Genomic DNA, 113,976 nt, shown 5'->3' with positions numbered 1-113,976 from the left:
CTGCGCCAGTTGAAGTCCTTCGGCACCTTCACGCGCGCGATCCGCTCCACCGCGGTGGTCACGTCGGCGGCCGTCAGCAGCTTCACCTGCCGGTCGGCGGTCAGGATGCGCGGCTGCGGGCCCTCGAAGCCCCGGGGGGCGCCCGGGTCGAGGACCACCGCGAAACCGGCGCGCCGGCCGCCGGGCAGGCGGATCACGTCACCGGGCTTCAGCCCCTCCAGGGAGGCGGCCGCCTCCGCGCGCCGCTGCACCTGCGTGGCACGCGACATGTCCTTCTCCCGTTCGGAGACCTCCTGTCGCAGCCGGTGGTACTCCGCGAAGTCGCCGAGGTGGCAGGTCATGGCCTCGCGGTAGCCGGCCAGGGCCTCCTGCTGGGTGCGGATGCGCTTGGCGAGGCCGACGACGGCGCGGTCGGCCTGGAACTGCGCGAAGGACGTCTCCAGGATGTCGCGGGCGGGCTGGCGCCCGACCTGCTCGACGAGGTTGACGGCCATGTTGTAGGTGGGGCGGAAGCTCGAGCGCAGCGGGAAGGTGCGCCGCGACGCCAGGCCGGCGACCGCCTCCGGGTCCGTGCCGGGCGTCCACAGCACGACGGCGTGGCCCTCGACGTCGATCCCGCGGCGACCGGCGCGGCCCGTGAGCTGGGTGTACTCCCCCGGCGTGATGTCGACGTGGGCCTGACCGTTCCACTTCACGAGCTTCTCGAGGACCACCGAGCGGGCGGGCATGTTCACGCCGAGGGCCAGGGTCTCCGTGGCGAAGACGGCCTTGACGAGACCCGCCGCGAAGAGGTGCTCCACGGTCTCCTTGAAGGTCGGCAGCAGCCCGGCGTGGTGGGCGGCGAGGCCGTGCTCGAGACCGTCGAGCCACTCCCAGTAGCCGAGGACGGCGAGGTCGGCGGAGGGGATGTCGGCGCAGCGCTCCTCGACGCGGCGGCGGATCTCCCGCTGCTCCTCCGGGGTGGTGAGCTTGATCCCCCAGGCCATGCACTGCTGGACGGCGGCGTCGCAGCCGGCGCGGCTGAAGATGAAGGTGATGGCCGGGAGCAGGCCCGCGGCGTCGAGGACCTCCAGGACCTGCGCGCGCCCGGGGGTGCCGGGGCGCGGCCCGCGCACGGGGCCGCGGCGCCGGTCGCGGCCGGGACCGCGGGTGAGTCGGTCGGCGCGCACCTGCTGGCGGGCGAGCGCGACCAGTTCCGGGTTGACGATGGCGCCGGGCACGAGGGAGCCCTCGTCGCCCTCCAGGGGGTCCCCGGCGGGGTCGGTGAACAGGTCGTAGAGGCGGGTGCCGACGGCGAGGTGCTGCCACAGCGGGACGGGGCGGTGCTCGGAGACGACGATCTCGGTGTCACCGCGGACGGTGTCCAGCCAGGCGCCGAACTCCTCGGCGTTGGAGACGGTGGCCGAGAGGGAGGCCACCAGCACGTCGGAGGGCAGGTGGATGATCACTTCCTCCCACACGGCGCCGCGGAAGCGGTCGGCGAGGTAGTGCACCTCGTCCATGACGACGTAGCCGAGCCCGGCGAGGGTGCTGGATCCCGCGTAGAGCATGTTGCGCAGCACCTCGGTGGTCATCACCACCACCGGGGCGTCGCCGTTGACGGTGTTGTCACCGGTGAGCAGGCCCACGGAGGCGGCGCCGTGGCGGGCGACCAGCTCGGTGTACTTCTGGTTGCTCAGCGCCTTGATCGGGGTGGTGTAGAACGCCTTGCGCCCGGTGACCAGGGCCAGGTGCACCGCGAACTCGCCGACGACGGTCTTGCCGGCGCCGGTCGGGGCGGCGACCAGGACGCCGCGGCCGGCCTCCAGCGCCTGGCAGGCCTGCACCTGGAAGGGGTCCAGCTCGAAGCCGATGCCGTCCGTGAAGGTCGCCAGGTGGGTGCGCCGTTCGGCATCTCGGCGGCGCGCAGCCGCGTAGCGTTCCGCGGGGCTCGCCATGTCGCGACAGTACGACACCCGTTGCGCCCCCCGCGCGTCGAGGGCGACCCGCCGCTGCGGCGCCTTCCGGGACGCCGCGCGGCGGGGGTGGCGCCGTCAGCGGAGGATGCGCAGGGCGCCGGGGACGGCGGTGCACGTCAGCGGCAGGGAGCCGGCGGGTTCGCCGTCGGCGTGGGGGCGGGGCCGGCGGGAGCGGCGGGTGCCGGTGTCCTCGGCCACGGACAGGCGGACGGTGCGCGCGCGGTGGACGGTGACCGCGGGGTGGCCCACGTGCCGGCCGCCGAGGACGGCGGGCATCAGCCGGAACGCCGCCGCGGTGGACATGGCGTCGACGACGACGACGTCGAGGAGCCCGTCCTGCGGGTCGGCCCCGGGGGCGACGCGGACACCGCCGCCGTAGCTGGGGGTGTTGGCGACGGCCACGAGGAGCGCCTCGACCCTGCGGGAGTCGCCGTCGAGGCTGAGGTCGAGGTGCACGGGGCGCACCGCGGCGAGCTCGCGGACGGTGGCGAGGGTGTAGCGGCTGGGGCCCTTGGGCCAGCGCCAGGCGTTGGCGCGCTCGTTGGCGAGGGCGTCGACGCCGGAGCTGAGGATGCTGGCGTACCAGCCGCTGCGCTCGGCGCTGTCCACCCGCACGGCGTCGAGGTCCCGGTGGCGCCCGTCGGCCAGGGCGGCGGCGAGGACCTGCACGGCGGCGGGCGGGTCGCCCAGCGGGAGGTCGAGGCCGCGGGCGATGTCGTTGCCGGTGCCCGCGGGGACGATCCCGAGGGGGACGCCGGTGCCGGCGGTGACCTGGACCCCGGCGTGCACGAGTCCGTCACCGCCCACGACCACGAGTGCGTCGAGGTCTCCGGCGGCGGCGTGCGCGTGCTGCGTGGAGGTGTCGAGGTCGGGGCCGGTGAGGTCGACGACGCGGTGGCCGAGGCGGCGCAGTGCGGCGAGCGTGCGCGCACCTGCCTCGGCTCCGTCGCCGCGGCCGGCGGTGGGGTTGACGAGGAGGCCGACGCGGCCGGCGGGACTCACGGGGAGGTCTCCGGGCTCAGAGGGGGCTGGCGGTGTCGTCGTCGAGCGCGCCGTAGTCGGGCTCGTCGGACTTGCGGGCGCGGCGCCGGTCGTTGAGGAGGCAGACGCCGACGGCGGCGAAGAAGAGCGCGATCATCGGCACCGCGAGCGTGAACAGCGTCAGGGCGTCCGGGGTGGGCGAGGCGATGGCGGCGAAGACGAAGCAGAGGAAGACGGTGATCCGCCACTGCTTGAGCACGGCGCGCCCGGTCATGAGGCCGGCGAAGTTCAGCCCGACGAGGACGACCGGCAGCACGAAGGCGATGCCGAACGCCAGGATGATGCGCATCGCGAAGCTGAGGTAGATCGTCGCGTCGATGATGTTCGAGGCGCCGACGGGGGTGAACTCGATGAGGAACTTCACCGCGTTGGGCAGCACCCACCAGGCGAGCCAGGCCCCCGCGAGGAAGAGGGGGACGGCGGCGGCGATGAAGCCGAGGGCGTAGCGGCGCTCCTTGTTGGTGAGGCCGGGGGTGATGAACGCCCAGAGCTGGTAGAGCCACACCGGGGAGGAGACGAGCACGCCGACCCACAGCGAGCCCTTGATCTGGAAGTCCAGGGCGGAGCCGAGGGCCCCGAAGTTGATCTGCGCCTGGATGCCGTTGGCCTCGGCGAAGTCGACGAGGGGTGCCTGAAGGGCGGGGTAGACGATGTCCTGCCACAGCCACCACCCGGCGATGGCGCCGAGGAGGAGGCCGATGGCAGCCCGGGTGACGCGCTTGCGCAGCTCCTCGAGGTGCTCGCGCAGCGCCATGCGCCCCTCGGGGTCCTTGGGGGCGCGGCGGAGGGAGGTCACGGCCACAGGTCAGCCCGGCAGGCGGCGCGGGGGTTCAGGCGTTGCGGTGGGGGTCGGAGCCGGGCGCACCGGTGTGCGAGCCCGAGGGGGTGTGCTTGGGGGCGTCGGTGTCGACGACCACGCGGCCCTCGAGCGGGGCGGAGCTGTCAGCGCTCGGCGGCGCGTCGTCCCGCTTCATCTCCTTGACCTCGCTCTTGAAGATGCGCAGCGAGCGGCCGAGGCCGCGGGCGGCGTCGGGCAGGCGCTTGGCGCCGAAGAGGAGCAGCACGAGGACGAGCAGGATGATCAGGTGCACAGGGCTGTCGAGAAGCCGGTTGAACATGAGTCCTCCTGACTCGGGCGGGACAGCAGCATCCTATGCCGCGGCCGGGGGGCCGCGAGCCGTCCGGGCGACGAACGGCTCGGGGTGTCGGGCGGTGCCGCCCCGGAACGGCGAAGGGCGCCGGCGGGAGCAGGACCTCCCCGCCGGCGCCCTCCACGGACGAGCGGTGTCTCAGGTGGCGCGGACCATCGGGCCGCGCGGTGGTCCCGGAGCCGGCGGCGGCTGGCCGCGCGGTGGTCCCGGACCGGGGGTGGCCGTCAGGCCATGCGGCGCGGACGGTCGCCGGCGATGCCGGCCAGGTCGTCCACGGAGTCCAGGACGAGAGCGAAGTCGAGGACGTCGTCCCAGGAGATGGTGGGGCCGGTGTGCTCCTCCAGCGCCTCGGTCGGGATGACCCAGCGCTCGACGGGCACGCCGCCGGAGACCAGCAGGGCGACGACGTCCTCGCCGGCCGGCTTGCGGACCTCGTCCTTGCAGGTGGGGCAGTTGAAGGCGTAGAAGGAGCGGGACTTCACAGTGCAGACCACGAGCCGGACCTGCTTGGGGGTCAGCTCGACGTCACCGCAGCACGGGCACGAAGCCTTGATGGTCGTCATGGGAGTTGCACCTCTCAGTCCTCTTGGGCGGCGGTCCTGCTGCCCGACACACCAGTTGTCGGCAGCAGGGGCGGATCCCTTGAATGCGCCCCCTAGTGGACTACTCACGGTGCCCGTTCAACCACCGTACGCGACAAGAGCGGCGTGTGCTGCGTCCTTCACCGACTCGGCGAGCCCAGGGGGGTCCACCACGCGTGCACCGTCGCCCAAACGCAGCAGCAGGCGCCGCACCCAGCGCGTGTCCGCGGCCCGCAGGCGCACCCGCAGCTCCGCCGGAGCCCACTCCCCCGGCGGCGCCGGCTCCACCGACTCCGTGGGGTAGTACTCCACCACCCAGCGCGCCTGACGGGCCAGGTCCAGGGTCACCACGACGTCGTCCGGGCTCGGCCGGAACAGGTCCTCGGCCAGGTCCCGCGAGACCGCCTGCGCAGGCGGGGTGCCGTCCGCGTCGAGCACCTCGGCCGCCTCGATGCGGTCGAGCCGGAACAGCCGGACGCCCTCGCTGCGGTGGCACCACCCCTCCAGGTACCAGCGGCCGGAGACGGTGAGCAGCCGCATCGGGTCCACCTCGCGCTCGGTGCTCTCGTCTCGGGAGGGCACCAGGTAGCGCAGGCGCAGCCGCCGGTGCTCGCGCAGCGCCGCGCGGCAGGTGGCCAGGATCTGCTCGGCCGCGCCGGGGTCGGTGTCGTCGACGCGCACGTCCACCGCCAGCGACTGCGCGGCCCGCGCGGCGTCACCGGCGGCCGCCGACAGCTTCGCCAGCGCCCCGTCCAGGGCGTCGCGGTCGTGCAGGCCGGGGACCTCCGCGAGGGTGCGCAGCCCCACCAGCAGCGCCACCGCCTCGTCCACCGCCAGCCGCAACGGCCGGTCGATGGCCTCCGCGTTGCCGATGTAGACCTTGCCGGACTCCCACTCCGCCTCGATGAGGTCGTCGGGGAGGTGGCCGGGGGTGCCGCAGACGAAGAGCAGCTCCAGGTCGCGGACCAGCTCGTCCTCGCCGATCTCGAAGTGGGCGGCGGCCTCGGCCAGCGGCAGGCCGGGATGGCGCAGCAGGTACGGCACCATGGCCAGCAGCCTCGACAGCCGCTCCGTCGACGCCCGTCCGCTCACGCCGCACCCCCCTGTACCGCCGCCGCGCCGGCACCCGGCACGCCCGAACCGCCCCCGTTGGCCGCCAGTGCCCCGCGCAGCCGGCGCAGCACCGCCGCGCGCAGGTCCTCCGGCTCCAGCACCACCACGTCGGCGCCGAAGCCCGCGATCTCGTCGGCGGCCGCCTCCACGTCGGACACGTCGAGGACGACCTCGTCGAAACCGCCCAGGTCGGCCGCCTCGACGCTGCGCGCCCGCCGCCGCAGCGCCAGGCCCGCGCCCGAGCGCACCCGCAGCACCGCGGCCTGCGGCGCGCGCTCGCGCACGGTGGCGCCGACGACCGAGCGCGGGTCCAGGTCCGCGGGGACCTCGTAGGAGCCGGGCTTGCCGATGCGGCGCACCGCCCCCTGGATGCGGGAGAGCCGGAACACGCGGCTGGCTCCCCGGTCGCGGTCGTGGCCGACCAGGTACCAGCGCCCGTGCCAGCTGACGATGGCCCACGGCTCCACGGCGCGCTGGGCGGGCTCACCGTCGGCACGGCGGTACTCGAAGGTGACGGGGGCGCGGTCGCGGGCCGCGGCGTAGAGCGGCTCGAACGCCGGTTCGCTGGTGCGCACCCGCGGCTCCAGGCCGACGAGGGAGGACTCGTCGGCCTCCACGCCCAGGCTGCGCAGCTTCACCAGGGCGCGGGTGGCGGGACCGGCGAGGCTGGCCTGCTGCCAGACGCGGCTGGCCAGGGACAGCACGGCGAGCTCACCGGGGGTGAAGGCGATGTCGGGCAGGGCGTAGGCGTCGCGGTCGATGCGGTAGCCCTGCTCATCGCCGAACAGGACGTCCTCCCCGCCGGTGGACAGCGGGATGCCGAGCTCGCGCAGGTCCTCCTTGTCGCGCTCGAACATCCGCTCGAAGGCGACGGTGGTGGCGCAGTCGTCGTACTGGGGCACGGCACGCCGGATCTGCTCCTTGGTCAGCCACCGGCGGGTGGCGGACAGGGCGATGACGAGGTTCAGCAGCCGCTCGGTGCGCCGGCTGGCGTTGGGGTTGACCATCGTTGCGGAACGCTACCGGAGCCGGGCGCCGCCGCCAGGGCGGGCCGGGCAGCCCCTAGGGTCGTCCCGTGGTGCGCTGGCGATCGGGGCGGGTGCTGGAGCTGGGCCGTGCGTGGCCGGGGGCGCAGGAGTGCCGGGTGGAGCTCGACGCCCGCGGCGCCGCGCCCGGTCCGGAGGCGGCGGAGGGCGCGGGCGGGCTGCCCGCGGGGGCCCAGGTGCGGGCGCTGGCCCATCCCGGCCTCGTGGGTGAGCCGGCCGTCGGGGACCGGGTGCTGCTCAACACCGCGGCGCTGGAGCGCGGCCTGGGCACCGGCGGCTACGCCCTGGTGGTGGCCCTGCCGGAGCGGCTGCCCGCGGAGGCACCGCGCGGACCGGGGCACCTGGTGAAGGCGCGCTACACGCCGCTGCAGGCGATGGTGCTGGGGGCCGACGAGCAGGAGTCGCCCCACCACGGGCTGCTGCGGGAAGCCGACGACCTCGGCGGGATGCCGGTGGTGGTGGCGGACCTGCACTCGGCGGTGCCGGCGGTGCTGGCGGGGCTGCTGGAGCGTCGCCCGGGCGCGCGGGTGGCCTACGTCATGACGGACGGGGGGGCGCTGCCGGCGGCGTTCTCCCGGGCGGTGGCGGGGCTGCGGGAGGCGGGCTGGCTGGCGGCGTGCGTCACGGCCGGGCAGGCCTTCGGCGGGGACCTGGAGGCGGTGAGCGTGCACTCGGGCCTGCTGGCGGCGCGGCTGGTGGCCGGGGCGGACGTCGCGGTGGTGGCGCAGGGCCCGGGGAACCTGGGCACGGGCACGCGCTGGGGCTTCTCGGGGGTGGCGGTGGGCGAGGCGCTCAACGCCGCGTCGGTGCTGCGGGGACGGGCGGTGGCGGCGCTGCGGGTGTCGCAGGCCGATGCCCGGGGGCGCCACCGGGGGGTGTCGCACCACTCGGCGACGAGCGTGGGGCGGGTGGCGCTGGCCCCGGTGGACGTGGTGGTGCCGGACGAGGCGGGCGCCTTCTGGGACGGGGTGCGGGCGCAGGCGGCGGCCCTGTGCGCGCCGTCGGGGCCGCGGGTGCAGCCGCACCGGCTGGTGGCGGTGCGGGGCGCGGGACTGGACGAGGCGCTGGCGGGCTGCCCGGTGCGTCTGTCGACGATGGGCCGCGACCTGGCCGGTGACCGGGCGGCGTTCCTGGCGGCCGCGGCGGCGGGCCGGCACGCGGCGGAGCTGCTCGACTGAGGCGCCGGGAGCACCGCGGGGCGGGGACGTCGGGCGGCGGGGCACCGGCGTGCCCTGCGCGCTCGACGTCCCCGCCCCGGGTGCGGGCTGCGGTGCTGTCAGCGCACGCCGACGAGGTCGACGACGAAGATCAGCGTCTCACCGGGCTTGATGACGGAACCGGCGCCGCGCTCGCCGTAGGCCAGCTCCGCGGGGATGACGAGGCGGCGGCGGCCGCCGACGCGCATGCCGGCGATGCCCCGGTCCCAGCCGGCGATGACCATGCCGCGGCCGAGGGGGAACTCCAGCGGCTCGCCGCGGTTCCAGGAGGCGTCGAACTCCTCGCCGGTGGAGAAGGCCACGCCGACGTAGTGGGTGGTGACGGTGCTGCCGGGCACCGCCTCCGGGCCGTCGCCGACGGTGATGTCGGTGATCTCCAGGTCGGCGGGCGGCTGGCCGACGGGGAAGTCGACCTCGGGCTTGCTGAGCTCGGGCACGGCTCTCCTCAGGGGGTGCGGTGGTGCGGGGTCAGGGTCGGGGCGGACGGCGCGCCGGGGCCCGCCGCGGGGTGCGGCGGGCCCCGGCGGCTCGGTCACTGGGCGTCGAGGATGTCGACGACGAAGACGAGCGGGCCGGAGGGCTGGGCGTCGCCGGGCTTGGCGTCGGCGTAGGCGAGTTCCTGGGGGATCACCAGCAGCACGCGGCTGCCGACGTTCTGCCCGACGAGGCCCTGGTCCCAGCCGGCGATGACCTGGCCCTGGCCGATGACCGTCGGGAACGGCTGGCCCTTGTCCCAGGAGGAGTCGAACTTCTCCCCGTCCTCCAGGCGCACGCCGGTGTAGTGCACGGTGATGCGCTGCCCGGCCTCCACCTTCGGGCCGGACCCCTGGATGAGGGGCTGCACGACGAGCTCGGTGGGCGGCGTCTTGGCGTCCTCGGGCACGGTGATGCCCGTGACCTTGCCCTCGTCGTCGGTCTCGACGGTGGGCAGGCCCGGCTTGGCGGGCACGGCCTCGCCCTCGGCCTGCTGCAGCGGCGTGTAGGCGCGCTGCAGGTCGGCGACGAGGACCATGGTGTCGTCCGGGTTGAGGCCGGGGTAGTTGCTGGTCGCGCGCTCGCCGAAGCCCTCGTCGGGGGCGATGGCGATGGCGAGGCGGTCGCCGACGTGGGCGCCGAGCAGGCCGCTGGCCACGCCGCGCAGGAGGCCCTCGGTGATGGGGAAGGTCTGCGGGGCGGCACCGTAGGTGCTGTCCAGCTCGGCGCCGTCGCGGCCGTTGTACAGGCTGAAGTTCAGGACGACGTTGTCGCCGAGGTCGACGGGCTCCCCCTCGCCCTTGGTGACGATCTTGCGGACGGAGTCCTCGACCGACAGCGGCGTGGTGATCTTCACCTCGGGCTTGGCGTCGGGGGCGCCCGTGACCTCCACACCGAGCGAGGGGTCCTCGGCGGCGGGGGTCACCTGCGGCTCGGGGGTCTGCTCCGCAGGGCTGGTCGGACTGGGGGGGCTGGACTCGCTGGGCGCCGGCGTCGACTCCGGCTGCGAGGCGCACCCGGCGAGCGCGAGCACGACGGCGATGGGCAGGGCGGTGAGGCGGCGCACGAAAGGTCCTCGCAGGGGTTCGGCAGTCAGGAGGTCGGCTGGCAGGGCCTCGCGGCGCCGGAGCGACGTCGGCCCTCGATCCGGGCCAGCCTAGCCACGGCACCTGGGAGGAACCTGGGCGCGGGCCTCACATGCTCTCGATGAGCCGTTCCACGCGCTCGTCGACGGAGCGGAAGGGGTCCTTGCACAGCACGGTGCGCTGCGCCTGGTCGTTGAGCTTGAGGTGCACCCAGTCGACGGTGAAGTCGCGGTGCTTGGCCTGCGCGGCGCGCACGAAGTCCCCGCGCAGCTTGGCCCGGGTCGTCTGCGGCGGCACGGCGGTGGCCTCGAAGACCTCCAGGTCGTGGCAGACGCGCTCGGCGAGGCCGCGGGCGGTGAGCAGGTAGTGCAGGCCGCGCTTGCGGTGGATGTCGTGGTAGGCCAGGTCGAGGCGCGCGATGCGCGGGGAGCTGAGGGTGAGGTCGTGCTTGGCCATGTAGCGCTCCAGGAGGCGCTTCTTGATGACCCAGTCCACCTCTCGCTCCACCAGTGAGAGGTCCTGGCTGCGCACGGCCAGCAGCGCCCGCTCCCACAGGTCGAGCACCCGCTTGACGGTGGGCGTCTGGAGGCCCTGGCCCTCGACGAAGGCCTTGGCGCAGGTGAGGTACTCCTCCTGGATCTCCAGGGCGGAGGCCTCGCGGCCGTTGGCGAGCTTGAGGGGGCGGCGGCCGGTGGTGTCGTGGCTGATCTCGCGGATGGCCCGGATGGGGTTCTCCAGCGTCATGTCGCGCAGGGCGGCGCCGGTCTCGATGAGGCGCAGCACCAGGTCGGTGGCGCCCACCTTCAGCAGCGTCGTCGTCTCCGACATGTTGGAGTCGCCGACGATGACGTGCAGGCGGCGGTAGCGCTCGGCGTCGGCGTGCGGTTCGTCGCGGGTGTTGATGATGGGACGGCTGCGGGTGGTGGCCGAGGAGATGCCCTCCCAGATGTGGTCGGCCCGCTGCGAGAGGGAGTACGCCGCGCCTCGCGGGGTCTGCACGACCTTGCCCGCGCCCACGACGAGCTGGCGGGTGACCAGGAAGGGGATGAGGGCGTCGGAGAGGCGGGAGAACTCCCCGTGGCGGGAGACGAGGTAGTTCTCGTGGCAGCCGTAGGAGTTGCCCGCCGAGTCGGTGTTGTTCTTGAAGAGGTAGACCTCGCCGCGGATGCCCTCCTCGTGCAGGCGCCGTTCGGCGTCGGTGAGCAGCCCCTCCAGGGTCCGCTCTCCCGCGCGGTCGTGGACGACGAGCTGGCGGACGTCGTCGCACTCGGGCGTGGCGTACTCCGGGTGGGAGCCGACGTCGAGGTAGAGGCGGGCGCCGTTCTTGAGGAAGACGTTGCTGGAGCGGCCCCAGGAGACGACCTTGCGGAACAGGTAGCGGGCGACCTCGTCGGGGGACAGCTTGCGCTGGCCCTCGAAGGCGCACGTGACGCCGAACTCCGTTTCGAGGCCGAAGATCCGGCGGTCCATGTCCCCACCATAGGCACGAGTGCCCCGGTTCGGCGCTGTGAAGCGCCGGACCGGGGCCGTGGTGGTGACGGGGGCGCGGGCGGGCCCGTGCGCTCGGCTCAGCCGCCCGTGGGGGCGGACAGCGCCGCGGCGAGCACCGGCCCGGTGAGGCGGCGGAACGTGCGCCGGGTCCGGGTGCGGTCGAGGATCGCGACCTCCAGCTGCTCGGGGCCGATGGCGCGGGGGCCGCCGCCCGCGGCCTCCGCGGCCGCGTCGGAGCCCAGGGCCTCCACGGCCAGGCGCAGGGCGGCGCCGAGGTCCAGACCCTCGCTCCAGCGCTCGCCGAGCTTGGCGCCGATCTGCTCGGCGGAGCCGCCCATGGCGACGAAGCCGTGCTCGTCGGCGACGGAGCCGTCGTAGGTGAGGCGGTAGATCTGGTCCGCGGCCGGGGTGGCCCCGACCTCGGCGACGACCAGCTCGACCTCGTACGGCTTGGACTCGGTGGTGAAGATGGTGCCGAGGGTCTGGGCGTAGACGTTGGCCAGGCCGCGGGCGGTGACGTCGCTGCGGTCGTAGGAGTAGCCGCGCAGGTCGGCGTAGCGGACCCCGCCCACGCGCAGGTTCTCGAACTCGTTGTACTTGCCAACGGCGGCGAAGGCGACGCGGTCGTAGATCTCGGAGATCTTGTGCAGTGCGCGGGAGGGGTTCTCCGAGGCGAAGACGATGCCTCCGGCGTAGGCGAGGACGACGACGGCGCGGCCGCGGGCGATGCCCTTGCGGGCGTAGTCCGCCTTGTCCTTCATCAACTGCTCGGGCGAGACGTAGAAGGGCGTGCTCATGCGGACTCACCCCCGTCCTGCGCGCGCAGGAGGGCCCGGGAGCCGCCCGGGTCGCCGTGGCGGCGGGCGACGACGTCGGTGACCACGGCTTCCAGCTCCTCCTCGCCGACGCGGCGGAACCCCTCGGCGGTGACGACGGCCACCACGGGCCAGATGCGGCGGACCAGGTCGGGCCCGCCGGTGGCGGAGTCGTCGTCGGCGGCGTCCCACAGTGCCTCGACGGCGACGCGGACGGCGCCGTCGGCGTCGAGGCCGGGGCGCCACAGCTTCTTCAGCGCCCCGCGGGCGAAGACGGAGCCGGAGCCGACGCTGTGGTGGTGCAGCTCCTCGTAGCGCCCGCCGGTGACGTCGTAGCTGAAGATGCGCCCGCGGCCCAGCGCCAGGTCCATGCCGGCGAACAGCGGCACGACCGCCAGGCCCTGCATGGCGAGGCCGAGGTTGCCGCGGATCATCGTGGAGAGCCTGTTGGCCTTGCCCTCGAAGGACAGCAGGGCGCCCTCGATCTTCTCGTAGTGCTCCAGCTCGACCTGGAAGAGGCGCACCATCTCGATGGCGAGCCCGGCGGTGCCGGCGATGCCGACGCAGGAGTGCTCGTCGGCCTGGAAGACCTTCTCGATGTCGCGCTGGGCGATGAGGTTGCCGGCGGTGGCGCGGCGGTCGCCGGCCATCACGACTCCCCCGCCGCCGTCTCCGCCGTCGAAGGTGGCGGCCACGATCGTCGTGCCGTGGGGGGCCCGCTCGCCCGCGCCGGCCGGTGCGGGCGCCGGGGCGCCGGCGAGGCGGCGGGCGGGCAGCAGGTCGGGGGCGTGCTCGCGCACGAACTCGGAGAAGGACGAGGAACCCGGCACCAGATAGGCCGCCGGGAGCCGTCCGCTGGGGTCGGAGGTCACGTTCGCGACCCTACCGGCGCCCTGTCGCAGGCGCGGGGCGGGCGCGGCGCGCGGCAGGGGCAGCGGCGGCCGGTGGGGCGGCGGGGGCCTGCGGCGGGGCGGTGGAGTCGCGGACGACGAGCTGGGTGGCCAGCTCCACGTAGTGCGACTCCAGGTCCTCCCCCTCGGCGAGGCGGACCACGGCCCGCAGGGCGGTCAGGCCCATCTCGCGCAGCGGCTGCGCCACGGACGTCAGCCGGGGGTGGGCGTGCTCGGTGAGGTCGGTGCCGTCGAAGCCGACGACGCTGAGGTCGGCGGGCACGCGCAGGCCCCGGCGGCGGGCCTCGTCGAGGACGCCGAGGGCGATGACGTCGTTGCCGCAGAAGACGGCCGTGGGCGGTGAGGGCAGCTGCAGGAGCCGTTCCAGCCCGGCCACGCCGGTGGCGTGGACGAAGTCGCCGGCGAGGACCAGGTCCTGGTCGGCGGGCAGTCCGGCGCTCATGTGGGCGGCGAGGTAGCCGTGCAGGCGGGCCTGGCTGCACTCGGCGCCGACGGGGCCGCCGACGTGGGCGATGCGGCGGTGCCCCAGGCCGATGAGGTGCTCGGTGGCCGCCTTGCCCCCGGCCCAGTTGGTGGAGCCGACGCTGACGATCGAGGGCACGGGCGGGCTGAGGGGGTCGACGACGACGACGGGCAGGTTGCGGCGGGAGAACTGCCGGACCTGCGCCTCCTGCACCTCGGAGGAGACGAGGACGAGACCGCGGCGCCCGGCGGCGGCGAGGCGCTCGGCCCACTGGCCGTGGTCGGCCTCGCGGAAGCGGGCCGGGGAGACGCTGGAGAGCACCACCTCCACGCCGAGGTCGGCGGCGCCGTCGATGATCCCGCCGAGGACCTCCACGGTGTAGCGGTTGGTCAGCCCCTCCACGACCAGGTCGACGACGGGCGGGCCGGGGGGCTGCGTGCGCCGCTGCGCGGCGTAGCCGCTCTCCGTCAGGGCGCGGCGCACCCGCTCCCGGGTCTCCTCGGCGACGTCGTCGCGGTCGTTGAGGACCTTCGACACGGTCGGCACGGACACCCCGGCCAGTCGCGCGACGCTCGCCAGCGTCGCGCGCCGCTGTCCGTTGCCGCCAGCCATCTCGACCTCCTGCTCGAAACTTTTCGACGAGTGTGGCTCGCTGCGCGCCGGACCGTCAAGCGCACCCGCCGGCCCGTTTCGGCGCGGTCCCAGCGAGAGAGCGCTCCCATCACCTGCGCACTCGACCCTTGACGCCCCCACGGCCACGGCGTACGGTCTCGCGCACGCCGAACAAGTTGCGAAACTTTTCGAGCGCCCTTCGCTCCCCCCGCCACCCGCGCCGCCGCGGCTCGACGCTCTGGAGATCATCGTGGATCGCAAGAACACCTCCCGCCGCTCGTTCCTCGGCCTCGTCCTCGCGGCCCCGCTCACCGCCGGCACGCTCACCGCCTGCAGCGGTGGCACCGCCGGACCCGGCCAGCCCTCGGCCGGCACGGCGAGCATCTGGTACCTGAGCGGCCAGCCGGCCGAGGACGTCCGCAAGACCGCCGTGGAGACGTTCAACGAGAGCCACCCCGACGGGCGGGTCGAGGCGACGTTCTTCGCCAACGACGACTACAAGACGAAGATCCGCACCGCGGTGGGCGCCGGGCAGGCCCCGACGCTCATCTGGGGCTGGGGCGGCGGCACGCTGGCCGGCTACGCCGAGGCGGGCCAGGTCGACGACCTCACCTCGTGGTTCGAGGAGAACCCCGACCTCAAGGCCAAGGTCATCGACTCCGCCTGGGGGGCCGGCACCGTCGACGGCAAGATCTACGCGATGCCCATGCAGACCATGGCGCCGATCGTCCTCTTCTACAACAAGCCCCTCTTCGAGCAGGTCGGCGCCCAGCCGCCGAAGACGTGGGACGACCTGATGGCGCTCGTCCCCGTCTTCAACGAGGCGGGGATCGCCCCCATCTCGCTGGCGGGGCAGTCCCGCTGGACGACGATGATGTGGCTGGAGTTCCTCTTCGACCGCGTCGGCGGCCCGGAGCTGTTCACCGCCGTCTACGAGGGCGACGAGGACGCGTGGTCGAACCCCGACGCCCTCGAGGCCCTCACCATGGCCCAGGACCTCGTCCGCGCCGGAGGTTTCATCGAGGGCTTCGACTCCGTCGTCGCCGACCAGAACGCCGATCAGGCCCTGCTCTACACGAACAAGGCCGCCATGATGCTGCACGGCACCTGGACGTACGGCAGCATGAAGAGCGACGGCGGCGAGTTCGTCCCCGGCGGCGACCTCGGCTACATGAACTTCCCCGCCGTCACCGGTGGCAAGGGCGACCCCAGCAACACCGTCGGAAACCCGGCGCAGTACCTCTCCATCTACTCCGAGGCCACCGACGAGCAGAAGGAGATCGCGAAGCAGTACCTCAAGGACGGCGTCACCTCCGACGCCGTCATCGAGGGCTGGATCGGCATCGGCGAGGTGCCGGTGTTCAAGGGCATCGAGGACCAGCTCGCCGCCTCCGAGAACCCCGAGTGGGTCACCTGGGTCTACGAGACCGCCCTGAACGCGAAGTCGTTCCAGCAGTCCTGGGACCAGGCGCTCAGCCCCGCCGCCGCCGAGGAGCTGCTCGACAACATCGCCCGGCTGTTCCAGCTCAGCATCACCCCCGAGGAGTTCGCCGCCAACATGAACGCGGTCCTGGGCCAGTGAGCAGCGCCGCTCCCGTGGCGACCGGCGGGGTCGGTGCGATCCCGCCGGTCCCGGCAGCCCCGGTCACGGCGACCGGGCGCCGCACCGGCTCGCTGGTGTGGCTGGTGCTGCCCGCGCTGCTCTTCTTCATCGCCTTCGGCATCGTCCCGCTCGTCGGGGTGCTCGTCCTCAGCTTCACCTCCTGGAGCGGCATCGGCGACATCACCTTCACCGGCCTCACCAGCTGGCGGGCGGTGCTCGCCGACCCCGGGCTGCTGCACGCCCTGTGGGTGACGTTCCTCGTGATGGCGCTGTCGTGGTTGTTCCAGACACCGGTCAGCCTGCTCATCGGCGTCTTCACCGCCGGCCGGCAGCGCTACCGGGCCTTCCTCGCCGTGCTGTACTTCATCCCGCTGCTGCTGAGCTCGGCCGCCGTCGCCATCGTCTACAAGGCGCTGCTCGACCCGAACTTCGGCATCGGCGCGGGCCTCGGCCTCGACGTCCTGCGGCAGAACTGGCTGGGCGACCCCACCCTCGCCCTCGCGGTCGTCGTCTTCATCGTCTCCTGGCAGTTCGTGCCGTTCCACTCCCTCATCTACCAGGGCGGGGTGCGCCAGATCCCGGCGTCGATGTACGAAGCCGCCCAGATCGACGGCGCGGGGAAGGTGCGGCAGTTCTTCTCGATCACGCTGCCGCAGCTGAAGTACACGATCATCACGTCGTCGACGCTGATGGTCGTGGGGTCGCTGACCTTCTTCGACCTCATCTGGGTGCTCACCGCGGGCGGGCCCGGCGACGCGACCCGCGTCCTCGCCCTCGACATGTACGTGCGCGGGTTCCGGGCCAGCCAGATGGGCCTGGCCAGCGTCATCGCCGTGATCCTCGTCGCCGTCGGGCTGCTGCTCGCCCTGGGGCTGCAGCGCCTCGGGGGCCGCGACGCCGGCGCCAGCCAGCTGGAAGGGGCCTGAGATGGCGACCACCGCTCCCCCGTCCACCCGCCGCCCCGCCCCACCCGCCCCGGTCGCCGCCGGTGGTGGCAGGGTCCGCGAGCGCAACTGGCTCGGTGGCCTCTTCGGCTGGCTGTGGCTCGCGGTCATCATCGTCCCCGTCTACTGGCTGGTGATCACGACCTTCAAGCCGCAGGCGGAGTACTTCGCCTCCAACCCGCTGGCACCGCCGACGTCGCCGACGCTCGGCGCCTACCGGCAGGTGCTGGAGTCGGACTTCCTGCGCTACTTCCTCAACAGCGTCATCGTCACGGGGGGCACGGTGGCCCCGGCGGTGCTCATGTCCTTCATGGCCGCGTTCGCCATCGTGCGCGGCGGGGGCAGGTTCCTGCGGGGGGTCAACGCCCTCTTCCTCATGGGGCTCGCGATCCCGCTGCAGGCCACCATCATCCCCGTCTACCTCATCATCATCAGGCTCGAGCTCTACGACACGCTGATGGCGCTGATCCTGCCGTCCATCGCCTTCGCCGTCCCGCTGACGGTGCTGATCCTGACCAACTTCATCCGCGACGTGCCGAACGAGCTGTTCGAGTCGATGCGGCTGGACGGCTGCAGCGAGTGGAGCACCGCGTGGCGCCTGGCGTTCCCGCTGACCAGGCCCGCGATCGTCACGGTGTCGATCTACAACGGCCTGCAGGTGTGGAACAGCTTCCTGCTGCCGCTGGTCCTCACCCAGAGCCCGGACAAGCGCGTCCTGCCGCTGGCGCTGTCGGCGTTCCAGGGGCAGTACCAGGTCAACGTCCCGGCGACGCTGGCCGCCGTGGTGCTCTCGACGCTGCCGGTGCTGGTGCTCTACGTCATCGGCCGCCGCCAGCTCGTCGCGGGTCTCACCGCCGGGTTCAGCAAGTGAGCGCTCCGGGCGTCCGGGGCGCGCAGCGCCGGGCGCTGGTGGTGCGCGGCGGCTGGGAGGGCCACCAGCCCGTGGAGGCCACCGACCTCTTCGTCCCGTTCCTGCGCGCGCACGGCTTCCAGGTGCGGCTGGAGGACTCCCCGACGGTGTACGCCGACCCCGCCGTCATGGCGGCCACGGACCTCGTCGTGCAGTGCGTGACGATGTCCACCATCGAGCGGGAGGAGCTCGCCGGGCTGACGGCCGCCGTGGAGGCGGGCACGGGCCTGGCCGGCTGGCACGGCGGCATCGCCGACTCCTACCGCGCCTCCTCCGACTACCTGCACCTGGTCGGGGGGCAGTTCGCCTGCCACCCGGGCCGGGCGCCGGAGGAGCGCACCGGGGGGATGGACGACAACGACGTGCCCCACCGCGTGGAGATCACCGCCGAGGGCGCGGCCCACCCCGTCACCGCGGGCCTGGCCGACTTCGAGCTCGTGACGGAGCAGTACTGGGTGCTCTCCGACGACTACGTCGACGTCCTCGCCACCACCACGCAGGCGGTGCGACCGTGGGACCCCTGGCACCGTCCCGTCACCTCCCCGGCGGTGTGGACGCGGCGCTGGGGCCGCGGGCGGGTGTTCGTCTGCACCCCCGGGCACCGCGTGGAGGTCCTCCAGCACCCCAGCGTGCGCACCATCGTCGAGAGGGGCCTGCTGTGGGCCAGCCGCTGAACCACGCGCACGACACCACGCACGACAGCGCGCCCGACACCACCGCGGACGCCGGGCCGCTGCGGGTGGGGATCGTGGGCTGCGGGCACATCAGCACCCAGTACCTGGCGACGCTGGCGCGGCTGCCGGAACTGGCGGTCACGGCCGCGGCCGACCTCGACCCCGCGCGCGCGCAGGCGGTGGCCGCCGCCCACCCGGGCGTGCGCGCGCTGGGCATCGCCGACCTGCTGGCCGCCGACGACGTCGACGTCGTGCTGAACCTGACCGTCCCCGCGGCCCACGCGGAGGTGGCGCTGGCCGCGATCGCCGCGGGCCGCGACGTCTACGGCGAGAAGCCGCTGGCGGCCACGACCGCCGAGGCGGCGAGGGTGGTGGCGGCGGCGGAGGCGGCCGGGGTGCGGCTGGGCTGCGCGCCGGACACCGTGCTCGGCAGCGGGCTGCAGACGGCGCGCCGTGTCCTCGACGACGGCCTCCTCGGGGCGCCGGTGGCGGCCACGGCGACGATGCTGACCCCCGGGCACGAACGCTGGCACCCGGACCCGGACTTCTACTACGCCCCCGGCGGCGGGCCGCTGCTGGACATGGGCCCGTACTACGTCAGCGCCCTGGTGAGCCTGCTCGGGCCCGTGGTCTCGGCGGTGGGGGCGGCCTCGCACACCCGGACCAGCCGCACGATCGGCCGGGGCCCGCGCGCCGGGGAGCGCGTCCCCGTCACCACCGACACCCACGTCACCGGGGTGCTCACCCACGCGAGCGGGGCGCTGTCCACCCTCGTCATGAGCTTCGACGCGGTCGCCACGCGCGGCTCCAGCATCGAGGTGCACGGCGAGCGCGGCTCCCTGGTGGTGCCCGACCCGAACCACTTCGACGGGGACGTGCTGCTGCACCCCCTCGGCGGGGACGGCTGGCAGCTGGTGCCGGTGAGTGCGGGGTACCGCGCGGGCGGGCGCGGGATCGGGCTGCTGGACCTGGCCGAGCGCACCCGGCGGGAGCCGCGAGCGAGCGGACGGGTCGGGCTGCACGTGCTCGACGTCCTGGAGTCGCTGCTGGACTCCGCCGCGCGGGGGCGGCGGGTGGACGTCGCCGGCACCTGCGAGCGTCCGGACCCGGTGCCCCTGCGGGAGCTGCACGCGGCCGCACCGGCGAGCGCCGCCTGACGGGGGCCCGCACTCCGGGCCCGCCCGACCCGCCCGGCTCCAGCACCCCGGCCCGACCACCCGCGCCCGGCCAGCCGCGCGGCGCGCCCGCGCGCCGCCGACGAGAGGACGTCCCGTGACCACCCAGCTCGACCCGCCCGCCCCCTCGACCCCCGCCGTGCCGAGCCCCGCGCCGACGGAGCCCGCGCCGACGGTTCCCGGAGCCGACGCCGCGTCGCAGCGGCTCGTGGACGACCTCCTCGCCCGCATGAGCGTGGAGGAGAAGCTCGCCCAGCTCGTCGGGCTGTGGCTGCGCGAGGAGGACGGCTCCGACGGCGACGTCGCCCCGATGGCCGCGGCCATGGGCGCCGGGCAGGACGGCTCCGCCGACGAGCGCTTCACGTCCTTCGCCCGCGAGGGGCTGGGCCAGCTGACCCGCCCCTTCGGCACGGCGCCGGTGGAGCCTGGCGCGGGGGCGGCGCTGCTGGCGCAGCGGCAGCGGTGGCTGCAGGCGAACACCCGCCTCGGCATCCCGGCGCTGGTGCACGAGGAGTGCCTGACGGGGCTGGCGGCCTGGCAGGCCACGACGTTCCCGGCGCCGCCGGCGTGGGGGGCCTCCTTCTCCCCCGACCTCGTCGAGCGCATGGCGGCGGCCGTCGGGGAGAGCATGCGCGGCCTGGGCGTGCACCAGGGGCTCGCCCCGGTCCTCGACGTGGTCCGCGACGCCCGCTGGGGCCGGGTGGAGGAGTGCATCTCCGAGGACCCCTACGTCGTGGGCACGATCGGGGCCGCCTACGTGCGCGGCCTGCAGTCCAGCGGGGTCGTCGCCACGCTGAAGCACTTCGTCGGCTACTCCGCCTCCCGCGCCGGGCGCAACCTCGCCCCCGTGCACGCCGGGCCGCGCGAGGTGGCCGACGTGCTGCTGCCCCCGTTCGAGATGGCCGTCCTCGACGCGGGCGCGCAGTCGGTGATGAACTCCTACGCCGAGGTGGACGGGCTGCCCGCGGCCACCGACGCCGACCTGCTCACCGGGGTGCTGCGCGAGCGGTGGGGCTTCACCGGCACCGTGGTCGCCGACTACTTCTCCGTCGCGTTCCTGCACACCCTGCACGCGGTGGCCGCCGACCTCGGTGACGCCGCCGCGCAGGCGCTGGCCGCCGGCATCGACGTGGAGCTGCCCACGGGCAGTGCCTACCTGGAGCCGCTGGCGGAGCGGGTGCGCTCAGGGCGGGTGCCGGAGGCGCTGGTGGACCGCGCGGTGCGCCGGGTGCTGCGGCAGAAGGCGGCCCTCGGGCTGCTCGACCCCGGCTACGACCCCACCCCGGCCGGGCCCTTCGACCTCGACCCGCCGGGGCACCGGGCGCTGGCCGCGGAACTCGCCGACCGCTCGGTGGTGCTGCTGTCCAACGACGGGACCCTGCCGCTGGGCGCGGGCTCGGCCGGCGGCGCGGCTGCGCGGGTGGCGGTGCTCGGCCCCAACGCCGACGCGCAGGCGGCACTGTTCGGCTGCTACAGCTTCGTCAACCACGTCCTCGACCAGCATCCGCAGGTGCCCGCCCGCCTGCACGCCCCCACCGTGCTGGAGGCACTGCGGGCCGAGCTGCCCGGGGCGACGCTGGAGCACGTGCCCGGCTGCACCGTCGACGGCGACGACCCCTCCGGCATCGCGGCGGCGGTGGCCGCCGCCGCCTCGGCCGACGTCGCCGTCGTGGTCGCCGGCGACCGGGCGGGACTGTTCGGTCGCGGCACCTCCGGGGAGGGCTGCGACACCGACGACCTGCGCCTGCCCGGCGTGCAGCAGCGGCTCGTGGAGGAGGTGCTGGACACCGGCACGCCGGTGGTGCTGGTGCTGCTGACCGGGCGGCCCTACGCGGTGGGGCCGCTGCTGGGGCGCGCCGCCGCCGTCGTGCAGGCGTTCTTCCCCGGCGAGGAGGGCGCCGCCGCCGTGGCCGGCGTGCTCTCGGGGCGGGTCAACCCCTCGGGGCGGCTGCCGCTGAGCCTGCCGCGCTCCGCCGGCGCGCAGCCCTACAGCTACCTGCACCCCCGGCTCGGCGCGGCGAGCCCGGTGAGCAACCTGGACACCGCCCCGCCGCTGCCGTTCGGGCACGGGCTGTCCTACACGTCCTTCGAGCGCTCGCTGCTGGGCGTGGCGGCGGCGCGGGTGCCGACCGACGGCTCCGTGGTGGTGAGCTGCCGGGTCACCAACACCGGAACCCGGGCGGGAGCGGACGTGGTGCAGCTCTACGGCAGCGCCGCCACGGGCTCCACCACCCGCCCGCTGGTGCGGCTGCTGGCCTACGCGCGGGTGGAGCTGGACGCGGGTGAGTCCGCGGAGGTCGAGCTCGACGTGCCCGCCTCGCGCCTGGCGGCCAGCGACCGGGCGCTGCGGCGGACGGTGGAGCCGGGCCGGGTCCGGCTCCTGCTGGGCCCGGACTGCTCCCGCGTCGACGCGGAGGCCGAGGTGGAACTCACCGGCGCGGCCCACGCCGTCACCACGGCCGACCGCCGGCTGGTGCGGGTGGCGGTGCGGCGCCCGCGGGGCTGAGCGCGGGCCGCGGCGGGTGCGGCTACTGCCCGCCCTTCTGCACGAAGCCGCGGACGAACTCCTCGGAGTTGGTCTCCAGCACGTCGTCGATCTCGTCGAGGAGCGCGTCGACGTCCTCGTCGTGGGTGCTCGTCTGCGCGGTGGGCGCGGTCTCGAGCTCCTCCGGCTCGTCCTCGCGGCGGTGAGGTCGCTGCTGCTCGTGTGCAGGCACGGCTGCCCCCTGGTGCTGTCCGTCGCCGGCGGCCTGTGTGACCGCGGCCCTGCAAGCGACAGTAGCCGCAGGCGCCGACACCGGCGCTGTGACTGCCCCGAACGGAGGGCAACGATCCCGTCTCGGACCGTGGCCACGGTGGGACGGCGCCTGCGCCCCGTCCGTGCGACGCGCTCGGCTGCGGCGCAGGGGGTCGGGTGCGGGGCCCGCGGTGCGGCGGGTGCCGCTCAGGTGCCGGTGAGGGCGGCGACCAGGTCCTCCGCCGTGCGGCAGCGCTCCAGCAGGGCGCCGACGTGCTCGCGGGTGCCGCGCAGCGGCTCGAGGGTCGGCACCCGCTGCAACGCGCCGCGCCCGGCGACGTCGAAGATCACCGAGTCCCAGCTCGCCGCCGCCACCTGGGAGCCGTACCGGGCCAGGCACTGACCCCGGAAGTAGGCCCGGGTGTCCTCCGGCGGCTGCGTCACGGCCGCGGCGATCTGCGCCTCGTCCAGCAGCAGCTCCACCTGCCCGCGGGCGGCGAGGCGCTGGTAGAGACCCTTCTCCGGGCGCACGTCCGACCACTGCAGGTCGATGGCCTGCAGCCGGGCGGAGTCCCACTCCAGGCCGTCGCGGTCCCGGTAGCCCTGCAGCAGGCGCAGCTTGGCCACCCAGTCCACCTCCCGCGCGCACAGCGCCGGGTCGCGCTCCAGCCGCTGCAGCACCGACTCCCAGCGCTGCAGCACCTCGGCGGTGTCCGGGTCGGGGCTCTCGCCCTGCTCCTTCGCGACGAACGCGGCCGCCGCCTCCAGGTAGGCCCACTGCAGCTGCACCGCGCTCATCCGCCGCCCGTCGCGCAGGCGCACCAGGTGCCGCAGCGACGGGTCGTGGGAGACGGCGTGCAGCTCCGCGACGGGCTGCGCCACGGACAGCTCCCCCGCCGGGCCGCCGTCCAGCGCGCCCGCCTCGACCATCGCGAGCACCAGGGAGGTCGTGCCCACCTTGAGCAGGGTGGCGACCTCGCACATCGTGGCGTCGCCGATGATGACGTGGAGGCGGCGGTACTTCTCCGCCGTGGCGTGCGGCTCGTCGCGGGTGTTGATGATGGGCCGCTTCAGCGTGGTCTCCAGGCCCACCTCGACCTCGAAGAAGTCCGCGCGCTGGCTGATCTGGAAACCGGCCCGGCGGCTGTCCTGCCCGATCCCGACCCGCCCGGCGCCGCTGAAGACCTGGCGGGAGACGAAGAACGGCGTGAGGTGGCGCACGATGTCGGCGAAGGGCGTGGCCCGGTCCATGAGGTAGTTCTCGTGGGTGCCGTACGACGCGCCCTTGCCGTCGGTGTTGTTCTTGTACACGTTGACCGGCGACAGGCCGGGAGTGGCGCCGATGCGGCGCACGGACTCCAGCACGACGCGCTCCCCCGCCCGGTCCCACAGCACGGCGTCGCGGGGGGTGGTGACCTCGGGCGTGGAGTACTCGGGGTGGGCGTGGTCGACGTAGAGGCGGGCGCCGTTGGTGAGGATGACGTTGGCCATCGTCGGGTCCTCGGTCTCCGCGAAGTCCGCGGTGCGCCCGACGCCCTTGCGGCCGGGGGCGTCGGTGAGCTGGCTGGGGTGGGCGGCCGCGCGCTCCAGCTCGAAGCCGCGGGCGTCGCGCAGGGGCGCCTCGTCCTCGTAGTCCCAGCGCGCCCGCACCGCCGTGCCGCCGGGCTTGCCGCCCAGCGGGGCCGCGTAGGCGTTGACGACCTGCGCCGACAGCAGCATCGGGTTCGCCGCGGGGTCACCGGGGGCGGTGACCCCGAACTCGGTCTCGATGCCGGTCACCCTGCGCACGCTCACGTACCGACCCTAACCGCGAGCGCCCGCCCCGCCCGGTGGGGGCGGGACGGGCGGGCGGCCGCGCCGCTCAGTCCGTGGCGGGTGGGATCTCCGTGGCGTCGGGGTCCTCGCCGTGGATCATCTCGCGCTCGTGCTCGACGAGCTGCTCGAGCTGGTCGTCGCGGGGGCGCGCGGGCATCTTACCGTGCTCCTGGCGGTCACGCGGGGTGGACTCCGTCGGCTGCATCACGTCGTCCAGGTTCGGCTGGTCCGGGGTCGCGTCGTCCGGGCTCGTCATCGTGCCCTCCTCCTGCTCCTGGCTCGGCCGCGGTGACCGGGTGGTCACCGCCTGCAGGACTACTACCCCCGCCCGCGCGGGCGAACCCTGCCGCGCCGCCGGGCGGGTCGCTCCGGTCGGGTCACTCCGTGCGCAGCGCGACGACGGGGTCCAGCCGCCCGGCCCGGCGGGCGGGGAAGACACCGAAGAAGACCCCGACGGCCGCGGAGACGGCGAAGGCGACCACCGGGCTCCACCACTCCACCGCCGCGGGCAGCGGGGAGAACCGGTCGAGCAGGACCGAGCCGACGACGCCGATGAGGATGCCGAGGACACCGCCGATGGTGGTCAGCAGCACCGCCTCGACGAGGAACTGCGCCAGCACGTCGCGCTGGCGCGCGCCGAGGGCCTTGCGCAGCCCGATCTCCTTGGTCCGCTCCCGCACGGACACGAGCATGATGTTGCTGACCCCGACCCCGCCGACGAGCAGGGAGATGCCGGCGATGGCGGCGAGCACCGACGTCAGCAGCCCGAGGATGTTGCCGATGACGCCGAGGATCTGCGTCTGGGTGATCGCGCTGAAGGGCTGGTCCGGGTAGCGCTCCTTCAGCGCCGCGTGCAGCTGCCGGCTCACGGCCGGCACCACCTCGGAGTTCGGGGCCCGCACCGCGAAGGCGTCGACGCGGTCCACCCCGAGGATGCGCTGGGCGGTGGTGATGGGGATGTGCACCTCGTCGTCCTGGCTGACGCCGAAGGACTCCCCCTGCTCGGCGAGCACCCCGATGACGCGGAAGCGGGTCCCGCCCACGGTGACCTGCCGGCCCACGGGGTCGGCGTCGGCGAAGAGCTGCTCGGCGGTGCGCGAGCCGAGGACGGCGACGCGGCGGCGGGTGTCGACGTCGGTGGCGGTGAGGTAGCTGCCGTCGGCCAGCGGGCGGTCGAAGACGCGGGGCATGTCGGCGTCGGCGCCGTGGACGGTGGTGAAGGCGCTGGCGGCACCGGCGCGGATGCGCTCGCCGGAGCTGAGGCGGGCGGTGACGGCGGCGGGGTCGCCCACGACCCGTTCGAGCAGCTGCTCGTCGGCCAGGGTCATCCGCGAGACCGTGGGCGCCCCGCGCTGTCCCGCCTCGCCGGGCACGACGAGGATGAGGTTGGAGCCCAGCCCCTCCACCTGCGACTCGATCTGCTCGCGCGCCCCGGCGCCGATGGAGACGACGACGACGACCGCCGCGACGCCGATGATGACGCCGAGCATCGTCAGCAGGCTGCGCAGCCGGTTGGCGCGCAGGGCGTCCAGGGCGACGCGGAAGGCCTCCCAACCCTTCACGCCCGCTCCTCCCCCGCCGCGGCGACGCGGCCGCCGCGCGCCGGGTCGGGCACCGGCTCCTGCGCCGGGTTCGCGGCCGCGGTGTCCAGCTCGACGAGGCCGTCGCGCACCCGCACCTGCCGGCGGGCGCGGGCGGCGACCTCCGCGTCGTGGGTCACGAGGACGACGGCGACCCCGGAGACGGCGTTGAGCTCCTCCAGGATGCGCATCACCTCGGCACCGTTGCGGCTGTCGAGGTTGCCGGTGGGTTCGTCGGCCAGCAGGATGCGCGGCTCGCCGACGAGGGCGCGGGCGATGGCGACGCGCTGCTGCTCACCGCCGGACATCTGGGTGGGGCGGTGGCCGAGGCGGTGGCCGAGGTTGACCGCCCGCAGCGCCGCCTCGGCGCGCTCGCGCCGCTCCGCGCGGGGCACGCCCCGGTACAGCAGCGGCAGGGCGACGTTGTCGAGGGCGCTGGAGCGGGAGAGCAGCTGGAAGGCCTGGAAGACGAAGCCGATGGCCTCGTTGCGCAGGCGGGCCAGTTCCGCGTCGGAGAGGGCCGCGACGTCGCGCCCGTCCACCCGCAGCGTCCCCGAGGTGGGCCGGTCCAGGCAGCCGAGCAGGTGCATGAGGGTCGACTTGCCGGACCCGCTCGGCCCGATGATCGCTGCGTACTCCCCGTCGGAGACGGTGAAGCTGACCCCCCGCAGGGCGTGGACCTGCTCCGCGCCGAGGTCGTAGGAGCGGCGGACGTCGACGGCCTCGATCGCCGGCGCGCGGCTCACGGAACCTCGGCCCCGTCCCGCAGCGCGTCGAGGCCGGAGACGGCCACCGTCTCGCCCTCGCGCAGGCCCGAGAGCACCTCGACGCTCTCCTCGCCGCGGGCGCCGACGCTGACGTCGCGCCGCTGCGCGCGTCCGTCCTCGACCACCCAGACGGCCTCGCTGCGCCCGGCCTCGGCGCGCAGCACCGCGGAGGCGGGCACTCGCAGGGCCTGCGGTGCCTCCCGCACGCGCAGGGAGACGACGGCCGACATGCCGGGCAGCGGCGCCGGTGCCGGCTCACCGCCGGGCAGGGTGCCCCCGTCGAAGGTCATCCGGGCGGTGTAGGAGACGGCCCCGCCGTTGCCGGGGCTGGGCTCCGGGTCGACGGCGGTCACGGTGGCGCCGTAGTCGGCGTCCGGCACGGCGTCGAGGGAGAGGTCGGCGCCGGTGCCCGGGCGCACCTGCAGCACGTCGGTCTCGTCGATGTCGGCGGTCACGCTGAGGGTGGAGGCGTCGACGACGACGGCCAGGCGGGCGCCTGCGGCGACGGGCGTCCCCTCGGTCAGCGGCCCGGCGCTCGCGCCGCCGGCGTCGCCCGCGTCCGGCAGCTGCACCCCGCCCGCCGCGAGCAGGCCCGCCGCCCCCGGGGGCAGCGCCGCCGCACCGCCACCACCGCCGCCGCCGCCGGCCAGCCAGACGCGCCCGGCGATGGGCGCCCGCACCACGAGGGAGTCCACGACCCGCTGCGCCGCCTCCACCGCCGCGCGGGTCTGCACCCGCTGCGCCTGCCCGAGGGAGCTGAGGGCCGAGCCGACGCTGGCCAGGCCCGCCTCGACCTGCCCGGCGAGCTGCTCGGACTGGGCGCTGAGCAGGTCGTACTGGGCGCGGGCGGCGTCGAGGGCGGCCAGCGCCTGGGTGCGGGCCGCCTCGTCGGGGATCTGCTCCGCGCGGGCGCGGGCGTCGGCGAACCCGCGCAGCGCCTCCTCGCGGGCGCGGCGCTGCTCGGCGGTGGTGCCCCGGCGGCCCGGGGCGGGCGTGCGGGCGGAGCGGGCGGCCTGCGCGTCGGCGGCCTGGGCGCGGGCGAGGGCGTCGCGGGCGTCGGGGGACTCGATGACGAGGATCTCCTGCCCGGCGTGGACCTCCTGCCCGTCGCTGACGGAGAGCGTGGCGACGGTGCCGGCGGCGGGTGCGGTCAGCACGGCGGCCGCCCTCGGCACGATCGTGCCGGGCGCCTCCACGATCTCCACGACGTCGCCGCGCTCGACGGTGGCGGTGCGCACCGCGACGCCCTCCTCCTCGCTGCACCCGCTCACCAGCGTGGCCAGCAGCACGGCGAGCGTGCCGGCACCGGCGCGGCGGGCGCGGCGGCGGGAACCCGCGGAACGGGGGGCCTCGACGGAGGGGGGGACGGGGCCGGAGGCGGGGTGACGCACTGCTTCACCCTAAGCCGCGCGCGGAGGGCGGAGGACGCGCATAGCGTCGTCCGGGTGAGCGCAGCGGAGCGGACGGGCGCGGCGGCAGCGGCGGCGGCGGCGGCGGCACGGGAGCTGGTGGCGCTGCTCGACCCCACGGACCCGGACGGCGTGGTCGTCGGCGCCGCGCCCCGGGCCGAGGTGCGCCGGCACAACCTGCCGCACGCGGCCACCGGGGTGCTGCTGCGCAACGGCGCCGGTGAGGTCTTCGTGCACCGGCGCACCGCCACCAAGGACGTCTTCCCCGGCTGCTACGACTGCCTGGCGGGCGGGGTGGTCGCGGCCGGGGAGGATCCGGCCGCCGCCGCACGGCGGGAGCTCGCGGAGGAACTCGGTGTGCGCGGCGCCGACCTGAGGCCCGTGCTGCGCGCCTGGTACCGCGACGAGCGCACCCACTACCTGGCCCACGTCTACGAGGCGCGCTACGACCCCGAACGCCACGGGCCGCTGCGGTTGCAGCCGGAGGAGGTCGCGGGCGGGGAGTGGATGCCGCCGGCGCGGCTGGACCGGCTGCTGTGCGACCCGGCGTGGCCGTTCGTGCCGGACAGCCGGCGGCTGCTGGAGCTGTGGCCGGGAGGTTGGCAGGGCTGAGCCGCGGCGGCGGCGCACCGCCGGTTTCCGGCATGCCGTCACGAAGAGTTCCAGGTTCGGTCACGGATCGGTAGAGATGCCCGCGCCGGCTTGTCTCCCGCCGGTACCGGGAGGTAGCTTCCGATCTCGGTGTAAACGTTTTTACACGATGGAGTGTCCCGGACGCCGCGCGAACCCGCTCGCGGGCCGGGGAGACGAGAGAGGCATCGGGCATGAGCCTTCGCCCCAAGGCAACCCGTCGCACCGCGGCCCTCGCCAGCGCGCTGACCCTGGGCCTCACGCTCGCGGCTTGCGGCGGCGACACCGACCCCGGCGACACCGCGACCGGTGGCACCGACGGCGCCACCGAGGCGGCCATCGACTGCGGCATCTTCGAGCAGGCCCCGTTCGACCAGTTCGGCGACATCGACGGCAAGACCGTCACCCTCTACACGGGCATCGTCACGCCGGAGGACGCCCCGTACCAGGAGGCGTTCAAGGCGTTCGAGGACTGCACCGGCGCCACCGTGGAGTACGAGGGCGACAAGGCCTTCGAGACCCAGGTCCTGGTGCGCGCCCGCGCCGGCAACGCCCCCGACATCGCGATCGTCCCGCAGCCCGGCCTGCTGGCCCAGCTCGTCGAGACCGGCTCGGTCGTTGCCGCACCCGAGGCCGCGTCGAAGAACGTCGACGAGTACTGGGGCGAGGACTGGAAGGCCTACGGCACCGTCGACGGCACCTTCTACGCGCCGCCGAACAGCGCCAACGTGAAGTCGCTGGTGTGGTACTCCCCGGCCGAGTTCGAGGAGGCCGGCTACGAGATCCCCACCACCCTCGACGAGCTGAAGGCCCTCAGCGACAAGATGGTCGCCGACGGCAAGACGCCGTGGTGCGCGGGCATCTCCAGCGGTGAGGCCACCGGGTGGCCGGTCACCGACTGGATGGAGGACTTCATGCTCCGGACCGCCGGTCCGGAGGCCTACGACAAGTGGGTCGCGCACGAGATCCCCTTCAACGGCCCCGAGGCCACCGCCGCGCTCGACGCCGCGGGCGAGTACCTGAAGAACGCCGAGTACGTCAACGGCGGCTTCGGCGACGTCAAGAGCATCGCCACGACGACGTTCCAGGACGCCGGTCTGCCGATCCTCGACGGCGCCTGCTCCCTGCACCGCCAGGCGAGCTTCTACGCGGCCAACTGGCCCGAGGGCACCACGGTGGCCGAGGACGGCGACGTCTTCGCCTTCTACCTGCCGGGCGAGACCGCCGACGAGAAGCCGGTCCTCGGCGGTGGCGAGTTCATCACCGCGTTCGCCGACCGTCCCGAGGTCCAGGCGTTCCAGACGTACCTGACCACCCCGGAGTACGCCAACCTGCGCGCCAGCCTCTCCCCCTCCGGCGGGTGGGTCAGCGCCAACAAGGAGCTCGACGCGAGCAAGCTGACCAGCCCGATCGACCAGCTCTCCGCCGAGATCCTGCAGGACCCGAACGCGGTGTTCCGCTTCGACGGCTCCGACATGATGCCGGCCGCGATCGGCTCCAACGAGTTCTGGAAGCAGTCGACGAACTGGATCACCGGTACCTCGACCACCGACGCCCTGAACGCCATCGAGGCCGCCTGGCCGGCGTCCTGACCCTCCGGTCCCACCCGGTGGGCCCGACCGTCCCCCCGCGGGGGCGCCGGGCCCACCCCCGGCACTGACACCGCAGAAGGCCCGGGCCCGCTCCGCCCCGGAGCGCGCCCGGGCCTTCCGCCATCTCACTGGAGGTGAAGGGCACTCATGACGAGCGCCGAGAAGTTCCTCAGCATGCTGATCGCCCTCGTGGCGTTCGCGGCCGTGATCGCGGTCATCCTGTTCCTCGCCCGCACGTTCGGGGAGCGCAACGGCGGTCGCGGCACCGCCTGGGCGTTCATGGCCCCGGTGGTGCTGCTGCTGTCGGTGGGGCTGGTCTTCCCCGCCCTGATGACGGTCTACCAGTCGTTCCTCGACGCCCGCGGTGACAACTTCGTCGGCCTGGCGAACTACGCGACGATCTTCACCAGCCCCGACCAGCTCACGGTCCTGCGCAACACGGTCCTGTGGGTGGTCCTGACGCCGTTCGTGTCGACCGCGATCGGCCTGATCTACGCGCTGCTCGTCAACGGCGCCCGGCTGGAGGCCCCGGCCAAGGCCCTCATCTTCCTCCCGATGGCCATCTCGTTCGTCGGCGCCGCCATCATCTGGAAGTTCGTCTACGAGTTCCGCCCGCTGCAGGGCAACGTGCAGCAGATCGGCCTCGTGAACCAGATCATCGTCTGGCTCGGCGGGGAACCCGTGCAGCTGCTCATCGAGTCGCCGCTGAACACCGTCCTGCTCATCGTGATCCTCATCTGGATCCAGGCGGGCTTCGCGATGACCGTGCTCTCGGCCGCCATCAAGGCGATCCCCGACGAGATCATCGAGGCGGCCCGCCTCGACGGCGTCGGCGTCGTGCAGATGTTCCGCTTCGTGACCCTGCCCACCATCCGCCCGGCGGTCGTGGTGGTCCTCACCACGATCGGCATCGCGACGCTGAAGATCTTCGACATCGTCCAGGTCATGACCGGCGGGCAGTTCAACACCAGCGTCATCGCGAACGAGTTCTACAGCCAGACCTTCCGCAGCGACAACCAGGGGCTCGGCGCCGCGCTCGCGGTGCTGCTCTTCCTCCTCGTCATCCCCATCGTCGCCTACAACGTCCGCCACCTGCGTTCCTCGGAGGCACGATGAGCACCACGACCCCGCCCGTCTCCGCCGGCACCTCGCCGAAGGCCCCGGCCATCCCGGCGGGCACGCTGGCGCGGAAGAAGCTCAGCAAGCCGTGGGCGTCGCTGGCGGCCATCGTCCTGGCGGTGCTGTGGACGATCCCGACCTTCGGTCTGCTCGTCTCCTCCTTCCGCCCCGAGCGGGCCATCAAGACCACTGGCTGGTGGACGTTCTTCTCCGACCCGCAGGTCACCCTGGCCAACTACGAGAAGGTGCTGGCCAGCGAGGGCGCCAACGCCCTCTTCCCGTACTTCGTCAACTCTTTCATCATCGTCATCCCCGCCGTCGTCATCCCGATGACGCTGGCGACGCTGGCCTCCTACGCGATCGCGTGGATCGACTTCAAGGGCCGCGACGTGCTGTTCGTCGCGATCTTCGCGCTGCAGATCGTGCCCATCCAGGTCACGCTGATCCCGCTGCTGACCCTGTTCGTCGACCTCGGCATCGCGGGTGAGTTCGCGAGCATGTGGCTGGCGCACTCCACGTTCGCCCTCCCGCTGGCGATCTTCCTGCTGCACAACTTCATGCGGGAGATCCCCCGGGAGCTCATCGAGGCCGCTCGCGTCGACGGCGCCGGGCACGTGAAGATCCTCTTCTCGGTCCTGCTGCCGCTGCTGGCCCCCGCACTGGCGGCCTTCGGCATCTTCCAGTTCCTCTGGGTGTGGAACGACCTGCTCGTCGGCCTCGTCTTCGGCGGATCGGAGAACCGTCCGATCACCGTGGCCCTCAGCAACCTCGCCGGGACCCGCGGCACGGCCTGGCACCTGCTCTCCGCGGGCGCCTTCGTCTCCATCATCGTGCCGCTCGTGGTCTTCCTCTCCCTGCAGCGCTACTTCGTGAAGGGCCTGCTCGCCGGCGGGCTGAAGGGGTAGGGATGAACTCCCCGCGCGCACCACGGGGAGCGGAGGACAGGGCCCGGGGTGGCGGTGCCGAACGCGCCCGCCACCCCGGCAGCCCGCCCAGCAGCATCCGCGACGTCGCCCTCGCCGCGGGCGTCTCCGTGGCCACGGTCTCGCGCGCGCTGCGCGGTCTCGACCGCGTCAGCGAGGACACCCGCGAGCGGGTGCTGCGGGCCGCTGAGGCCCTGGACTACGTCGCCTCCCCCACCGCCGCCAGCCTCGCCACCGGGCGCACGTCCGTCGTCGGGATCGTGCTGCCCTTCCTCGACCGCTGGTTCTTCGCGACCATCGTCTCCGAGATCGAGGACGTCCTGCGCCGCAGCGGCTTCCAGGTCCTGCTGCTCAACATCGGCGACCGCAGCGGCGAGGACAGCATGGTCCTCGACCAGCGCCTGCTCGCCAAGCGCATCGACGGCATCATCGTCCTCGGCGTGGACCTGGAGGCCGCGGAGGCGTCCGTCCTGCGCCGCCTGGCCCTGCCGGTGGTGACCATCAGCGCCTCCCTGCCCGGCTGCGACCGCGTCGGCATCGACGACGTCGCGGCTGCGGAGAGCGCCACCCAGCACCTGCTGGCGCTGGGGCACCGGCGCATCGGCTACGTCGGTGGCGACTCCAGCAACGACGTGCGCCGGGCCACGGCGGTCGACCGGGCCCGCGGCGTGCACCACGCCCTCGCCGCGGCGGGCCTCGCGCTGGAGCCGGAGCTGGACGCGGTGGCCGACTGGACGGTCACGGGCGGCTGGCGGGCCGCGGAGGGGCTGCTGGCGCGCCGCCTGCCGCCGACGGCCATCCTGGCCGCCTCGGACGAGATGGCCATCGGCGTGCTCTGCGCCGCCCGGGCGCTGGGCTGGAGCGTCCCGCGGCACCTCTCGGTGGTGGGCATCGACGACCACGAGATGGCCGTCACCCACGGGCTGACCACGGTGGCGCAACCGGTGCGCTCCCAGGGGCGCATCGCCGCCGAGATGCTGCTGGCGCACCTCGCCTCCGGCACGCGGGCGGCCCCCGCCCGCGACGTGGTGCTCTCCACGGCCATGGTGCTGCGCTCCAGCACCGCCGCGCCGCGCACCGAGCCCCGGCCCCGCCGACGCGCGGGCGCCGCCGCCGCGGTGGGTCGCAGCCCGCGCGCCGACGCCCCCACCACCCCGGTTCCGGGGCCCACCCCACCCGAGTCCCAGTCCCAGTCCCAGTCCCAGTCCGGGCAGACCCGCACACCCCGAGGAGGTCAGCGTGCAGGCAGCGCACGCCGTCCGTGAGGCCGCCGACCTCCTGGCCACGGCCACCGCGGACCGCAGGGAGCTGTTCGAGCTGCGCGTGCAGCGCTGGTGGCCCGACCTGCACGCGGGGCTCAGCGCGGTCTACCCCCCGGTCGAGGCGGAGGCGCTCGAGCGGCGCCTGGCCCGGGCGGCGGCCGCCTGCGTGCGCGACCGCGACCCCGACCTGGCGCGGCTGGACGCGGTCCGCACCCTGCGCCCGGACTGGTTCCAGGAACCCGGCCTGATCGGCTACGCCGCCTACACCGAACGCTTCGCCGGGGACCTGCAGGCCGTGCGCGGGCGGATCCCCTACCTGCAGGAGCTCGGCGTCGGCTACCTGCACCTGATGCCGCTGCTGCAGCCGAGGGAGGGTGACAACGACGGCGGCTACGCGGTGGCCGACTACCGCCGCGTGCGCGCCGACCTGGGCACCGTGGAGGACCTGCGCGAACTGGCGCGGGAACTGCGCTCCGTCGGCATCAGTCTGGTGCTGGACCTGGTGCTCAACCACGTCGCCCGCGAGCACGAGTGGGCGCGGGCGGCGCGCGCCGGGGACTCCCACCACCGCGGCTACTTCCACGTCTTCGGCGACCGGGAGGTGCCCGACGCCTTCGAGCGCACCCTGCCGGAGGTGTTCCCCGACTTCGCCCCGGGCAACTTCACCTACGACGACGAGCTCGGCGGCTGGGTGTGGACGACGTTCAACTCCTGGCAGTGGGACGTGGACTGGGCCAACCCGCACGTCTTCTCCGAGTACGCCGACATCGTCCTCTTCCTCGCCGGCCTCGGCGTGGAGGTGCTGCGCCTGGACGCGATCGCGTTCCTGTGGAAGCGGATGGGCACCAGCTGCCAGAACGAGCCGGAGGTGCACGCCCTCACCCGCGCGCTGCGGGCCCTGGTGCGCATCGCCTGCCCCGCGACGGTGTTCAAGGCCGAGGCGATCGTGGCCCCCGCGGACCTGGTGCACTACCTCGGCACCGGGCCGCACCACGGCAAGGTCTCCGACCTGGCGTACCACAACAGCCTGATGGTGCAGGTCTGGTCGATGCTCGCCGCGGGCGACGTGACGCTGGCCGCGCACGCGCTGCGGCAGTTGCCGCCGGTGCCGGCGTCGACTGCGTGGATCACCTACGCCCGCTGCCACGACGACATCGGCTGGGCGATCGACGACGCCGACGCCGCGGCCGTGGGCCTCTCCGGCGCCGGGCACCGCTCCTTCCTGTCGGACCACTACTCCGGGCTCTTCCCCGGCTCCGGCGCGCGGGGACTGGTGTTCCAGCACAACCCGGCCACGGGGGACCGGCGCATCAGCGGGACCGCGGCGGCACTGAGCGGGCTGGAAGCGGCGGTCGAGGACGGCGACGCCGCGGCCGTCTCCGAGGCGCTGGCGCGGCACCTGCTGGCCCACGCCGTCGTGATGGGCTGGGGCGGCATCCCCGTGGTGTGGAGCGGGGACGAACTCGGCCTGGGCAACGACCCGGACTGGGCCGCGGAGGAGGGTCACGGCGGCGACAACCGCTGGGCGCACCGGCCCCGCCTGCCCGAGGAGGCGCTGGAGCAGCGGCACTGCCCCGGCAGCGTTCCCGCCCGCGTCTTCGGCGGGGTGCGGCGCATCGGCTCGGTCCGCGCCGGGTTGCCGCACCTGCACGCCTCGGTGCCCGCGGAGGTCCTCGACGTCACCGACCCCGGGGTGCTGCCGGTGCTGCGACGCCACCCGCTGGGCCCGTTCCTGGCCCTCTACAACGTCACCGGCGGGTGGCGCTCCTTCCCGCGCACCCGACTGGAGGCGCTGGGCCTCGGCGGCGCGGACGACGTGCTGCGCCTGCCGGAGGCCGGGCGCCACGGGGCGGGGCCGCACTACGGCGACGACGGGAACATGTGGCTGCCGCCGTACGCGGCGGTGTGGCTGGTGCAGCCGGGGCAGGAGCCCTCGGCCGACGCCCGCTGATCCGCTCCGCTCCCGCCCCGCGGGTGCTCACCTCGGGGCAGCAGCGGTGGGGCGCGTCAGGACGTGCGGCCGCGGAGCAGCCCGGAGGCCGCGGCGCCTGCGGCCGCGAGGGCCACGGCGGCGGTGGCAGCCCTGCCCGCTCGACGGCGGTCGTGCCGGCGCCAGCCGTCGTCGACGCCGCTGACGCGGGTGTCGGGGGCGAACACGTTGCCCTCGCGCGGCGCCGCGGGGGCGTCCTGCAGCGCGAACTCGTCCATGAACGGCTTCACGAGCGCGCCGTAGAGGCGGGGGGTGAGCCGGTGCAGGCGGGCGGCGAGGTGGTGCGCCCGCCCGACGTAGATCATCGGCTCGGGACGGTCCACCGCACGCACGACCGCGGCCACGACCCGCTCCGGGGCGACCACCGGCGGCAGCGGGCGGATCCGGTGCCCGACGTAGTTGGCCGCGTGGCGGTAGATGGGGGTGTCGACCGCCCCGGGCAGGACCGCGCACACCGAGATGCCCGGGGCGTCCCGCAGTTCCTGGCGCAGGACCTCCGTGAGCCCGAGCAGCCCCCACTTGGCCGCCACGTAGGAGGAGACGTAGGGCGAGGAGAGCTGCCCGTAGATCGAGACGATGTTGACGAGCACCCCACGCCCCTGGAGCCGGAACTGCGGCAGGACGGCCCGGGCGCCGTGGACCTGCCCGAACAGGGTGGTGTCCACGACCTGCCGGAACACCGGGCCGGGCGTGTCCTCGAAGCGCCCGTAGCTCCACACCGCGGCGGCGTTCACCCAGGCGTCGATGCGCCCGAACTCCTCGACCGCCCGGCGGGCCAGCGACTGCACGGCCGCCTCGTCGGTGACGTCGGTCGGCACGACCAGTGCGCGCCCACCGGCCTCGCGGCACTGCCGGGCCACCTCCTCCAACGTCTCCACGCCGCGTGCCGCGAGGACGACGTCCGCGCCGCGGGCGGCGAAGGCGAGCGCCGCGCCGCGGCCGATGCCGCTGGAGGCCCCGGCGATCACCACGACCTGGTGCACGACCCTGCGACGCACGTTCCTGCCTCCCCGGTTCCGGTGGTGGTTCCGCTGCTGCGCGTTGCGGGTCAGGCCGGCGGCGCCGGGTCGAGGAGGCGGTCGAAGGCGAGTCCGGTGGCCTGGGCCTGGACGTACTTGTCGACGAGGTCGATCGCCCAGTCCTTGGCGCTCCACTGCGTCGGCTGGTAGAGCCCGAGCGCGGTGTTCAGCAGGACGTCGCCGGTGTAGACGGTGGCGAAGACGGTGTTGACGGCCCTCTGCCCGCGCATGCCCTGGCTGGCCGCGACCCCGTAGGCGGTTCCCCACATCGCGCCCAGCGCGAAGTGGGTGGCGTAGTTCAACGTCGTGCGCTGCTGCGGGGTCGACGCCTGGATCGGCAGGAGGCGCTGCGCGAAGTCCGCCGGGGCGTAGCTGTCCTCGCGCCCGGTCAGCGGCATCTCGACGAGCTTCTGGAAGGCGGTCATCACCACGGTGCCGACGACACCGGCGAGGATGCCGCGTCCGATCATCTTCGCGGTGCTCGGCTTCTTCGCGGTGGTGCTTTCCGTCTCGTGCCTGTCCATGACGTGCCCTCCAGGTGCGGGGTTCGTGGGGCTTTCCCGGCCGGGGCCGGGCCGGGTGAACTGCTCGGACACGGGGAACAGGTCGCCCCGCCAGCCGCCCCGCGTGGTTCTCCTCGCTTCCGGGGGACGCTACTACCGGCCTCGGCGACGTGCATCCGGCCGCGGGGCGGGAGCGCGCGCTGGAGGGGGCGGGGGACTCCCGCGTGGATGGTGTCGCGTGCCGCCCGGTGCAGGCCGGGCGCGGGCTGCGCTTCCCGGGTGACGTCCTGCGAGGAAGCTCCAGCCGGGCCCTGCTCCTCCCGATGCGAACCGTGTGGCGCGCATGGGAGGGAGCCGGGCGCGGCGGCGGAAGTCGCTGCGCTTCGCGGCGAGCATGATGCTCACCCTGGCGCTCACCCTCGTCGGCGCGGGCGTCGCGCAGTACGCGCTGATGGCCCGCGCCCTGACCGAGCGCGCGCTGCAGCAGACGGCGGTGAGCTCCTCCGCCGACGCCATGGTGCTGCGGGAGCTGCACGACGCCCCCGACGGCGGCCTGCCCGCGGTGCGGGAGCTGCTCGACCACATCGCGGCCCGTCCGGGCGTGCACCGCGTCTCCCTGCTCGCCCCGGACGCGACCGTGGTGGCGGTCGGGCAGCCCCGGCACCGCAGCACGGGCCACGACGCCGCGGGTGGTACCGCCACGGACGGGGCCACGGAAGGGGCGGATCCGCCGGGGGTGGTCGGCGAGCGTGCGGGCCCCGACACCGCCGCTCGGGTGCGCGAGGTGAGCGTCCGCGAGCGCCGGACGGCAGAGCTGCTCGGCCAGGACACCGTCGTGCGCGTCCCCGTGCGCCTGGACGGGAGCACCCACGTGCTGGAGGTGGTCAAGTCCGCGCAGGACCTGCAGCTGCAGGTGGCCGACCTGCGGCGCGTGACCCTCACCACGACGACACTGGTGCTCCTGCTCGCCGTTCCCGCCTTCTACCTCCTCGGCGGCCGCCGCCTGAGCACCCGGCACGGGCAGGCCCTGGAGACCTCCAGCACCGACGGACTGACCGGGCTGGGCAACCACCGCACCTTCCACGAGGACCTGCGGGAGCGGCTCGACGCCGCCACGCGCCAGTGCCGGCCGCTGGCCCTGGCGCTCGTGGACCTCGACGGCTTCAAGCAGGTCAACGACACGCACGGGCACCGCCGGGGCGATCGGGTCCTCACCGCCGTCGCGTTCGTCCTGCGCGAGGTCACCGCCTCGTCCGACGGCGGCGCCGCTTACCGCATCGGCGGCGACGAGTTCGCCCTGCTGCTGCCGGCGGCGACCGACGACGTCCTCGCCCTCGCGGAGCGGGTGCGCCGTGCCGTGGAGGACGACGTCGACGGCGTGACGACCAGCATCGGGGTGGCGACCCTCACCGCCTCCGCACCCGATGCGGAGTCGCTCCTGGAGCACGCCGACGCGGCGCTGTACGCGTCCAAGCGCCTCGGCCGCAACCGGGTGACGCACGCCGGAACGCTGCACGGCGGGCGACCGCCGGCCTGAGCCGACGAGCCCCAACCGCCGCGCCGGGCGGCTCGGGCTCTGCGGTCGCCGCTCAGAGGTACTGACCGGTGTTGGCGACGGTGGCGATGGAGCGGCCCGCCTCGGTGCCCTTCTTGCCCTGGATGAGCGTGCGGATGAAGACGATCCGCTCGCCCTTCTTGCCCGAGATCCGCGCCCAGTCGTCGGGGTTGGTGGTGTTGGGCAGGTCCTCGTTCTCCTTGAACTCGTCCACGCACGCGGCGAGCAGGTGCTCCACCCGGATGCCCTTCTGGCCCGTGGTGAGGAAGTCCTTGATGGCCATCTTCTTCGCGCGGTCGACGATGTTCTGGATCATCGCGCCGGAGTTGAAGTCCTTGAAGTACAGGACCTCCTTGTCCCCGCCGGCGTAGGTGACCTCGAGGAACTCGTTCTCCGGGCTCTCCGTGTACATCCGCTCGACCGTGGCCTGGATCATGGCGTTGACCGCGGCCTGCGGGTCACCGCCGTGCTCGGCGAGGTCGTGGGGGTGGATCGGCAGGTCCGCGGTGAGGTACTTGGCGAAGACGTCGCGCGCGCCCTCCGCGTCCGGACGCTCGATCTTGATCTTCACGTCGAGGCGTCCGGGCCGCAGGATCGCGGGGTCGATCATGTCCTCGCGGTTGGAGGCGCCGATGACGATGACGTTCTCCAGCCGCTCCACGCCGTCGATCTCGCTGAGCAGCTGCGGGACGATGGTCGTCTCCACGTCGGAGCTCACCCCGGAACCGCGCGTGCGGAAGAGGGACTCCATCTCGTCGAAGAACACCACGACGGGGGTGCCCTGGGAGGCCTTCTCCCGGGCGCGGGCGAAGATGAGGCGGATGTGGCGCTCGGTCTCACCGACGTACTTGTTCAGCAGCTCCGGGCCCTTGATGTTGAGGAAGTAGCTCTTGGACTCGGTGTTGCCGCGCAGCGCCGCGACCTTCTTCGCCAGGGAGTTCGCCACCGCCTTGGCGATCAGCGTCTTGCCGCAGCCGGGAGGGCCGTACAGCAGCACGCCCTTGGGGGCCTTCAGCCCGTGCTCGTGGAAGAGGTCCTCGTGCAGGAACGGCAGCTCCACCGCGTCGCGGATCTGCTCGATCTGGCTGGCGAGGCCACCGATGTCGGCGTAGTCGATGTCGGGGACCTCCTCCAGCACGAGCTCCTCGACCTCGGCCTTGGGCACCCGCTCGTAGGCGAACCCGGAGCGGGTGTCGACGGTGAGGGAGTCGCCGACGCGCAGCGGCCCGTCCAGCAGCGGGGCGGCCAGGCGCACCACCCGCTCCTCGTCGGCGCGGGCCAGCACCAGCGCCCGGTCGCCGTCGAGGAGCTCCTTGACGGCGACGAGCTCGCCGACCTGCTCGAAGCCGCAGGCGGCCACGACGTTGAGGGCCTCGTTGAGCATGACCTCCTGGCCCGATCGCAGCGCCGCGAGCTCCACCGCGGGGCTGACCGCGACGCGCATCTTGCGCCCGGACGTCATCACGTCGACGGTGCCGTCCTCGTGGGCGGCGACGAAGGTGCCGTACCCGGCGGGCGGCTGGCCCAGGCGGTCCACCTCAGAGCGCAGCGACACGATCTGGTCGCGGGCCTCGCGCAGGGTGGCGGCGAGGCGCTCGTTCTGGGTGCTCGTCTGCGCCAGCCGGCTGCGGGTGGCCTCCAGCTGCTGCTCCAGCAGGAGGGCGTGGCGGTGCTCCCGTTCGGCTCCGCCCCAGGACTGGCGGGGGGACTGCTCGCCGAACTGCTGGCCCTGCTGCTGACCGTGGGGATCCGTCATGGCGCACCTCTCCCGTCGATCGACCCCCGGGCGTCCTGCCCCGGGACGGTGGATGCACTCGACACTAACCCGGAGAACGGGTTCAGGCCCGGTAGTCGCTCCCGGTGTCCTCCGACCGGTCCTGCGGCCCGCCCTCGGGGCCCTGCTCCGGGCCCTGCTCCACGGTGGGCTCCGGGGCGGGTCCGGAGGCCGGGTCCGTGGTCGGGTCCGGCTGCTCCTCGCCGCCCGCGGCGGCGGCGTCACGGGCGGCCTCGCGGCCGGCGCGGCGGACCTTCTTGGCCGAGACGGGGCGCACGCCGAGGTCCTCCTCCGTCCACTCCGCCACACCTGCGCCCTCCGCCGCCCCGGCGTCACCGCGGGCCTCGTCGACGGGGTAGGCGCCCGGCGCGGGGCGGCGCTTGCGCAGCGGCGGGCGGACCCCGTCGGCGAGGCGGCGGGTGGTGAGCAGGAAGCCGGTGTGCCCGACCATGCGGTGCTGCGGGCGCACCGCCAGCCCCTCCAGGTGCCAGCCGCGCACCATGGACTCCCACGCCTCCGGCTCCGTCCAGCGGCCCGTCTCGCGCACGGCCTCCGCCAGCCGGGACAGCTGGGTGGCGGTGGCGACATAGCAGATGAGGACGCCGCCGGGGGCGAGCGCGTCGGCGACGGCGTCGAGGCACTCCCAGGGCGCCAGCATGTCCAGGACGGCGCGGTCGGCCGCGGAGTCGGCGCTCAGCCCGGCCTCCGGCAGGGCCGCCACGAGGTCGCCGACGCGCAGCTCCCACGCCGGGTGCGGGCCGCCGAAGAACGTCTCCACGTTCGCGCGGGCGATCTGCGCGAAGTCCTCCCGCCGCTCGAAGGAGTGCACCCGGCCCTCGTCGCCGACGGCGCGCAGCAGCGACATCGTCAGGGCCCCGGAGCCCACACCCGCCTCGATCACGCGGGCGCCCGGGAAGAGGTCGGCCATCTGCACGATCTGCCCGGCGTCCTTGGGGTAGACCACCGCCGCCCCGCGGGGCATGGAGAGGACGAAGTCGCTGAGCAGCGGGCGCAGCGCCAGGTACTCCACCCCGGCGGTGTTGCGGACCACGGCGCCGTCGTCGCGGCCGATGAGCTCGTCGTGGGAGAACCTGCCGCGGTGGGTGTGGAACTCCTTGCCGGGGGCGAGGGTGATGGTGTGCATGCGGCCGCGCGGGTCGGTCAGCTGGACGCGCTCCCCCACCCGCAACGGTCCTCGGCGGGTCTCGGCGCCGGTGGGATGCCCTGCGGTGCTCATCGGTGGGTCCTCCAGTGCGGTGCGCGCAGCCTCGTGGCTGCGGGTCGGTGCTGCGGGTCGGTGCTGCGGGTCGGTGCTGCGGGCGGGCGGGGCGCGCCGCCCGGCGGTGGGTCAGGGGGCCGATCCTCGCCCATGCCGGGCGCGGCGGGTGGACGAGCCCAGCGGCGGTGGGGCTCGGCGGCGGGTGGGGCTCAGCGGCCGGTCACGGCCCGCACCACGTCACCGCCGCGCAGCAGGCCCACCACGGTCCCGCCGGCGTCGACGACGACGTGCTCCCCCAGTCCGTGGTGCGTCACCGCGTCGAGCAGCGCCATCCCGGCCAGGTCCGCGCGCAGCACCGGCCGCGGCCCCAGCGCCCGGGCCGTGGCACCGGCCGTCAGCCCGCCCCGGCGGGCCTCCGGCACCCGTTGCAGGGCGGCGGTGTCGACGACCGCGACGGGCACCCCGTCGTCGGTGACGAGCACGACCTCCAGCCGCTGCCCGTCGACCCCGGCGTCCACGCGGGCGCGGGCGCGGGCCACGACGTCGGCGACGGTCGCCCCGGCCGGCACCGCGATCGCCGGTCGCTGCAGTGCGCCGGCGGTCAGCGTCGGCAGCCGCCGGCGCACCCGCGCGTGCCGCAGGGCCTGCCCGGCTCCCTGCCACAGCAGCGCGGAGACGAGGGCCGCCCAGACGACCGCCAGAAGGGACGGCTCGGCACCGCTCAGCAGCGGCCAGCCGAGCGCCGCCACCAGCACCAGCACCGCCACCACGCGGCCGCCCCAGCCGGCCGCGGCGGTGCCGGTCGTGCGCTCGCCGCTGAGCCGCCACACCAGCGCCTCGAGGAGGTGCCCGCCGTCCAGCGGCAGACCCGGCAGCAGGTTGAACACCGCGACCAGGACGTTGCTGACCAGCAGCGCCTGCACCAGCAGCCCGGCGATCGGTGGCAGCTCCGCGGCGAGCAGGACGCCCCAGGCGGCCAGCGCGACCAGACCGTTGGCCAGCGGCCCCGTGACGGCCACCAGGAAGCTGCGGCCCGGGCTGGGGGCCTCGTCGGCGAAGGTGGTGTGCCCACCCCACACGTCGAGGGTGATCCCGGTCACCCGCATCCCGACGGCCCGGGCGGTGGCCGCGTGGGCCGCCTCGTGCGCCAGCACGGACAGCAGCAGCAGCACCGCGTAGCCGAACGCGACGCCGTAGGCGCCGGCGCCGGGGATGCGCTCGCTCAGGCGGGGCCCGAAGACGGCAGTGATGACGGCGGCGAACAGCAGCCAGGAGGTGGACAGCATCAGCGGCACGCCGAAGGGGCGGCCCAGCAGCAGTCCGGCCCTGCGGGTGCGCTCTTCCGGCGCTCCGGCGGCGGCCGGGGCGGAGGAGGGGGATGGCACCGCTCGATCGTAGGTCCCGGCCGCGGCGGGCGCGGCCGGGGCCGTCCGCGAGGCCGTCCACGTGGCCGTCCGCAGCGCTGCTTGCGCGGCGCGGGCGGGCGCGGAGTGCGCCGGTGCTGTCGGGACCGCCGCCTATGGTGGACGGCATGCGAACGGCAACCGACCCGGGCGCCGACGCCCCCGTCTCCCCACCCCCCGCCACCCCCGCGCCGGGGGCGCGGCGGGCCTCGCTGTCGCCCTCACGGGCCGCCGACTTCATGCAATGCCCGCTGCTCTACCGCTTCCGCGTGGTGGACCGGCTGCCCGAGGCGCCGAGCGCCGCGGCCGTGCGGGGCACGGTCGTGCACGCCGTGCTGGAGCGCCTGTTCGACCTCCCGCCGGAGCAGCGCACCGCGCCCGCGGCGCGGGGGATGGTCGCCGCCCAGTGGGAGGCGCTGCGCGAGCGGGAACCGGACGTGGCCGCCCTGTTCCCCGACGGCGACCCCGCCCCGCTGCAGGAGTGGCTGCTCAGCGCCGAGGCCCTGCTGGAGCGCTACTTCCAGCTCGAGGACCCCCGCCGGCTGGAGCCCGCAGGGCGGGAGGTGAGGGTGGAGGCCCTCCTCGACGACGGTCTGGTGCTGCGCGGCATCGTCGACCGCCTCGACGTCGCCCCCAGCGGGGACCTGCGCGTCGTGGACTACAAGACCGGCAAGGCGCCCTCCCAGCTGTTCGAGGCGAAGGCGCTGTTCCAGATGCGGTTCTACGCGCTGGTGCTGTGGCGGCTCAAGGGCGTCGTCCCCCGGCAGCTTCAGCTGGTCTACCTCGGCTCCGGAGACGTGCTGCGCTACACGCCCGACGAGGCGGAGCTCCTGGCCACCGAGCGCAAGGTGAAGGCCCTGTGGGCGGCGATCGAGCGCGCCACCGCCGCCGGGGACTGGCGCCCCTCCCCGGGGAAGCTCTGCAAGTGGTGCGACCACCAGGTCCGCTGCCCCGCCTTCGGGGGCACGCCCCCGCCGCTTCCCGAGGGCGCCGTGCCGCTGCCCGTGGAGCCCGTCGCGCCGGCTGCTCCGGACGACGTCCGCCCCGGCTGAGGGTGCGGCGCGCCCCGCCTCGCGGGGCCGAGTGCGCTCAGAGCAGGTCGAGGACCTCACCGGCGCGCAGGCGCGCCAGGGCGGGCAGATCGAGCACCGTCAGGCTCGGCACGCGGCTGCGCCCCGGTGCGGCCTCGATGGGCACCAGGTGCGGAACGGCGACGGTGCGGCAGCCGGCTGCCTCGGCGGAGCGCACGCCCGTCGGGGAGTCCTCGAGCGCCACGCAGTCGCCGGGCCGCACGCCCAGCAGGTGCGCGGCACGCAGGTAGGGGTCGGGGTGCGGCTTGCCGCGCTCGACCTCGTCGCCTGCCACCACCACGTCGAACGCGCCGGGCAGCAGCTCCACCACGGCATCGGCCAGCGACCGGTAGGACATGGTGACCAGCGCGCTCGGCACCCCCGCCGCGCCGGTCGCGGCCAGCAGTTCCCGGGCGCCGGGGCGCCAGGGCACTACCGCGCGGACCCGCGCGGCGACCCCGGTGAGCATCTCGGCGACCACCTCGGCGGGGTCGAGCGCCGGTCCACCCGCGGCGAGGACGTAGTCCCGGATGATCGCGCCCGCCTCCGGCAGGGACTTCCCCACCAGGGTGAGGGCGTGTTCGCGGCTCCAGCGCACCCCGGCCCGGCCGATGACCTGCTGCTCGCACTCCATCCAGTACGGCTCGGTGTCGACGAGGGTGCCGTCCATGTCCCACAGCACGGCGGCGGGCAACGGCCGCCCCGGCGCGGCGTGGGGCGCGTGGTCGGTGCCGGTGGGGAGCGGGTGCTGCGGCGGCTGGCTCATCGAGGCGGGAGTCTAGGCGGGCCCGCGGGCGGTGGCCGCGCCTCGGGCACCGCCTGCGGGGCGCACGCCCTACCCTGGGTAGGTCCGGCACCGTGCCGGCCCGGAGGTGCGAGCGTGTCGGAGTCCCACTCCTCCCCTGCTGCGGGGAGCCCATCGGTCCCCCTGCGGGACCCGGTGGTCATCGCGGCGTTCGAAGGCTGGAACGACGCCGGTGAGGCGGCCAGCCAGGCCGTGGCCCACCTGCACCGCGTCTGGGGAGCGCAGGAGCTGGCCGAGTTCGACCCGGAGGAGTACCACGACTTCCAGGTCAACCGTCCCACCGTCCACCTGGACGACGAGGGTCGCCGCCGGCTCGTGTGGCCGACGACGCGCGTGTCCTGGGCGCGCCCTGCGGGCTCCGCGCGCGACGTGCTGCTGGTGCGGGGCATCGAGCCGTCCATGCGGTGGAAGACCTACGCGCGGGAGTTCGTGGAGCACGCCAGGGCGCACGACGCCTCGCTGGTGGTCACCCTCGGGGCGCTGCTGGCCGACGTGCCGCACACCCGGCCGCTGCCGATCACGAGCACCACGGAGGACGAGACGCTCCTCCAGCGCCTGACCATCGAGCGCTCCCGCTACGAGGGGCCGACGGGCATCGTCGGCGTCGTCCAGGAGTTCGTCGCGGCCGCCGGCCTGCCCGCGCTGTCGCTGTGGGCCGCCATCCCCCACTACGTGGGGCAGCCGCCGTCGCCGAAGGGGACGCTCGCGCTGCTCCACCGGGTGGAGGAGCTGCTGGAGATCGCGGTGCCGATGGAGGACCTCCCCGAGGACGCCCGCGCCTGGGAGCACGGCGTGGACGAGCTCGCCGAGGAGGACACCGAGATCGCCGAGTACGTGCAGCAGCTCGAGGAGGCCAAGGACACCGCCGAGCTGCCGGAGGCGACGGGCGAGGCGATCGCCCGCGAGTTCGAGCGCTACCTGCGCCGCCGCGACGACCCGCCGCGCCGGGGCTGAGCCGGCGCGACGACCTCGCGCCGGCATCGCCGCGCCCGGGACCCCGGGCGCGGTCGAGCGCCGCTGGACGGCCGCCGGGGCACCGCCTCCGCAGACACCACGAGGGCCCGGTCCGCTGCTGCGGACCGGGCCCTCGTCGGCGCTGCTCAGGTCACTCGGCTGACCCGCTCACCACCCTGCGGCTGCTCAGGCCTCGGGCTCGTGCTCGTGGTCGTGCAGGCCGCCGCCCTCGGAGGAGCCGGAGGTGTTGACCGGCGTGCCGTCCACGTGCTGCCCGGGAGGGCTGACCGGACGACCCTCGCCGCGGCCGTTGACGGTGCGGCTGTCGAAGGCGTACGTCAGGATCGCGTGCGCCACCGCGTCGGACATCTCGTCGAGGCCCTTGACGCTGATGTTCGAGATGTCGTCGCACGCCTGGTGGTAGCACTTGTCGTAGGCGACGCCGGCCTCACCGCCGAAGATCTCGGCCTGCTTCGCGTTCTTGACGTCCTCCGCGCCGGTGAACAGGCCACCGGAGGGGATGCCGACCTCGATGAACGGCCCGTAGTCGCTGCGGCCACTGAAGGGCGTCTCCTCCGAGGCCAGGCCCACGGAGGCGAAGTAGTCGTGGAACATGTCCTCGATGGCGCCGGAGCCCTCGGGGCCGATCGCCGCCTGGCCCTCGCCGTAGCGGGAGTTGTCGCCGTCGTAGACGAAGCGCACGTAGTTCGGGGAGCCGACCATGTCGAAGTTCAGGTAGAGCCCGATCTTCTTCTGCTCCTCCTCGGACAGGTTCGCGACGTAGTGCTCAGAGCCGAGCAGGCCGAGCTCCTCCGCGCCCCACCAGGCGAAGCGGACCTTGTTGGTCGGCTTGACCTTGGCCATCTGCTCGGCGACCTCGAGGATCGTCGCGCTGCCGGAGCCGTTGTCGTTGATGCCGACGCCGGCCGCGACGCTGTCGAGGTGCGCGCCGGTCATGACGACGTTGTTCGGGTCGCCCGCCTTGGTCTCGGCGAAGACGTTGTAGGTGGTGCGCATCTGCGACACGGTGTCGGTCTTGACGCGCGCCACGGTGCCGGCCGCGGCCAGGCTCGCGCCGTCGGCGAAGCTGGCGCCGACGACGGGCAGCTTCGTCACCGGGCCGCCGAGGGTGCCGATCATCAGGTCTTCGCGAGTGGGGCTATTGCCCTGGTTGAAGATGATGACGGCGCTGGCGCCGGCGGCCTCGGCGTTGACTGCCTTGTCGCCGAAGGCGCAGGTGCCGCGCTGGATCAGGGCGATGTTGCCGGCCTTGAAGCCGGCGAAGTCAGTCGACTCGCAGCCGCTGGTGCTGGCGCGGCTGCCCTCGAGGTTGATGTCGACGGCCTGCACCGCGGCGGTGACGTCACCGGAGCCGGAGAACGTGAACGTCCCCGTGCCGAGGGTGGCCGGGTTCGGGGAGACGCGCTCCAGGACGGCCGGGGCGTTGTCCGCGAAGTACGGGAACTCGAAGGGCTGCACGGTGGGCGAGTAGCCCGCAGCGCGCAGCTTCTGCACCACGTAGTCGACCGACTTGTCGTAGCCCGGGGTACCGGAGGCGCGGGTGTCGCCGTTCGCCTTGCCGATCGCGTCGAGCGCGCGCAGGTGCTCCATGATGCCCTCGGCCGAGACGGCCTGGCGCAGCTTCTTGGAGGTGTTGTTGTTGGCGTTGGGCGAGGCGGCCATGGCCGCGGGGGTGGCCCCGGCGATGAGCGCCGCCGCCGCGGTGGCGGCGATGGCGCCGTGGCGGCGGCTGGGACGAGCTGTGGACACGCGCGAACTCCCTCGTTCGACTCGCCCGCAGAACGGGCGGCAGGACAGGAGGTGGACGCTAGCCCCACAGACTGGTCGAAGCAATGGCAACGACTGAACAGATCTTCGGATCCGTTGCCGTCGACGTGGTTCATCTGCATGGGAATCGATCTCGACTCTCGTCGGATTGCCCATCGTGACTGCTTCCGCACCCACGGTTCCCCCGCCGCGGGCCGACTGGCATGATCGGGCCGGGCAGCACCGCGGGCCGCGAGCCGTGCCGCGGCGCGGCGGCGGCGGGGCGACGGAGAGGACGCGCGTGAACTGGCGCTTGCAGGGCTCGAAGGTCCTCGTGGTGGACCTCAACGGCGACGCCGTGCGCGCCGCCTCCGGATCGATGGTCGCCTACGAGGGCGACATCGCGTTCAAGAGCGCCGGGACGGGCGGGGGCGGCGGCTTGCGGGCGGCGCTGATGCAGCGGGTCGCGGGCGAGTCGCTGAACCTCATGGAGTGCCGCGGCCGGGGCACCCTCCACCTGGCCGTCTCCGCGATGGACGTCGTGCTCGTGGAGCTGGCCGGGGAGGAGCTGCGGGCGGAGTCCGAGCAGCTGCTCGCCCTCTCCGAGGGCCTGCGCACCGAGGTCGTCTTCGCCGGGCTGCAGGGCGCCACCAGCGGGCAGGGCCTGTTCACGACGAAGGTCACCGGGCACGGCCCGCTCGCCCTGCTCTCCGCGGGCGGGCCGCCCATCGCCCTGCGCGTCACGCCGCAGGCGCCGCTGGTGGTGGATCCGCAGGCGTTCATCGCGAGCCGGGGCAGGCTGTCGCAGACGTTCGTCACGGACGTGTCCTGGCGCAACCTCGCCGGGGAGGGCTCGGGCGAGGCGTTCTCGCTGAGGTTCGAGGGCGACGGCGTCGTCTACGTGCAGCCGGAGGAGCGGGGCTGATGGCGTTCACGAAGGTCACCGGCAAGGTCGTCTCGGCCGAGGTGCGCCCCGGCGGGGAGGTCCTCGCCCGGCGCGGCGCGATGCTCGCCTACACCGGGCAGGTCCGCTTCTCCCCCGTCGGCGCCGGCCCGGGCGGTGGCTACGGCGGCGGCATGGCCGGCGCGCTGGGCCGGGCGATGGCCGGTGAGGCGGTGGCGATGATGGTCGCGCAGGGCAGCGGCACGGTGCACTACGGCTACCACGGCCACCACGTCACCGTCGTCGACCTCGACGGCGGCTCGACGCTCACGGTGGAGGCCGACCGGCTCCTCGCCCACGACGCGCACCTGTCCTCCTCCGTGGTCTTCCTCGGCCAGCAGGGCGGCCTGCGGGGAGCCGTGCGGGGCGCCGTCACCGGGCAGGGGCTGTTCACGACGCAGCTGAGCGGGCGCGGCTCCGTGGCGCTGCTCTCCCACGGCGGCACGTTCCCGCTGCAGGTCGGCGGCGGCCACCAGATCGTGGTCGACCCGCAGGCCTTCGTCGCCTCCGTGGGCGACCTGCGGGTGGACGTGGCGGCGAACGTCTCCTGGCGCGACGCCGTGGGACGCGGGTCCGGGGAGGCCGTGCAGCTGAAGGTGTCGGGGCAGGGGACGGTCTACGTGCAGGCATCGGAGGAGAAGCTGTGAGCATCCAGTCCACGACGCCCCAGCCGCTGGACCCGACGACGCTGCCCGACCACGACAACGTCCCCGGAAACGCCTACGCGTACTGCGTGCGCCTGACGCAGCCGCTGTTCATGCAGACCGGCCGGATGATCGCCTACTACCCGGCGCCGGGCGGGCAGGGCATCCGCTTCGAGCCCCTGATGGCGACGTCGCTGACGGGGATGGTGGCCGAGCGCTTCTCCTCGCCGCTGTACTCCCGCGACTGGGTGGTGGCCAACGGCTCCGCTCACGTGATCCTCGGCGACCGCGGCTTCGACATCAACTCCTACGACCTGGACCAGGGCAACCTCACGGTCCGGGCGGCCAACCTGCTGGCGTTCGACGCGTCGCTGGAGCTGAAGGAGTCCATCATCCCCGGGTTCCTGACGCTGATCGGGACGGGGAAGTTCCTCGCCTCCTCCTCCGGCCCGGTCATCTTCGTCGAGCCCCCGATCCGGGTCGACCCCGAGGCGCTCGTGGGCTGGGCCGACTGCCCCGCGCCCTCCCTGCACTTCGACGCCGGCTGGATGGGCCACTTCCTCGGCGCCGCCCGCGGTGCCCTGCTCGGCACCCGCAGCGGCGAGGAGCGCCAGTACGACTTCACCGGCGCCGGGACGGTCCTGCTGCAGTCCAGCGAGCGGATGATGGAGGACCCGCAGGTGCTGCGGCGCCTGGAGGGCGAGGTCGACGGCCTCGGGACGGGACAGCTGCAGCGCCTGCAGCAGGTCATCCAGTCCCGGCTGATGCAGCAGCAGCAGTAGCAGGCGGTGTCGGCGGCGGTCGCTGCGCCCGTCGCCCGCCGCTGGTGCACACTGCTGGCAGAGGCGCCTGACGTTCCTCGTGCGGCACGGTCGGGCGGCGACGCCGGGCGCAGCGCCGGGGAGCTGGAGGAGGACGCCGTGCCGTACCAGCTGTGGTGGCTGCTCCTCCTGCTCGCGCTGCCCCTGTTCTGGCACGGGCTCGGGCTGGTCTCGCGCTGGCTGGACCACGCCGCCGGGGTCGAGGCTCCCCCGCCCCGGCACGCCGTCACCCGCGCCCCCGCGGAACTGGAGCCGGCGCCCGCCGCGCCGCCCACCACGGCCTGGATCGTCGAGGCCGGGCTGCCGCCGCAGGTCGTCGACGCCGCCGGGGTGGTGGCCGCGAACCTCCTGCAGGTGGAGGAGCGCCTCGCCGCCGGTGGGGCGGCCGCGGAGCACGAGCACCGGCTGGACGTGCTGCGTTCGGCGCTGAAGGACGTCTGCCGGGAGCTCGCGGACATCCCCGCGGACCTGCGCGAGCGCCCCGGCGGCCCGGAGGGCACCACCCCCACGCAGGAGGCGATGGCGGTGCTGACACGCCTGCAGGAGGGCGCCGAGGCGCTGCGGGTGGACGTCTTCGACGACGCCGCAGAGCGGCTGCGGGTGCTGCGCCGCTACACCGACGACACGTTCGAGCGCAGCGACCTCGACCTGGACCGGTAGCGCGGTTCCGGCGCCGAGTTCTCGGAAGCGGACCGTAGCGGGGCGCGCCGCCGTGGGCGAGACTGGCGCCGTGTCGCCGTCCTTCCGCAGGGGCCCCGCCGCCGCGGCCGCGGCCGCGGTCTCCGCCGTGGGGGCGGTGGCCGCCCACGACCTGCTGCAGCGCCAGCACGCGCTGCTGCGCAACTTCCCGGTGATCGGGCGCGCCCGGTACTGGCTGGAGACGATCGGTCCCGAGCTGCGCCAGTACATCGTGGCCGACAACAACGAGGAGCGGCCGTTCACCCGCGACCAGCGCCGCTGGGTCTACGCCTCGGCGAAGAAGGAGAACAACTACTTCGGCTTCGGCACCGACAACGACATCGAGTTCACGGCCGGCTATCCCGTCATCAAGCACCGCACCTTCGGGCGCTCGATCCCCGCCTCCTCCCCGGCCGCCGGTCACGAGGTGCTGCTGCCGTCGGCGAAGGTCCTGGGCGCGGCGCGCCGGCGCCCAGGGGCCTTCCGGCCGAACTCGGTCGTCAACATCTCCGCGATGAGCTTCGGGTCCCTCTCCGCGGCCGCCGTCGAGGCGCTGAACCGGGGCGCGGCGATGGCCGGGTGCCTGCAGAACACCGGTGAGGGCGGCCTGTCCCGCCACCACCGCCACGGCGGCGAGCTCGTCTTCCAGATCGGCACCGCCTACTTCGGCTGTCGGGACCGGCGGGGCAGGTTCGACGTCGGGCGGCTGAAGGAGGTCGTCGCGAGCGCCCCGGTGCGCGCCCTGGAGATCAAGCTCAGCCAGGGCGCCAAACCCGGTCTCGGCGGGCTGCTGCCCGGGGTGAAGGTCAGCGAGGAGATCGCCGAGACGCGGGGCATCGCCGTGGGCCGGGACTGCGTGAGCCCGTCGCGGCACGCGGAGTTCTCCGACACCGACAGCCTGCTGGACTGGGTGGAGCTGCTGGCTGCGGAGACGGGGCTTCCGGTGGGCATCAAGTCGGCGGTCGGGGACCTGGTGTTCTGGGAGGAGCTCACGACGGCGATGGCCGAGACCAGCCGCGGCGTGGACTTCGTCACGGTGGACGGCGGCGAGGGTGGGACCGGCGCCGCCCCGCTGATCTTCACCGACACGGTCTCGCTGCCGTTCCAGCTCGGGTTCAGCCGCGTCTACGCCGCCTTCGCCGAGCGCGGCCTGGCCGAGGACGTCACCTTCATCGGGGCGGGCAAGCTCGGTCTGCCGGACAACGCCGTGGTGGCCTTCGCCCTGGGCTGCGACATGGTCAACGTCGCCCGCGAGGCGATGCTGGCCATCGGCTGCATCCAGGCGCAGAAGTGCCACACGGACACCTGCCCCACGGGGGTGGCCACGCAGAACGCGTGGCTGAGCCGGGGCCTGGACCCGGCCCTGAAGTCCGTGCGCGCCGCGAACTACGTCAAGACCCTGCGCCGGGACCTGGTGAAGGTCGCCGAGGCGTGCGGCGTGGAGCACCCGGCGCTCATCGACGCGGAGTCCGTGGAGATCCTCACCGGCAGGACCGCCTCGCGTCCGCTGGCGGAGGTGTACGACTACCGGGAGGGCTGGGGCATGCCCTCGGCCGCCGACCAGCGCGAGATCGTCGCGCTGATGACGCGGACGGAGCCCCAGGGCGGGACGGCACCACCGTCGTCGACGGCCGTGGGCGAGGAGCGCTGACCCGACCGGGCCGCACCGACCGGGCCGCACCGACCTGGCCGCAGCCGAGACGGTCGGTGCGGCCCCGGTTCAGCGCGGCGGCAGGTCCCGCTCCGGCTTGCCGTCGTAGGCCGACAGCGGCCGGATGAGGGCGTTGGACTGCGCCTGCTCCATCACGTGCGCGGTCCAGCCGGGGATGCGGGCGGCCACGAACAGCGGGGTGAACGTGGGCGTGTCGAAACCCATGAGGTGGTACGCGGGCCCCGAGGGGTAGTCGAGGTTGGGCAGGATCCCCTTGCGCTCGGCCATCGCCGCCTCGAGCCCCTCGTAGAGGTCGAGCACGTCCCGGCGGCCGTAGTGCTCCACGAGCCGCTCCAGCGCGGCGCGCATCGTCGGCACGCGGGAGTCCCCCCGCTTGTACACCCGGTGCCCGAAGCCCATCACCTTGCGCCGCTCCGCCAGGGCGCGCTCCAGCCACTGCTCCGCGCGCGCCGCGGCGCCGTCCCCGAAGCCGATCTCGGTGAACAGGTGCATCACCGCCTCGTTCGCCCCGCCGTGCAGCGCTCCCTTCAGCGCCCCGACGGCACCGGTGACGGCCGCGTGCAGGTCGGCGAGCGTGGAGGTGATGACCCGCGCGGTGAACGTGGAGGCGTTGAAGGAGTGTTCGGCGTAGAGGACGAGGGAGGTGCGGAACGCGTCGACCACCACGTCGGCCGGGACCTCGCCGAACGTCATCCACAGGAAGTTGGCGGCGTAGTCGAGGTCGTCGCGCGGGGGCACCGGGTCCTGGCCGCGCCGGCGGCGCTGGTCGTAGGCGACGACCGCGGGCACCGCCGCGAACAGGGCGAGCGACTTGCGCCGGTCCGCTTCCGGCGAGGAGTCCCCGGCCGCGGGGTCGAGCGCCCCCATGGCGCTCACCGCGGTGCGCAGCACGTCCATCGGGTGGGCGCTCAGGGGCAGCTGGTCCAGGACCGCGCGCACGGGCGGGGTCAGCTCGCGCTGGGCGCGCTCGGCGCGCTGGAACCCGGCCAGTTCGGCGGAGTTCGGCAGGTCGCCGTGCCACAGCAGCCAGGCGACCTCCTCCATGCTGCAGGAGGCCGCGAGCTGCTGGACCGGGTAGCCGCGGTAGAGGAGGGAGTTGGTCTCGGGGTTCACCTTGGAGACGGCCGTGGTGTCGACGACGACACCGCTGAGCCCCTTGCGGATCTCGGACGAGGCGTGGGTCATGTCGCTCCTTCGGGAGGCGTGGCGGGAGTCGTAGCGGGAGGCGTGGCGGGGGCTCAGCCGGCGACGTGCGCCGGCGGCTGCCCGGTGCGGGCGGCGGTCAGGACGTCGCCGGCGGTCAGGACGGTGGCGTCGAAGTGGGCGTAGGAGGCGTAGTCGAGGAGCGCGTACAGCTCGGCCCGCGTCTGCATCCCGTCCACCTCCCCGCGCAGCCACCCCTCCGTGCGGAGGGTGTCCAGCGCCCGCGCCGCCGCGCCCATCGCGACGCGCAGCAGGGACACCGGGTGGATGACGATGCGCACGCCGGCGTCGGCGAGCTGCCGGGCGCTGAACAGGTCGCTCTTGCCGAACTCCGTCATGTTGGCGAGCACCGGCACGTCGACGGCCGAGCAGACCGCCTCGAACTCCCCCAGGTCGCGCAGCGCCTCGGGGAAGATCGCGTCCGCGCCGGCGTCGACGAGCAGCCGCGCCCGCTCCAGCGTCGCCCGCAGGCCCTCGACCGCGCGGATGTCGGTGCGGGCCATCAGGAGCAGGTCGGGGTCGCGCCGGGCGTCGACTGCGGCGCGCACCCGCCGGCTCGCCGTGGCGTCGTCCACGACCGCCTTGCCGTCGAGGTGCCCGCAGCGCTTCGGGTTGACCTGGTCCTCGACGTGCAGGCCGGTGGCTCCGGCGTCCTCCAGCGCCTGGACGGTGCGCGCGAGGTTCAGCGGTTCCCCGAAGCCGGTGTCGGCGTCCACCAGCAGCGGCAGGTCCGTGGCCCGGGCGATCTGCTGGGTGCGCGCGGCGACCTCGGTGGCGGTGGTCAGGCCGATGTCGGGCAGCCCCAGGTCGGCGGAGAGCACCGCCCCGGAGACGTAGACCCCGTTGAAGCCCTTCTGCTGCACCAGCTTCGCGGACAGCGGGTTGAACGCGCCGGGGAACTGCAGCAGCTCGCCGCCGGCGAGGGCCTGGCGCAGGCGGCGCCGCTTCTCGGCGGCCGTCACGGTGGTGCTCAGCATCAGAAGATCCCCCGGGGGGCGGGCAGCGACTCCAGCAGGCCGGCGCGGGCGGTGAGGTCGAGCAGGGCGACCTCCTCCGGCCCGAGTTCCGGCAGGCGCTGCGCCAGGGCCAGGAAGCGCTCGACCTCCGCGTCGTCGAGGACGCCCTGCGCGAGGGTGCGGAACTTCTCCACGTACTGCTGCCGGCCGAAGGGGCGCGCTCCGAGCGGGTGCGCGTCGGCGACGGCGATCTCGTCGCGGTAGGTGGTGCCGTCGGTGAACGTCACCTCGACGCGACCGCCGAACGCCTTCTGCGCCGGGTCGTGGGAGTGGTAGCGGCGCGTCCACTCCGGGTCCTCGCGGGTGGTGGTGCGCTGCCAGAGCTGGACGGTGTCGGGTCGCTGCGCCCGCTCGGGGGCGTAGCTGTCGACGTGGTGCCAGGCGCCGTCCTGCAGAGCGACCGTGAAGATGTACGGGATGGAGTGGTCGAGGGTCTCCCGCGACGCCCGCGGGTCGTACTTCTGGGGGTCGCCCGAGCCGGAGCCGATGACGTGGTGGGTGTGGTGGGAGGTGGCGATGACGATGGAGGCCACCTGTGCGGGGTCGAGCGCCCGCGGCACGTCGCGCCGCATCCGCCGGGCCAGGTCGATCAGGGCCTGGGCCTGGTACTCCGCGGAGTGCTCCTTGGTGTAGGTGTCGAGGATTCCCCGCTTCGGCTCCCCGGCTGCGGGCAGCGGCACCGTGTAGACGTGCCCCGGCCCGGACAGCAGCCAGGCGATGAACCCGTCCTCGCCCTCGTAGATCGGGGCCGGGGAGGTCTCCCCGCGCATCGCCCGGTCCACGGCCTCCACCGCCATCTTGCCCGCGAAGGCCGGGGCGTACGCCTTCCAGGAGGAGATCTCCCCCTTGCGCGACTGCCGCGTCGCGGTGGTGGTGTGCAGCGCCTGCCCGACGGCCTGGTGGATCGTGGGGACGTCGAGTCCGAGCAGGGTTCCGATGCCGGCCGCGGCGGCGGGGCCCAGGTGGGCGACGTGGTCGATCTTGTGCTCGTGCAGGCAGATCGAGCGCACGAGGTCGACCTGGATCTCGTAGGCGGTGACGATGCCGCGCACGACGTCGGCGCCGCTGCGCCCCATGTGCTGGGCCACGGCCAGGACGGCCGGGATGTTGTCGCCGGGGTGGGAGTAGTCCGCGGCCAGGAACGTGTCGTGGAAGTCCAGTTCGCGCACGGCCACGCCGTTCGCCCACGCCGCCCACTCCGGGGAGACGCGGGCGCCGGGTCCGACGCCGCTGACACCGGCGCCGCGCCCACCGGCGGAGGGCGGGTGCGCCAGTGCCTGCGAGCGCGCGGCCGCCACCGGCCTGCGGGTGAGCGAGGCTGCGGCGACCGCGGCGTTGTCGAGGACGCGGTTGACCACCATGTCGGTCACCTCGTCGTCGACGGGCACGAGGTCGGCGGCGACCTCCGCGATCCGCCACGCCAACTGCTCCTTGCGGGGCAGGTCCTCGTCGCTGCGGTGGACGCGCACCTGGTGCTGCTCCACGGTGGTCTCCTCTCGGGGGTGGCCGGTGGCCGGTTCAGGCGCCCGTCGTCGCGACGGTGGCGCTCGGGGCGTTCGAGGTCTCGTCCAGGTGCCGTTCGACGAGCCGGACGAAGTGGGTCTTGCTCTTGTGCAGGTGCACGTGCGTGGCGTGCGCGGCGAGCCCGGCGTCGCCGGCGGCGATGGCCTCGACGATGAGCAGGTGCTCTGCGGCGGCCTCGCGCAGCCGCCCGGGATCGTGGCGGGCGAGGCGGCGGATGCGCACCAGGTGCGTGCGGGCGGCGCGCAGGGCGTCGGCGAGGTAGGAGTTGCGGACGGCCTCGTCGATGGCGGCGTCGAGGTCGTCGGTCAGTTCGTAGTAGCGGTGCAGGCCCTCCTCGCCGAGGTGGACGAGGTCGCCCGCGGCGGCGAAGCGGCGCGCGAGGTCCTCGAAGACCCGCGGGTCGCGCCGCTGCGCGGCCAGCCGCGCGGCCTGGTCCTCCAGTGCGGTGCGCAGTTCGTACAGCTCGTGCACGCCGCCGGCGGAGAGTTCGGTGACGACGAGGCCGCGGCCGGACTGCGCCGCGAGCAGGCCGTCCGCCACCAGGCGCCCGAAGGCCTCCCGGACGGGAGTGCGGGAGACGCCGAGCCGCGCGGCCTGCTCCACCTCGGCCAGCACGGTGCGCGGCGCGAGGAGGCCGTCGAGGATCTCCTCCCGCAGCCGCTGGTAGGCCCGGTCGCTGGCCCGCATCCGTCCTCCGCTCCACACCGCCCACCTGTGGACGGCGCGAATGTATACACAGACCCGTTCCGACGGCAACACTCCCGACGGTCTTGCCGTCCCATGCGCCCGTCTGTATACATGGGCGTCTCATCCCTCGACGAGGAGGCATGTGATGGAGCACGTCGGCAGCGCCTACCACCGCGTCCACCGGGCCAGCCTCGAGGACCCGGAACGGTTCTGGCTGGAGGCCGCCGCGGCCGTCGACTGGGAGCAGCCCCCGCAGCGCGCCCTGGACTCCTCGCGCGCGCCGCTCTACGAGTGGTTCCCCGGCGCCACGCTGAACACCTGCCACAACGCCGTCGACCGCCACGTCCAGGCGGGGCACGGGGAGCGCACCGCCCTCATCCACGACTCCGCCATGACCGGCACGAAGAGCCGCCTCAGCTACGCGGAGCTGCTCGAGCGGGTCAGCCGCTTCGCCGGGGTGCTGCGCGACTGCGGCGTCACCGCCGGCGACCGGGTCGTGATCTACCTGCCGATGATCCCGGAAGCGGTCGTGGCCATGCTGGCCTGCGCCCGCATCGGAGCGGTGCACTCCGTCGTCTTCGGCGGCTTCGCCGCGCCGGAGCTGGCCGCGCGCATCGACGACTGCACCGCGGTGGCCCTCGTCACCGCATCCGGCGGCCTCGAACCCGGCCGGGTCGTGGAGTACCTGCCCATCGTCGCCGAGGCCCTCGCCCTCTCCGCCGGCTCCGTCCGCTCGGTCGTCGTCAAGGCGCGCGAGCACGTCCCCGGCCGTGCCGCCGACCACGACGCGACGCCCGCGGCCGGCGTGCGCTGGCTCGACTGGGACGAGCAGTGCGCGCAGGCGCGACCCGCCGCGACCGTCCCCGTCGCGGCCGGCGACCCCCTCTACGTGCTCTACACCTCGGGCACCACCGCCAGCCCGAAGGGCATCGTGCGCGACAACGGCGGCCACGCCGTGGCGCTGGCCTGGAGCATGGCCGCCGTCTACGACATCGGCCCCGGCGACGTGATGTGGGCCGCCTCCGACGTCGGGTGGGTCGTGGGCCACTCCTACATCGTCTACGCGCCCCTCCTCGTCGGCGCCACCACCGTCCTCTACGAGGGCAAGCCGGTGGGGACCCCCGACGCCGGCGCGTTCTGGCGCGTCGCCGCCGAGCACCGCGTGAACGTCCTGTTCACCGCACCCACCGCGCTGCGGGCCATCCGGCGTGCCGACCCCGGCCTCGACCTGCTCGCCCGCCACGACCTGAGCAGCCTGCGCACCCTCTTCCTCGCCGGGGAGCGGCTGGACCCGGAGACCTTCGCCTGGGCCGAGCGGGGCCTGCACTGCCCCGTCGTCGACCACTGGTGGCAGACGGAGACGGGCTGGCCCGTCGCCGCCGTCCCGCGCGGCCTCGACTCCCTGCCCGTCCGTGCCGGTTCCGCCGGGCTGCCGGTGCCCGGCTACCGCGTCGAGGTCGTCGACGGGCAGGGCAACCCCCGCGCGGCCGGGGAGGAGGGCAACATCGTCCTGCGCCTGCCCCTGCCGCCCGGGTCGCTGCGCGGGTTGTGGGCCGGGCAGGAGCGCTACCGGGCGGCGTACCTCACCGCGTTCCCCGGCTGCTACGCCACCGGCGACTCCGGGCACTTCGACGAGGACGGCTACCTCTACGTCATGGGCCGCACCGACGACGTCATCAACGTCGCCGGGCACCGCCTCTCGACGGGGCAGTTGGAGGAGGTCCTCGCCACCCATCCCGCTGTCGCCGAGGCCGCCGTCATCGGCGTCCGCGACGAGCTGAAGGGCCAGCGCGCCAGCGGCTTCGTCACCCTCAAGGCCGGGGTGGACCTCGACGAGGCGGACCTGCGCCGGGAGCTCGTGGCGCTGGTGCGCCGGCAGGTGGGGCCCGTCGCCGCCTTCCGCGACGTCCTCGTCGTGCAGCGGCTGCCCAAGACGCGCTCGGGGAAGATCCTGCGCAAGACCATGCGGCAGATCGTCGACGGCGACGAGGTGGCGGTGCCGCCCACGATCGAGGAGCCCGCGGTCGTCGACGACCTGCTCGTCGCCGTCGACCGGTACCGGGCCTCGGGCGCCGCGGGCGGCTGAGCGCCGCGCCGCGCGGCTACCCCAGGTCGACGCCGAGCAGCACCTGCACGGTGCGGCGCACCAGCTCCGGGGCGCCGGTGTCCCCCGCCGCGGGGACGGGGGCGTCGTCCAGGTGGGCGTTGGCCGGGTCCGTGCCGGCCCGCTCCCCCTGCGCGAGCGCCGCCCGCGCCCAGTCGTCCACGGCGGCGAGCGCCGCGGGGGCGTCGAGGTCGTCGGCGAGGCGGGCGCGCACCTGCGCCAGCACCGGGGCGGCGTCGGGGCCGCTGGGGAGGCGGACCGCGCTGCGCCAGCGCTGCAGGCGCTGCGCCGCGGCGCGCATCCCCTCCGCCGTCCACGACCAGTCGCTGCGCCAGTGGTGGGCCAGGATCGCCAGGCGGATCGCCGCCGGCTCCTCCCCGCCCGCCCGCAGCCGCGAGACGAGCACGAGGTTGCCGAGGGACTTGCTCATCTTCTCGCCGTCGAGGGCGACCATCCCGCCGTGGGCGTAGGCGCGGGCGTAGTCGGTGCCGCCGGTGAGGGCGCGCGAGTGGGAGGCGCCCATCTCGTGGTGGGGGAAGGCGAGGTCGCTGCCGCCGCCCTGCACGCTGATCGGGGTGCCGAGCCGGTCGAGCACGATGCAGGTGCACTCGATGTGCCAGCCGGGGCGTCCCCGCCCCAGCGCGCCACCGTCCCAGGACGGCTCCCCGGGGCGCTCCACGCGCCACAGCAGCGGGTCGAGGGCGTCGGCCTTGCCGGGCCGGGCGGGGTCGCCACCGCGCTCGGCGGACAGCGCCAGCATCTCCTCCCGGCCCAGTCCGGAGACGGAGCCGAAGCGGTCGTCGCCCTCCAGCCGGAAGTACACGTCGCCGTCCGGGGCGCCGTCCGCACCGGCCACCCGGTAGGCGCGGCCCTCGGCGAGGAGGCGCTCCACGGCCGCCACCACCAGCGGGATGGTCTCCACCGCACCGAGGTAGGTGTCCGGGGGGACGACGGCGAGGGCCGTCATGTCGTCGCGGAAGAGGTCGGTCTGGCGCCGGGCGAGCTCGCGCCAATCCTCGCCGGTGGCCGCGGCCCGCTCCAGCAGCGGGTCGTCGACGTCGGTGACGTTCTGCACGTAGCGCACCTCGTGCCCGGCGTCGCGCCAGGCCCGGCCCAGCAGGTCGAACGTCACGTAGGTGGCGGCGTGGCCGAGGTGGGTGGCGTCGTAGGGGGTGATCCCGCAGACGTAGAGCGAGGCGGTGCCGTCGGCCTCGTCGGGGCCCGTGGGCACGGCGGCACCGGTGGCGGTGTCGTGGAGGTGGACGCGCAAGCCGCGCCCGGGCAGGGCGCCGGCGCCCGGGAGGAGGTCGGGTCGGGGCGCGGGCCAGGCGTGCACGTCGGGAAACCTACCTGCCGCGCCCGGGGAGGGGCGCCACCGGCCCGCACCGTCGCGGCCGGCGCGAGGCGCCACCTCAGGAGCCGGGCCCAGGAGCCGGGCCCAGGAGGCGGGCCCAGGAGCCGGGCCGCCTCAGAAGGCGGGCCAGGGGATGGAGGGCCAGCCCTGCCCGGGGCGCGGCATCCGGTCGCGGCGCAGCAGCCGCTGGGTGCGCCGGCGCGCCGCCTCCACCTCCGCGGGCTCCAGCAGGCGGGCCAGGACCTCACCGAGGCCGGCGGACAGGTCCGCCTCCAGCCGCTGCAGCACCTCCTGCTCCGCCGGCAGCAGCCGGCTGTCCGCCCAGCCCCACAGCACGGTGCGCAGCTTGTCCTCCACGTGGAAGGTGAGGCCGTGGTCGACGCCGAGCACCGTGCCGGACGGGCCGGGCAGCACGTGGCCGCCCTTGCGGTCGGCGTTGTTCAGCACCACGTCCAGCACCGCGATGCGCCGCAGCCGCTCGTCGTCGGCGTGGACCAGCGCCACCGGCCGACCGCGCTCGTCCGCGGCGCGGACCACGGGCAGCCAGCCCTCGCCGCCCGAGCCGTCCGCCACGACGTCGACCAGCCCCGCGCCCGGCTCCGGCAGGTGCACGGTCAGCGCGCCGTCGGCGGCGTCCGCCTCCTCCGCGCCGCCGGGGTCCACCCACAGCTGCACGCTGCCCGGGCCGTGCGGGCCCTCGCGCAGGACCGTCGGGGGGACGACGTCCCAGCCGCTGGCGGCGGAGACGGCGTAGGCGGCGACCTCCCGCAGCGCCAGGGTCCGGTCGGGGAAGTCCCACAGGGGCCGCTCCCCCGCGATCGGCTTGTACACGCAGCGCAGCGCCCGCCCGCCGTGGTGGACGAGGGCGAAGAGGGTGGCGTTGGAGGCGTCGGTGATGCGGCCCAGCACCTGCAGCTCGCCCGCGGCCAGGTGCTCCAGCGCCCCCGCGTCCCCGGCGAGGGCGGAGGCCTGCTCCTCGTCCTCGGGTGTGCGGCTCAGCGCCGGTAGCCGTTGGCTCGGGGGCAGACGTGCCCCTCCGGGTCCAGGGGCCCCGCGCAGAACGGGCAGGGCGGGCGGCCGGCGGCGACCAGGGCCAGGGCCCGGTCCACGAAGGCCCGCGCCGCCGCACCGGTGATGCCGACGCGCAGCACCGCACGGTCGGGGTCGGGCTCGCCCACCCCCGTCTCCAGGGGGTCCTCGTCGGTGTCGAGCACCTCGAAGCACTCGATGACGACGAGTTCGCGCTCCCCGTCCCAGGCCAGGCTCATCGTCCCGACGCGGAACTCCTCCTCGATGGGCACGTCGAGCGGGTCGTTGTCCTCGCTGCCCGCGGGCGCCACGGCCGGCACGGGGGCCTGACCGCCCGAGCGGCGCACGACCTCGTCGAGCAGCTCCCCGACGCGCTCGGCCAGTGCCGCCACCTGCGCCTTCTCCAGCGCCACGGAGGTCAGCCCGCCACCGCCGCGGGCCTGGAGGAAGAACGTGCGCGATCCCGGCGGACCGACGGTTCCCGCCACGAAGCGCTCGGGCGGGTCGTAGTCGAAGACGGGCATGGCCTCGACCCTACGCCGAGGCGCCGGTGCCCGCCCCGGCGTGGTGGGCACCGCGCGCCGGGCCCGCGCGGGGGGCCGGGCGAGGCGACCGGAGGCGGTTCAGGCGCCGGTCCCGCCGCCGACGACGGCGTCGGTGGCGGGCACCCGGCGCCTGCGCCGCTTCGGCGGCAGCAGGGCCGCGACGTCGCCGCCGGTGTCGTTCATCCGCAGCACGAAGGGACGGGTCGCGGTGTAGCGCACCGCCGAGAGCGAGCACGGGTCCACGCCGATGCGCTGGAAGAGGTCCAGGTGGACGCCGAGGGCGTCGGCGAGGACCGCCTTGATGACGTCGCCGTGGGTCACGGCCACCCACACCGCGTCCTCGCCGGCCGCCTGCGCCACCCGGGCGTCGTGCTCGCGCACGGCGTCCACGGCGCGCTGCTGCATGGCCCGCAGCGACTCCCCCTCCGGGCCGGGGAAGGTCACGGCGGAGGGGTGGTCCTGCACCGCCCGCCACAGCGGCTCCTTCACGAGGCCCCGCAGCTCCCGACCGGTCCAGTCGCCGTAGCGGGCCTCCCCCAGACGCTCGTCCACCAGCGGTTGCGGGCGCGGGCCCGAGGGGCCGGCCACGGCGGTCAGTGCGGCAGTGGTCTCGACGCAGCGCTCCAGCGGGGAGGTGACCAGCGCCGCCAGCGGCAGGGGCCCCAGCCGCTGGCCCAGCGCCGCCGCCTGGGCGCGGCCGTGGTCGTCGAGGTGGACCCCCGGCGTCCAGCCGGCGAGCACCCCGGCGGTGTTGGCGGTGCTGCGTCCGTGGCGGACGAGCAGGAGCGTCGGCACCGCTTCACCCTAGGCCCGCCCCCGCGGCGCCGCCGCCCCGGCGCGGAGGGGCTCCCGGCGCGGGGGAGGATGGGGGGGTGATCGTGGACGTGGCCTCCTACACCGACGGGCGCCGCCGGGACTGCACCGGCGCCGCCGGACTGCCGCAGACGTTGCGGCAGTGCCGCTCCGAGGCGGGCAGCTTCGTCTGGATCGGGCTGAAGGACCCCACCGCGGAGGAGTTCGACCAGGTCTCCGGGGAGCTCGGCCTGCACCCCCTCGCCGTGGAGGACGCGGTGCGCGGGCGGCAGCGGCCCAAGCTGGAGCGCTACGGCGACACCCTGTTCGTGGTGGTGAAGGTGCTCTCCTACGCCGAGGCGGAGTCGGCGGTGGAGACGGGCGAGGTGATGGTCTTCATCGGGGAGCGCTTCGTCGTCACGGTGCGCCGCGGCGACGTGGGCTCGCTGGCGCCCGTGCGCCGCGCCCTGGAGGCGGACCCGGAGCGGCTGGGCCAGGGCCCCACCCACGTCCTGCACGCCGTGCTCGACGCGGTCGTCGACGGCTACGTCGCGGTCGACCGTGAGCTGGAGCAGGACGTGGAGCAGATGGAGGAGCAAGTGTTCTCCCCCAGCCGCACCCGCGACGCCATGCAGATCTACAACCTCAAGCGGGAGGTGCTTGAGGTGCGGCGGGCGGCCTCCCCGCTGCTGGCGGCGCTGCGCGCGCACCTGGGCGGGCAGGACGGGCTGGAGGCGGGCGGCCGCGACGAGATGCGCTTCGCGCTGCGCGACGTCGTCGACCACCTGGAGCGCACCGTGGAGCACGTCGAGGGCTACGACCGGCTGCTGACGAGCATCCTCGACGCCCACCTGGCGCAGGTCTCGGTGCAGCAGAACGAGGACATGCGGCGGATCTCGGCGTGGGCGGCGGTCTTCGCCGTCGAGACGCTCATCGCGGGGATCTACGGGATGAACTTCACGCACATGCCGGAGCTGGACTGGCGCCTCGGCTATCCGGCGGTCCTGGTGCTGATGGTGCTCGTGGGCACGGGCCTGTACCTGCGCTTCCGCCGGGCCGGGTGGCTGTAGGCGCACCCGGCCGCGGCGGGCTCGCTCAGCCCAGCGGCAGGTCGTGGAAGGGCGGCAGGACCGCCGCCGCCACGAGGGCGTAGACGACCGCGGCCAGGACGATGCGGTAGACCACGAACGGCTTGTAGCTGTGGGTGGTGATGTAGCGCATCAGCCAGGCGATGACGGCGTAGCCGACGACGAAGGCGATCGCGGTGGCGACGATCGTGGCGCTCCACGGCACCGAGGCGCCGTCCCTGACCTCCTCGTAGAGCTGGAAGAACCCCGAGAGCACCACCGCGGGGATGGCCAGCAGGAAGGAGTACCGCGCCGCGGCCTCGCGGGTGTAGCCGAGGAGGAGGCCGGCGGTGATGGTGCCTCCGGAGCGGGAGACGCCGGGGATGAGCGCCAGGGACTGCGCCAGGCCGAAGAGGATGCCGTGCTTCCACGTCAGCTGGGTGAGCTCGCGCTCCTTCGCGCCGCGCCGGTCGGCCCAGCCGAGCAGCAGCGCGAAGACCCACAGGGTGGTGGCCGTGAGCAGGTAGCCGCGCAGCACCGTCTCGATCTGGTCCTTGAAGAGCAGGCCGAAGACGCCGATGGGGATGCTGCCGAGGATGACCAGCCACCCCATGCGCGCGTCCGGGTCGCCGCGCGGGACGCGGCCGGCCAGCGACCCCACCCACCGGCTGACGATCCGGGCGATGTCGCGGCGGAAGTAGATGATGACCGCCGCCTCGGTGCCGAGCTGGCTGATGGCGGTGAACGCGGCGCCCGGGTCGCCGGCGCCGATGAGCTGACCGGTGACGGACAGGTGGGCGCTGGAGGAGATGGGCAGGAACTCCGTCAGGCCCTGGACCAGGCCCAGGACGACGGCTTCGGCGAGGCCGATGCTCACCCCGCCACCACCGTCGCGCCGGTCACCGGGGTCTCCGCGCGGCGCGGGAACGGGCGGGAACGGAGGGGGCGGCAGGCGATGGGCACGGGTCACGAGCCTATCGACCGGGCGGCGGCGCACCCCCCGACGTCACCCGTTGGCACCGCAAGTTCGGCCGCCGCACACCGAATGCTCACCGGCGGGGGCCGGCGGACGGGGCGGGGGTCGTCGCCGCGCCGTCCGCCGGTTCCGCGGCCGGCTCAGCGGGGGGCGCGCTCCGCGCCGGTGACGTCCACGACGGCACCCCCGGCGCGCCCGCCGGCGGGGTCGAGCTCGTCCTCGTCATCGAGGTCCTCGTCGTCCTCGGCGAGGTCGTCCTCGTCGTCCTCGTCGTCCTCGTCGTCGAGGTCCTCGTCGTCGACGAGGTCGTCCTCGTCGAGGTCGTCGCCGGCGGACGGGCCGTCCTCGCGCTCGTCCTCCACGTCGTCGTAGAGGACCAGCGGGGTCACCTCGTCGTAGGCGGCGTAGAGGGCGCTGTCGTAGACCTCGAAGGCGTCGGCGAGGCGCTGGTAGGCCCTCTCCACTGCCGGGTCCGCCTCCCCGCGACGGTTGGCGGCGGCATCGAGATGGCCCTCGAGCGCGGCGACCAGCCGGGCGAGCGCGGCACGCGGGTCCGTCGTCATGTTCCGACCGTAGCGGTCAGCGGGCCACAATGGGACCGATGGCAACTCCAGCTCAGCGCCGGCACGAGGGGCAGCCGGCCACCCCCGATCCCGACCGGTACGAGTACCGCCTCCTGACGTTCCCGCGCACCACCTCGCGTGCCGAGGCGCGGCGCCTGCTGACGGAGCACGCGGACTACGGACGCTGGGAGCTGGACCGCGTCCGGCTCACCTTCGGCGGGGTCCGCCGCGTCCGCCTGCGCCGCAAGATCATCCGCGTCGTCCGCACCGCCTGACCCGCGGGTGGGCGCCGCCGGACCGGTGCTGCGGCAGGATCGTCGGGTGCCCGTCGACGCCGCCATGGTCGAGTCCGCCGCCCAGCGCCTGCGCGACGTGGTCACCACCACGTCCCTGGAGCGCAGCGCCCGCCTGTCCGCGCGCACGGGCGCCGACGTCTGGCTCAAGCGCGAGGACCTGCAGGTGGTGCGCTCCTACAAGGTGCGCGGTGCCTACAACCTCATCGCCCAGCTCGGCGGTGACTCCCGCGACGCGGGGGTGGTCTGCGCCAGCGCCGGCAACCACGGCCAGGGAGTGGCGCACGCCTGCGCCCTGCTCGGGGTGCCCGGGCGGGTGCACGTGCCGCGGACCACGCCGCGGCAGAAGCGCGACCGCATCGCAGCGCTCGGCGGGGCGGGGGTGCGCACCCTGGTCGCCGGCGACACCTACGACGACGCGGCGGCCGCGGCGCTGGCCGACGCCGCGACCACCGGCGCGACGCTCGTGCCGGCCTTCGACGACCCCCGGACCATCGCCGGTCAGGGGACCGTGGCCGCGGAGCTCGTCGAGCAGCTGCTGGCGGCGGCCGGGGCGGTGCCGGACGTGGTCGTGGTCCCCGTCGGCGGCGGGGGGCTGCTCGCCGGGTGCCTCGCGTGGCTGCGCGAGCGCCACCCCGGCACCCGGGTGGTGGGGGTGGAGCCGGCCGGCGCGGCGTGCATGGCGGCGGCGCTGGCCGCGGGGCGGCCGGTGCGGCTGGAGCGCCTCGACGGCTTCGTCGACGGCGCTGCGGTGCGCCGGGCGGGGGATGCGACGTTCCCGCTGGTGGCGGACTCCGGCGCGGAGCTGGTGACGGTGGCGGAGGGCCGGGTCTGCACGGAGATGCTCGCGATGTACCAGAGCGACGGCATCATCGCCGAGCCCGCGGGGGCGATGGCGGCGGCCGCCCTGGGCGACACCGTCGTCGTGGAGCCGGGGCAGACGGTGGTGTGCATCGTCTCCGGCGGCAACAACGACGTCAGCCGCTACGCGGAGGTCGTGGAGCGGGCGCTGGTCCACGAGGGCCGCAAGCACTACTTCCTGGTGGAGTTCCCGCAGGAGCCGGGCGCGCTGCGCAGGTTCCTCGACGAGGTGCTCGGCCCGGACGACGACATCACCCTGTTCGAGTACGTCAAGCGCAGCAACCGCGAGACGGGCCCGGCGCTGGTGGGCGTGGAACTGGCCCGCGCCGAGGACCTGGCCCCCTTGCTGGCGCGGATGGAGTCCGCACCGCCCGCGGTGGAGCGGGTCGACCCGGCGAGCCCGCTGTTCCGCTACCTGCTGTGAGTGCGCGCCGGGCCGCGCCGGGCCCGGCGCGCACTCCCGCGGGAGCCGGTCAGCAGCGGGAGCGGTACCCCAGCTCGCGCATCTCGGGGACGTCGTTCCACAGGTCGACCTGGGGCCCCTCCGCCTGGGACCAGACGATGACGCCCCCCTGGAACTCCTGCCCGAAGACACCCTCCTCGAACTCGAACTCCTCGGAGGCCGGGAACCCGAGGCAGCCGCCCTCCCAGCCCTGCCCGGCCCACGCGCGCCGGATCTCGCCGCGGACGGCCTGCGCGCCGGTGTCGTGGGACCAGTAGATCGCCCCGCCCTGGAAGGCGTTGTAGGCGCCCTCGCCGTTCGGGGTGCGGACCTCGGACGTCACGGGGAAGCCCAGCAGGGAGTCGTGCTCGCCCCACCCCTCGTAGGCCTGCTGGATCTCGCCGTGCACCGCGTGGGCGCCCGTGCGCGGCGACCAGTACATCCGGCCGCCCTCGAAGTCCTGCACCGCGCCGCTGCGGGTGCGGGTGCGGGTCTCGTCGGAGGTCGGGAAGCCGAGCGGGGAGCCCTCCCAGCCGAGCCGGCCCCAGCTGTCGCGGATCTGCCCGTGCACCTCCCGGGCTCCCGTCTCCGGCGACCAGTAGATGGAGCCGCGCTGGAACACCACGTACGCGCCGCGCTCGTCCGGGGTGCGGACCTCCTCGGTCACCGGCTCGCCGAGGAAGCCCCGGGCGCCGCCGTAGTAGGCCTCGTAGGCGTGGCCGATGTCGCCGCCCACGCGGGGGTCGGCGGCGGCGGGGACGGTGGTGAGGACCGCGGCGGCGGTGAGCACCGCGGCAGCGCTGCGGCGCAGGGCGCGAGCGTGCGCCTGGACGGGAAGCATGCTCCGACGGTAGGGACGGGCCTGCCCCGCCGGCGGTGCCGCGAGGGCCCGTCACCTGTTCGGCGCTCGCGGCTCACCCGATGCGCCGCGCGCCCGCGGCCGGGCCGCGACGTAGGGTCGCTGCGTGCACAGCGAGCGGGACTTCGACGTCGTCCTCTTCGGCGCCACCGGCTTCGTCGGGCGGCTGACGGCGGCCCACCTGGCCGAGGCCGCCCCGCCGGGGCTGCGGATCGCGCTGGCGGGACGCTCCCGGGAGCGCCTGGCGGCCGTGCGCTCGGGGCTGCCCGCGGTCGCGGCGCAGTGGCCGCTCGTCGTCGCCGACGCCGCGGACCCCGCTGCGCTCGCCGCGCTCGCCCGGTCCACGCGGGTGGTGGTCTCCACGGTGGGGCCCTACCTGCGCCACGGCCTGCCGCTCGTCGGGGAGTGTGCGCGCGCCGGCACCCACTACGCCGACCTGACGGGTGAGGTGCTCTTCGCGCGCCGCAGCATCGACGCCTTCCACGAGACGGCGGCCGCCTCGGGTGCGCGGATCGTGCACTCGTGCGGCTTCGACTCGGTGCCCTCCGACCTCGCGGTGCTGCTGACGGCCGAACGCGCGCGGGCCGACGATGCCGGCGAACTGCTGGACGCCGAGCTGTGCGTGATCTCGCTGAAGGGCGGGGTGAGCGGGGGCACGGTGGACTCCGCGCGCGTGCAGGTGGACGCGGCCCGCGCCGACCGCGGCGCGCGGCGGCTGCTGGGCGACCCGTACGCGCTCAGCCCGGACCGGGCGGGGGAACCGGACCTGGGCGGGGAGCGCGAGCGCTTCGCCCCTGCCCGGCGCAAGGACCTGGGCGGCTGGACGGCACCGTTCGTGATGGCCCCCTACAACACCCGCGTCGTGCGCCGCAGCAACGCCCTGCAGGGCCACGCCTACGGGCGCCGGTTGCGCTACTCCGAGGTGGTGGCCTTCACGGGGCGGACGGCGCCGCTGCGGGCGGCGGCGACCACCGCGGGGATCGCCGCCGTGCTGGGAGCCCTCGCGCTGCCCCCGACGCGCCGCCTCGCCGACCGCCTGCTGCCCGCGCCTGGTTCCGGGCCGAGCGAGCGGACGCAGCGCGAGGGGCACTTCCGGATGCGGCTGCGGGCGCGGACCACGGGCGGGGCCCGCTACGTCACGACCGTCGCCGCACCGGGGGACCCCGGCTACGCCGCCACGGCGGTGATGCTGGGGCAGAGCGCAGTGGCCCTGGCCCTCGACGGCGCGACGCTGCCGGACCGGGCCGGGGTGCTGACGCCCGCCACGGGGATGGGCGCGGCGCTGGCGGAGCGCTTGCGCCGCAGCGGGTTCACCTTCGACGTCGCCTCGGTCGGGCCAGCGCCTCGCTGAGCCCGGGGCGTTTCAGCGACGGATGCGCTCGTACTCGGCGAGCGCGACCCGTCGCTCCTCGGCGTGGTCCACGATCCGTTCGGGGTAGCCGTGGGCGTAGCCGTCGGGCGCGTCCCAGGGGGTGTGGGCGGCCTTGCCGGGCAGGTGACGCAGTTCCGGCACCCAGCGGCGGACGTAATCCCCGTGCGGGTCGGACTTCAGGCCCTGCGTGACGGGGTTGAAGACCCGGAAGAAGGGGGCGGCGTCGGTGCCGGAGCCCGCGACCCACTGCCAGCCGTGCATGTTGGAGGCGAGGTCGGCGTCGCGCAGCCGGTGCATGAACTCCCGCCCGCCGTGCATCCACTCCACGTGCAGGTCCTTGACCAGGAAGCTGGCCACGATCATCCGGACCCGGTTGTGCATCCAGCCGACGGCGCGCATCTGCCGCATCCCGGCGTCCACGACGGGGAACCCGGTGCGGCCCTGCGCCCAGGCGCGGAACTGCTCCCCCGGCTCGTCGTAGGCCAGCGCGGCGAGCTGCGGCCGGTAGTAGGTCCGGGCGGTCTCGGGGCGGTGCCAGAGCACGTCGGCGTAGAAGTCGCGCCAGCACAGTTCCGTGCGGTACGTCGCCGCCCCGCGGCTGGGGTCGTGGGCGAGGTCGGCCAGCAGCGTGCGCGGGTGAACCTCGCCCCACTTCAGCGCGTGGGACAGCTGGGAGGTGCCATCGAGGTCCGGGCGGTCGCGGGCCTCGTCGTAGTCGCCGACGCGGTCGGTGAGGAAGGTGCGCCAGCGGGCGCGCGCGGCGTCCTCCCCCGCCTCGGGAAACCGCAGCTCGCCGAGGTCGGGCTCCTGCGGCCAGCCGGGCCCGTCGACCCCGTCGCCGTCGCGGATCCAGCGGACGTTGCCCGGCCGTTCGGCGGGGGCGTGCCAGCCGTGGGCGTGCCAGGCGCGGGAGAACGGGGTGAAGACCTGGAACGGGCTTCCGGAGCCGGTGCGCAGGGTGCCCGGCCCGACGGCGTAGGGGCTGCCGGTGCGCACCAGCTCCCGGTCGGCTGCGGCGAGGGCCTGCTCCACGGCCGTGTCGCGGCGGCGCCCGTACGGACCGGCGTCGGCGCTGACGTGGACGCGTGCGGCGCCGACGCGTGCGGCGACCCGCGGCACCACCTGCGCCGGGTCGCCCTCCTCGACGACGAGGGAACCGCCGAGGTCGGCGTCGAGGGCGCGCAGGGACCGCAGCAGGTAGGCGCGGCGCACGTCGCCGGAGGGCCCCCACAGGGCGGGGTCCACGACGAAGAGCGGCAGGACCTCCCCGTCCGCGGCGGCCGCGAGCAGCGCCGGGTGGTCGCCCAGCCGCAGGTCGCGGCGGAACCAGAGCACGGCCACCGGGACCGGGGAGGACGAGGAGGACCGGGAGGTCGGGGGCCGGCCGGGGGGTCGCTGCGCCACGGACGGCGACGCTAGCCGAGGGGCCGGGCCGCCGCCCGGCGGCGCAGCGGGCCCGTCGGGCACGGGCCGGCCGCCGCTGCGTTCAGGGCGTCCGGCCGGCGGCCTGGGCGATGGCCTGGGCGTCGAAGCGCAGCTGGCTGGTGGCCGTCCGGGAGACCAGCGGGCGCAGCAGGGAGGCGAGCGGACCGCGGCGGCGGCTCTGGAACTCCACGTGCAGCCGGCATCCCCGCCCGGCGGGCTCCACGCGCAGCGCCTCCAGGCGCAGTGCCTCGACGTCGACCCCGAGGTGCTCCAGCAGTCGCGCGGCGCGCCGGCCGTCGTCGTCGAGCAGCTCGACCAGCAGCGCGCGGTCGTCGCCGCGGGAGGCGCGCCGCACCCGCGCCATCGCGCGGTCGTTCCACGGCAGGGACTGCGCCGCCAGGAACGAGGGCGGGGCGGGCGGCGGCGCCGGGGCGGTGGGCACGTCGACGCCCAGCGCGGCGAGGTCCTGCTGTTGGAGGCGGGCGACGGCCTCGCGCAGCTCGCCCATGCCGACGCCCGCGGCGATCAGCAGGCCCGCGCTGGGGCCGCCCGTGGCCAGCAGCCCGAGCAGCAGGTGCTCGACGTCGACCTCGGGATGGCCGAGCCGGGCCGCCTCCTCCAGCGCGACGATGCTGATGTAGCGCGACTGCCGCAACAGCGAACGCCCGCTCCCCGACTCCGGCGCGGATCCCGTGCTCATCGACCCCTGCCCCCCTGATCCGTTGCGACCTGCTCCGTTCCGGCCGGCTCCGCGACGACGTCCCGCAGCCGCTTGGCGTACTTCTTGTGCACCGCCTGGCGGGTCACGCCCAGGTCGGCGGCGATCTCGGACCACGACGCGCCCTGGTGCAGCGCCCGCTCGACCTGCCGCAGCTCCAGCGTCTCCAGCAGCCGTCGCAGCGCCGCGACCGCGCGCAGGCCGCGGGAGGAGTCACTGGTGTCGGTGGCCGCCAGGGCCAGCTGGGGCGCATCCACGCCCGTCAACCTAGGTTGCTCGACCGGGACGCGTCAACTTCGGTTGCTCGGTGAACCGCCGACGCCGGAGCTCCGCACCCAGAGCGGGGCGACACCCAGACCGGGAGCGACACCCAGGCCGCGGGGTTTCCCCACCACCGGCGAGTTCGACCTCCCCTGCGGCGGGCGGCAGCACTTCCCGCGCTGCTGGATCGAGAGGTGCCCCACGGGCAGAGGGCTTGCTGGCAGAGTTCGGGCATGGTCGACACGAGGCGCCCCAGCCCGCAACCGCTCGCGGCGGCACCCTTCTGGCGCCGCCTCACGGCCCGGGTCATCGACCTGCTCCTGGCCCTGCCGCTCACGTTCCTGCTGATCGTGCCGCTGTCGATCGTCGCCTCGCCCGTGTACATCCCCATGGACAAGAACTCAGCGGCCTACGACACGGTCGTCGCGGTGATGGGGACCACGGCCTACTTCCTGGCGTACGTCCTGCTCGAGTGGTTCCTGCTGGTGCGGCGCGACGGGCAGACGCTGGGCAAGGGGCTCCTGGGGCTGCGCGTCGTGAGTGATCGCGGCGGCGCCACGCTCACCGTCACGTCCTCGTTCGTGCGCCTCCTCGTCCTGTTCGCGCCCTTCGTCCTCCTGTCCGCCGCCGGGAACGACGAGACCGGCGACGTCTGGGACACCCTCTCCGACGTCGGCCTGCTGACCGTGCTGGCCAGCCTCCTCATGGCGCTCGTCCCCGCGGCCCGACGGCGGGCGGTCCACGACCTCGCCGCGGGCAGCCGGGTCGTCCGGGCGCCCGTGCGCGGCATCGCGCTGAAGCAGGACGTCCGGATGATGATCCCGGGCAAGGTCGACCTCACGAAGAGGTGACGGGACCGCCACCCGGTGGTCCGCCCCGCCCGTCGGCGGCGGTTCAGCCGTCGTCGGGCTCCGCACCGGCGAGCCGGTGCTCGTGGGCCAGGGCGACCAGCGCGGCGCGGCTGCCGACGCCGGTCTTGGAGAGCAGCGCGGTCACGTTGTTGCGCACCGTCTTCTCCGCCAGGAAGAGCCGGCGGGCGATCTCGCAGTTGCCCAGTCCGCGCGAGACCAGGTCGAGGACCTCCAGCTCACGCACCGTCAGGCCGGCGGGGAGGACGGTGCCGGCCGGGCCGGGCGACGACCGCGTCAGCAGCCCGGCCATCCGCGCCGCGACGGGCGCGGCCACGAGCAGCTCCCCGCGCGCGACGGCGGCGACGGCCCGCCCGATCGTCTCCGCGGCCGCCTCCTTGAGCAGGTAACCCCGCGCACCGGCCCGCAGGGCGGCGAGGGCGGTGTCGTCGGAGCTGTCCATGGTGAGCACGAGGACCCCGACGCCGGCGTGGTGGGTGCTGAGGTGCCTGGTCACCTGCACACCGGACCGGTCCGGCAGGTGCACGTCCATGACGACCACGTCGGGGAGGTGCTCGGCGACAGCGGCGAGGCCCTCCGCGGCGGTACCCGCCTCGGCGACCACCGTGATGTCGTCCTCGGCCAGGAGCAGGGCCAGGCCCTGGCGGTACACGGGGTGGTCCTCGACCAGGACCACCCGCAGGCCGGTCACGACGTGCTCCCCGCCGGGCGCGGCGCCGCGAGGAGGCTTCCCGGCGCGGCGGGCGCCGTCAGCGGCAGCCGGGCCCGCACGACGGTTCCGGGACGTCGCCCGGAGCCGCCGGATCCGACGCTGAGGTGCCCCCCGTGGCCCTCCACGCGAGCGCGCATGGAGGCCAGGCCGAGGCCACCCGGGCGCGACGTGGACCCCGGACCCACGCCGTCGTCGCACACCTCGACGAGGAGGGCGTCGGGGCACGTGATGCGCACCGCGATCCACTGCGCCGCGGCGTGCCGCAGCGTGTTGGTGAGCGCTTCCGCCACCACCCGGTAGGCGGTCGCCTCCAGGGGCGCCGGCAGCTCGGGCAGGTCGTCGACGTCGAGGTGGATCCGCAGTCCGGCCGCCGCCGCGCCGTCGAGGAGAGCGCGGACCCCGGCTGCGAGGCCCAGGTCGGTCACGGTCGCCGGTGCCAGCTCGTCGACGACGCGGCGCAGGTCCACCACGGCCCTGCGGGTGGTGGTGTCGAGGACGTGCAGGACCTGCAGGGCGGCCCGGGGATCGGCGCGCTCCAGGCGCCGGCGGGCGGTCTCGGCCTGCAGGCAGACCGCGGCGAGCGAGGGGCCGATGTCGTCGTGGAGGGTGGAGCGCAGCCGTCGGCGCTCCTCCGTGCGCGCGTCGAGCAGAGCAGAGCGCGACGCCTGCAGTTCCTCGGCCACGGCCACCGCTGCGACGGTGCCGGCGATCGCCACGGCGAGGTCGTCCAGGAGGCGCAGGTCCGCCGGTGAGAAGGCCTCCCCGGGTGAGCGGGTCCGGACCTCCAGCTCGCCCACCCGACGTCCCGCGTGCTGCAGCGGGACGGTCAGCACCCCTGCCGGGGTCCGTTCCGGAGCCGGGTCCGGGAAGCCGGCGAGCACCCGGCCCCGCCCGAGGATGCGGACTCCCGGGCAGCGCAGGCCGCGCGCGAGGTCCTCGGCGGCGGCGCTGAGCGCCCCGATCGCGTCGGCGCCACCCGCCAGCACCTGCATCGTGCGCGTCAGCGCCGCGTAGGGGTCGCCGCGGTCGCCGTAGAGCCAGCGGGCGACGGCGTCCTGCAGCAGCGCGCGGGCCGGGGCGAAGCCCACTGCGATCACCGCGGTGGCGAGCACCGACGCGCCCACCCCCCGCAGGCGGAACACCGTGGCCGCGGCCTGCACCACCACCACGTAGCTGACGGCGATGCCCGCCGAGAGCAGCGTCCAGGCCACCGCCCGCTGGACCACGATCTCCAGGTCGTACAGCCGCAGCCGGAGGATGCACACCGCCGCCGAGACCGGCACGAGGAGCATCGCGACGTCCTGGAGCACCGTGCCGGCACGGCCCAGCCTCGGAGCCACCAGCACGACGAGCACGACCGCGGCACCGGTGACCACGAACGGAGCGATCTGGCGGCGCTGGCGCTGGTCGGAGCGGAGGAGCCGCACCACCAGGGCCGCGGTCGAGAGGATCGCGCAGCCGACCAGCACGACCACGGCGATCGCCTGCAGCGGCGGCGCCCAGGACGAGGCGAAGGGGCCGGCGACCTCCTCGTGCGGGCCGACCTGCACCCGCGGTGAGGCGGCCGCCGCGCACATCGCCACCAGGATCGCTGCCAGTGTCGTGCGCAGCAGCAGATGCGCCGCCCGTCCCGGCGGCGAATGCGGGAAGACCAGGGGGAGGACCGTGACCGGCAGCACCACTGCCGGGATCCACAGCCAGCCCGCGGCCCACCCGGCCAGCTCCCCCGCCGACCCGGACGTCGAGATCAGCACCGCTCCCGAGCAGACCGAGGCGGCGTCGAACCAGGCGATGGCCGCGAAACAGCGCCCCACCGGGTGGGCGGGCACGCGCTGGAGCAGCACGGCCGCCACGACCGCGGAGGCGACCGCCATCAGCGCGCCGCCCAGCAGGTGCCCGTCGACGAGCACCTCGACGTCCGGGTGCCGCAGCGCCGTCGCCAGTGCCGCGAGGGCCAGCGCGGACGGGACGACAGCAGCGGTGGTGAACCGCCACCGGTCCCGTCGCGCCGTCCGCGCGGCCCCGTGCACCGGGGACTGCTCCATCACTGCACCGTGAGACGCCCGCCGACCGGTGTCAAGGCCTCAGCCGCGCCCGGGATCCTGCCGAGCGGCTGCCCGGACCATGCCCACCGCACCTGCCGCACCGACCACGCCCAGGAGCGCCATCGGCCCTGCGCCCACGGCCGCGGAGACGACCGTGCCGATGACGAACGTCCACGGCGCCCACGCCGGGACGGCCCTCGACCGCGCGACGCCCGCGGTCAGCAGGAGCAGGCCCAGCACGGCGACGGGGATCGCCAGCCAGGAGATCGGCAGGGTCATCGCCGAGCCGTCCATGACCGCCAGCACCCTCAGCACGGCACCGCGTTCCAGGCCGGCGGCGCTCGTCCCCCAGAGCAGGTACCCCCAGGTGCTCAACGAGAGGGCGTTGCTGACCGTGGCCACCACCACGAGGCAGCCACCGACGAGGCGCAGCAGGGAACCCCGACGGGCGCGGAGGCCCCACAGGACGACCACGAACGGCAGGTAGAGCAGCGACGCGACGGCGTAGAGCAGGGTCACGGCGAGCCAGCGGTCGGCCAGCGGGGGCAGCGCCGCCAGCGCCAGCGCCGGCTCCTCCGGCAGGGGCGGCAGCAGTGCGTTGCTCAGCACCACCAGCGGCACCGCCGCTGCCGCCAGGACGGCGAGGGCCGCACGGCGCGCGCCGCGGAAGCGGTCGCCGTCCTCCTCGCGTACGAGGTGGGTCCTGGGGTGTGCCGTCGTTCCAGCCATCGCCGTGCTCCTGTCCTCACCGGCATCCGAGGTGGATGCACCCCGTCCACGGTCGGAGTCCCGACGTCCCGTCCACCAGGGACCGGCGCCCCGCCGGTGTCCACGGCGGCGGACCACCCGGTCGGCGACGCCGTCCCGCCACCGGCGCCGCCACGCGGCGCATCACTAGGGTGGGCCGGTGCCCGCCGAGCCCTTCGCGTCCCTCGACGCCGACAGCGGCGTCCCGCCGTACGAGCAGGTGCGCTCGCAGGTGCTCGAGGCGGTGCGCACCGGCCGCCTGGTGCCCGGCGACCGGCTCCCGCCGGTGCGGACGCTGGCCGCCGAGCTCGGCCTCGCGGCGGGCACGGTGGCCCGCGCCTACCGGGAGCTGGAGCAGGCCGGTGCCGTGGAGACCCGCGGGCGCGCCGGCACCGTCGTCGCCGCGGGCCCCGATGCGCTGCGGCAGGAGGCCGCCCGCCACGCCCGCGCGTACGCCGACGCCGTCACCGCCCTGGGCGTCGGCGCCGAGGACGCCCTCGCCCTGGTCCGCGCGGCGCTGACGGACACCGGCCGCTGAGCCCGGGCCCCGGCCGAGGTCGGCTCCGGAGCCGGGCCGCGACGGCCGGGTCCGGTCAGCTCCGCACCCGGCGCCGGGCGGCGAGGACGAGCGCGAGCAGCAGCACGACGGCGGCGAGCACGACCAGCAGCGGAGCGACCGAGGACACGGTGCGCACCAGCCCCGCCTGCAGCGTCGCCGCGGCCTCCACCACCGGATCGGAGCCCCCACCGCGGGCGAGGCGGATCTCGTACCAGCCGTACCAGGCGACGTAGCCGCCGACGACGACGAGCAGGGCCCCGCCCGCGCGCGTCAGGTGGCGCTGCACCCGCCGCAGCCACGCCGTCGCGCTGGAGCGGGCCAGGGCGACCCCGGCGGCGAGCACCCCCACGACGGTGCCCATCCCGAGCGCGTAGGCGCCGTAGGCGGCCAGCCCGGTGAGGGTGTCGCCCGTCCGGAACGTGGTGGCGGTCACCGCGAGGAACGGGCCGATCGTGCAGCCCAGCGACGCCACCGCGTAGGCGACGCCGTAGAACGCCATCGCGGCGGGGCTGCGGGTGGGGTTGCCGCCGCTCCGCAGCTTCGGCAGCGGCAGGGAGATCGAGCGCCCGAGCAGCATGGCGACGCCGAGAGCGAGCAGGGCCAGGCCGATGCCGACGGTGACCACGGGCAGCCAGCGGTGGATCGCCGAGGCGAGCGGGGCCAGGAGGAGGCCGAACACCCCGAACACGGCGACGAACCCGGCGGTCATCGCAGCCGTCGCGGTCAGCGCCCGCTGCAGCGCCCGGCCCCTGCCCTGCGCGGCTCCGTCGCCGGTGACGAAGAGCGCGAGGTAGGCCGGCAGGAGGGCGAACCCGCACGGGTTGAGGGCGGCGAGAGTGCCTGCGCCGTAAGCGAAGGCGAGCGTCCCGGTCACTTGGCGACCAGTTCGGCGATCTTCTCCTCCAGCTGCTTGGCGCCGAGCAGCCCGCGGACGATCTCCACCTCCCCGGAGTCGTCGATGAAGGCGTGCGCGGGCTGGGCGGTCACGCCGAAGCGCTGCCAGAGGGAGCCGTCGGCGTCCACGAGGTGGGGGAAGGCGCCGACCCCGCCCTGCTCGACGAAGCCCTCCATGTCCGCCACCGGTGCGAGGCCGGCGACGCCGGCGAAGGCGACGTCGTCGGCGTGCGCGGCCTGGGCCGCGGCGAAGTGCTCGGCCTCGAACTGGCACTGGGTGCACCACGGCGCCCAGAACCACAGCACCGCGTCGCGGCCGGCGAGCTCGGAGGCGTCGAAGCGCTCCCCCGCCGTGGTCGCCGCGGTGAAGCGCAGCAGCTCGGGCGCGTCGGGGTTGGCCACGTCCGTGCCCACCTCCGTGCCCGCCTCCGTGCCCGCCCCCGCGCTCGCGGGCGCCTCGGGAGCCCCGGCCGGTGCGGGCTCCGCGCCGCCGCAGCCGCTGAGGGCGAGCAGGACCGCGAGGACGGCGGCCGGCCTGGCGGCGGCGGGAAGGATGGCGGCGCGCACGGGAACCTCCGGGGTGGAGCGGGGGCGTTCCGCGCTGCTGCGTCGGGACACCCCCATCTTGCCGTGCCCGGGCCAGCCCCGGGGACGTTCCGCCCCGCGCGGCCCATCGCACGGCCCACCGCACGGCCCGGGGGCGGCCCGGGGCGGCTCAGCAGGTGGCCACGAACCGCTGCAGCACCCGCACCCCGAAGCGCAGGGCGTCGGTGGGCACGCGCTCGTCGATGCCGTGGAACATGCCCGAGAAGTCCAGCTCCGCGGGCAGTCGCAGCGGCGCGAAGCCGTAGCCGCGGATGCCGAGGCGGGCGAAGGACTTGTTGTCGGTCCCACCGGAGAGGCAGTACGGCAGGACCTCCGCGCCCGGGTCCTCCGCCTGCAGGGCGGCGACCATCCGGTCGACCAGGGCGCCGGCGAACTCCGTCTCCACGGCCTCGTCGACGTGGACGTCCTCCACGTCGACCCGCTCCCCCGCCAGTTCCGCGATCGTCGCGCGCAGCTCCTCCTGCCGCCCGGGCAGGAAGCGGCAGTCCAGCAGCGCCGCGGCGGTTCCGGGGATGACGTTGTGCTTGTAGCCGGCGTCCAGCACCGTGGGGTTGGCGGTGTTCTGCAGGGTGGCCCCGACCCAGCGCGCGGTGGTGCCGAGCTGGGCGAGCAGGGCGGAGGGGTCGTCCTCGTCGAAGGCGATGCCCGTGATCTCGGAGACGCCCGTGAGGAACTGCCGCACGGTCGGCGTGATCTCCAGGGGCCAGCGGTGCTCACCGATGCGGGCGACGGCGGCGCACAGGCGGGTGACGGCGTTGTCGGTGCCCACCTGGGAGCCGTGCCCGGCACGACCGTGGGCGACCAGGCGCAGCCACGCGATGCCCTTCTCGGCGGTCTGCAGCAGGTAGGCGCGCCGCCCCGCGATCTCGACGGAGAAACCACCCACCTCGCTGACCGCCTCGGTCACGCCCTCGAAGAGGTCCGGGCGGTGGTCGACCAGCCAGCGCGCGCCCTGGACCCCACCGGCCTCCTCGTCGGCGAGGAACGCGAAGACGAGGTCGCGCGGCGGGGTGGTGCCGCTGCGGGCGAGGTCGCGCAGCACCGCGAGCAGCATCGCGTCCATGTCCTTCATGTCGACCGCGCCGCGGCCCCACAGGCAGCCGTCGAGCTCCTCCCCGGCGAAGGGGTCGACGCTCCAGTCGGCGGCGCGGGCGGGCACGACGTCGAGGTGGCCGTGCAGCAGCAGCGCCCCGCGCGCGCGGGTCTGCTCGGGGTCGCCGGGCACCCGCACGACGACGTTGCCGCGGCGTGGGAAGGCCTCGACGTACTCCGGCTGCAGGCCGACCTCGTGGAGGAGCGTCATGACGTGCTCGGCGGCGGCGCGCTCGCCGGGGCCGGAGCCGTCACCGGGGTTGGAGGTGTCGATGCGCAGCAGGTCGCGGCAGAGGCCGACGACCTCCTCCTGCGCGCCGGGAGCGGTGGGCGCGGGGTCCCGCCCGTCGCCGTGCCGCTGGCCGTCCTGCCGTCGGGGTCCGCTCGTCGCCGCCACGGCCGCAACGGTATCCGCGCCCCGGCCGCAGCGTCGGGCGCGGTGCTGGGCCGCGGCGGCGGGTGGTGGGACGCAGAGGGTGGCGGAACTGCCGGCAGGCGCGCGGGTGCCTGTACCGTGCCGGAACCATGAGCGCGACCGCCGGGCCGTTCCCGCGCCCGTCCCCTCCCCAGCCGCTGCTCGCCGATCACCGTGGCCTGACCGACGGCGTGCAGGAGGCCCTGCTGGGGCTGCTCATGGACCGGGAGGTGGCACCGGGCGCACCGCTGCGCACGGAGGCGCTGGCCGCCCGGCTGGGAGTCTCGGCGACGCCGGTGCGCGAGGCCCTGGCGCGGCTGGAGTCGACCGGCCTCGTGCAACGCACGGTGCGGCGCGGCTACCGCGCGGCGCCGCTGCTGGGCGAGGAGGAGCTGGCGCAGCTGCTGGACGTGCGGCTGGTGGTGGAGCCGGGCATCGCGGAACGGGCGTGCCGGCGCGCCGGGCCGGAGCAGATCGCGGCCCTGCGGGCGAGCGTGGCCACGCAGCGCTCCTCCCCCACGGGCCCCGGCTACCGGCACTTCAAGGACTACCTGGCGGCGGACTGGTCCTTCCACCAGCTGCTGGCGGAGGCCACGGGCAACCCGTTCCTGGTGCGCACGCTGGACTCCTTCCGCGGTTTCGTGCACCGCCTGCACCAGGACGAGGAGCGCATCGAGGACTCCGTGGAGAGCGTCGCCGAGCACGAGGCGGTCATCGCCGCGCTGGTCGCGGGCTCCCCGGAGGCCGCCGCGCAGGCGATGCGGGAGCACCTGGAGGGTGTGCGGGAACGGGCCCGGGGGCACTGACCGGGCACCGGGGCCGGGGGCGGGCGCGGCGGGGCGGGTCCGTCCGGGCGAGAGGGCGTTGACACCTCGCGCAGGAGGGCTACCCTCATCCTCAGACGCGATTTTCTATAGAGTTTTGCCCGGGCCGATCGGCCCGGCCCTCCCCCCGGACGCGATGGAGCCCTCCGTGAGCAGCCCCACCCAGACGAGCGACAGCCCCGCTCCCGCAGGTCCCACGACGAAGGTCTGGTCCGGCTACCCGGCGGAGCTGACGCGGGAGAACTGGCCGATCACCGTGCCGATGATGATCCACGGCAACACCGTCGCCGACGGCACGCCCGTCCAGGAGGCCTCGGCGGAGCAGTGGGCCGAGGTCCTCGACGTCATGGTCGACGCCGGGTACACCTCGATCGACCCCACCGACACGTGGATCCAGATCGCGGACCTCTCCCCCGCCCGGCTGGAGGAGTTCGCCCGCACCGTCACCGCCGCCGGCCTGACCATCCCGGCGTTCTCCACCTCCCGCCGCAGCGTCGTCGACCCCGACCTCGGCGACGAGCACCTCGCCTACGGCCACCGCGCCATCGACGCCTGCGCCGCCATCGGCATCCCCCTGGTGTCCTTCGGCTTCATGCGCGCCCTCACCCCGGCGCAGGCGAAGGCGATGTGGTTCTGGCACGAGCCCGGCCCCGTCGACGACCCGGCACCCGAGGCCCGCGCCCGCGCCGTCGCCCGCATCCAGGAGCTGGCGCGCCACGCCGCGGAGGTCGGCGTGCAGGTGTCACTGGAGATGTACGAGGACACCTACCTCGGCACCGCCGACTCCGCCGTCCGCTTCGTCGAGGAGGTCGGTCTCGACAACGTCGGCCTCAACCCCGACTTCGGCAACTTCCTCCGCCTGCACCGCCCGATCGAGGACTGGTGGTACGTGGCGGAGAAGACGATGCCGCTGGCGAACTACTGGCACCTGAAGAACTACCTGCGCGACTTCGACCCGGCCACCGGCGCGTACTTCAGCCACCCGGCGCCGCTGGAGAGCGGGACCATCAACTACCGCAAGGTGATCCGCTACGCCGTCGAGTCCGGCTTCCGCGGCGCCTTCTGCGTCGAGCACTACGGCGGCGACAGCATCAGCGTCGGCGCCACGAACCGCGAGTACATCCGCCGCGTCCTGCCGCGCACCATCCCCACGCCCTGACCCGCTGCGGCACCCTGAGCGGCACGCCCAGAACAGATCACCCGCGAAGCCCGGATCGAAGGAGATCGTCCACCATGACCCGCATCTTCGGTGACCCCTCGTCCTTCGTGGACGAGGCCCTGCAGGGATTCACCGACATCTACAGCACCTACGTCCAGCGCGTTCCGGGCGGCGTGCTGCGCTCGACCGCCACCCCCGAGGGCAAGGTCGCCGTGGTCGTCGGCGGTGGCTCCGGTCACTACCCGGCCTTCGCCGGCTACGTGGGCCCCGGTGGCGCCGACGCCGCCGTGTGCGGTGACGTGTTCGCCTCGCCCTCCACCCGCCTCGTCTACGACGTGGCCAAGGCCGCCAACCGCGGCGGTGGCGTCGTCCTCGGCTTCGGCAACTACGCCGGCGACATCCTCAACTTCGGCCTCGCCGCGGAGCGGCTGCGCGCCGACGGCATCCCCGCCGAGCTGCTCGTCGTCACCGACGACGTGGCCAGCGAGGGCAAGGGTGCCAACGGTCAGCGCCGCGGCATCGCCGGCGACGTCGTCGCCTTCAAGATCGCCGGTGCGGCCGCCGAGGCCGGCTACGACTTCAAGGGCGTCCTGACCGTCGCCAACCGCGCCAACGACCTGACCCGCTCCATGGGCATCGCCTTCAGCGGCTGCACGCTGCCCGGCGAGACCGAGCCCCTGTTCACCGTGCCGGACGGCCACATGGGCATCGGGCTCGGCATCCACGGCGAGCCGGGCATCTCCGAGGAGCCCACCGGCACCCCCGACGAGATCGCCGAGCTGCTCATCCAGCCGGTCCTCGACGCGCGCCCCGAGGGCGCGACCGACGGCGGGCGCATCGCCGTGATCGTCAACGGCCTCGGCAGCACGAAGTACGAGGAGCTGTTCCTCCTCTACGGCCGCATCGCCGCCAAGCTGCGCGAGCGCGGCTACGACATCGTCGCCCCCGAGGTCGGCGAGCTCGTCACCAGCCTCGACATGGCCGGCGCCTCCCTGACGGTGACGTGGCTGGACGAGGAGCTGGAGCGGCTGTGGACCGCCCCCATCCAGTGCCCGGCCCTCTCCCGCGGCCAGGTCATCGAGACCACCCCGGCGCCGCGCTTCGAGCCGCCGGCGCAGGAGCAGGCCGACTACTCCGGCACCCCCGCCGAGGCGGCCGCCGCCGGCCAGCGCGTCGACGCCGTGATCCAGGCGGTGGCCAAGGCGCTGCACGAGGCGGAGCCGGAGCTCGGGCGCATCGACGCCGTCGCCGGTGACGGCGACCACGGCGTCGGCATGGCCCGCGGTTCCCGCGCCGCCGCCGAGGCCGCCGCGAAGGCCTCCGCCGCCGGGGCGGGCGCCGGATCCGTGCTGGCCGCCGCCGCCGACGGCTGGGCCGACCGCGCCGGCGGCACCTCCGGCGTCGTCTGGGGCGTGCTGCTGCGCTCCTTCGCCGAGCAGCTCGGCGACAGCGGCAAGCCCGACGCCGCCGCCGTGGCCCGCGGCGCCCGCGCCGCCTTCGACGGCGTGACCCGCCTCGGTGGCGCCAAGCCCGGCGACAAGACCCTCGTCGACGCCCTGGCGCCGTTCGCCACGACCCTGTCGGAGCGCGTGGAGGCCGGCGACGACCTCCTCACCGCCTGGGCGGCGGCCGCCGAGGCCGCCACCGCCGCCGCGGACGCCACGAAGGAGCTGCGCCCGCAGATCGGTCGCGCCCGCCCGCTCGCCGAGCGCAGCCTCGGCCACCCCGACGCCGGGGCGATCTCCCTGGCGCTGGTGACGCGCACGGCCCACGCCGCGCTGCAGTCCTGATCATCCCGGACACCACCGCCCTGCACGCGAGAGCCCCGCAGAGCCCAGACGAGGAACGGACGACATGAGCGAGAACACCCAGCCCCAGTGGCGCATCGTGATCGGCTCCGACGACGCCGGTGTGCAGTACAAGGACCGGATCAAGGCCGACCTGCAGGCCGACCCCCGCGTCGCGGAGGTCGTCGACGTCGGCGTGAACGGCGACGAGGACACCCACTACCCGCACGTGGCCGTCGCCGCGGCCCGCAAGGTCGCCGCCGGTGAGGCCGACCGCGCGCTGCTGGTGTGCGGCACGGGCCTCGGCGTCGCCATCGCCGCCAACAAGGTGCCCGGCGTGCGCGCCGTCACCGCCCACGACTCCTTCTCCGTGGAGCGCTCGGTGCTGTCCAACGACGCGCAGGTGCTGTGCATGGGGCAGCGCGTCGTCGGCATCGAGCTGGCCCGCCGCCTGGCCAAGGAGTGGCTCGGCTACGTCTTCGACCCCACCTCCTCCTCCGCGGCCAAGGTCGAGGCCATCAAGACCTACGAGAACACCGGCTCCGAGGCGGCGGCGCAGTCCGAGGCCGAGTCCGTCGCCGCCTGCTGACGTGAGCACCCCCGATCCGTCGGGAACCGCCGCGGCTCCCGAGGGCCGGCCGCGGCGCCTGGTCGGGGTCAGCCTGAAGATGTACTTCGGGCTGGCCCGGACCCGGGCCTACCTCGCCGACGTCGCCGCCCTCGGCGAGCACGCCGCCGCCTGCGGTGTCGACGCCTTCGTCATCCCCGACTTCGTCTCCCTCGCCACCGGCGCGGAGCTGCTGGCCGGCTCCGGCGTCGCCCTCGGCGCGCAGGACGCGTTCTGGGAGGACGCCGGCGCCTACACCGGCGAGGTCTCCCCCGCGGTGCTGCGCGAGGTCGGCTGCACGTTCGTGGAGCTCGGCCACGCCGAGCGCCGCCGCCTCTTCGGCGAGGACGACGAGGTGACCGCGCGCAAGGCGGCCGCCGCCGCCCGCAACGGCCTGGTGCCGCTGGTGTGCATCGGCGAGACGACCCGCGAGGGCAGCGGTGCGCAGGCCGTCGAGCGCGCCGTCGCCGAGTGCCGTCCCCAGGTGGAGTCGGTGCTCGCCGCCGTGCCCGACGACTCCGAGGTGGTCCTCGCCTACGAGCCGGTCTGGGCGATCGGGCAGCCGGAGCCGGCCTCCGCCGACCACGTCGTGGCCGTCACCCGGCGACTGCGCGAGATCGCCGGGGACCGCGCGGGCACGACCCGCATCCTCTACGGCGGCAGCGCCGGACCCGGCCTCTTCGCCTCCCTCGCCGAGGGCGTCGACGGGCTCTTCCTCGGCCGCTTCGCCCACGACGTCGCGGCCTTCCGCTCGGTCATCACCGAGCTCGGCGCCTGAGCGCCCCGGCAGCACCCACCCCCGCACGGCACCCCCGCAGATCACCCCGAATCCCCGGAAGGGCAGGACCCGCGTGACCACCGCACCCCGCACCGACAAGATCACCCGCGTCGCGCAGATCGGCACCGGCTACATGGGCGGCGGCATCGCCCAGTCCCTCGCCCTGGCCGGCGCCGACGTGTGGCTCGCCGACGCCGACAAGGAGTCGACGCAGCGCAACTACGAGCGCCTCCTGAAGGAGGCGGCGCTCTTCGAGTCGCAGGGGCTCTTCGACGCCGGCAGCACCGACGTCCTCAAGGAGCGCCTGCACCCGGCGGACTCCATCGAGGACGCCGTCGCCGACGTCGACTTCGTCGAGGAGGCCGTCTTCGAGGACCTGCAGGTCAAGAAGGACGTGCTGGCCCGGGTGGAGAAGGCCGCCGCCCCCGGCACCATCATCGGCACCAACACCTCCACCATCCCGGTGAAGCTGCTCGCCGAGGCGTTCGAGGACGCGTCGCTGTTCCTGACGGTGCACTTCTCCAACCCGGCCCCCTTCATCCCGGGCGTGGAGCTCGTCATGGGCGAGGCCACCAACCCCGCCGTGCTGCCGATCATCGACGACCTGCTCACCCGCGCCGGGCGCAAGGGCGCCCAGGTCGCGGACGTCCCCGGCTTCGTCCTCAACCGCCTGCAGTACGTCCTCCTCAAGGAGGCCATGACGGTCGTCGAGGAGGGTGTGGCCACCCCCAAGGACGTCGACACCATCGTCTCCACCACGTTCGGCTTCCGGCTGCCGTTCTTCGGCCCGTTCGCCATCGCGGACATGGCCGGCCTGGACGTCTACGCCAAGGGCTTCAAGGTCCTGGAGGACCACTTCGGCGAGCGCCTGTCCGCTCCGGCCAACCTCACCGAGCTCGTGGCGCAGGGCAAGTTCGGCGCCAAGACCGGCTCCGGCTTCCTCGACCTGGACCCCGACAAGCTCGCCGAGCTCATCGACTACCGCAACAAGGCCTACCGCAAGATGGCCGAGCTGCTGGTCGAGCTGGGGCCGTCCCCGCTGGCCGACTGAACGACGCGGTGAACCCCGGCTGATCCGGGGTGGGCGCGGGGACTGACCCGACCGGGCTCCCCGCGCTCACCCCTTCGGGGGCTCGACGGCCCACCTCGCGGCCGCACGGGACATCATGGGCGGGTGCCCACTCCCGGACGCGTGCTCCTCGCCCTCGCGGCCGGGGTCCTCGTCTACACCCTGGCACTGGCCGGGCTGAGCGCTCCCGGGCTGCCGCTGGTCCTCGACGCCACGCTGGGCAGCACCATCGCCCTGACCGCTGCCGGGCTGCTGTGGTGGCGGGTGGCCGCGGTGCGGGCCGAGCGGTGGGTGTTCCTCCCGCTGGCGCTGGGCGTCACGGCGGGGGTCGTGCAGGAGGCCGCCGTCGACGTGGTGCAGGTCCTCGGCGGCGACCCGCCGCGCGGGCCGGGTGCGCTCGTGCTCCCGCTGCTGGCGGTGCCCTGCTTCGTGCTCGCCGTGCAGCAGTACCTGCGTCACCGGGTCGGTGAGCGGACCCGGGGCGCGTGGCTGGACGCCGTGGCGGGCCTGCTCGTGCTGCTGGCCTGGCAGGCGCAGCTGGCCGGGCCCGTGGAGCGGTTGACCCCCGAGGTGCCGGCCGGCGCGGAGGACGTGCCGCTGGTGGTGCCCGTGGTGTACGCGATCCTCCTCGTCGAGCTGGTCGGGATCGTCCTGTGGTGCGGGCTGCGCGGCGACGTGCGGCTGTGGCTGTGGCTGGCGGCGCTGGCGATGTCCTTCGCGGGGCACCTGGGCTGGGTGCTGCAGCTGCGCGCGGGCACCGACGCCGGGGGCAGCCCGGCCGACGTGCTGCGGGCCGCGGCGGCGGTGACGGTGGCCGCGTCGGCGTGGATGCCGTGGCACCGCCGGCCCCCCATCGTCGTCGGCGTCAGCCGCCTGCTCGTGGCGCCCACGGCGGTGGTGCTCCTGTGCGCGGCGCTGCTGGCGGCGACCGCCGGCACGGGCGGCACCACCCGCAGCGGCCTGCTCGCCGCGGCCGGCCTGCTGCTCGTGGTGGCGCGCCTGGGCCTGGCCCACCGCCAGCTCGTGCCCCTGGCACAGGCGCGGCTGCTGTCCCTCACCGACGAGGTGACCGGGCTGGGCAACCGGCGCGCCCTGCTGGCGGCGATGGCCGAGGCGGACGAGCGCGACGAGACCGCGTGCCTGCTCCTGCTGGACCTGGAGCGCTTCAAGGAGGTCAACGACGCCCTCGGGCACGGCGCCGGCGACGAGCTGCTGCGCTCGGTGGCGCAGCGCCTGGCCGCCCACGCCCGCCCCGGCGACGTCGCCGCCCGCCTGGGTGGCGACGAGTTCGCGCTGCTGCTGCCGCGCACCGGCCTGGAGCCGGGGCTGCGCCTCGCCGAGGCCCTGGCCGGCGACCTCGCCCACCGGCACCGCCTCACCGGCAGCGCGCTGCACGTCCCCGCCCGCCTCGGCGTGGCGGCGCGGCCGGAGCACGCCGCCCGCGGGGAGGAGCTGCTGCGCCGCGCGGACGTGGCCCTGCACGTGGCCAAGCGCGGGCGCGTCGACGTGAAGGTGTACGACGAGTCCGTCGACCGCCGCTCCGGGGACCGCCTGCAGCTCCTGGAGGAGCTGCGGCAGGTCCTCGCCCCCGGTGCCGCGGGCGGCAGCCTGGTCCTGCACTTCCAGCCCAAGATCGACCTGGTGTCGGGCGCGGTGGCGGGCGCGGAGGCGCTGGTGCGCTGGGCGCATCCGCGCCTGGGGCTGCTCGACCCCACGTCGTTCGTGGCGACCGCCGAGCAGCGCGGGCTGATGCCGTCGCTGACGCGGCAGGTGCTGGAGGAGGCGCTCGCGGAGGCCGCCCGCTGGCGGGAGGCCGGTGCGGGTGTCCCGGTGGCGGTCAACCTCTCCGCCACCGACGTCCTCGACGCCGCGCTGCCCGAGCGGGTGCGCCGGGCGCTGGAGCGCCACGGACTGCCGCCCGCGGCCCTGCACCTGGAGATCACCGAGTCGGTCGTCCTGGGCGACTCCCGGCGCGCGCGGGCCGTGGTGGCCGCGCTCGCCGGGCTCGGCGTGCGCCTCAGCGTCGACGACTACGGCACGGGCTACTCCTCCCTGGCGTACCTGCGCGACCTGGCCGTGCACGACCTGAAGCTGGACCGCTCCTTCGTCGCGGAGGTCGCCCACGACGAGCGCTCCGCGGCGATCGTGCGCAGCACGGTGGACCTGGCCCACAGCCTCGGCCTGAAGCTGATCGCCGAGGGCGTGGCCGACGAGGAGGGCGTGCGGGCCCTGCGCTCCCTGGGCTGCGACCAGAGCCAGAGCCACCTGCACTCCCCGCCCCTGCCGGCGCCGGAGTTCCTCCAGTGGCTGCGGGAGCACCGCGCGGTCACTGCGGGCTGAGCGGGCGCGCCGGCGGCTCCACCTGCTGGGGGGCGACCGGCGTGCGGGGCCGGGCGCCGGGGGCCCAGCGCAGCGCCTGGTGCAGCAGTGCCTCCAGCGGGCCGCGCTGGAAGACGCGCAGCCACAGGGCGGCGGCGGTGACGACGGCGGCGCTGACGCCGAGCAGGATCAGGACGGTCGCCGCCGTGCGCGTCCCGCCGTCCAGCCGGGCGGTGAGCCCGAGGCCCCAGCCGTAGCAGAGCGCCGAGGCGAGCAGGTTCTGCAGGACGTAGCAGGACAGGGCGGTGCGCCCGACCTCGGCGAGGCGGCGGCGCGCGAAGGCGCCCAGCGGAGTGCGCGGGATCCGGAGGCAGGCGCCGAGGACGGCGGCGAGGAGGCCGAGGGCCACCAGCGGTGCCGTGAGGTAGCGCGCGGCGATGACGCCCGCATCGCCCCCGGCGGTGCCCAGGAGCAGGTCGAGCGGGAGGGCGAGCGCCCCGACGAGCAGCAGGCGGCGGCGCAGCCGGGTGCCGTCGGCGGTGGCGACGCCGGCGCGCAGCAGCCGCGCGCCCAGGAGGAACAGCGCCACCCCGAGGGCGCCGATGAGGACGGGTTCGAGGCGGAAGAGCACGATGTTCTCCCAGCGCCACTGCACCAGGTCCCACCAGCTGCCGTGCTGCAGCACCCGGGCGGCCGCGGCGGTGCCCTCGTCGTCGCCCTCGCCGCCGGGCTCGTCCGGTACGAGCGCCACCGCCAGCACGAGCAGGGACATGAGGGCGACGTGGCAGGTGGCGGCGGTGACGAGCCAGGCCCGCTGGACGCGCAGGCTGCGGGCGAGGAGGAAGGCGACGAGCAGGCCGGTGACGGCGTAGCCCATCAGGACGTCGAACTCGGCGACGAGGAAGTAGTGCAGCGTGCCGTCGAGGAGGAGCAGCAGGGCCCGCCAGGGGTAGCGCCCCGGCCACGGGTCGCCGCGGCGGGCGGCGGCGGCCTGCTGCAGGGCGAGGCCCATGCCGAAGAGCAGCGTGAGCATGCCGAGGAACTTGCCGTTGGGCAGCTGCTGCAGCAGGAGGGCGGCGGAGGAGGCTGGGGTGTCGCCGTCGAGGACGCCGAGGAGACCTGCGGGTGCCGTGAAGATCCACACGTTGGTCGCGAAGGTGCCGAGGATCGCGATCCCCCGGGCGACGTCGAGGCCGTCGAGGCGGGCGCGGGTCATGCGCCGACCGTAGCCATACGATCGTATTGTCGTCAACGTTCGGAATCGGCCGGCGCCTGCGACGATGCGGGCGTGGCCGGACCATCGGAGCACCTCCTCGACGCGCTCGTCGCGATCGTCGCCGATCGGGGCCTGGAGGGGGTGAGCATCCGCCAGGTCGCCGACCGCGCCGGAGTCTCGATCGGCGCCGTGCAGCACCACTTCCCCACCAAGAACGCCCTCCTGCTCGCCGCGATGGAGCACGTCAGCACGAGGTTCCGGGCCGAGCTGCAGCAGCGCCTGAGCGCCGCCCCCTCCCCGGGCGGCGCCCTGCGGATCCTCGCCCTGCTGCTCGCCGGCGCCGATGGCGCGCCCCGTGCCAGCACCGTCGTCTGGCTCTCCTTCGCCGCGCACGCGGCCGTCGACGAGCAGGTGGCCGAGGTCCACCGGCGGGAGTGGGCGAGCCTGGAGCGGTTCCTGGCGGACCTCGTGGCCGCCGGCGCACCGCACCGCACCGACCCGGCCGGGGACGCCGCGGCGCTGCTCGCCCTGCTGGACGGCCTCGCCGTCGCCGTCGCCCTCGAACCGCAGCGGATGCCGCCGGCGCGCGCCGAGCGGCTCGTGGACGCCTGGCTCGCGGGGCTGGACGCCGGCTGAGCCGGCTCCGCTCGCACGGGCGGTGGCGGTCGGGCGCCGCCCCGTCGACGTCCCCTCCCGCCCGTCCGGCAGGCTGGGCCCGTGCACGGGGCGAGGCGAGTCCGCGGCCGGGCGGGCCGGGGCGTCACCACGTGCGCGCTCGCGCTGCTGCTCGCCGTCGCCGTCGCCGAGATCCCGAACCGGCGGGCCTCCCGCCGCGGCCTCCCGGGCGCGCCACCCGCGGCGGGGCGCGGCCCGGAGGTGGTCCTCGTCCTCGGCCATCCCTGCCGCCGCGACGGCCGCCTGCACCCGATGCAGCGCTGGCGCACCGACATCGCCGTGCGCTCGATGCACCCGCAGCACGGCAGGCTGGTCTTCAGCGGCGCCGGGCGGGAGGGCGGGCCGAGCGAGGCGGAGGTGATGGCCGACTACGCCCGGCGGGCCCTGGCCGTCCCCGCCGAGCGGATCGCGCTGGAGACCCGGGCGCGGTCGACGTGGGAGAACGTGGCGCACTCCCTGCCGCTGCTGGAGGACGCCGCCATCCTCAGGATCGCCTCCGCTCCCCTGCACGCCGCCCGCGCGCGCCGCTACCTCGCGCAGCAGCGCCCGGACCTGGCGCAGCGGCTGGCCGCGGCCGACGACTACCGCTTCGGCGAGTGCTGCGGCTGGAAGCTGGCCACCGTGGCCTACGGCGTCCTCCGGGCGCTGCGCCGCTCGCTCCTTCCGCGAGCCGTGGGACCGCGGGCGGGCGTCGACCGGTCGGCCCGGTGATCGGCTCCGGAGGAGTGATGCCGACGCCGCTCGACGGGGTCGAGAGTGGCGCCATGCGAGCACCCGGGCACGTCCGCACCCTCGGCGCAGCCGTCGGAACCACCGCGCTGACCGCCTACGCGGCGGTGAAGGCGTCGTGGGCGCTGGGCGTCGACGTCGGGGTGCGCAACGCCGCCCAGTGGCACCGGATGCTGGACTCGCTGAGCGACGGGGAGCGGCTCGCGGCGTTGTGGAGAACCGTCGGCCTGGACCTGCTCGGGGTCGCGCTGCTGCTGGTGCTCGCCTCGTCCCGCGCCGGCAGGGCCTCCGCGCCCGCGCGGCTGCTGCGCGCCTCGGGCTGGCTGGCCGGCGCCGCGCTGCTGCTGCCCGGCGCGGCGGGCCTGGCGGTGACCCTGGGTCCGACGACCGGGTTGTGGCCGGCGGCCCCCGGCGATCCCGGGCCGCTGGCGGACTGGGTCTTCGTCGTGGTCTACGGCTCGTTCGCCGCCGCCGGAGCCGGCTACCTGCTCGTCAGCGCCTCGTGGCGTTCCCGCGCGAGCCACGGCCCGGTGCCGGAGCACGCGCGGTCCTGACCGGCGGCGCGGACGGCCCCGACCGCCACCGGCCGGGGGCCGGAACCGCACGGGGAGACGGACCTGAGCCACCGCGCCCAGCCCGCTGCCCTCGTCGTGGAGCCCCGTCAGAACCCCACCGCGGACAGGACGTCCTCAGCGATCTCCGTGGTGAGGCGTCCGGACGGTGAGGGCTCGGTGCAGTTCATCGGGCGGGCCTGCACGATGCGCACCGCGCAGAGTGCCTCCTCCGCGAAGCTGAGGAGGGCGAAGACCAGTTCGCGGACTTCCGATCGGCATTGTTTCGCCTTGAGTCTTCCGCCGTCCGCCCCGATCACGACGTCGAGGCTGCGCAGTCCCGAGCCCTTCAGGGTGGCCGTGAAGAATGCCCGCCACTCCCCGGCACCGATGTGCTCGACGTCGACGGCCTCGCCGTTCCCGGCGGGAAGCAGGGACACCTGCCGCCCCACGACTGTGCTCAGGAACTTCGTGACCAGCTCCACCGGCACAAGTGCGCGCCGCCGTAAGAGACCGCGAGGCTCGGGCTCGAGCCGCAGTGTGAGCCTGCTTCGATAGAAGTACTCCTGGTCCAATGGTTCAGCGGGCTTGATCCGGCAGGTGAGCGCCTGGGGGTCGGGCTCCTCGCCGTTCCACACGTCGCTCAGGGCTGAACCCACCCACTCGAGGGGATTCTGCTCCCTGCCGTACGTGTCCGGCAGGATGTGAACCGGCTCGCCGAGGGTGTAGTACTCCTCACCGACCGCCTGCTCCACACCAGGCAGGGCCGCGAGCACGCACTCCAGGTAGTACGTAACGGCCCCGATGCGGTCCAGCGTCCCGTCGTCCCAGCCGTCGTAGGCGCGCCAGCCGGGCCCGGTGAACCAGGGCGGCAACGTTGCGTCGGTGGGAAGCGGCTCGCCCGGCGGGCGCTTGCGTGCCCGGCGGGCCAGCCACAGCCACACCGGCTGCAACGACTCGACCGTGAGGTCGAGCTCCTCGGCGGCCACCTCGCCGGACTCGACCATCTCCCTGCTCACTCGACGCCAGCGCGCCCGCCCGTCGTCCTCGTAGGTGCGGGTGAAGTCCGGTGCCGGCACGCGCTGGCCCCTCGCCTCAGGCGGCCGGTCCCGGCGTCGCGTGCGAGCGCACCGCCGGTTCCAGCAGCGCCAGCGTCCGCTGCTGCGCGTCGAGGGCGACGCGGACACCGACCGGCATCGGCAGGTTCGGGCCCGCGTGGCCGACCTCGACGCCACCCAGGACGGGGATGTCACGATCACCGAGGACGTCGAGCACGATCTCGGGCAACGTCGGGCCCGCGTCGGGCGCGTCGGGTCCGCCGAGCCCGCCGACCGCGTGCGGAACGCCCACGACCATGCCGGAGATCCGGTCGAGGATGCCGGCGTGCCGCAGCACGTGCAGGTAGCTCCACACGTGCGACGCCAGGCCGCCCGACTCCTCCCAGAACAGCATCGCACCGTCGAACCGCTCCAGCGGCAGCGCGTACCGCGTCGCCTGCACCAGCGCGATGCGGTTGACGACCCCACCGACCAGCGGGCCCTCTGCTCGACCGGGCCGCCAGCACTCCCAGGACGGGCCGGTGGGGAGCGCCCCGATCGGCTCCGTGCCGGTCAGCAACGTCGAGTAGAGCTCCTCCAGCTGCGCCCGGCGCGCTGCGGGCGCGGCCCGCCACGCGCCGCCGAGACCCGGTGTGGCCAGGTCCGCGTGGAAGCCGACGAGACCGGTGCGCGCGTACAGCACGAGGTGGAGCAGCGAGATGTCGCTGGAGCCGAGGATCGGCTTGGGGTCGGCCGTGATCGCCTCGACGTCGATCAGGTCGAGGTAGCCGAGCGCCGTCTGGCCACCGTCGTGCGCGACGATCGCGCGCACCTCCGGATCACGCAGCAGGGCGTTGAGCTCCCCGGCGATCTCTGCCGGCCGCGCCGCGCTCCACCAGTGCTGCCGGCCCGGTGCGAGCAGCGGCGAGACCCGCACGCGGAACCCCATCCCGCTGAGGACGCCCACCGCCCGCTCGAGGTCGGCCTCCTGCTGCCACCTGGCATCGAGCGGCCCGGCGAGCGCCGAGATGGCGACGAGGTCCCCCGGCAGGAGGGCGCGGGGCCGCAGGAGCCCGGGCACGGCAGGGTCGGTCACCGAGGCAGTGTCCCGGTCGTGCACGTCGGGCCGGAAGGCCTCGCTGTGCATCGGCGGCCTTCCGGCTGCCGGTCGCGACGCCGCCGACCCCGGGCTACTCCCCCGCGAAGACGCAGAACTCGTTCCCCTCCGGGTCGGCGAGCACGTCCCAGTCGCGGTCCTCCCCGCGCGGCAGCACCATCCGCGCCCCCGCGGCGAGGAGTTCGTCCCGGTCGCCGTCGACGTCGAAGTGCATGCGGTTCTTCACCGTCTTCGCCTCGGGCACCGGCGCCACCCAGATGAGCGGGCCGACCCCTGCCGGGTCCACGATCGGCACCGGCCACTCCGGAGGGCGCGAGTCACCGGTGAGGGAGTCCCGACGCGCGTAGCCGAGGCAGCGGCACCACCAGTCCGCGAGGGCCTGGTGGTCACGGGCGTCGAGGCAGAGGTCCTTGAACCGAGCGAGTCCGGCCATGGGGCGATCGAAGCGCACCGCCTCGGCGGGGGCAACGCCCGGGGGTGGTGGCCCGGTCCGCGAGGATGACGGCCGTGGACGGCGAACGGGACGGCACGGACGGCGACGGCACCGGCGACGACGGCACGAGCGCTGAGGGCCCCGGCGACGTGCTGCTCGGGATCGTCGCGGCGCCCGGAACCCCCGCGGACCTCGCGACGAGGCTGCAGGCCGACGTGACGGCCGACCTGCAGCGGGAGCTCCCCGCGGCCCGCTGGCGCGTGGAGGTCCTCTCGGACGGCCTCGTCACCCCGCCCGCCGACGACTCCGAGGTGGTCGCGGCGGCCCGCCAGCGCATGCTCGCCCACGACTGGGACCTCACCGTCTGCCTGACGGACCTGCCTCTGCAGGTGGCGCGCCGGCCGGTGGTCGCCCACGCCAGCCCGGTGCACGGGGTGGCCGTCGTCAGCGTCCCGGCGCTCGGGGCCGTCGGGCTGCGCGCCCGGGTGCGGCAGACGCTGGTCGCGCAGGTGCGGACACTGCTGGGCGCGGATCCGGAGGACCCGGCGGATGCGACGGGCGGGCGCCTGCACCGCCGCCTGCGCGAACTCAGCGACGACGACGAGGCCGGCGGCGACGGCGTGAGCTACACGGCCCGGGTGCTGTCGGGCAACCTCCGCCTCCTCGCCGGGATGGTCCGGGCCAACCGGCCCTGGCGGCTGGCGGCTGGGCTCTCGCGGGCGCTGGCCGCGGCGGTCGCCACCGGGGTGTTCGCCCTCATCACCCCGGACGTGTGGCGCCTCGCCGACGCCTTCGGTCCGCTGCGCCACACCGGCGTCGCGGTCGCCTCCGTCGCCGGCATCGCCTGCACCCTCGTCGTCGGGGCCGAGCTCTGGGAACGCAGCTCCTCGCCGCGGGCGCGCAAGCAGGTGGTGCTGTTCAACCTGGCGACGACGGCCACCATCGTCATCGGTGTCGCCACCCTCTACGCGGCGCTGTTCGTCCTGTCGCTGCTCGCCGCGGCGGTGCTGGTGGTACCCGCCCTGCTCGCCGGTGAGCTGGGCCACGGCGTCGCGCTGGGCGACTACCTGGAACTGGCGCTGCTGACGAGTTCCCTCGCCACCGTCGGCGGTGCGCTGGGAGCCGGGCTCGAGAGCGACGAGGCCGTCCGGCAGGCCGCCTACAGCCACCGCGCGGGAGGAACGGCCCAGCCCTGAGACCCGGTCCTGAGACGCGGGGCGGGCGTGCGGGGCGGGCGGGCGGGGCGGGCGTGCGGGGCGGGCGGGCGGGCGGCAGCGGGAACCGCGCCGGACAGCCGGGCGTTACCCGCTGGACACGTCCGTGCCGGATGCTGCAGGTGGAGCCGTCCCGAGGGGGTGACGGCCTCGAGGGAGGAGGCCCCGTGGCCCCGTCGGGTTCTCCGGTGCTGGTCGGCATCGACTTCTCCAGCGACTGCGCAGCGGCGCTGCGCTGGGCGTGGGGGCAGGCGCAGGAGCGCGGCGCACCCCTGGTCGCGGTGACCGTGTGGGAGTACCCGCGCAGGCCGCCGGCCGTGGGCGGGGTCCCGCTGGGTGGTTTCCCCTCTCCCGCCGAGCGCCGCGAGCAGGTGGAGGAGGCGCTGGCGGCGGTGGTGCGGGCGGCGGGTCTGCCCGATCCGGTCCGTCGCGAGACCGGTTCTCCCGCGGTGCTGCTGCGCGCGGCCCGGCGCCACGAGATCACGCCGCTGGCGCGGGGCGCCGCGATGCTCGTGCTGCCCGGCGAGGTGCGCGACCAGGACACGGACTTCCTCACCGGGGAGGTCCGCCGGGAACTGGCCTCCGCCTGCGGCTGCCCGGTCGTCCTGGTGTCCGCCGGTTCCCCCGCGGGCACCGGCGAGGTCCCCGCGGGGGAACCGGTCGTCGTCGATCTGCGCAACGACCACCGCGCGGAGCTCGCGGGCTGCTAGGACGGGAACAGCACCATCGGAGGGCCCCACCCGTCGTGGTGCGGACACGGCAGCACACCGGCGTGCTGCCGGGCGTGCGGCCGCGCCGCACCGACGGAAGGAACCCCCGTGAGCACCTCCACCCGTTCCCGCGGCGCCCGCCTCGCCGCCGCCGCCGCCGCCACCGCCCTCGCCGGGGCCGTGCTGGCCGTCTCCCCCGCCACCGCCTCCCCCACCGACCGGGGCGCGGTCGCCGCTCCGGAGGGCCACGGCGACCAGGGCCTGCGCCTGCACCACCTGCAGGTGGTGGGCAGCCACAACAGCTACCACCGGGAACTCCCCCGCGACGAGCAGGCCCTGCAGGTGCACTTCCGCCCCGAGGCGCGGGACCTGTTCTACTCCCACGCCGACATCCCCGTGCAGCTGGAGCAGCAGGCCGTGCGGAGCCTGGAACTGGACCTGTTCCCCGATCCCGCCGGCGGGCTGTACCGGCACCCGCTGCTGCGAAAGGTGGCAGGCAAGGGGCCGCTGGCGGACCCCGCGTGGTCGCAGCCGGGCACGAAGGTCCTGCACATCGCCGACTTCGACTACGGCACCACCTGCGTGACGCTGCTCCGGTGCCTGCGGGAGGTGGAGGCCTGGTCCGAGGCGAACCCGGGCCACGTCCCGCTGCCGATCCTGCTGGAGCTGAAGGAGTCCGACGACGCGGTGGAGGCCTTCGGCGGCGTGCAGTCCCCGCCGTGGGACGCCGCACGGCTCGACGCGCTCGACGCGGAGATCCGCTCCGTCTTCGGGGAGGAGGACATGATCACCCCGGACGACGTGCGCCGGCCCGGCAGGACGCTGAACGAGTCCGTGCTCGCCGGCCGGTGGCCGCGGGTGGCCGAGGCCCGCGGGCAGGTGCTGTTCCTCCTCGACAGCGAGCCCGGCCCCGTGCGGGACGCCTACCGGGCGGGGCGGCCGAGCCTGCAGGGCCGGGTGATGTTCACCAACGGCGAGCCCGGTGCCCCCGACACCGCCTTCCTCCGGCGCAACGACCCCGCGGCCGACGGGGCGGAGATCGCCGCGCCGGTCCGGCAGGGCTACCTGGTGCGCACCCGCGCGGACGTGCCGCTGCGCACGGTCCTCACCGGCGACACGACGCAGCGGGAGGCGGCCTTCGCGAGCGGTGCCCACGTGGTGAGCACCGACTTCCCGGCCGCCGGGATGGCCGCCCGCTACGGCAGCGACTACGTCGCCCAGCTGCCCGGTGGGGCGGTGGCGCGCTGCAACCCGGTGACCGCGCCGCGCCGCTGCGCCCTGGCGGTGCCGGAGCCCTGATCCCGAGGTTGCGGCCCGGGCCGGCGCCCCGCGGGCGCCCCGCGGGCGCGGCGCTGCGTTCAGCCGGCGTCGTGCCCGCGGCGGCGCACCGCCAGCACCGTGGAGTCGTCGTCGGCGGGGCCCGGCACCGTCCGCACCAGCCCCTCCACCCACGCGCGCAGCGGCTGCCCGGGCGCCGGGGGCTCGGACTGCACCCGCGAGCGCAGCAGTTCCAGGGACGCGTCCAGCGGCTGCGCCCGCCGCTCCACGAGCCCGTCGCTGTAGAGCAGCAGCAGCGCCCCGGTGGGCAGGTCCAGGGTCAGGGACGTCGCCGTGCCGGTACCCACGCCCAGCAGCGGCCGCGGCGGGGCGAGCAGCAGGTCGGCGCCACCCGCGTGCAGCATCAGCGGCGGGGTGTGCCCGGCGTTGGCGAGCTCCACGCGGCCGGTGGCGGCGTCGACGACGGCGACGACGGCGGTGGCCATGTCCTCGCCGAACTGGGTGGCCACCAGGCGGTCGAGGCGGTCCAGGCACTGCCCCGCCGGGTGGCCGTCGAGGAGGTAGACGCGCAGGGCGGTGCGCAGCTGCGCCATCGCGGTGGCCGCCTGCACCCCGTGCCCGGCGACGTCGCCGACGACGAAGGCGACCCGGCCGCCCGACAGCTCCACCGCGTCCCACCAGTCGCCGCCGAGCTGGCTGCCCTGGGCGGGCTCGTAGCGGGCGGCGACGTCGAGGCCCGCCAGCTGCGGCGAGGCGTCGGGGACCACCGCGCGCTGCAGGGACTCCGCCAGCGTGATCTGCTCGCGGACCCGACCGACGAGGAGGCTGTTGAACTGGTTGCCCAGCCGCTCGGCCGTCTGCGCCTGCCAGCGGTTCCAGGGCAGGCTGCGCCCGCGCACCACCTCACGCCACTTGTCGAACGACTTGCGCGGGCTCAGGCGCACCCCGGGGCCCTCCGCGGCGGCGAGCGCCTTGTTGTGCGGGTCGCCGCCCCAGTCGACGACCTCCACCTGCTCCGGGCGCAGCCACAGCAGCCACCACTGCCGCCCGAGGCCGATGCGCAGCGCGCCCGCGGCCGTCGCGGCGTGGGCGGCGCCCTGCGGCAGCAGCGAGGCGACGTGGTCGGTGAACGTGGGAGCGCCGTCCGTGCGCGCGAGGACCGCGGCGAGGGCGTGCAGGGCCTCGGCGTCGGGAACCCGCCCCGCCGTCCGCAGCACCTCGCCGTTCCACAGGGCGGCGCCGCGCGCCCCGACGAGCTGCAGCAGCCGCGGATCGGCGAGCAACGACTCCCCCGGCGGCCGCCCGCTGCCCGCGACGTCCGACATCAGCGCGCTCAGCAGGTCGTGCGCCGCGAGGGCCGCCTCGCGCTCCTCAGCGCCCTCCCGGTCGGCGATGAGCTGCGAGGCCACCTGACCGAGGAACTCCGCCGCGGAGCGCGCGTCGTAGGTGGGCCGGTGCGGGCCGGAGTAGTGGTGGCAGGCGATGAGCCCCCACAGCCGGCCGTCGTGCATCAGGGACACCGACATGGAGGCCGTGACCCCCATGTTGCGCAGGTACTCCACGTGGATGGGCGAGACGGAGCGCAGCACCGAGTGCGACAGGTCCAGGGGCGCGTCCGTGGCCGGGTCGACGCCCGGCACCAGCGGCGAGGGGACGTAGCCGACGTCGACGATCAGCCGCGTCCAGTTCACCTCGTACAGGCGCCTGGCCTGCACGGGGATGTCGGTGGAGGGGTAGTGCAGGCCGAGGAAGGAGTTGAGGTCGTTGCGGCGCTCCTCGGCGACGACCTCCCCGTTCCACTCCGCGTCGAAGCGGTAGACCATCACCCGGTCGAACCCGGTGAGGGCGCGCACCTCCGCGGCGAGGCCCCGGCACAGCTCGCCCACGCCCGCGCTCATCGTGAGCCGGGCCATCGCGGCGCGGGTCGCGCGGTAGGAGACGGCGTGGCCGGTGCCCGGGGCCACGGGCTCGACCTCGACGACGAGCCGACCACCGCTGGGGTGGGCGATGACGTCGACCTCCCGACCGGCGAGCTCCCCCGCGGGACCCAGCAGCCGGGTGCGCAGCGGCTCGGCGGTCATGGCCCGCACGGAGGCGGCCAGGACCACCTCGGCGGCCTCGCGGCCCAGCACCTCGGCGAGGGGCCGCCCGAGCAGCTCCTCGGGCCGCACGCCGAGCAGCGCCGTGGCGCTCGCGGAGGCGACGACGACGTCGCCGCCGGCGGGGTCGACGGCCAGCAGCACCCCGTGGGGTTGGACGGCCCCGGGGACGTGGATGGGCTCGCGGTCGCAGTTCGTCAGGTCCACCTGCCCGTAGGCGGGCACGTAGGCGGGCGCCTCCCCCGGCGCTCCCGGGGAGGCGAGGAGGGGCGACGCCTCGGCGCGGCCCACCGGCCGGGGCGCCGACGCTCCGGGGCTCATCGGGCGGCCTCCACGGCCGGGGCGACCCACTGCTCGAACAGCTCGAACGTGGCCAGCGCGGCGGCGGCGGCCTCCGCTGCGGCCCCGGCGGGCAGGGCGTCGACGGCGCGCATCGTCTCCCGCCAGCGGGCCCCCGCTCCCGGCAGGCCCGTCAGCGAGGTGCACGCCTGCGCCGGGACGCCGGAGCGCACCGCGACGTCGCGGATCACCTTGCCGCCCAGCGTCGAGCCGTCCAGCACGTAGCAGACGCCGAGCGCCTGCGCCCGCGAGCGCAGCGGGGTCACCGGCTCGCAGCGCGGCAGCGCCGCCACGTCCGCGGGCGTCGCCCCCAGGGCGATCAGGTCGGCGGCGACCAGGTCGGCGCGGCGCCGCGCGGCGGGGTCCGGCAGGGCCAGGTCGTGCCCGGCCCACGCGGCCAGCGCCGCCTCCAGGGGCTCCTGCACGCCCAGCAGCCGCATCAGCCACATTCGGTGCACCGCTGCGCCCCACCCGGCGGACAGCACGCCGAGGCGTTCCTCCAGCCTCCGGTGCGCCTCGGAAGTGGCCGAGCGCACCGCCGTCAGCGGCGAACGCGGGCTCTGGCCGGTCCGGGGCGAGGGGGTGCGGTGGGACGTGGACTGCACTGTTCCACTCTTCCCCATCAGCCCGCGCGGCGCTCGGTGCGCTCCGCCCGCAGGCGCTCCGGCCGCACCGCACCGGCGCGCGGGAGGGGGCCCCGTGCGCGCGGGCGGCGGCGGCGGGCACAGTGGCGGGCGTGGACCTCAAGCCCTACGCGGACCTGCCGGGGATGCGCGCCCGGCAACTGCTCGGCGACGCCTGCTGCCTGCTGTGGGTGCTGGCCTCCTGCTGGGCGGGCGTGCTGGCCCACCGGGTCGTGTCCTCCCTGGCCGAACCGGCCCTGCACGTCGCCGAGGGCGCGGGTGGTCTCGCCGACCAGCTGCGCGACGCCGCGGGCACGGTCGGCAGGATCCCCCTGGCGGGCCGGGAGCTGGAAGGCGCGCTCTCGGGAGCAGCCTCGCGCGCCGACTCGGTGGCGGCGGCAGGTCAGCAGCAGGCCGAGCTCGTCGCGGACGTCGCCCTGCTCAGCGCGCTGGCCGTCGCCCTCGTCCCGTCCGTGCTGGCGCTGGCGCTGCGGGTTCCGCGTCGCCTGCGCTACGCGCGCCGGGCCGCGGCGGCGGAGGCGCTGGCGCGCCGTGGCGGCGCCGAGCTGCTGGCGCTGCGGGCGCTGGTGGGCAGCCCACCGGAGGCGCTGGCCCGGGTGGGGGCCGACCCGCTGGCCGGGTGGCGGGCCGGGGACCCGCAGGTGGTGTGTGCGCTGGCGGCGCTGGAGCTGCGCCGCCTGGGCCTGCACTCACCGCTGTCCTGACGGCCCCCGCCGGGCCGCCGGGGTCGCCACCGCGCGGGCTCCCCGGGACGGCCGCAGCGGAGCGCCGCGCTCAGCGCACGATGTCCAGCGCGCCGCGCACGCAGCGGACGGTGACCTCGGCGCCCGCGTCGAACTCGTGGACCTCGCCGTCCATCTGCAGCGGCATCGGCGTCTCGGTCGTGAAGACGTACGGCTCGGAGCGGGTGATGAACTCATGCTTGCCGGAGACCACCCGCAGGAAGCTCGCGAGCAGCTTCAGCTTGTTGCGGTGGCGGATGAGCAGGCTCTCGTAGCGGCCGTCGGTGGTGGAGGAGTCCTCGGCGAGGGTCGCGTACTTCGCCATCCGGCCGATGTTGGCGAACACGAGGCTGTCGAGCTTGATGCGGTTTCCGTCGTGGGTGATCGACAGGGGCCGGTAGCGCCAGAAGCTGCGCACCACCAGCAGCGTCTCCTTCACCGCGTCGAGGTCGTGCTGGTTGAGCTCGGCGGCGGCGACGGGGGTGATGCCGAGGCCGACGTAGGAGTGCGCGTAGCGGGGCTCCTTGCCGGGCGTGCTCACCTCCAGCAGGTCCATCGGGGACACCGCGCCGGCCACGACGGCGTCGACGAGGGGGCGGTGCTGCACCGCGTTGGCGTGGTCGTTGGCGTTGCCGGAGGCCAGCACGGCCGCCACCCCGGCTCCCGGCGAGCGGCGGCGGGCGCGCATCACGCCGTTGACGACCTCGTGGTAGCCGCCGTCACCACTGGCGGAGACCACCAGCGTCGCGGGGTTCTGGGCGATCGCCTCCTCCGCGAGCTGCTCGGCGTGCCCGGCGTGCTGCGTCTCCGACAGCTCGACCGCGGTGCCCGGCAGCCGCTCGCTGAGCTGCTCGCACAGCTCGCGGGCGTTGCCCGGGCCGTCGCCGGTGCTGTTCGGGTTGAACACGATCACGACGCGGCCGAAGTTCGTGCTCACGTGCGGCTTCCTCCTGCGCTCCTCCGCCCCGGCGCGGATCACCGCGGGCAGTGGCAGGTTCGCACGGCGGCGGGTCGGCGGCCATCGGGAGGCGCTCGACCGGCGGCCCGCCGACGCCGCGACGGCGGGCTGTCGGAGCCCTGCCGGTGCCCTGCGGGAGCCCCGCCGGAGCCCTGTCGGAGCCCTGCCGGTGCCGCGTCCGCGTGGACGGGCGGGTGCGGGCGGAGCGGAAACTCGAAGGCGCCGCGGGCACCGCGCTGGCTAGCGTGCCCGGGGAGGCGAGCGGGAGGTGCCCGCTGCGCGACTCCGCTGGAGGAGACGTGCGAGCGCGGGCGGGGTTGCCTGGCCGGCGTCGGCTGCGGAACCGCGGGGCCGCCGCCGTGGCGGTGCTGGCGGTGGCCGCGGCGGCGGCGGAGACGGCGGGGGCCGTCGTCGCCGGCCGGCTGGCCACGGGACCGGGCTGGGCGCCGGTGGGAGTGCTGGCCGCGCTGCTCGTGGGCGCCGCCCTGGCCGACACCGCCGGCCGCGCCGTGCTGGCGGGTGTGGTGGGCCGCGCGGAGCGGGCCCTGCGCGCGGACCTGCTCGACGCCGCCGTGCACCAGCCGCTCAGCGTGCTCCACGAGCAGGCCGTCGGAGAGGTCCTCGACCGCGTGGACGACGATCCCGCGCAGGTGGCGAACCTGGCGCGCGGGGCCGGGTGGGAGCTGGCGAGGGCGCTGCTGCGGGCGGTGCTGGCCTGGGTGGTGGCGGGGCTGACGTGGTGGGTGGCGTGGGTGGCCTTCCCGCTCGCCGCGGCCGCGGCCCTGCTGGTGGCCCGGCCCCTCACCCCCGCCGTGGCCGCCCGCAAGGAGGCGGAGGAGGCGGCCTGGTCCCGGCACGCGGCGCAGCTGGAGGAGGCCGTCGCCGGACGTGACGACGTGCGCTCCTCGCTGGGGCAGCCGCTGGTGGTGCGCCAGTACGCGGAGCTGGCCCGCGGGGTGCTGGACCGGGTCCGCGCCACCTGCGCGGCGTCCACGGTGGTCGCCCTGCGCACGGGCCTGGTGCTGCACGGCCTGCTGGCGGGCCTGGTGCTGGCGGGGGTGTGGCTGGTGGGGGCGGGCGGCCTGCGCCTGGAGGAGCTGCTGGTGCTGTGGCTGCTGGCGAGTTCCTTCATCGGCCAGCTCTCGGGGGTGACGCACCGGCTGCCGGAGCTGCAGTCGGGGCTGGGGGCGCTGGCACGGGTGCGGCAGCTGCTGGGCGCGGAGCGGGAGGACACCGCCGGGGAGCCGCTGCCCGCCGGGACGACGTGCGCGCTGGTGGGCCGGTCCGGTGCGGGCAAGTCGACGCTGGTGCGCTTCCTCTCCCGCGCCGTGCAGCCGCCGCCGGGGACGGTGCTGCTTGCGGGGCGGGACGTGACGGGCGTGGCCCTGGAGGACCTGCGCCGGGCGGTGGGCGTGGTGACCCAGCGCACCGAGCTGCTGTCGGCGACGCTGGCGGAGAACATCACCCTCTTCGCCGACGTGCCGCGCGCGCAGGTGGAGCGCGCGCTGGACGCCCTGGGGCTGGGCTCCTGGGCGGCGTCGCTGCCCGCGGGCCTGGACACCCGCCTCGGGGTGGGCGGCACGACGCTGTCGGCCGGGGAGGAGCAGCTGGTGGCCTTCGCCCGGCTGCTGGTGCGGGACGTGGCGGTGGTGGTGCTGGACGAGGCGACGGCGCGGATGGACCCGCAGACGGAGCAGCGGGTGACGCGGGCGGCGCAGCGGCTGCTGGCCGGTCGCACGGGTCTGGTCATCGCCCACCGGCTGTCCACCACCAGGCGCTGCGACGCGGTGGCGGTGCTGGACGGCGGCCGGCTGGTGCAGCACGGTCCGCGCGCGCAGGTGGCGTCGCAGCCCGGGCCGTTCCGCGACCTGCTGCGGGCGGCGGGCCCCGACGCGTCGCTGGACGGGGTCGAGGGGCTGGACGGGGTCGGCGGGGAGCCGGCGCAGGGGCCGGCGGGCCGGGGCGAGGTTCCGGGGGCCGCGGTGCTGGTGCGCTCGGTCCGCCGCCGGGAGCGCAGCAGCGCGCAGCCGCTGCGCCCCTCGCTGGCCCGGTCGGTGCTGCGGTTGCTGGCGGCGCACCCGCAGTGGGGCCTGCTGGGCGCGGTGGGCTTCCTGGCCACCGCCCTGTTCAGCTCCCACGGCGTCCTGACGGGGTGGCTGTGGGGTCGTCTGGTGGCCGGGCTGGACGCCGGGGAGGAGCCGTGGTTGCCGGCGGGGTTGCTGGCCGCGGGACTGCTGGCGGTCTCGGCCGCGACGGCCTTCGCCTTCCGCGTGTACCCGCTGTGGTGGGTGGCATGCCTGCTGCGGATGCGCCTGAACGTGCTGCGCGGGCAGACGATGCAGCGTCGGCTGCGGCGCACCCCGCCCGGTGAGGTGGTCGCGCGGGCGCTGGACTCCGAGCGGTTGGTGCTCTACGCCGACCGCTGGGTGGACGTGGTGATGGGGGCGCTGCTGGTGGCGGGGACGGCCCTGCTGGGTGGCAGCGTGCTGGTGGCGGTGGTGCTGGGCGGGATCCTCGTGGTCTCGGCGCTGGCCTCGGCGGCGGGGGCGCCGCTGGCCGGTTCGGCTGCGCGGCTGGCCGGCGACGAGCGCGCCGAGCTGGGGCGGGCGATGGCCTCGGCGATGGAGGCGGCGCGCACGGTGAAGCTGGCCGCGGCGACCGCGCCGGTGGTGGCCCACCTGGAGGTCGTGGACGCCCGGCGCGTCGCGGCGTCCGTGCGGGAGCACCGGGTGCGCTCGCTCCTGGAGGGGGTTCCGGAGGTGCTGTGCCAGGCGGGCATCGCCGCGGCGTGGAGCGTGCACGTCGCGGGGGTGTGGGAGCTGCAGACGGCACTGCTGGTGACCACGGCGCTGGGCGGCTTCGGCTGGTTCGGCGCGGTGGCGGGTGCGGCGGTGACGGAGGCCCCGGTGGCGCGGCGGTGGCTGCAGGCGGCGTCGGAGCTGGCGGGCGACCGGGACCTGACGGTCCTGCCGGCGGGGGTGGACCTGCCGCGGGGGCGGGCCCCGCAGCCGGCGCGGTCGGCGCGCATCCCGCTGCGGCGGCTGTCGCTGGAGGGGGTCGCGGCCGTCCACGACGACGGCACGGTCGGGGTGGAGGACGTGGACCTGACGGTGGAGCGCGGCTCCCTGGTGCTGCTGGCCGGGCGGGTGGGCTCGGGCAAGTCGAGCCTGCTCGCCAGCCTGGCGGGCCTCGTCGACCACGAGGGGACGCTGCGCTGGAACGACGAGGAGGTCACCGACCCGCAGGTGTTCCTGCGTCCCGGTCAGGTCGCCTACGTCGGGCAGGTCCCGCGGGTGCTGTCGGGTTCGTTCCACGACAACGTCACCCTCGACCACGCCCGGGAGGCGGCTCCCGCGCTGGCGACGGCGCAGCTGGCCCTGGACGTGGAGGGCGCGGGCGGGCCGACGGCGCTGGTGGGGCACCGGGGGGTGCGCCTGTCCGGTGGACAGGTGCAGCGCCTGGCACTGGCGCGGGCGCTGGCGACGGAGGCGGAGCTGATCGTCGCCGACGACGTGTCCTCGGCGCTGGACGCACGCACGGAGCTGGAGCTGTGGGACGCGCTGCGCCGCCGCGGCAGCACCGTGGTGGGCTCGAGCTCCAAGCGCTCGGCCCTGGAGCGCGCCGACGTGGTGGTCGTCCTGGAGGACGGGCGGGTGGCGGCGACGGGGCGCTGGTCGGAGCTGGCCGGGCGCTGGGGGCACCTGGCGGGGTGAGGTCCCCGGCCCGGCTCGCGGGAGCCGGGCCGGGCTGCCTCAGCGGGCGGCCACCCAGCGCCGGGCCCGCCCGTCCCAGCGCAGCCGGGGGGCGTGGTGCTCCTCCTGCGCGGCGCTGCCGTCGTCGGCGTGCCGGGTCGCGGCGGCGTCGTGGGCGGCGCCCCTGCGGTCGCGGGGGGATCCCGGGGCCCGGCCGGTGGGGCCGCTGCCGGCGCGCTCCTCCTGGTGCCGGGCCACCGACGTCCAGGAGACCCGCAGCGGGGAGGTGTCGACCACCTCCAGCCGCCCGTCCCGGGCGAGCTGGCGCACGCGCGCCGGGGACAGGCCGAGGGCGCCGGCCGCCTCGGCGGCGGTCACGGCGGAGCTGACGGGCGCGTCGGGCGTAGCGGTGGTGTCGGGGGGAGCCGGGGTCTCGGAGGCGATCGGGTGGGCGTCGGGTGTGGACGTCACACGCAGATGGTGCCCCTCCCCGCGGCGGATGGGAACCCGAAACCGCCGCCGCCGGTCGCGCCGGTCCGGGCCTGCCGCGAGCGCTCAGGCGGTCCGGGAGCGCGCCACGGTGACCGCGTCGGTGGTGGTGGTGCGGATGCGGTACAGGCTGGTGGTGGCGGTGACGTAGAGGGTGCGCCCGTCGTCGCCGCCGAAGCAGACGTTGGAGACCACCTCGGGCACGGGGATCCGCCCGATGCGCTCCCCGGCCGGGGAGAACACCTGCACGGAGTCGGCGCTGGAGGTCCAGACGTTGCCGTCGACGTCGACGCGGAAGCCGTCGGGCAGCCCCGGCGAGACCTCGGCGAAGGTGCGCCCGTTCTTGCAGTGGCGCCCGGCGTAGACGTCGTAGACGTGGAGGGCGTGCCCGCCGGGCCGGGCCGGATCGACCACCCCGGTGGGCGGTTCCACGGAGGAGTCGGCGACGTAGAGGAGCGACTCGTCCGGGGAGAAGGCCAGGCCGTTGGGCATCTCCACGTCGATGACGACGGGATCGACGTGGCCGGTGGCGGGGTCGAGGCGGAAGACGTAGTGGTCGCCGTACTCGCACTCCCCCGGGTGCCCTTCGTGGGCCTTCTTGATGCCGTAGGAGGGGTCGGTGAACCAGATGGTGCCGTCGGACTTGACCACGACGTCGTTGGGCGAGTTGAACCGCACTCCGCGCCAGGTGTCCACGAGGGTGCTCACGCCGCGGCCGGTGTCGCGCTCCACCGCGCGCCGGCCGTGGGAGCACTGCACCACGTGGCCGTCGAGGTCGAGGGTGCGCCCGTTGGTGAACTCCGCGGCGTCGCAGTAGACGCTGGTCTCCCCGGTGTCCTCGCTGAACTCCAGGATGCGGTTGCCGGGGATGTCGCTGAAGCGCACGCAGCGCCGGTGCGGCAGCCACACGGGCCCCTCGAGCCAGGTCCCGGCGGTGGCGACGCGTTCCAGGCGGGCGCCCTGCGCGAGCGGTCCGGTCGGCTGCGAACTCGCGGAATCCTCTGCGGCGGTGGTCACGACGGACATCCTGCCGCGCCGGGTCCTCCGTCCGGTGCCGGCCCGGCCGCGGTTGCCTCCGGGGCGCTCCGACGTAGGGTCGCGGGGTGGACCCGGACAGCGAAACCCCCGGCGGGCACATCCACTCCGGGCATCCGTTCCTGCGCCCGGAGGCGCTGCGCGACCCGGCGCGGCGGCTGCGTGGGCGCCTGCCCGCACCGGTGACCCTGTGGACCGCCGCGCACGGCGGTGAGCGCGCGGGGCTGACCGTCTCCTCGGTGCTGGTGGCCGAGCCGGGCGAGCTCGTCGGCGTCGTGGGGGACGAGACGGACGTGCTGGACGTCCTGCAGCGCAGCGGCGCGTTCGCCGTCACGGTGCTCGACTGGTCGCACCGCGGCCTCGCCGACGCCTTCTCGTTCCTGGCCCCCGCGCCCGGCGGCCCGTTCACCGTGGCCGACTGGGAGGAGACGGCGTGGGGTCCGGTGCCGGCCGGGGACGTGACCTGGGCGGGTTGCCGGGTGCGGGGTGTGCGCGAGCTCGGCTACGGCCGTCTCGTGGAGGCCGGCGTCGAGCACGTGCACCTGGCGGAGGAGCGGGCCGGGGCCGCTGCCTCCGGCGGGCGGGACCCGCTGGCCTGGCACCGCGGGCGGTACCGGCACCTCGACTGAGGGCCGTTGCGGGTCCGGCCCGCCCGCGGGTTCAGCGGCGGGGTCGCCGGGCGGTGCTCGCCCGCACCACCAGTTCGAGCTCCGGGACGGGGGGGACCTCGGCGCCGCTCTCGGTGATCATGGCGTCGAGGATCCGCACCGCCCGGCGCCCCGCAGCGTGCAGGTCCTGCCGGACCGTGGTCAGCGGCGGGATGGTGAACTCCGCGATGGGCATGTCGTCGAAGCCGACGACGCTGACGTCCTCGGGAACCCGCATCCCCGCCTCGGCGAGGGCGCGCAGCGCACCGAGCGCCATCTCGTCGTTGGCGGCGAACACCGCGCTCACGGCGGGCGAGGCCGCGAGGACCCGCCCGGCGGCGTAACCGCTGGCCGCCGACCAGTCCCCCCGCACCGCCTGGGGCGGTCGCAGCCCCGCGGCGACGAGCTCGTCACGCCAGCCCTCCTCACGGGCCCGGGCCTCCGGCCACGCCGTGGGGCCCGCGATGTGGCCGATCTCGACGTGCCCGAGTTCGAGGAGGTGCCGGGTGGCCAGGCGCGCCGCCCCGTACTGCTCGGTGTCGGAGGGCGAGAGGGCCGTCTCGAGCTCGCCCACGCAGACGACGAGGGGGACGCCCACGTCGTGGTTGCGGACGAGCTCGAGGGCCTCGTCGTTGCCGACGATCATGATGATGCCCTCGACGTGCTGGTTCAGCAGGTGGTCGACCGCGCTGGCCAGCTCCTCCCGCGAGACGGCGTCCAGGCTCACCGAGCTGACGAAGTAACCCGCCTGCCGGGCGGCGTGGTCGACGCTGCGGTGGATGGTGTCCGGCCCCCACAGGCCACCCTCGGTGCCGATGACACCGATGGTGGCCGTGCGGGTGGTGACGAGCGTGCGGGCCGCCTTGTTCGGGCGGTAGCCGAGGCGCTGGATGGCCTCCTCGACCCGCCGGCGGGTCTCGGGCCGGATGTGGTCCTGCCCGTTGACGACGCGCGAGACGGTCTGGTGGGAGACGCCGGCCAGGCGCGCGACGTCCGCCATGACCGGCGGGCGGCGGCCTGCGCCCCCGCCGGTCCCGACGCCGGCCCGCTTCATTGCCGTCGTCGCAGGGCGGCGCGCTGCAGCACGATGAACGCGAGGAGGAGAGCGCCGATGAAGATCTTCGTCCACCAGGAGCTGAGCGTGCCGTCGAAGTTGATCAGCGTCTGGATGGTGCCGAGGACGAGGACGCCCAGGAGGGAGCCCACGACGTAGCCGGCGCCGCCGGCGAGCAGCGTGCCGCCGATGACGACCGCGGCGATGGCGTCGAGCTCCATGCCGACGGCGTGCAGGGCGTTGCCGGAGAGCATGTAGAAGCTGAACAGCAGACCGGCCAGCGAGGCGCAGAACCCGCTGATCGTGTAGACGCCGACCTTCACGCGGGCGGTGTTCAGGCCCATGAGCATGGCCGAGTGCTCGTTGCCGCCGACGGCGTAGACGGTGCGCCCGAAGCGGGTGCGGTGCAGCACGTAGGCCGCGATCGCGAGGACCGTCAGGGCGATGACCACGCCGTAGGTGATGACGATGTCGCCGGGGAGGGTGACCGCCCCGCCGGACATGCCGCGGAACGTCTCGTCCTTGATGGAGATGGACTCGGCGCTGATGAGGAACGCGAGGCCGCGGGCGAGGAACATGCCGGCCAGCGTGACGATGAAGGGCTGGATGTCGAATCGCTGGATGATCAGGCCCTGGAGGAGGCCGAACACCGTACCCGTGGCGAGGACGAGCAGGACGATCAGCGGTGCGGGCAGCCCCGCCTGCAGGCCCCAGGCCGCGACCATCGTGGACAGCGCGACGACCGAGCCCACCGAGAGGTCGATGCCGCCGGTGAGGATGACGAAGGTCATGCCCACCGCGAGGACGATGAGGAACGAGTTGTCGATGAGCAGGTTCGCCACGGTCTGCGCCGTGCCGAAGTTCTCGTAGCGCGCCGCTCCGGTGCCGAACATCAGCACGAAGAGCACGAAGGTGGCCAGCACCGGCAGGAGCCTCGGGGGCACGAGCGATCCCTTGGTGGCCGGCTTGCGCACCGGCGCGACCGGGTCGCTGGTCGTCGCGGGCGTCGGGGTGGTGACGTTGGCACTCATCACTGGCCCACCTTCGAGGGGACGGGAGCGGGGGCGGTCGGCCGGATCGCGGGGGTGGGGGGCTTGGGCCGGCGCACGAAGCGCGCCCGGAACTTCGGCGCCTGCATGAGGCAGACGGCGAGGACGACGGCGGCCTTGAAGACGAGGATCGCCTGCGGCTCGATGCCGAGGTTGTACACGGTGGTGGTCAGCGTCTGGATGACGAGCGCCCCGAGCAGGGTGCCGGCCAGGGAGAACCGGCCGCCCGCGAGGGAGGTCCCGCCGATGACGACGGCGAGGATGGCGTCCAGCTCGATCCACAGACCCACGCTGTTGGGGTTCACCGAGTTGACGTTCGAGGTGATCATGAGCCCGGCCACGCCGGCGCACAGGGCCGCGAAGACGTAGACCATCCACACGATCGTGCGGGAGCGGATGCCGGCGAGGCGGCTGGCCTCGGGGTTGATGCCGACCGACTCGATGAGCATGCCGAGCGCGGTGCGGCGGGTGATGATGACCAGCCCGATGAACACGGCGATGCTGATGAGGATCGACACCGGCAGCAGGACGAACCCGGCGCCGACGACGGAGAACGCCTCGTTGTTCACCGTGATGATCTGGCCGTCGGTGATGAGCATCGCGATGCCGCGCCCGGCGACCATGAGGACGAGCGTCGCGATGATCGGCTGGATGCCGAGAACGGAGACCAGGAAGCCGTTCCACACGCCGAGCAGGGCGCACGCCACCAGCGCGATCGCCATGCCGATGAAGGCGGCCCGGGCGCTGGCGGGGTCCGGCGCCGCGACGATGTAGGTGGTGGTGATGGCCCCGACGATCGCGGCGGTGGCACCGACGGAGAGGTCGATGCCGCGGGTGGCGATGACGAGCGTCATGCCGAGCGCCACGAGCAGGGTCGGCGCGCCGTTGCGGAGGATGTCGATGAGGCTGCCGTAGAGGTGCCCGTCGCGCAGGGTGATGCTGGCGAACGACGGCCGGGCGATCACGTTGACCACGAGCAGCGCGACCAGCGCGACGATCGGCCAGAGCAGGCCGTTGGTGCGCAACTTGCCGAGGGGGGTGCTGGTGCTCACGATGCGTTCCTCTCCAGGGTGGAGCCATCGCTGTGCGACGCGATGAGCGACATGACGTCGTTGACGGAGGCGCTGCGCCCCTCGAGCTCCGCGATCTTCTGGCGGTCGCGCAGCACGACGACGCGGTCGGAGATGCGCAGGACCTCCTCCAGCTCCGCGGAGATGAAGATGACGGCCATGCCCTCCGCGGCGAGCGTGGCGACGAGCTTCATGATCTGCGCCTTGGCGCCGATGTCGATGCCGCGCGTGGGCTCGTCGAGGATGAGCAGCTTGGGCTGGGTGACGAGCCAGCGCGCGAGGATGACCTTCTGCTGGTTGCCGCCCGAGAGGTTCCTGATCAGCGCGTCCGGGTTGGCCGGGCGGATGTCGAGCAGCTCGATGTACTTCTCGATGAGCTCGTCCTTGAGCCGGCGCGGGACGGGGCGCGCCCAGCCGCGGGAGGCCTGCATCGCCAGGACGAGGTTGTCGCGGATGCTCAGGTCGGCGATGAGGCCCTCGCCCTTGCGGTCCTCGGAGGCGAAGGCGATGCCGGCCGCGATGGCGTTGCGCGGGTTGCGGATGCTCACGGGCTTGCCGTCGACCTCGATGGTGCCGCGCTCGGGGCGGTCGGCGCCGAAGAGCAGCCGCACGAGCTCGGTGCGCCCGGAGCCGAGCAGGCCCGCGAGGCCGACGACCTCGCCGGCATGGACGTCGAGGTCCATCGGCTCGATGGACCCGACACGGCCGAGGCCGCGGGCCCGCAGCGTCGGTACCCGGGAGCTGTCCGCCTCGTGGCTGGCGGTCATGCGGGCGAGGGCGTCCATCTCGCCGAGCTCGCGGCCGATCATGGCGGAGATCAGGTCCAGGCGGGACAGCTCCGCGGTGAGGTACTCCCCCACGAGCTTGCCGTTGCGCAGGACCGTCATCCGGTCGGAGATCTCGTAGACCTGGTCGAGGAAGTGGGAGACGAACAGGATCGCGGTGCCCTTGTCGCGCAGCGTGCGCATGATCCGGAACAGCTCCGCGACCTCGTCGGCGTCGAGGCTGGAGGTCGGCTCGTCGAGGATGAGCACGCTGGCGTCGACGGCCACGGCCCGCGCGATGGCGACGAGCTGCTGGACCGCGATCGGGTGGGTGCTCAGCGTCGAGGCCGGGTCGATGTGCAGGCCGATGCTGGTGAGGACCTCACGGGCCCGGGCCCGCATGGCACGCCCGTCGATGGCGCCGGCCTTGCGCGGCTCGCGGCCGAGGAGGATGTTCTCCGCGACCGTGAGGTTCGCGCAGAGGTTGACCTCCTGGTACACCGTGCTGACGCCGGCGGCCTGGGCCTCGGCGGGACGGGCGAAGGACACCGGGGCACCGCCGACGCGGATCTGGCCGGAGTCGATGGTGTAGACGCCGGTGAGCGCCTTGATCAGGGTGGACTTGCCGGCGCCGTTCTCGCCCATGAGGGCGTGCACCTCGCCCGGCAGCAGCCGGAAGTCGACATCCTGGAGGGCCTTGACCCCCGGGAACTCGATGGAGATGCCTCGCATCTCGACGACCGGCGCCCCGGTCGATGACGGCTTCTGCGCCGTCGCAGCCTCGGTCATGGGCCTGCCTTCGCTTCTTCTGGGTATGGGGACGGCCCCCACCACCACGTGGTGGTGGTGGTGGGGGCCGCGTCGGGGGCTCGCTCGTGGTGCGGGGGGCTCAGTGCCCTCGCACTCAGTACTCGCGAGTGGGCAGGGCCTCCTTGGCCTCAGCCTGGGTGAAGACGGTCTCCTCGGTGAGGACCCGCTTGGGGACCTCCTCGCCGGCGACGACCTTCTTGGCGAGGTCCATCAGCTGCGGCCCGAGGAGCGGGCTGCACTCGACGATGTAGTTGATCTTGCCGTCGGCCAGGGCCTGCATGCCGTCCTTGACCGCGTCGACGGAGATGATCTTGATGTCCTCGCCGGGCTTCTTGCCGGCCGCCTCGATGGCCTCGATCGCGCCGAGGGCCATGTCGTCGTTGTGGGCGTAGACCACGTCGATGTCGGGGTGGGACTTCAGGAAGGCCTCCATGACCTCCTTGCCGCCGGAGCGGGTGAAGTCACCGGTCTGCGAGGCGATCACCTTGATGTTGGAGGCCCCGGAGATCGCGCTCTCGAAGCCCTCCTTGCGGTCGATCGCGGGAGCCGCGCCGGTGGTGCCCTGGAGCTCCACGACGTTGGTCTCCTCGGAGCCGACCTCCTGGACCAGCCAGTCGCCGGCCTTCTTGCCCTCGAGCACGAAGTCCGAGCCGATGAAGGACTCGTAGAGGGTCTCGTCCTCGGCGTCGACGGCGCGGTCGGTCAGGATGACCGGGATGCCGGCGCGCTTGGCCTCCTGGAGAACGGCGTCCCAGCCGGTCTCGACCACCGGGCTGAAGGCGATGACGTCGACCTTCTGCTGGATGTAGGAGCGGAGAGCCTTGATCTGGTTCTCCTGCTTCTGCTGCGCGTCGGAGAACTTCAGCTCGATCCCGGACTCCTTGGCGGCCTCCTGGATCGACTTCGTGTTGGCGGTGCGCCAGCCGCTCTCCGCGCCGACCTGGGCGAAGCCCATGGTGATGCCGTCGTCGGCGCCCTTGTTGTCGGACGCGACATCGGGGGAGCTGCTACCGCAAGCCGCCAGCGAGCCGATGAGAACCGCGCTCGTTGCAGCGGTCAGGAACTTCTTGAGCACTGTCTCCTCCATCGCAGATCAGGCGCCGGCACCATGGGCTCGGCAGTGGTGATTGCCTCGCTTCCTGCACGACCGTCGTGCGGGCCGGGCCACCTGATGTCGATTGTGAGCGCTCACAACGCGCGGCGTCAAGGACATCCCGCACATCAGGTGCGTCTTGACCCGAACAGCCGAGCCTCGTATGTTCGCGCTCACATCCAGCAGGCCGGATCGGCCGGACGCGCGACGGCGCCTCCGGGCCCCCACCTCCTGGGCGAACGGATCCGCCCCGCACCCGGGTCGGAGGGGCCCAGGCCGGCAGAGCAGCACGGACGGCACCCCCACCCGCACCCCGCGTCATGATGTCGAGGAGGACATGCATGTCCGCACCGCGCGCAATTACAACGTTGGCACTCGCCGCGCTCGTCACCCTGCCCCTCTGCGCCGCTCCCGCGGCGGCCGAGGCGGCACCCGACTACACGATCACGGCGGACCCGGCGGCCAAGGGCGCCGCGATCGACGACACGATGTACGGGATCTTCTTCGAGGACATCAACTTCGCGGCCGACGGCGGCATCTACGCCGAGCTCGTGCGCAACCGCTCCTTCGAGTTCCTCCCGGTCGACAACCGCGACTACCACGGCCTCACGGCGTGGTCGCCGGCCGCCACGGGCGGCGGCAAGGGCACGCTGAAGACGGTCAACGGCGACGCGCGCCTCAACGAGCGCAACCGCACCTACCTCGAGCTCGGGCTCGCCAACCCCGCCGGCGGGGCGTACGGCGTGACCAACTCCGGTTACAACACCGGCATCGCCCTGCAGGAGGGCAAGAGCTACGACTTCTCCGTGTGGGCCCGCTCCGACGCCTCCGGCGGCACCCCCCTGACGATCTCGCTGCACTCCGAGGCCGGCGCCGCCCTCGCGCAGCCCGTGACCCTGCAGGTCCAGGGCGACACCTGGACGAAGTACACGGGCACCTTCACCGCCACGGCCACCACCGACGCCGCCCGCCTCTCCGTGCTGGGCGCCGGCAGCGGCACCGTGCGCCTCGACATGGTGTCCCTCTTCCCCCGCGACACCTTCAAGGGCCGCGCCAACGGCCT

At 74.9% G+C, this 113,976-nt stretch carries 105 protein-coding genes (2 of these 105 only partly in view); 45 read left to right on the top strand and 60 right to left on the bottom strand.

All coding sequences use genetic code 11. From position 1 onward, the window contains the following. From CLV92_RS11745 to CLV92_RS11715, 7 genes are all read right to left on the bottom strand, one after another. Positions 1 to 1,937: the 5' portion of a DEAD/DEAH box helicase gene (locus CLV92_RS11745; protein ID WP_104433002.1), read on the bottom strand. The gene continues 841 nt to the left of window position 1, outside the view; the window shows 1,937 of its 2,778 coding nt (coding positions 1-1,937); it begins with the start codon at positions 1,935 to 1,937; its stop codon lies beyond the left edge, outside the window. Positions 1,938 to 2,033: 96 nt separating this feature from the next. After that, the gene (locus tag CLV92_RS11740) at positions 2,034 to 2,960 is read right to left on the bottom strand and encodes a diacylglycerol kinase family protein (RefSeq protein ID WP_104433001.1); all 927 of its coding nucleotides are present in this window, start codon (positions 2,958 to 2,960) and stop codon (positions 2,034 to 2,036) included. Between the two features lie 16 nt (positions 2,961 to 2,976). Next, positions 2,977 to 3,795, bottom strand: coding sequence for a twin-arginine translocase subunit TatC (tatC, locus tag CLV92_RS11735; RefSeq protein ID WP_245886731.1), 819 nt, complete (start codon positions 3,793 to 3,795; stop codon positions 2,977 to 2,979). A 34-nt stretch (positions 3,796 to 3,829) separates the two neighbouring features. Beyond that, a complete protein-coding gene (gene tatA, locus CLV92_RS11730; RefSeq protein WP_104432999.1) occupies positions 3,830 to 4,117 on the bottom strand; it encodes a Sec-independent protein translocase subunit TatA in 288 nt (95 codons plus the stop codon). A 257-nt stretch (positions 4,118 to 4,374) separates the two neighbouring features. Further along, positions 4,375 to 4,713 carry a hypothetical protein gene (locus CLV92_RS11725; protein ID WP_104432998.1) on the bottom strand — a complete coding sequence of 113 codons (339 nt, stop codon included), beginning with the start codon at positions 4,711 to 4,713 and terminating at the stop codon, positions 4,375 to 4,377. A gap of 117 nt (positions 4,714 to 4,830) precedes the next feature. Beyond that, positions 4,831 to 5,823 (bottom strand): helix-turn-helix transcriptional regulator, encoded by a 993-nt coding sequence (locus CLV92_RS11720; protein WP_104432997.1) that lies wholly within the window; start codon positions 5,821 to 5,823, stop codon positions 4,831 to 4,833. Beyond that, positions 5,820 to 6,851, bottom strand: coding sequence for a helix-turn-helix transcriptional regulator (locus CLV92_RS11715; RefSeq protein WP_104432996.1), 1,032 nt, complete (start codon positions 6,849 to 6,851; stop codon positions 5,820 to 5,822). The genes CLV92_RS11720 and CLV92_RS11715 overlap by 4 nt, the downstream gene beginning before the upstream one ends. 68 nt (positions 6,852 to 6,919) lie before the next feature. Here CLV92_RS11715 and CLV92_RS11710 point away from each other — a divergent pair, with 68 nt between their 5' ends. Beyond that, a complete protein-coding gene (locus tag CLV92_RS11710; protein WP_104432995.1) occupies positions 6,920 to 8,068 on the top strand; it encodes a DUF3866 family protein in 1,149 nt (382 codons plus the stop codon). 98 nt (positions 8,069 to 8,166) lie between these two features. Here the strand turns inward: CLV92_RS11710 and CLV92_RS11705 are convergent, their stop codons facing one another. The 6 genes from CLV92_RS11705 to CLV92_RS11680 form a co-directional block, all read right to left on the bottom strand. Beyond that, positions 8,167 to 8,544: an FKBP-type peptidyl-prolyl cis-trans isomerase gene (locus CLV92_RS11705; RefSeq protein ID WP_104432994.1), complete on the bottom strand. Its 378-nt coding sequence runs from the start codon at positions 8,542 to 8,544 to the stop codon at positions 8,167 to 8,169. A gap of 95 nt (positions 8,545 to 8,639) precedes the next feature. Further along, positions 8,640 to 9,647, bottom strand: coding sequence for an FKBP-type peptidyl-prolyl cis-trans isomerase (locus CLV92_RS11700; protein ID WP_104432993.1), 1,008 nt, complete (start codon positions 9,645 to 9,647; stop codon positions 8,640 to 8,642). 127 nt (positions 9,648 to 9,774) lie between these two features. Beyond that, entirely contained in the window at positions 9,775 to 11,136 is a 1,362-nt protein-coding gene (gene pafA / locus CLV92_RS11695) for a Pup--protein ligase (RefSeq protein WP_104432992.1), read from the bottom strand. 98 nt (positions 11,137 to 11,234) lie between these two features. Beyond that, the gene (prcA, locus tag CLV92_RS11690; RefSeq protein WP_104432991.1) at positions 11,235 to 11,954 is read right to left on the bottom strand and encodes a proteasome subunit alpha; all 720 of its coding nucleotides are present in this window, start codon (positions 11,952 to 11,954) and stop codon (positions 11,235 to 11,237) included. Then, positions 11,951 to 12,844, bottom strand: coding sequence for a proteasome subunit beta (prcB, locus tag CLV92_RS11685; RefSeq protein ID WP_104432990.1), 894 nt, complete (start codon positions 12,842 to 12,844; stop codon positions 11,951 to 11,953). The genes prcA and prcB overlap by 4 nt, the downstream gene beginning before the upstream one ends. 10 nt (positions 12,845 to 12,854) lie before the next feature. Then, on the bottom strand, positions 12,855 to 13,958 hold the full coding sequence (locus CLV92_RS11680) for a LacI family DNA-binding transcriptional regulator (protein WP_104432989.1): 1,104 nt from the start codon (positions 13,956 to 13,958) through the stop codon (positions 12,855 to 12,857). A gap of 250 nt (positions 13,959 to 14,208) precedes the next feature. On the opposite strand from CLV92_RS11680, the gene CLV92_RS11675 reads away from it, so the two are divergent. The 6 genes from CLV92_RS11675 (at position 14,209) to CLV92_RS11650 (ending at position 21,770) form a co-directional block, all read left to right on the top strand. Further along, positions 14,209 to 15,540, top strand: a complete 1,332-nt coding sequence (locus CLV92_RS11675) for an extracellular solute-binding protein (protein ID WP_104432988.1) — start codon at positions 14,209 to 14,211, stop codon at positions 15,538 to 15,540. A 38-nt stretch (positions 15,541 to 15,578) separates the two neighbouring features. After that, entirely contained in the window at positions 15,579 to 16,487 is a 909-nt protein-coding gene (locus tag CLV92_RS11670) for an ABC transporter permease subunit (protein WP_104433067.1), read from the top strand. 1 nt (position 16,488) lies between these two features. Continuing rightward, positions 16,489 to 17,376 (top strand): carbohydrate ABC transporter permease, encoded by an 888-nt coding sequence (locus CLV92_RS11665; RefSeq protein ID WP_104432987.1) that lies wholly within the window; start codon positions 16,489 to 16,491, stop codon positions 17,374 to 17,376. Further along, positions 17,373 to 18,089: a ThuA domain-containing protein gene (locus CLV92_RS11660; protein WP_104432986.1), complete on the top strand. Its 717-nt coding sequence runs from the start codon at positions 17,373 to 17,375 to the stop codon at positions 18,087 to 18,089. Before CLV92_RS11665 ends, CLV92_RS11660 begins: the two co-directional genes overlap by 4 nt. Continuing rightward, positions 18,086 to 19,246: a Gfo/Idh/MocA family protein gene (locus tag CLV92_RS11655; protein ID WP_104433066.1), complete on the top strand. Its 1,161-nt coding sequence runs from the start codon at positions 18,086 to 18,088 to the stop codon at positions 19,244 to 19,246. The genes CLV92_RS11660 and CLV92_RS11655 overlap by 4 nt, the downstream gene beginning before the upstream one ends. A 247-nt stretch (positions 19,247 to 19,493) precedes the next feature. Beyond that, positions 19,494 to 21,770 carry a beta-xylosidase/alpha-l-arabinosidase gene (locus tag CLV92_RS11650; RefSeq protein ID WP_104433065.1) on the top strand — a complete coding sequence of 759 codons (2,277 nt, stop codon included), beginning with the start codon at positions 19,494 to 19,496 and terminating at the stop codon, positions 21,768 to 21,770. A 22-nt stretch (positions 21,771 to 21,792) separates the two neighbouring features. Here the strand turns inward: CLV92_RS11650 and CLV92_RS11645 are convergent, their stop codons facing one another. From CLV92_RS11645 to CLV92_RS11620, 6 genes are all read right to left on the bottom strand, one after another. Further along, the gene (locus tag CLV92_RS11645) at positions 21,793 to 21,981 is read right to left on the bottom strand and encodes a ubiquitin-like protein Pup (RefSeq protein ID WP_104432985.1); all 189 of its coding nucleotides are present in this window, start codon (positions 21,979 to 21,981) and stop codon (positions 21,793 to 21,795) included. A gap of 227 nt (positions 21,982 to 22,208) precedes the next feature. Further along, on the bottom strand, positions 22,209 to 23,795 hold the full coding sequence (dop, locus tag CLV92_RS11640) for a depupylase/deamidase Dop (protein ID WP_104432984.1): 1,587 nt from the start codon (positions 23,793 to 23,795) through the stop codon (positions 22,209 to 22,211). Between the two features lie 67 nt (positions 23,796 to 23,862). Next, complete coding sequence (locus tag CLV92_RS11635; RefSeq protein ID WP_104432983.1) at positions 23,863 to 24,072, bottom strand: hypothetical protein; 210 nt, start codon at positions 24,070 to 24,072, stop codon at positions 23,863 to 23,865. Positions 24,073 to 24,193: 121 nt separating this feature from the next. Further along, complete coding sequence (locus CLV92_RS11630; RefSeq protein WP_104432982.1) at positions 24,194 to 25,378, bottom strand: ABC transporter permease; 1,185 nt, start codon at positions 25,376 to 25,378, stop codon at positions 24,194 to 24,196. Further along, entirely contained in the window at positions 25,375 to 26,142 is a 768-nt protein-coding gene (locus CLV92_RS11625; protein ID WP_104432981.1) for an ABC transporter ATP-binding protein, read from the bottom strand. Before CLV92_RS11625 ends, CLV92_RS11630 begins: the two co-directional genes overlap by 4 nt. Beyond that, complete coding sequence (locus CLV92_RS11620; protein ID WP_104432980.1) at positions 26,139 to 27,554, bottom strand: efflux RND transporter periplasmic adaptor subunit; 1,416 nt, start codon at positions 27,552 to 27,554, stop codon at positions 26,139 to 26,141. Before CLV92_RS11620 ends, CLV92_RS11625 begins: the two co-directional genes overlap by 4 nt. 54 nt (positions 27,555 to 27,608) lie before the next feature. On the opposite strand from CLV92_RS11620, the gene CLV92_RS11615 reads away from it, so the two are divergent. From CLV92_RS11615 to CLV92_RS11590, 6 genes are all read left to right on the top strand, one after another. Beyond that, on the top strand, positions 27,609 to 28,184 hold the full coding sequence (locus CLV92_RS11615; RefSeq protein WP_245886727.1) for an NUDIX domain-containing protein: 576 nt from the start codon (positions 27,609 to 27,611) through the stop codon (positions 28,182 to 28,184). Between the two features lie 212 nt (positions 28,185 to 28,396). After that, a complete protein-coding gene (locus CLV92_RS11610; RefSeq protein WP_104432979.1) occupies positions 28,397 to 29,794 on the top strand; it encodes an ABC transporter substrate-binding protein in 1,398 nt (465 codons plus the stop codon). Positions 29,795 to 29,941: 147 nt separating this feature from the next. After that, positions 29,942 to 30,910 carry a carbohydrate ABC transporter permease gene (locus CLV92_RS11605; protein WP_104432978.1) on the top strand — a complete coding sequence of 323 codons (969 nt, stop codon included), beginning with the start codon at positions 29,942 to 29,944 and terminating at the stop codon, positions 30,908 to 30,910. Further along, positions 30,907 to 31,818: a carbohydrate ABC transporter permease gene (locus CLV92_RS11600; RefSeq protein ID WP_104432977.1), complete on the top strand. Its 912-nt coding sequence runs from the start codon at positions 30,907 to 30,909 to the stop codon at positions 31,816 to 31,818. The genes CLV92_RS11605 and CLV92_RS11600 overlap by 4 nt, the downstream gene beginning before the upstream one ends. Positions 31,819 to 31,820: 2 nt before the next feature. Next, the gene (locus CLV92_RS11595) at positions 31,821 to 33,101 is read left to right on the top strand and encodes a LacI family DNA-binding transcriptional regulator (protein WP_104432976.1); all 1,281 of its coding nucleotides are present in this window, start codon (positions 31,821 to 31,823) and stop codon (positions 33,099 to 33,101) included. Continuing rightward, positions 33,076 to 35,049, top strand: a complete 1,974-nt coding sequence (locus CLV92_RS11590; RefSeq protein WP_104432975.1) for an alpha-amylase family protein — start codon at positions 33,076 to 33,078, stop codon at positions 35,047 to 35,049. The genes CLV92_RS11595 and CLV92_RS11590 overlap by 26 nt, the downstream gene beginning before the upstream one ends. Positions 35,050 to 35,105: 56 nt before the next feature. Here the strand turns inward: CLV92_RS11590 and CLV92_RS11585 are convergent, their stop codons facing one another. Next, the gene (locus CLV92_RS11585; RefSeq protein WP_158257210.1) at positions 35,106 to 36,086 is read right to left on the bottom strand and encodes an SDR family NAD(P)-dependent oxidoreductase; all 981 of its coding nucleotides are present in this window, start codon (positions 36,084 to 36,086) and stop codon (positions 35,106 to 35,108) included. Between the two features lie 50 nt (positions 36,087 to 36,136). Beyond that, complete coding sequence (locus CLV92_RS11580; protein ID WP_104432973.1) at positions 36,137 to 36,631, bottom strand: hypothetical protein; 495 nt, start codon at positions 36,629 to 36,631, stop codon at positions 36,137 to 36,139. 322 nt (positions 36,632 to 36,953) lie between these two features. Between CLV92_RS11580 and CLV92_RS11575 the strand changes: the two genes are divergently transcribed. After that, on the top strand, positions 36,954 to 38,147 hold the full coding sequence (locus CLV92_RS11575) for a GGDEF domain-containing protein (RefSeq protein ID WP_146099502.1): 1,194 nt from the start codon (positions 36,954 to 36,956) through the stop codon (positions 38,145 to 38,147). Positions 38,148 to 38,199: 52 nt separating this feature from the next. On the opposite strand, the gene arc is transcribed toward CLV92_RS11575, so the two are convergent. The 3 genes from arc to CLV92_RS11560 form a co-directional block, all read right to left on the bottom strand. Continuing rightward, positions 38,200 to 39,921, bottom strand: a complete 1,722-nt coding sequence (gene arc / locus CLV92_RS11570; protein WP_104432971.1) for a proteasome ATPase — start codon at positions 39,919 to 39,921, stop codon at positions 38,200 to 38,202. An 82-nt stretch (positions 39,922 to 40,003) separates the two neighbouring features. Continuing rightward, the gene (locus CLV92_RS11565) at positions 40,004 to 41,176 is read right to left on the bottom strand and encodes a tRNA (adenine-N1)-methyltransferase (protein ID WP_104432970.1); all 1,173 of its coding nucleotides are present in this window, start codon (positions 41,174 to 41,176) and stop codon (positions 40,004 to 40,006) included. A 191-nt stretch (positions 41,177 to 41,367) separates the two neighbouring features. Beyond that, on the bottom strand, positions 41,368 to 42,543 hold the full coding sequence (locus CLV92_RS11560) for a M50 family metallopeptidase (RefSeq protein ID WP_104432969.1): 1,176 nt from the start codon (positions 42,541 to 42,543) through the stop codon (positions 41,368 to 41,370). Positions 42,544 to 42,689: 146 nt separating this feature from the next. Between CLV92_RS11560 and CLV92_RS11555 the strand changes: the two genes are divergently transcribed. Next, positions 42,690 to 43,613 (top strand): RecB family exonuclease, encoded by a 924-nt coding sequence (locus CLV92_RS11555; RefSeq protein ID WP_104433063.1) that lies wholly within the window; start codon positions 42,690 to 42,692, stop codon positions 43,611 to 43,613. Positions 43,614 to 43,650: 37 nt separating this feature from the next. Here CLV92_RS11555 and CLV92_RS11550 read toward each other — a convergent pair whose 3' ends face one another. Then, entirely contained in the window at positions 43,651 to 44,397 is a 747-nt protein-coding gene (locus CLV92_RS11550) for an HAD family hydrolase (protein ID WP_104432968.1), read from the bottom strand. A gap of 114 nt (positions 44,398 to 44,511) precedes the next feature. On the opposite strand from CLV92_RS11550, the gene CLV92_RS11545 reads away from it, so the two are divergent. Further along, positions 44,512 to 45,390, top strand: coding sequence for a PAC2 family protein (locus CLV92_RS11545; RefSeq protein WP_104432967.1), 879 nt, complete (start codon positions 44,512 to 44,514; stop codon positions 45,388 to 45,390). Positions 45,391 to 45,576: 186 nt separating this feature from the next. Here the strand turns inward: CLV92_RS11545 and CLV92_RS11540 are convergent, their stop codons facing one another. Beyond that, entirely contained in the window at positions 45,577 to 47,160 is a 1,584-nt protein-coding gene (locus CLV92_RS11540) for a M28 family metallopeptidase (RefSeq protein ID WP_211291065.1), read from the bottom strand. A 298-nt stretch (positions 47,161 to 47,458) separates the two neighbouring features. Here CLV92_RS11540 and CLV92_RS11535 point away from each other — a divergent pair, with 298 nt between their 5' ends. The 5 genes from CLV92_RS11535 (at position 47,459) to CLV92_RS11515 (ending at position 51,894) form a co-directional block, all read left to right on the top strand. Beyond that, the gene (locus tag CLV92_RS11535; RefSeq protein WP_211291064.1) at positions 47,459 to 48,082 is read left to right on the top strand and encodes an AIM24 family protein; all 624 of its coding nucleotides are present in this window, start codon (positions 47,459 to 47,461) and stop codon (positions 48,080 to 48,082) included. Continuing rightward, entirely contained in the window at positions 48,082 to 48,747 is a 666-nt protein-coding gene (locus CLV92_RS11530) for an AIM24 family protein (protein ID WP_104432966.1), read from the top strand. The genes CLV92_RS11535 and CLV92_RS11530 overlap by 1 nt, the downstream gene beginning before the upstream one ends. Before the next feature lie 2 nt (positions 48,748 to 48,749). After that, positions 48,750 to 49,526 carry an AIM24 family protein gene (locus tag CLV92_RS11525; RefSeq protein WP_104433060.1) on the top strand — a complete coding sequence of 259 codons (777 nt, stop codon included), beginning with the start codon at positions 48,750 to 48,752 and terminating at the stop codon, positions 49,524 to 49,526. A 138-nt stretch (positions 49,527 to 49,664) separates the two neighbouring features. Beyond that, complete coding sequence (locus CLV92_RS11520) at positions 49,665 to 50,225, top strand: hypothetical protein (protein WP_146099501.1); 561 nt, start codon at positions 49,665 to 49,667, stop codon at positions 50,223 to 50,225. Between the two features lie 70 nt (positions 50,226 to 50,295). Further along, entirely contained in the window at positions 50,296 to 51,894 is a 1,599-nt protein-coding gene (locus CLV92_RS11515) for an FMN-binding glutamate synthase family protein (protein ID WP_211291063.1), read from the top strand. A gap of 69 nt (positions 51,895 to 51,963) precedes the next feature. Here the strand turns inward: CLV92_RS11515 and CLV92_RS11510 are convergent, their stop codons facing one another. Genes CLV92_RS11510 through CLV92_RS11495 form a run of 4 tightly spaced genes read right to left on the bottom strand, consistent with a single transcriptional unit; the run spans position 51,964 to position 56,345 of the window. Next, a complete protein-coding gene (locus CLV92_RS11510) occupies positions 51,964 to 53,100 on the bottom strand; it encodes a bifunctional 2-methylcitrate synthase/citrate synthase (protein WP_104432964.1) in 1,137 nt (378 codons plus the stop codon). Positions 53,101 to 53,153: 53 nt separating this feature from the next. Then, positions 53,154 to 54,095, bottom strand: a complete 942-nt coding sequence (gene prpB, locus CLV92_RS11505; protein ID WP_104432963.1) for a methylisocitrate lyase — start codon at positions 54,093 to 54,095, stop codon at positions 53,154 to 53,156. Beyond that, entirely contained in the window at positions 54,095 to 55,618 is a 1,524-nt protein-coding gene (locus CLV92_RS11500; protein WP_104432962.1) for an MmgE/PrpD family protein, read from the bottom strand. Before CLV92_RS11500 ends, prpB begins: the two co-directional genes overlap by 1 nt. 34 nt (positions 55,619 to 55,652) lie before the next feature. Next, positions 55,653 to 56,345, bottom strand: coding sequence for a GntR family transcriptional regulator (locus CLV92_RS11495; RefSeq protein ID WP_104432961.1), 693 nt, complete (start codon positions 56,343 to 56,345; stop codon positions 55,653 to 55,655). Positions 56,346 to 56,490: 145 nt separating this feature from the next. On the opposite strand from CLV92_RS11495, the gene CLV92_RS11490 reads away from it, so the two are divergent. Further along, positions 56,491 to 58,431 carry an AMP-binding protein gene (locus CLV92_RS11490; protein WP_104432960.1) on the top strand — a complete coding sequence of 647 codons (1,941 nt, stop codon included), beginning with the start codon at positions 56,491 to 56,493 and terminating at the stop codon, positions 58,429 to 58,431. 16 nt (positions 58,432 to 58,447) lie between these two features. Here CLV92_RS11490 and mshC read toward each other — a convergent pair whose 3' ends face one another. The 4 genes from mshC to CLV92_RS11470 form a co-directional block, all read right to left on the bottom strand. Then, positions 58,448 to 59,785 carry a cysteine--1-D-myo-inosityl 2-amino-2-deoxy-alpha-D-glucopyranoside ligase gene (gene mshC, locus CLV92_RS11485; RefSeq protein WP_104432959.1) on the bottom strand — a complete coding sequence of 446 codons (1,338 nt, stop codon included), beginning with the start codon at positions 59,783 to 59,785 and terminating at the stop codon, positions 58,448 to 58,450. Positions 59,786 to 59,917: 132 nt separating this feature from the next. Continuing rightward, positions 59,918 to 60,802 carry an SCO1664 family protein gene (locus CLV92_RS11480; protein ID WP_425433575.1) on the bottom strand — a complete coding sequence of 295 codons (885 nt, stop codon included), beginning with the start codon at positions 60,800 to 60,802 and terminating at the stop codon, positions 59,918 to 59,920. After that, positions 60,799 to 61,356: a DUF3090 domain-containing protein gene (locus CLV92_RS11475; RefSeq protein WP_104432958.1), complete on the bottom strand. Its 558-nt coding sequence runs from the start codon at positions 61,354 to 61,356 to the stop codon at positions 60,799 to 60,801. The genes CLV92_RS11480 and CLV92_RS11475 overlap by 4 nt, the downstream gene beginning before the upstream one ends. Before the next feature lie 99 nt (positions 61,357 to 61,455). Beyond that, complete coding sequence (locus CLV92_RS11470) at positions 61,456 to 62,172, bottom strand: histidine phosphatase family protein (RefSeq protein ID WP_104432957.1); 717 nt, start codon at positions 62,170 to 62,172, stop codon at positions 61,456 to 61,458. 77 nt (positions 62,173 to 62,249) lie between these two features. Here CLV92_RS11470 and corA point away from each other — a divergent pair, with 77 nt between their 5' ends. Further along, complete coding sequence (gene corA / locus CLV92_RS11465; RefSeq protein ID WP_104432956.1) at positions 62,250 to 63,239, top strand: magnesium/cobalt transporter CorA; 990 nt, start codon at positions 62,250 to 62,252, stop codon at positions 63,237 to 63,239. Positions 63,240 to 63,264: 25 nt separating this feature from the next. On the opposite strand, the gene CLV92_RS11460 is transcribed toward corA, so the two are convergent. Then, the gene (locus tag CLV92_RS11460) at positions 63,265 to 64,107 is read right to left on the bottom strand and encodes an undecaprenyl-diphosphate phosphatase (protein ID WP_170112750.1); all 843 of its coding nucleotides are present in this window, start codon (positions 64,105 to 64,107) and stop codon (positions 63,265 to 63,267) included. 245 nt (positions 64,108 to 64,352) lie between these two features. Beyond that, complete coding sequence (locus CLV92_RS22400; protein ID WP_158257209.1) at positions 64,353 to 64,775, bottom strand: primosomal protein; 423 nt, start codon at positions 64,773 to 64,775, stop codon at positions 64,353 to 64,355. 38 nt (positions 64,776 to 64,813) lie between these two features. Here CLV92_RS22400 and CLV92_RS11450 point away from each other — a divergent pair, with 38 nt between their 5' ends. Both CLV92_RS11450 and ilvA read left to right on the top strand, forming a co-directional pair. After that, complete coding sequence (locus CLV92_RS11450; protein ID WP_104433057.1) at positions 64,814 to 65,050, top strand: DUF5703 family protein; 237 nt, start codon at positions 64,814 to 64,816, stop codon at positions 65,048 to 65,050. Between the two features lie 46 nt (positions 65,051 to 65,096). Further along, positions 65,097 to 66,353, top strand: coding sequence for a threonine ammonia-lyase IlvA (gene ilvA, locus CLV92_RS11445; RefSeq protein WP_245886721.1), 1,257 nt, complete (start codon positions 65,097 to 65,099; stop codon positions 66,351 to 66,353). A gap of 49 nt (positions 66,354 to 66,402) precedes the next feature. On the opposite strand, the gene CLV92_RS11440 is transcribed toward ilvA, so the two are convergent. Next, positions 66,403 to 67,212 carry an LGFP repeat-containing protein gene (locus CLV92_RS11440; RefSeq protein WP_104432954.1) on the bottom strand — a complete coding sequence of 270 codons (810 nt, stop codon included), beginning with the start codon at positions 67,210 to 67,212 and terminating at the stop codon, positions 66,403 to 66,405. Between the two features lie 124 nt (positions 67,213 to 67,336). On the opposite strand from CLV92_RS11440, the gene CLV92_RS11435 reads away from it, so the two are divergent. Next, the gene (locus CLV92_RS11435) at positions 67,337 to 68,581 is read left to right on the top strand and encodes a saccharopine dehydrogenase family protein (protein ID WP_104432953.1); all 1,245 of its coding nucleotides are present in this window, start codon (positions 67,337 to 67,339) and stop codon (positions 68,579 to 68,581) included. A gap of 12 nt (positions 68,582 to 68,593) precedes the next feature. On the opposite strand, the gene CLV92_RS11430 is transcribed toward CLV92_RS11435, so the two are convergent. From CLV92_RS11430 to CLV92_RS11420, 3 genes are all read right to left on the bottom strand, one after another. Beyond that, entirely contained in the window at positions 68,594 to 70,006 is a 1,413-nt protein-coding gene (locus CLV92_RS11430; protein WP_245886718.1) for a cryptochrome/photolyase family protein, read from the bottom strand. 82 nt (positions 70,007 to 70,088) lie between these two features. Continuing rightward, the gene (locus tag CLV92_RS11425) at positions 70,089 to 70,727 is read right to left on the bottom strand and encodes a Clp protease N-terminal domain-containing protein (protein WP_104432951.1); all 639 of its coding nucleotides are present in this window, start codon (positions 70,725 to 70,727) and stop codon (positions 70,089 to 70,091) included. Next, positions 70,724 to 71,002: a hypothetical protein gene (locus CLV92_RS11420; protein WP_104432950.1), complete on the bottom strand. Its 279-nt coding sequence runs from the start codon at positions 71,000 to 71,002 to the stop codon at positions 70,724 to 70,726. Before CLV92_RS11420 ends, CLV92_RS11425 begins: the two co-directional genes overlap by 4 nt. A 237-nt stretch (positions 71,003 to 71,239) precedes the next feature. Here CLV92_RS11420 and CLV92_RS11415 point away from each other — a divergent pair, with 237 nt between their 5' ends. Next, positions 71,240 to 71,857 (top strand): RDD family protein, encoded by a 618-nt coding sequence (locus CLV92_RS11415; RefSeq protein ID WP_104432949.1) that lies wholly within the window; start codon positions 71,240 to 71,242, stop codon positions 71,855 to 71,857. Between the two features lie 43 nt (positions 71,858 to 71,900). On the opposite strand, the gene CLV92_RS11410 is transcribed toward CLV92_RS11415, so the two are convergent. The 3 genes from CLV92_RS11410 to CLV92_RS11400 are packed head-to-tail and all read right to left on the bottom strand — an operon-like array spanning position 71,901 to position 75,361. Further along, a complete protein-coding gene (locus CLV92_RS11410; protein ID WP_211291062.1) occupies positions 71,901 to 72,566 on the bottom strand; it encodes a response regulator transcription factor in 666 nt (221 codons plus the stop codon). Beyond that, entirely contained in the window at positions 72,563 to 74,632 is a 2,070-nt protein-coding gene (locus CLV92_RS11405) for a sensor histidine kinase (protein ID WP_104432948.1), read from the bottom strand. The genes CLV92_RS11410 and CLV92_RS11405 overlap by 4 nt, the downstream gene beginning before the upstream one ends. A 39-nt stretch (positions 74,633 to 74,671) precedes the next feature. Further along, positions 74,672 to 75,361, bottom strand: coding sequence for a hypothetical protein (locus CLV92_RS11400; protein ID WP_104432947.1), 690 nt, complete (start codon positions 75,359 to 75,361; stop codon positions 74,672 to 74,674). A gap of 178 nt (positions 75,362 to 75,539) precedes the next feature. On the opposite strand from CLV92_RS11400, the gene CLV92_RS11395 reads away from it, so the two are divergent. Further along, on the top strand, positions 75,540 to 75,917 hold the full coding sequence (locus tag CLV92_RS11395; protein ID WP_104432946.1) for a GntR family transcriptional regulator: 378 nt from the start codon (positions 75,540 to 75,542) through the stop codon (positions 75,915 to 75,917). Positions 75,918 to 75,972: 55 nt separating this feature from the next. On the opposite strand, the gene CLV92_RS11390 is transcribed toward CLV92_RS11395, so the two are convergent. From CLV92_RS11390 to CLV92_RS11380, 3 genes are all read right to left on the bottom strand, one after another. Then, positions 75,973 to 76,812: a cytochrome c biogenesis CcdA family protein gene (locus CLV92_RS11390; RefSeq protein WP_104432945.1), complete on the bottom strand. Its 840-nt coding sequence runs from the start codon at positions 76,810 to 76,812 to the stop codon at positions 75,973 to 75,975. Beyond that, positions 76,809 to 77,399, bottom strand: coding sequence for a redoxin domain-containing protein (locus CLV92_RS11385; protein ID WP_158257208.1), 591 nt, complete (start codon positions 77,397 to 77,399; stop codon positions 76,809 to 76,811). The genes CLV92_RS11390 and CLV92_RS11385 overlap by 4 nt, the downstream gene beginning before the upstream one ends. Before the next feature lie 148 nt (positions 77,400 to 77,547). Then, on the bottom strand, positions 77,548 to 78,927 hold the full coding sequence (locus CLV92_RS11380) for a M20/M25/M40 family metallo-hydrolase (protein WP_104432943.1): 1,380 nt from the start codon (positions 78,925 to 78,927) through the stop codon (positions 77,548 to 77,550). 128 nt (positions 78,928 to 79,055) lie between these two features. On the opposite strand from CLV92_RS11380, the gene CLV92_RS11375 reads away from it, so the two are divergent. The 7 genes from CLV92_RS11375 (at position 79,056) to CLV92_RS11345 (ending at position 87,509) form a co-directional block, all read left to right on the top strand. Continuing rightward, entirely contained in the window at positions 79,056 to 79,751 is a 696-nt protein-coding gene (locus CLV92_RS11375; RefSeq protein ID WP_104432942.1) for a GntR family transcriptional regulator, read from the top strand. A 280-nt stretch (positions 79,752 to 80,031) separates the two neighbouring features. After that, positions 80,032 to 80,928: a sugar phosphate isomerase/epimerase family protein gene (locus CLV92_RS11370; protein ID WP_342762334.1), complete on the top strand. Its 897-nt coding sequence runs from the start codon at positions 80,032 to 80,034 to the stop codon at positions 80,926 to 80,928. A gap of 74 nt (positions 80,929 to 81,002) precedes the next feature. Next, a complete protein-coding gene (locus CLV92_RS11365) occupies positions 81,003 to 82,718 on the top strand; it encodes a dihydroxyacetone kinase family protein (protein ID WP_104432940.1) in 1,716 nt (571 codons plus the stop codon). 64 nt (positions 82,719 to 82,782) lie between these two features. Beyond that, the gene (locus CLV92_RS11360; RefSeq protein ID WP_104432939.1) at positions 82,783 to 83,304 is read left to right on the top strand and encodes a ribose-5-phosphate isomerase; all 522 of its coding nucleotides are present in this window, start codon (positions 82,783 to 82,785) and stop codon (positions 83,302 to 83,304) included. A gap of 1 nt (position 83,305) precedes the next feature. Continuing rightward, positions 83,306 to 84,100: a triose-phosphate isomerase family protein gene (locus tag CLV92_RS11355; RefSeq protein ID WP_211291061.1), complete on the top strand. Its 795-nt coding sequence runs from the start codon at positions 83,306 to 83,308 to the stop codon at positions 84,098 to 84,100. Positions 84,101 to 84,173: 73 nt separating this feature from the next. Continuing rightward, positions 84,174 to 85,151, top strand: a complete 978-nt coding sequence (locus CLV92_RS11350) for a 3-hydroxyacyl-CoA dehydrogenase family protein (protein WP_104432938.1) — start codon at positions 84,174 to 84,176, stop codon at positions 85,149 to 85,151. A 123-nt stretch (positions 85,152 to 85,274) separates the two neighbouring features. After that, a complete protein-coding gene (locus tag CLV92_RS11345; RefSeq protein WP_146099500.1) occupies positions 85,275 to 87,509 on the top strand; it encodes a putative bifunctional diguanylate cyclase/phosphodiesterase in 2,235 nt (744 codons plus the stop codon). On the opposite strand, the gene CLV92_RS11340 is transcribed toward CLV92_RS11345, so the two are convergent. After that, complete coding sequence (locus CLV92_RS11340) at positions 87,496 to 88,704, bottom strand: DUF418 domain-containing protein (protein WP_104432936.1); 1,209 nt, start codon at positions 88,702 to 88,704, stop codon at positions 87,496 to 87,498. The two genes, CLV92_RS11345 and CLV92_RS11340, sit on opposite strands and share 14 nt — an antisense overlap. Before the next feature lie 72 nt (positions 88,705 to 88,776). Between CLV92_RS11340 and CLV92_RS11335 the strand changes: the two genes are divergently transcribed. The 3 genes from CLV92_RS11335 (at position 88,777) to CLV92_RS11325 (ending at position 90,662) form a co-directional block, all read left to right on the top strand. Beyond that, positions 88,777 to 89,340, top strand: a complete 564-nt coding sequence (locus CLV92_RS11335; protein WP_104432935.1) for a TetR/AcrR family transcriptional regulator — start codon at positions 88,777 to 88,779, stop codon at positions 89,338 to 89,340. Positions 89,341 to 89,421: 81 nt separating this feature from the next. Continuing rightward, positions 89,422 to 90,090 (top strand): YdcF family protein, encoded by a 669-nt coding sequence (locus tag CLV92_RS11330; protein WP_104432934.1) that lies wholly within the window; start codon positions 89,422 to 89,424, stop codon positions 90,088 to 90,090. Positions 90,091 to 90,143: 53 nt separating this feature from the next. Next, the gene (locus CLV92_RS11325; protein ID WP_146099499.1) at positions 90,144 to 90,662 is read left to right on the top strand and encodes a hypothetical protein; all 519 of its coding nucleotides are present in this window, start codon (positions 90,144 to 90,146) and stop codon (positions 90,660 to 90,662) included. A gap of 107 nt (positions 90,663 to 90,769) precedes the next feature. On the opposite strand, the gene CLV92_RS11320 is transcribed toward CLV92_RS11325, so the two are convergent. The 3 genes from CLV92_RS11320 to CLV92_RS11310 all read right to left on the bottom strand — a co-directional run bounded on the left by CLV92_RS11320 (position 90,770) and on the right by CLV92_RS11310 (position 93,246). Then, positions 90,770 to 91,738, bottom strand: coding sequence for a hypothetical protein (locus CLV92_RS11320; protein ID WP_146099498.1), 969 nt, complete (start codon positions 91,736 to 91,738; stop codon positions 90,770 to 90,772). Positions 91,739 to 91,754: 16 nt separating this feature from the next. Next, positions 91,755 to 92,792, bottom strand: a complete 1,038-nt coding sequence (locus tag CLV92_RS11315) for a S66 peptidase family protein (protein WP_211291060.1) — start codon at positions 92,790 to 92,792, stop codon at positions 91,755 to 91,757. 94 nt (positions 92,793 to 92,886) lie between these two features. Beyond that, positions 92,887 to 93,246 carry a VOC family protein gene (locus tag CLV92_RS11310; protein WP_104432930.1) on the bottom strand — a complete coding sequence of 120 codons (360 nt, stop codon included), beginning with the start codon at positions 93,244 to 93,246 and terminating at the stop codon, positions 92,887 to 92,889. A gap of 74 nt (positions 93,247 to 93,320) precedes the next feature. On the opposite strand from CLV92_RS11310, the gene CLV92_RS11305 reads away from it, so the two are divergent. From CLV92_RS11305 to CLV92_RS11295, 3 genes are all read left to right on the top strand, one after another. Continuing rightward, a complete protein-coding gene (locus CLV92_RS11305) occupies positions 93,321 to 94,442 on the top strand; it encodes a hypothetical protein (protein WP_211291059.1) in 1,122 nt (373 codons plus the stop codon). A gap of 185 nt (positions 94,443 to 94,627) precedes the next feature. After that, positions 94,628 to 95,170 carry a universal stress protein gene (locus tag CLV92_RS11300; RefSeq protein ID WP_158257207.1) on the top strand — a complete coding sequence of 181 codons (543 nt, stop codon included), beginning with the start codon at positions 94,628 to 94,630 and terminating at the stop codon, positions 95,168 to 95,170. Between the two features lie 108 nt (positions 95,171 to 95,278). Further along, positions 95,279 to 96,469: a phosphatidylinositol-specific phospholipase C1-like protein gene (locus CLV92_RS11295; RefSeq protein WP_104432928.1), complete on the top strand. Its 1,191-nt coding sequence runs from the start codon at positions 95,279 to 95,281 to the stop codon at positions 96,467 to 96,469. Positions 96,470 to 96,528: 59 nt separating this feature from the next. Here the strand turns inward: CLV92_RS11295 and CLV92_RS11290 are convergent, their stop codons facing one another. Next, entirely contained in the window at positions 96,529 to 98,868 is a 2,340-nt protein-coding gene (locus CLV92_RS11290) for a SpoIIE family protein phosphatase (RefSeq protein WP_104432927.1), read from the bottom strand. Further along, positions 98,865 to 99,491, bottom strand: coding sequence for a biliverdin-producing heme oxygenase (locus CLV92_RS11285; RefSeq protein ID WP_158257206.1), 627 nt, complete (start codon positions 99,489 to 99,491; stop codon positions 98,865 to 98,867). Before CLV92_RS11285 ends, CLV92_RS11290 begins: the two co-directional genes overlap by 4 nt. Before the next feature lie 131 nt (positions 99,492 to 99,622). On the opposite strand from CLV92_RS11285, the gene CLV92_RS11280 reads away from it, so the two are divergent. Beyond that, positions 99,623 to 100,234 carry a hypothetical protein gene (locus CLV92_RS11280; RefSeq protein WP_146099496.1) on the top strand — a complete coding sequence of 204 codons (612 nt, stop codon included), beginning with the start codon at positions 99,623 to 99,625 and terminating at the stop codon, positions 100,232 to 100,234. Between the two features lie 70 nt (positions 100,235 to 100,304). Here the strand turns inward: CLV92_RS11280 and CLV92_RS11275 are convergent, their stop codons facing one another. Then, complete coding sequence (locus CLV92_RS11275; protein ID WP_104432924.1) at positions 100,305 to 101,189, bottom strand: diacylglycerol/lipid kinase family protein; 885 nt, start codon at positions 101,187 to 101,189, stop codon at positions 100,305 to 100,307. A gap of 320 nt (positions 101,190 to 101,509) precedes the next feature. On the opposite strand from CLV92_RS11275, the gene CLV92_RS22875 reads away from it, so the two are divergent. Next, positions 101,510 to 104,923, top strand: coding sequence for an ATP-binding cassette domain-containing protein (locus tag CLV92_RS22875; RefSeq protein WP_104432923.1), 3,414 nt, complete (start codon positions 101,510 to 101,512; stop codon positions 104,921 to 104,923). Positions 104,924 to 104,962: 39 nt separating this feature from the next. On the opposite strand, the gene CLV92_RS11265 is transcribed toward CLV92_RS22875, so the two are convergent. Continuing rightward, a complete protein-coding gene (locus tag CLV92_RS11265; RefSeq protein ID WP_104432922.1) occupies positions 104,963 to 105,373 on the bottom strand; it encodes a hypothetical protein in 411 nt (136 codons plus the stop codon). A gap of 84 nt (positions 105,374 to 105,457) precedes the next feature. Next, entirely contained in the window at positions 105,458 to 106,417 is a 960-nt protein-coding gene (locus tag CLV92_RS11260) for an SMP-30/gluconolactonase/LRE family protein (RefSeq protein WP_104432921.1), read from the bottom strand. A gap of 77 nt (positions 106,418 to 106,494) precedes the next feature. Here CLV92_RS11260 and CLV92_RS11255 point away from each other — a divergent pair, with 77 nt between their 5' ends. After that, the gene (locus CLV92_RS11255; RefSeq protein WP_104432920.1) at positions 106,495 to 107,055 is read left to right on the top strand and encodes a flavin reductase family protein; all 561 of its coding nucleotides are present in this window, start codon (positions 106,495 to 106,497) and stop codon (positions 107,053 to 107,055) included. A 31-nt stretch (positions 107,056 to 107,086) separates the two neighbouring features. On the opposite strand, the gene CLV92_RS11250 is transcribed toward CLV92_RS11255, so the two are convergent. The 5 genes from CLV92_RS11250 to CLV92_RS11230 form a co-directional block, all read right to left on the bottom strand. Further along, entirely contained in the window at positions 107,087 to 108,073 is a 987-nt protein-coding gene (locus CLV92_RS11250; RefSeq protein ID WP_104433052.1) for a LacI family DNA-binding transcriptional regulator, read from the bottom strand. 50 nt (positions 108,074 to 108,123) lie between these two features. Beyond that, complete coding sequence (gene yjfF, locus CLV92_RS11245; RefSeq protein ID WP_104433051.1) at positions 108,124 to 109,158, bottom strand: galactofuranose ABC transporter, permease protein YjfF; 1,035 nt, start codon at positions 109,156 to 109,158, stop codon at positions 108,124 to 108,126. Beyond that, entirely contained in the window at positions 109,158 to 110,228 is a 1,071-nt protein-coding gene (locus CLV92_RS11240) for an ABC transporter permease (RefSeq protein WP_104432919.1), read from the bottom strand. The genes yjfF and CLV92_RS11240 overlap by 1 nt, the downstream gene beginning before the upstream one ends. Then, the gene (locus CLV92_RS11235; RefSeq protein WP_104432918.1) at positions 110,225 to 111,799 is read right to left on the bottom strand and encodes a sugar ABC transporter ATP-binding protein; all 1,575 of its coding nucleotides are present in this window, start codon (positions 111,797 to 111,799) and stop codon (positions 110,225 to 110,227) included. The genes CLV92_RS11240 and CLV92_RS11235 overlap by 4 nt, the downstream gene beginning before the upstream one ends. A 115-nt stretch (positions 111,800 to 111,914) precedes the next feature. Beyond that, positions 111,915 to 112,907 carry an ABC transporter substrate-binding protein gene (locus CLV92_RS11230; protein WP_211291058.1) on the bottom strand — a complete coding sequence of 331 codons (993 nt, stop codon included), beginning with the start codon at positions 112,905 to 112,907 and terminating at the stop codon, positions 111,915 to 111,917. Positions 112,908 to 113,254: 347 nt separating this feature from the next. Here CLV92_RS11230 and CLV92_RS11225 point away from each other — a divergent pair, with 347 nt between their 5' ends. After that, positions 113,255 to 113,976, top strand: the start of a protein-coding gene (locus tag CLV92_RS11225; protein WP_104432916.1) for an alpha-L-arabinofuranosidase C-terminal domain-containing protein. The gene runs 1,813 nt beyond the window's last position; the window shows 722 of its 2,535 coding nt (coding positions 1-722); the start codon lies at positions 113,255 to 113,257; its stop codon lies beyond the right edge, outside the window.

The organism is Kineococcus xinjiangensis (genome assembly GCF_002934625.1).
GTDB lineage: Bacteria > Actinomycetota > Actinomycetes > Actinomycetales > Kineococcaceae > Kineococcus_A > Kineococcus_A xinjiangensis.
The sequence above is the reverse complement of the archived record's forward strand: the minus strand, read 5'-3'. Positions and strand labels throughout refer to the sequence as shown.

Excerpts from the sequence above, each read along its gene's own strand:
- CLV92_RS11595 (WP_104432976.1), top strand. The coding sequence starts at position 31,821 with ATGAACTCCCCGCGCGCACCACGGGGAGCGGAGGACAGGGCCCGGGGT.
- CLV92_RS11365 (WP_104432940.1), top strand. The coding sequence starts at position 81,003 with ATGACCCGCATCTTCGGTGACCCCTCGTCCTTCGTGGACGAGGCCCTG.
- CLV92_RS11725 (WP_104432998.1), bottom strand. The coding sequence starts at position 4,713 with ATGACGACCATCAAGGCTTCGTGCCCGTGCTGCGGTGACGTCGAGCTG.
- CLV92_RS11495 (WP_104432961.1), bottom strand. The coding sequence starts at position 56,345 with ATGCGGGCCAGCGACCGGGCCTACCAGCGGCTGCGGGAGGAGATCCTC.
- CLV92_RS11555 (WP_104433063.1), top strand. The coding sequence starts at position 42,690 with ATGCGAACGGCAACCGACCCGGGCGCCGACGCCCCCGTCTCCCCACCC.
- CLV92_RS11550 (WP_104432968.1), bottom strand. The coding sequence starts at position 44,397 with ATGAGCCAGCCGCCGCAGCACCCGCTCCCCACCGGCACCGACCACGCG.
- pafA (WP_104432992.1), bottom strand. The coding sequence starts at position 11,136 with ATGGACCGCCGGATCTTCGGCCTCGAAACGGAGTTCGGCGTCACGTGC.
- CLV92_RS11230 (WP_211291058.1), bottom strand. The coding sequence starts at position 112,907 with ATGGAGGAGACAGTGCTCAAGAAGTTCCTGACCGCTGCAACGAGCGCG.
- CLV92_RS11530 (WP_104432966.1), top strand. The coding sequence starts at position 48,082 with ATGGCGTTCACGAAGGTCACCGGCAAGGTCGTCTCGGCCGAGGTGCGC.
- CLV92_RS11575 (WP_146099502.1), top strand. The coding sequence starts at position 36,954 with ATGGGAGGGAGCCGGGCGCGGCGGCGGAAGTCGCTGCGCTTCGCGGCG.
- CLV92_RS11440 (WP_104432954.1), bottom strand. The coding sequence starts at position 67,212 with ATGCTTCCCGTCCAGGCGCACGCTCGCGCCCTGCGCCGCAGCGCTGCC.
- CLV92_RS11375 (WP_104432942.1), top strand. The coding sequence starts at position 79,056 with ATGAGCGCGACCGCCGGGCCGTTCCCGCGCCCGTCCCCTCCCCAGCCG.
- CLV92_RS11405 (WP_104432948.1), bottom strand. The coding sequence starts at position 74,632 with ATGGAGCAGTCCCCGGTGCACGGGGCCGCGCGGACGGCGCGACGGGAC.
- CLV92_RS11580 (WP_104432973.1), bottom strand. The coding sequence starts at position 36,631 with ATGGACAGGCACGAGACGGAAAGCACCACCGCGAAGAAGCCGAGCACC.
- arc (WP_104432971.1), bottom strand. The coding sequence starts at position 39,921 with ATGACGGATCCCCACGGTCAGCAGCAGGGCCAGCAGTTCGGCGAGCAG.
- CLV92_RS11610 (WP_104432979.1), top strand. The coding sequence starts at position 28,397 with ATGAGCCTTCGCCCCAAGGCAACCCGTCGCACCGCGGCCCTCGCCAGC.
- CLV92_RS11650 (WP_104433065.1), top strand. The coding sequence starts at position 19,494 with ATGAGCGTGGAGGAGAAGCTCGCCCAGCTCGTCGGGCTGTGGCTGCGC.
- CLV92_RS11600 (WP_104432977.1), top strand. The coding sequence starts at position 30,907 with ATGAGCACCACGACCCCGCCCGTCTCCGCCGGCACCTCGCCGAAGGCC.
- CLV92_RS11235 (WP_104432918.1), bottom strand. The coding sequence starts at position 111,799 with ATGACCGAGGCTGCGACGGCGCAGAAGCCGTCATCGACCGGGGCGCCG.
- CLV92_RS11325 (WP_146099499.1), top strand. The coding sequence starts at position 90,144 with ATGCGAGCACCCGGGCACGTCCGCACCCTCGGCGCAGCCGTCGGAACC.
- CLV92_RS11490 (WP_104432960.1), top strand. The coding sequence starts at position 56,491 with ATGGAGCACGTCGGCAGCGCCTACCACCGCGTCCACCGGGCCAGCCTC.
- CLV92_RS11510 (WP_104432964.1), bottom strand. The coding sequence starts at position 53,100 with ATGACCCACGCCTCGTCCGAGATCCGCAAGGGGCTCAGCGGTGTCGTC.
- CLV92_RS11450 (WP_104433057.1), top strand. The coding sequence starts at position 64,814 with ATGGCAACTCCAGCTCAGCGCCGGCACGAGGGGCAGCCGGCCACCCCC.
- CLV92_RS11370 (WP_342762334.1), top strand. The coding sequence starts at position 80,032 with ATGATGATCCACGGCAACACCGTCGCCGACGGCACGCCCGTCCAGGAG.
- CLV92_RS11565 (WP_104432970.1), bottom strand. The coding sequence starts at position 41,176 with ATGAGCACCGCAGGGCATCCCACCGGCGCCGAGACCCGCCGAGGACCG.
- CLV92_RS11680 (WP_104432989.1), bottom strand. The coding sequence starts at position 13,958 with ATGGCTGGCGGCAACGGACAGCGGCGCGCGACGCTGGCGAGCGTCGCG.
- tatA (WP_104432999.1), bottom strand. The coding sequence starts at position 4,117 with ATGTTCAACCGGCTTCTCGACAGCCCTGTGCACCTGATCATCCTGCTC.
- CLV92_RS11340 (WP_104432936.1), bottom strand. The coding sequence starts at position 88,704 with ATGACCCGCGCCCGCCTCGACGGCCTCGACGTCGCCCGGGGGATCGCG.
- CLV92_RS11475 (WP_104432958.1), bottom strand. The coding sequence starts at position 61,356 with ATGCCCGTCTTCGACTACGACCCGCCCGAGCGCTTCGTGGCGGGAACC.
- CLV92_RS11635 (WP_104432983.1), bottom strand. The coding sequence starts at position 24,072 with ATGACGAGCCCGGACGACGCGACCCCGGACCAGCCGAACCTGGACGAC.
- prcA (WP_104432991.1), bottom strand. The coding sequence starts at position 11,954 with ATGAGCACGCCCTTCTACGTCTCGCCCGAGCAGTTGATGAAGGACAAG.
- CLV92_RS22400 (WP_158257209.1), bottom strand. The coding sequence starts at position 64,775 with ATGACGACGGACCCGCGTGCCGCGCTCGCCCGGCTGGTCGCCGCGCTC.
- yjfF (WP_104433051.1), bottom strand. The coding sequence starts at position 109,158 with ATGAGTGCCAACGTCACCACCCCGACGCCCGCGACGACCAGCGACCCG.
- CLV92_RS11290 (WP_104432927.1), bottom strand. The coding sequence starts at position 98,868 with ATGAGCCCCGGAGCGTCGGCGCCCCGGCCGGTGGGCCGCGCCGAGGCG.
- CLV92_RS11425 (WP_104432951.1), bottom strand. The coding sequence starts at position 70,727 with ATGAGCACGGGATCCGCGCCGGAGTCGGGGAGCGGGCGTTCGCTGTTG.
- CLV92_RS11715 (WP_104432996.1), bottom strand. The coding sequence starts at position 6,851 with ATGGTCAACCCCAACGCCAGCCGGCGCACCGAGCGGCTGCTGAACCTC.
- CLV92_RS11415 (WP_104432949.1), top strand. The coding sequence starts at position 71,240 with ATGGTCGACACGAGGCGCCCCAGCCCGCAACCGCTCGCGGCGGCACCC.
- CLV92_RS11360 (WP_104432939.1), top strand. The coding sequence starts at position 82,783 with ATGAGCGAGAACACCCAGCCCCAGTGGCGCATCGTGATCGGCTCCGAC.
- CLV92_RS11665 (WP_104432987.1), top strand. The coding sequence starts at position 16,489 with ATGGCGACCACCGCTCCCCCGTCCACCCGCCGCCCCGCCCCACCCGCC.
- CLV92_RS11260 (WP_104432921.1), bottom strand. The coding sequence starts at position 106,417 with ATGTCCGTCGTGACCACCGCCGCAGAGGATTCCGCGAGTTCGCAGCCG.
- CLV92_RS11250 (WP_104433052.1), bottom strand. The coding sequence starts at position 108,073 with ATGGCGGACGTCGCGCGCCTGGCCGGCGTCTCCCACCAGACCGTCTCG.
- CLV92_RS11605 (WP_104432978.1), top strand. The coding sequence starts at position 29,942 with ATGACGAGCGCCGAGAAGTTCCTCAGCATGCTGATCGCCCTCGTGGCG.
- prpB (WP_104432963.1), bottom strand. The coding sequence starts at position 54,095 with ATGCTGAGCACCACCGTGACGGCCGCCGAGAAGCGGCGCCGCCTGCGC.
- CLV92_RS11400 (WP_104432947.1), bottom strand. The coding sequence starts at position 75,361 with ATGGCTGGAACGACGGCACACCCCAGGACCCACCTCGTACGCGAGGAG.
- CLV92_RS11310 (WP_104432930.1), bottom strand. The coding sequence starts at position 93,246 with ATGGCCGGACTCGCTCGGTTCAAGGACCTCTGCCTCGACGCCCGTGAC.